The 115,343-nt window shown below is 33.1% G+C and carries 100 protein-coding genes and 13 pseudogenes (2 of these 113 only partly in view); 30 read left to right on the top strand and 83 right to left on the bottom strand.

The annotated features are described in order from the left end of the window. Both MKY70_RS13835 and MKY70_RS13830 read left to right on the top strand, forming a co-directional pair. Positions 1-389, top strand: partial view of a GNAT family N-acetyltransferase gene (locus MKY70_RS13835; protein WP_088033789.1) — the 3' portion only. It extends 73 nt beyond the left edge of the window; 389 of the gene's 462 nt are visible here — the last part of the coding sequence; the start codon falls outside the window, past its left edge; the stop codon is at positions 387-389. Between the two features lie 394 nt (positions 390-783). Then, positions 784-1,785, top strand: a complete 1,002-nt coding sequence (locus MKY70_RS13830; RefSeq protein WP_341024712.1) for an alpha/beta hydrolase — start codon at positions 784-786, stop codon at positions 1,783-1,785. 131 nt (positions 1,786-1,916) lie between these two features. Here MKY70_RS13830 and MKY70_RS13825 read toward each other — a convergent pair. After that, positions 1,917-2,591, bottom strand: a pseudogene (locus MKY70_RS13825) (Tn3 family transposase); the annotation flags it as partial. A 357-nt stretch (positions 2,592-2,948) separates the two neighbouring features. Then, positions 2,949-3,527, bottom strand: a complete 579-nt coding sequence (locus MKY70_RS13820) for a hypothetical protein (RefSeq protein ID WP_341024710.1) — start codon at positions 3,525-3,527, stop codon at positions 2,949-2,951. On the opposite strand from MKY70_RS13820, the gene MKY70_RS13815 reads away from it, so the two are divergent. Beyond that, entirely contained in the window at positions 3,526-3,822 is a 297-nt protein-coding gene (locus MKY70_RS13815) for a hypothetical protein (protein WP_341074523.1), read from the top strand. The genes MKY70_RS13820 and MKY70_RS13815 overlap by 2 nt on opposite strands. Here the strand turns inward: MKY70_RS13815 and MKY70_RS13810 are convergent. The 4 genes from MKY70_RS13810 to MKY70_RS13795 form a co-directional block, all read right to left on the bottom strand. Beyond that, positions 3,819-4,208 (bottom strand): hypothetical protein, encoded by a 390-nt coding sequence (locus MKY70_RS13810; RefSeq protein WP_081338245.1) that lies wholly within the window; start codon positions 4,206-4,208, stop codon positions 3,819-3,821. The genes MKY70_RS13815 and MKY70_RS13810 overlap by 4 nt on opposite strands. Positions 4,209-4,315: 107 nt before the next feature. Continuing rightward, positions 4,316-5,089: a hypothetical protein gene (locus MKY70_RS13805; protein WP_341024709.1), complete on the bottom strand. Its 774-nt coding sequence runs from the start codon at positions 5,087-5,089 to the stop codon at positions 4,316-4,318. A 584-nt stretch (positions 5,090-5,673) separates the two neighbouring features. Then, positions 5,674-6,204, bottom strand: a complete 531-nt coding sequence (locus MKY70_RS13800; protein ID WP_340780693.1) for a hypothetical protein — start codon at positions 6,202-6,204, stop codon at positions 5,674-5,676. A 72-nt stretch (positions 6,205-6,276) separates the two neighbouring features. Beyond that, the gene (locus MKY70_RS13795; RefSeq protein ID WP_176280955.1) at positions 6,277-6,564 is read right to left on the bottom strand and encodes a YjdJ family protein; all 288 of its coding nucleotides are present in this window, start codon (positions 6,562-6,564) and stop codon (positions 6,277-6,279) included. Between the two features lie 166 nt (positions 6,565-6,730). On the opposite strand from MKY70_RS13795, the gene MKY70_RS13790 reads away from it, so the two are divergent. Continuing rightward, a complete protein-coding gene (locus tag MKY70_RS13790) occupies positions 6,731-7,651 on the top strand; it encodes a tyrosine-type recombinase/integrase (RefSeq protein WP_341024708.1) in 921 nt (306 codons plus the stop codon). A gap of 75 nt (positions 7,652-7,726) precedes the next feature. Beyond that, on the top strand, positions 7,727-10,750 hold the full coding sequence (locus MKY70_RS13785) for a Tn3 family transposase (protein WP_341024707.1): 3,024 nt from the start codon (positions 7,727-7,729) through the stop codon (positions 10,748-10,750). A 69-nt stretch (positions 10,751-10,819) separates the two neighbouring features. Here MKY70_RS13785 and MKY70_RS13780 read toward each other — a convergent pair. The 4 genes and pseudogenes from MKY70_RS13780 to MKY70_RS13765 form a co-directional block, all read right to left on the bottom strand. After that, positions 10,820-11,542: pseudogene (locus MKY70_RS13780) on the bottom strand (IS110 family transposase); the annotation flags it as partial. 239 nt (positions 11,543-11,781) lie between these two features. Next, positions 11,782-12,236, bottom strand: a pseudogene (locus MKY70_RS13775) (IS6 family transposase); the annotation flags it as partial. A 31-nt stretch (positions 12,237-12,267) separates the two neighbouring features. Beyond that, entirely contained in the window at positions 12,268-12,483 is a 216-nt protein-coding gene (locus MKY70_RS13770; RefSeq protein WP_131232808.1) for a holin, read from the bottom strand. Next, positions 12,483-12,719: a hemolysin XhlA family protein gene (locus tag MKY70_RS13765; protein ID WP_002161960.1), complete on the bottom strand. Its 237-nt coding sequence runs from the start codon at positions 12,717-12,719 to the stop codon at positions 12,483-12,485. Before MKY70_RS13765 ends, MKY70_RS13770 begins: the two co-directional genes overlap by 1 nt. A gap of 246 nt (positions 12,720-12,965) precedes the next feature. On the opposite strand from MKY70_RS13765, the gene MKY70_RS13760 reads away from it, so the two are divergent. Continuing rightward, positions 12,966-13,304 carry a hypothetical protein gene (locus MKY70_RS13760; protein ID WP_002161961.1) on the top strand — a complete coding sequence of 113 codons (339 nt, stop codon included), beginning with the start codon at positions 12,966-12,968 and terminating at the stop codon, positions 13,302-13,304. A gap of 375 nt (positions 13,305-13,679) precedes the next feature. Next, positions 13,680-13,997, top strand: coding sequence for an excalibur calcium-binding domain-containing protein (locus tag MKY70_RS13755; RefSeq protein WP_341024697.1), 318 nt, complete (start codon positions 13,680-13,682; stop codon positions 13,995-13,997). Between the two features lie 195 nt (positions 13,998-14,192). Here the strand turns inward: MKY70_RS13755 and MKY70_RS13750 are convergent, their stop codons facing one another. Then, positions 14,193-14,471: a hypothetical protein gene (locus MKY70_RS13750; RefSeq protein WP_341024695.1), complete on the bottom strand. Its 279-nt coding sequence runs from the start codon at positions 14,469-14,471 to the stop codon at positions 14,193-14,195. Beyond that, complete coding sequence (locus tag MKY70_RS13745; protein WP_341024693.1) at positions 14,468-15,619, bottom strand: lipase family protein; 1,152 nt, start codon at positions 15,617-15,619, stop codon at positions 14,468-14,470. Before MKY70_RS13745 ends, MKY70_RS13750 begins: the two co-directional genes overlap by 4 nt. Before the next feature lie 61 nt (positions 15,620-15,680). Between MKY70_RS13745 and MKY70_RS13740 the strand changes: the two genes are divergently transcribed. After that, positions 15,681-15,998 (top strand): hypothetical protein, encoded by a 318-nt coding sequence (locus tag MKY70_RS13740; RefSeq protein WP_341024691.1) that lies wholly within the window; start codon positions 15,681-15,683, stop codon positions 15,996-15,998. Positions 15,999-16,350: 352 nt separating this feature from the next. Further along, positions 16,351-17,058: an IS6 family transposase gene (locus MKY70_RS13735; RefSeq protein WP_341074627.1), complete on the top strand. Its 708-nt coding sequence runs from the start codon at positions 16,351-16,353 to the stop codon at positions 17,056-17,058. Positions 17,059-17,078: 20 nt separating this feature from the next. Here MKY70_RS13735 and MKY70_RS13730 read toward each other — a convergent pair whose 3' ends face one another. After that, positions 17,079-17,423 carry a hypothetical protein gene (locus tag MKY70_RS13730; protein ID WP_341024686.1) on the bottom strand — a complete coding sequence of 115 codons (345 nt, stop codon included), beginning with the start codon at positions 17,421-17,423 and terminating at the stop codon, positions 17,079-17,081. A 71-nt stretch (positions 17,424-17,494) separates the two neighbouring features. Between MKY70_RS13730 and MKY70_RS13725 the strand changes: the two genes are divergently transcribed. Further along, complete coding sequence (locus MKY70_RS13725; RefSeq protein WP_341024683.1) at positions 17,495-17,824, top strand: hypothetical protein; 330 nt, start codon at positions 17,495-17,497, stop codon at positions 17,822-17,824. 368 nt (positions 17,825-18,192) lie between these two features. Here MKY70_RS13725 and MKY70_RS13720 read toward each other — a convergent pair whose 3' ends face one another. From MKY70_RS13720 to MKY70_RS13680, 9 genes and pseudogenes are all read right to left on the bottom strand, one after another. Further along, positions 18,193-19,143, bottom strand: coding sequence for a nucleoside hydrolase (locus MKY70_RS13720; RefSeq protein WP_098157037.1), 951 nt, complete (start codon positions 19,141-19,143; stop codon positions 18,193-18,195). 288 nt (positions 19,144-19,431) lie between these two features. After that, positions 19,432-19,794, bottom strand: a complete 363-nt coding sequence (locus tag MKY70_RS13715) for a hypothetical protein (protein ID WP_063549262.1) — start codon at positions 19,792-19,794, stop codon at positions 19,432-19,434. A gap of 40 nt (positions 19,795-19,834) precedes the next feature. After that, on the bottom strand, positions 19,835-20,434 hold the full coding sequence (locus MKY70_RS13710; protein ID WP_341024679.1) for an undecaprenyl-diphosphatase: 600 nt from the start codon (positions 20,432-20,434) through the stop codon (positions 19,835-19,837). Positions 20,435-20,860: 426 nt separating this feature from the next. Continuing rightward, positions 20,861-22,297, bottom strand: coding sequence for an IS4 family transposase (locus MKY70_RS13705; protein ID WP_341024678.1), 1,437 nt, complete (start codon positions 22,295-22,297; stop codon positions 20,861-20,863). Positions 22,298-22,818: 521 nt separating this feature from the next. Beyond that, positions 22,819-23,094, bottom strand: a complete 276-nt coding sequence (locus tag MKY70_RS13700; protein WP_151304126.1) for a barstar family protein — start codon at positions 23,092-23,094, stop codon at positions 22,819-22,821. A 20-nt stretch (positions 23,095-23,114) separates the two neighbouring features. Continuing rightward, positions 23,115-23,219 (bottom strand): annotated as a pseudogene (locus MKY70_RS13695) (ribonuclease domain-containing protein); the annotation flags it as partial. A gap of 480 nt (positions 23,220-23,699) precedes the next feature. Then, the gene (locus tag MKY70_RS13690) at positions 23,700-24,023 is read right to left on the bottom strand and encodes a hypothetical protein (protein WP_341024676.1); all 324 of its coding nucleotides are present in this window, start codon (positions 24,021-24,023) and stop codon (positions 23,700-23,702) included. Positions 24,024-24,069: 46 nt separating this feature from the next. After that, positions 24,070-26,898 carry an S-layer homology domain-containing protein gene (locus MKY70_RS13685; protein ID WP_341074522.1) on the bottom strand — a complete coding sequence of 943 codons (2,829 nt, stop codon included), beginning with the start codon at positions 26,896-26,898 and terminating at the stop codon, positions 24,070-24,072. A gap of 205 nt (positions 26,899-27,103) precedes the next feature. Then, positions 27,104-27,250: a hypothetical protein gene (locus MKY70_RS13680; RefSeq protein WP_341074521.1), complete on the bottom strand. Its 147-nt coding sequence runs from the start codon at positions 27,248-27,250 to the stop codon at positions 27,104-27,106. A gap of 269 nt (positions 27,251-27,519) precedes the next feature. Between MKY70_RS13680 and MKY70_RS13675 the strand changes: the two genes are divergently transcribed. Continuing rightward, positions 27,520-28,080 (top strand): recombinase family protein, encoded by a 561-nt coding sequence (locus MKY70_RS13675; RefSeq protein ID WP_341024672.1) that lies wholly within the window; start codon positions 27,520-27,522, stop codon positions 28,078-28,080. A gap of 326 nt (positions 28,081-28,406) precedes the next feature. Here MKY70_RS13675 and MKY70_RS13670 read toward each other — a convergent pair whose 3' ends face one another. The 3 genes and pseudogenes from MKY70_RS13670 to MKY70_RS13660 form a co-directional block, all read right to left on the bottom strand. Then, on the bottom strand, positions 28,407-29,075 hold the full coding sequence (locus MKY70_RS13670) for an IS6 family transposase (protein WP_341024669.1): 669 nt from the start codon (positions 29,073-29,075) through the stop codon (positions 28,407-28,409). A gap of 247 nt (positions 29,076-29,322) precedes the next feature. After that, the gene (locus tag MKY70_RS13665; RefSeq protein WP_445662063.1) at positions 29,323-30,852 is read right to left on the bottom strand and encodes a thiol-activated cytolysin family protein; all 1,530 of its coding nucleotides are present in this window, start codon (positions 30,850-30,852) and stop codon (positions 29,323-29,325) included. 359 nt (positions 30,853-31,211) lie between these two features. Then, positions 31,212-31,399: pseudogene (locus MKY70_RS13660) on the bottom strand (hypothetical protein). Between the two features lie 100 nt (positions 31,400-31,499). Here MKY70_RS13660 and MKY70_RS13655 point away from each other — a divergent pair. Further along, positions 31,500-31,631 (top strand): hypothetical protein, encoded by a 132-nt coding sequence (locus MKY70_RS13655; RefSeq protein WP_000442772.1) that lies wholly within the window; start codon positions 31,500-31,502, stop codon positions 31,629-31,631. Between the two features lie 557 nt (positions 31,632-32,188). Here the strand turns inward: MKY70_RS13655 and MKY70_RS13650 are convergent. Both MKY70_RS13650 and MKY70_RS13645 read right to left on the bottom strand, forming a co-directional pair. Then, on the bottom strand, positions 32,189-32,386 hold the full coding sequence (locus MKY70_RS13650; RefSeq protein WP_341024665.1) for a hypothetical protein: 198 nt from the start codon (positions 32,384-32,386) through the stop codon (positions 32,189-32,191). 452 nt (positions 32,387-32,838) lie between these two features. Then, entirely contained in the window at positions 32,839-33,132 is a 294-nt protein-coding gene (locus tag MKY70_RS13645; RefSeq protein WP_341024663.1) for a hypothetical protein, read from the bottom strand. 491 nt (positions 33,133-33,623) lie between these two features. On the opposite strand from MKY70_RS13645, the gene MKY70_RS13640 reads away from it, so the two are divergent. Further along, complete coding sequence (locus MKY70_RS13640) at positions 33,624-35,054, top strand: IS4 family transposase (protein WP_341074520.1); 1,431 nt, start codon at positions 33,624-33,626, stop codon at positions 35,052-35,054. Between the two features lie 457 nt (positions 35,055-35,511). Here the strand turns inward: MKY70_RS13640 and MKY70_RS13635 are convergent. After that, positions 35,512-36,086, bottom strand: a pseudogene (locus tag MKY70_RS13635) (undecaprenyl-diphosphatase). Positions 36,087-36,530: 444 nt separating this feature from the next. Further along, the gene (locus tag MKY70_RS13630) at positions 36,531-36,698 is read right to left on the bottom strand and encodes a hypothetical protein (RefSeq protein ID WP_033708081.1); all 168 of its coding nucleotides are present in this window, start codon (positions 36,696-36,698) and stop codon (positions 36,531-36,533) included. Positions 36,699-36,940: 242 nt separating this feature from the next. Between MKY70_RS13630 and MKY70_RS13625 the strand changes: the two genes are divergently transcribed. The 4 genes and pseudogenes from MKY70_RS13625 to MKY70_RS13610 all read left to right on the top strand — a co-directional run bounded on the left by MKY70_RS13625 (position 36,941) and on the right by MKY70_RS13610 (position 40,176). Beyond that, positions 36,941-37,294, top strand: a complete 354-nt coding sequence (locus MKY70_RS13625) for an ArsR/SmtB family transcription factor (RefSeq protein WP_002035151.1) — start codon at positions 36,941-36,943, stop codon at positions 37,292-37,294. Position 37,295: 1 nt separating this feature from the next. Next, complete coding sequence (locus MKY70_RS13620) at positions 37,296-37,730, top strand: DNA mismatch repair protein (RefSeq protein WP_341024660.1); 435 nt, start codon at positions 37,296-37,298, stop codon at positions 37,728-37,730. Positions 37,731-37,873: 143 nt separating this feature from the next. Beyond that, a complete protein-coding gene (locus MKY70_RS13615; RefSeq protein WP_341024657.1) occupies positions 37,874-39,637 on the top strand; it encodes a SulP family inorganic anion transporter in 1,764 nt (587 codons plus the stop codon). 87 nt (positions 39,638-39,724) lie between these two features. Beyond that, positions 39,725-40,176: pseudogene (locus MKY70_RS13610) on the top strand (hypothetical protein). Positions 40,177-40,305: 129 nt separating this feature from the next. Here MKY70_RS13610 and MKY70_RS13605 read toward each other — a convergent pair. The 11 genes and pseudogenes from MKY70_RS13605 to ltrA form a co-directional block, all read right to left on the bottom strand. After that, a complete protein-coding gene (locus tag MKY70_RS13605) occupies positions 40,306-40,746 on the bottom strand; it encodes a DUF2269 family protein (protein WP_341026390.1) in 441 nt (146 codons plus the stop codon). An 18-nt stretch (positions 40,747-40,764) separates the two neighbouring features. Beyond that, positions 40,765-41,115, bottom strand: coding sequence for an ASCH domain-containing protein (locus tag MKY70_RS13600; protein WP_341024654.1), 351 nt, complete (start codon positions 41,113-41,115; stop codon positions 40,765-40,767). Between the two features lie 365 nt (positions 41,116-41,480). Continuing rightward, positions 41,481-42,509 carry a DUF4179 domain-containing protein gene (locus MKY70_RS13595; RefSeq protein ID WP_341024651.1) on the bottom strand — a complete coding sequence of 343 codons (1,029 nt, stop codon included), beginning with the start codon at positions 42,507-42,509 and terminating at the stop codon, positions 41,481-41,483. Next, the gene (locus MKY70_RS13590; protein ID WP_327937105.1) at positions 42,502-43,035 is read right to left on the bottom strand and encodes a sigma-70 family RNA polymerase sigma factor; all 534 of its coding nucleotides are present in this window, start codon (positions 43,033-43,035) and stop codon (positions 42,502-42,504) included. Before MKY70_RS13590 ends, MKY70_RS13595 begins: the two co-directional genes overlap by 8 nt. An 80-nt stretch (positions 43,036-43,115) precedes the next feature. Further along, positions 43,116-43,688: a recombinase family protein gene (locus MKY70_RS13585; RefSeq protein ID WP_341024645.1), complete on the bottom strand. Its 573-nt coding sequence runs from the start codon at positions 43,686-43,688 to the stop codon at positions 43,116-43,118. A gap of 749 nt (positions 43,689-44,437) precedes the next feature. Continuing rightward, positions 44,438-44,662 (bottom strand): hypothetical protein, encoded by a 225-nt coding sequence (locus tag MKY70_RS13580; protein ID WP_341024644.1) that lies wholly within the window; start codon positions 44,660-44,662, stop codon positions 44,438-44,440. A 387-nt stretch (positions 44,663-45,049) separates the two neighbouring features. Next, positions 45,050-45,238, bottom strand: coding sequence for a hypothetical protein (locus MKY70_RS13575; protein ID WP_128283593.1), 189 nt, complete (start codon positions 45,236-45,238; stop codon positions 45,050-45,052). An 881-nt stretch (positions 45,239-46,119) separates the two neighbouring features. Then, a pseudogene (locus tag MKY70_RS13570) lies at positions 46,120-46,482 on the bottom strand (ArpU family phage packaging/lysis transcriptional regulator); the annotation flags it as partial. A 143-nt stretch (positions 46,483-46,625) separates the two neighbouring features. Continuing rightward, positions 46,626-47,255 (bottom strand): Holliday junction resolvase RecU, encoded by a 630-nt coding sequence (gene recU, locus MKY70_RS13565; protein ID WP_341024641.1) that lies wholly within the window; start codon positions 47,253-47,255, stop codon positions 46,626-46,628. A 2-nt stretch (positions 47,256-47,257) separates the two neighbouring features. Continuing rightward, positions 47,258-47,491 carry a hypothetical protein gene (locus MKY70_RS13560; protein WP_341026450.1) on the bottom strand — a complete coding sequence of 78 codons (234 nt, stop codon included), beginning with the start codon at positions 47,489-47,491 and terminating at the stop codon, positions 47,258-47,260. 63 nt (positions 47,492-47,554) lie between these two features. Further along, a pseudogene (gene ltrA / locus MKY70_RS13555) lies at positions 47,555-49,366 on the bottom strand (group II intron reverse transcriptase/maturase). 804 nt (positions 49,367-50,170) lie between these two features. Between ltrA and MKY70_RS13550 the strand changes: the two are divergent. Next, positions 50,171-50,335 (top strand): hypothetical protein, encoded by a 165-nt coding sequence (locus MKY70_RS13550; protein ID WP_341024637.1) that lies wholly within the window; start codon positions 50,171-50,173, stop codon positions 50,333-50,335. Positions 50,336-51,454: 1,119 nt separating this feature from the next. Here MKY70_RS13550 and MKY70_RS13545 read toward each other — a convergent pair. The 5 genes and pseudogenes from MKY70_RS13545 to MKY70_RS13525 all read right to left on the bottom strand — a co-directional run bounded on the left by MKY70_RS13545 (position 51,455) and on the right by MKY70_RS13525 (position 54,433). After that, positions 51,455-51,841, bottom strand: a complete 387-nt coding sequence (locus MKY70_RS13545; protein ID WP_341024636.1) for a hypothetical protein — start codon at positions 51,839-51,841, stop codon at positions 51,455-51,457. A 298-nt stretch (positions 51,842-52,139) separates the two neighbouring features. Further along, a complete protein-coding gene (locus MKY70_RS13540) occupies positions 52,140-52,304 on the bottom strand; it encodes a hypothetical protein (protein ID WP_001099234.1) in 165 nt (54 codons plus the stop codon). Between the two features lie 328 nt (positions 52,305-52,632). Further along, positions 52,633-52,806: a hypothetical protein gene (locus tag MKY70_RS13535; RefSeq protein ID WP_341074632.1), complete on the bottom strand. Its 174-nt coding sequence runs from the start codon at positions 52,804-52,806 to the stop codon at positions 52,633-52,635. Between the two features lie 67 nt (positions 52,807-52,873). Continuing rightward, positions 52,874-53,581 (bottom strand): annotated as a pseudogene (locus tag MKY70_RS13530) (IS6 family transposase). Positions 53,582-53,737: 156 nt separating this feature from the next. Beyond that, complete coding sequence (locus MKY70_RS13525; protein WP_341024633.1) at positions 53,738-54,433, bottom strand: CsxC family protein; 696 nt, start codon at positions 54,431-54,433, stop codon at positions 53,738-53,740. 569 nt (positions 54,434-55,002) lie between these two features. On the opposite strand from MKY70_RS13525, the gene MKY70_RS13520 reads away from it, so the two are divergent. Together MKY70_RS13520 and MKY70_RS13515 are read left to right on the top strand one after the other, a co-directional pair. Continuing rightward, positions 55,003-55,725 carry a hypothetical protein gene (locus tag MKY70_RS13520; protein WP_341024632.1) on the top strand — a complete coding sequence of 241 codons (723 nt, stop codon included), beginning with the start codon at positions 55,003-55,005 and terminating at the stop codon, positions 55,723-55,725. Between the two features lie 57 nt (positions 55,726-55,782). After that, positions 55,783-56,523 (top strand): hypothetical protein, encoded by a 741-nt coding sequence (locus MKY70_RS13515; RefSeq protein WP_341024629.1) that lies wholly within the window; start codon positions 55,783-55,785, stop codon positions 56,521-56,523. A 43-nt stretch (positions 56,524-56,566) separates the two neighbouring features. Here MKY70_RS13515 and MKY70_RS13510 read toward each other — a convergent pair whose 3' ends face one another. Both MKY70_RS13510 and MKY70_RS13505 read right to left on the bottom strand, forming a co-directional pair. After that, the gene (locus MKY70_RS13510; protein WP_341024627.1) at positions 56,567-56,863 is read right to left on the bottom strand and encodes a hypothetical protein; all 297 of its coding nucleotides are present in this window, start codon (positions 56,861-56,863) and stop codon (positions 56,567-56,569) included. Between the two features lie 12 nt (positions 56,864-56,875). Further along, positions 56,876-58,111 carry a lipase family protein gene (locus tag MKY70_RS13505; RefSeq protein WP_341024624.1) on the bottom strand — a complete coding sequence of 412 codons (1,236 nt, stop codon included), beginning with the start codon at positions 58,109-58,111 and terminating at the stop codon, positions 56,876-56,878. Between the two features lie 65 nt (positions 58,112-58,176). On the opposite strand from MKY70_RS13505, the gene MKY70_RS13500 reads away from it, so the two are divergent. Further along, the gene (locus MKY70_RS13500; RefSeq protein ID WP_341024622.1) at positions 58,177-58,503 is read left to right on the top strand and encodes a DUF1433 domain-containing protein; all 327 of its coding nucleotides are present in this window, start codon (positions 58,177-58,179) and stop codon (positions 58,501-58,503) included. A gap of 376 nt (positions 58,504-58,879) precedes the next feature. On the opposite strand, the gene MKY70_RS13495 is transcribed toward MKY70_RS13500, so the two are convergent. The 3 genes from MKY70_RS13495 to MKY70_RS13485 form a co-directional block, all read right to left on the bottom strand. Continuing rightward, the gene (locus MKY70_RS13495; protein WP_341024620.1) at positions 58,880-60,316 is read right to left on the bottom strand and encodes an IS4 family transposase; all 1,437 of its coding nucleotides are present in this window, start codon (positions 60,314-60,316) and stop codon (positions 58,880-58,882) included. Positions 60,317-60,503: 187 nt separating this feature from the next. Next, positions 60,504-61,475, bottom strand: coding sequence for a hypothetical protein (locus MKY70_RS13490; protein WP_341024617.1), 972 nt, complete (start codon positions 61,473-61,475; stop codon positions 60,504-60,506). A 55-nt stretch (positions 61,476-61,530) separates the two neighbouring features. Next, on the bottom strand, positions 61,531-61,989 hold the full coding sequence (locus MKY70_RS13485) for a VOC family protein (protein WP_341024614.1): 459 nt from the start codon (positions 61,987-61,989) through the stop codon (positions 61,531-61,533). 1,114 nt (positions 61,990-63,103) lie between these two features. Between MKY70_RS13485 and MKY70_RS13480 the strand changes: the two genes are divergently transcribed. Continuing rightward, positions 63,104-64,060, top strand: coding sequence for an alpha/beta hydrolase (locus MKY70_RS13480; RefSeq protein WP_341024612.1), 957 nt, complete (start codon positions 63,104-63,106; stop codon positions 64,058-64,060). An 88-nt stretch (positions 64,061-64,148) separates the two neighbouring features. Here MKY70_RS13480 and MKY70_RS13475 read toward each other — a convergent pair whose 3' ends face one another. The 7 genes from MKY70_RS13475 to MKY70_RS13445 all read right to left on the bottom strand — a co-directional run bounded on the left by MKY70_RS13475 (position 64,149) and on the right by MKY70_RS13445 (position 83,026). Next, complete coding sequence (locus MKY70_RS13475; RefSeq protein ID WP_016120261.1) at positions 64,149-65,603, bottom strand: pyridoxal phosphate-dependent decarboxylase family protein; 1,455 nt, start codon at positions 65,601-65,603, stop codon at positions 64,149-64,151. Positions 65,604-65,658: 55 nt separating this feature from the next. Continuing rightward, positions 65,659-72,669, bottom strand: a complete 7,011-nt coding sequence (locus MKY70_RS13470) for an amino acid adenylation domain-containing protein (RefSeq protein ID WP_341074519.1) — start codon at positions 72,667-72,669, stop codon at positions 65,659-65,661. A 32-nt stretch (positions 72,670-72,701) separates the two neighbouring features. Next, positions 72,702-73,679 carry a SagB/ThcOx family dehydrogenase gene (locus MKY70_RS13465; protein WP_140152403.1) on the bottom strand — a complete coding sequence of 326 codons (978 nt, stop codon included), beginning with the start codon at positions 73,677-73,679 and terminating at the stop codon, positions 72,702-72,704. Between the two features lie 871 nt (positions 73,680-74,550). Next, positions 74,551-77,121: a type I pullulanase gene (pulA, locus tag MKY70_RS13460; protein ID WP_088033795.1), complete on the bottom strand. Its 2,571-nt coding sequence runs from the start codon at positions 77,119-77,121 to the stop codon at positions 74,551-74,553. Positions 77,122-77,638: 517 nt separating this feature from the next. Beyond that, positions 77,639-79,342: a M4 family metallopeptidase gene (locus MKY70_RS13455; RefSeq protein WP_341024605.1), complete on the bottom strand. Its 1,704-nt coding sequence runs from the start codon at positions 79,340-79,342 to the stop codon at positions 77,639-77,641. Positions 79,343-80,007: 665 nt separating this feature from the next. After that, positions 80,008-81,954 carry a bifunctional metallophosphatase/5'-nucleotidase gene (locus tag MKY70_RS13450; RefSeq protein ID WP_341024603.1) on the bottom strand — a complete coding sequence of 649 codons (1,947 nt, stop codon included), beginning with the start codon at positions 81,952-81,954 and terminating at the stop codon, positions 80,008-80,010. A gap of 556 nt (positions 81,955-82,510) precedes the next feature. Continuing rightward, positions 82,511-83,026: a DinB family protein gene (locus MKY70_RS13445; RefSeq protein WP_341024602.1), complete on the bottom strand. Its 516-nt coding sequence runs from the start codon at positions 83,024-83,026 to the stop codon at positions 82,511-82,513. A 535-nt stretch (positions 83,027-83,561) separates the two neighbouring features. On the opposite strand from MKY70_RS13445, the gene secY reads away from it, so the two are divergent. Together secY and MKY70_RS13435 are read left to right on the top strand one after the other, a co-directional pair. Continuing rightward, entirely contained in the window at positions 83,562-84,866 is a 1,305-nt protein-coding gene (gene secY / locus MKY70_RS13440) for a preprotein translocase subunit SecY (protein WP_002141891.1), read from the top strand. 81 nt (positions 84,867-84,947) lie between these two features. Next, positions 84,948-85,391, top strand: a complete 444-nt coding sequence (locus tag MKY70_RS13435) for a carboxymuconolactone decarboxylase family protein (RefSeq protein ID WP_002189701.1) — start codon at positions 84,948-84,950, stop codon at positions 85,389-85,391. Positions 85,392-85,606: 215 nt separating this feature from the next. On the opposite strand, the gene MKY70_RS13430 is transcribed toward MKY70_RS13435, so the two are convergent. Continuing rightward, positions 85,607-86,524 (bottom strand): DMT family transporter, encoded by a 918-nt coding sequence (locus MKY70_RS13430; RefSeq protein ID WP_044442047.1) that lies wholly within the window; start codon positions 86,522-86,524, stop codon positions 85,607-85,609. A 148-nt stretch (positions 86,525-86,672) separates the two neighbouring features. Between MKY70_RS13430 and pdxR the strand changes: the two genes are divergently transcribed. Next, on the top strand, positions 86,673-88,112 hold the full coding sequence (pdxR, locus tag MKY70_RS13425) for a MocR-like pyridoxine biosynthesis transcription factor PdxR (RefSeq protein WP_341024599.1): 1,440 nt from the start codon (positions 86,673-86,675) through the stop codon (positions 88,110-88,112). A 340-nt stretch (positions 88,113-88,452) separates the two neighbouring features. Here pdxR and MKY70_RS13420 read toward each other — a convergent pair whose 3' ends face one another. The 5 genes from MKY70_RS13420 to MKY70_RS13400 all read right to left on the bottom strand — a co-directional run bounded on the left by MKY70_RS13420 (position 88,453) and on the right by MKY70_RS13400 (position 91,571). Then, on the bottom strand, positions 88,453-88,875 hold the full coding sequence (locus MKY70_RS13420) for a DUF3995 domain-containing protein (RefSeq protein ID WP_002085376.1): 423 nt from the start codon (positions 88,873-88,875) through the stop codon (positions 88,453-88,455). Positions 88,876-89,033: 158 nt separating this feature from the next. Then, a complete protein-coding gene (locus tag MKY70_RS13415; RefSeq protein WP_002013313.1) occupies positions 89,034-89,567 on the bottom strand; it encodes a TetR/AcrR family transcriptional regulator in 534 nt (177 codons plus the stop codon). Between the two features lie 242 nt (positions 89,568-89,809). Then, positions 89,810-90,307, bottom strand: coding sequence for a DUF421 domain-containing protein (locus tag MKY70_RS13410; RefSeq protein WP_002085380.1), 498 nt, complete (start codon positions 90,305-90,307; stop codon positions 89,810-89,812). Beyond that, a complete protein-coding gene (locus MKY70_RS13405; protein WP_078182362.1) occupies positions 90,291-90,563 on the bottom strand; it encodes a hypothetical protein in 273 nt (90 codons plus the stop codon). Before MKY70_RS13405 ends, MKY70_RS13410 begins: the two co-directional genes overlap by 17 nt. 81 nt (positions 90,564-90,644) lie before the next feature. Further along, positions 90,645-91,571, bottom strand: a complete 927-nt coding sequence (locus tag MKY70_RS13400; protein ID WP_341024595.1) for a zinc-binding dehydrogenase — start codon at positions 91,569-91,571, stop codon at positions 90,645-90,647. A 119-nt stretch (positions 91,572-91,690) separates the two neighbouring features. Between MKY70_RS13400 and MKY70_RS13395 the strand changes: the two genes are divergently transcribed. Further along, complete coding sequence (locus MKY70_RS13395) at positions 91,691-91,933, top strand: hypothetical protein (protein WP_341024593.1); 243 nt, start codon at positions 91,691-91,693, stop codon at positions 91,931-91,933. A 35-nt stretch (positions 91,934-91,968) separates the two neighbouring features. Here MKY70_RS13395 and MKY70_RS13390 read toward each other — a convergent pair whose 3' ends face one another. The 3 genes and pseudogenes from MKY70_RS13390 to MKY70_RS13380 form a co-directional block, all read right to left on the bottom strand. Continuing rightward, on the bottom strand, positions 91,969-92,172 hold the full coding sequence (locus MKY70_RS13390; RefSeq protein WP_000290880.1) for a hypothetical protein: 204 nt from the start codon (positions 92,170-92,172) through the stop codon (positions 91,969-91,971). A 458-nt stretch (positions 92,173-92,630) separates the two neighbouring features. Continuing rightward, positions 92,631-93,045: pseudogene (locus MKY70_RS13385) on the bottom strand (VOC family protein). A gap of 243 nt (positions 93,046-93,288) precedes the next feature. Continuing rightward, positions 93,289-94,659, bottom strand: coding sequence for an aminotransferase-like domain-containing protein (locus tag MKY70_RS13380; protein ID WP_341024591.1), 1,371 nt, complete (start codon positions 94,657-94,659; stop codon positions 93,289-93,291). A 124-nt stretch (positions 94,660-94,783) separates the two neighbouring features. Between MKY70_RS13380 and MKY70_RS13375 the strand changes: the two genes are divergently transcribed. Together MKY70_RS13375 and MKY70_RS13370 are read left to right on the top strand one after the other, a co-directional pair. Continuing rightward, positions 94,784-95,722 carry a DMT family transporter gene (locus MKY70_RS13375; protein WP_002141875.1) on the top strand — a complete coding sequence of 313 codons (939 nt, stop codon included), beginning with the start codon at positions 94,784-94,786 and terminating at the stop codon, positions 95,720-95,722. A gap of 17 nt (positions 95,723-95,739) precedes the next feature. Then, positions 95,740-97,431 (top strand): M3 family oligoendopeptidase, encoded by a 1,692-nt coding sequence (locus MKY70_RS13370; RefSeq protein WP_341024588.1) that lies wholly within the window; start codon positions 95,740-95,742, stop codon positions 97,429-97,431. Positions 97,432-97,440: 9 nt separating this feature from the next. Here the strand turns inward: MKY70_RS13370 and MKY70_RS13365 are convergent, their stop codons facing one another. Next, positions 97,441-98,517, bottom strand: a complete 1,077-nt coding sequence (locus tag MKY70_RS13365) for a helix-turn-helix domain-containing protein (protein ID WP_341024587.1) — start codon at positions 98,515-98,517, stop codon at positions 97,441-97,443. A 397-nt stretch (positions 98,518-98,914) separates the two neighbouring features. Between MKY70_RS13365 and MKY70_RS13360 the strand changes: the two are divergent. Continuing rightward, positions 98,915-98,989, top strand: a pseudogene (locus MKY70_RS13360) (aminoglycoside phosphotransferase); the annotation flags it as partial. A 71-nt stretch (positions 98,990-99,060) separates the two neighbouring features. On the opposite strand, the pseudogene MKY70_RS13355 reads toward MKY70_RS13360, so the two are convergent. The 5 genes and pseudogenes from MKY70_RS13355 to MKY70_RS13335 all read right to left on the bottom strand — a co-directional run bounded on the left by MKY70_RS13355 (position 99,061) and on the right by MKY70_RS13335 (position 103,118). Continuing rightward, positions 99,061-99,732: pseudogene (locus MKY70_RS13355) on the bottom strand (aminoglycoside phosphotransferase family protein). Positions 99,733-99,848: 116 nt separating this feature from the next. Beyond that, entirely contained in the window at positions 99,849-100,643 is a 795-nt protein-coding gene (locus tag MKY70_RS13350; RefSeq protein ID WP_341024586.1) for a VOC family protein, read from the bottom strand. A gap of 117 nt (positions 100,644-100,760) precedes the next feature. Then, positions 100,761-101,594 (bottom strand): alpha/beta fold hydrolase, encoded by an 834-nt coding sequence (locus tag MKY70_RS13345; protein WP_341024585.1) that lies wholly within the window; start codon positions 101,592-101,594, stop codon positions 100,761-100,763. A 136-nt stretch (positions 101,595-101,730) separates the two neighbouring features. Beyond that, positions 101,731-102,483, bottom strand: coding sequence for a class I SAM-dependent methyltransferase (locus MKY70_RS13340; RefSeq protein ID WP_341024584.1), 753 nt, complete (start codon positions 102,481-102,483; stop codon positions 101,731-101,733). 287 nt (positions 102,484-102,770) lie between these two features. After that, positions 102,771-103,118, bottom strand: coding sequence for a winged helix-turn-helix transcriptional regulator (locus MKY70_RS13335; RefSeq protein ID WP_002141868.1), 348 nt, complete (start codon positions 103,116-103,118; stop codon positions 102,771-102,773). A 186-nt stretch (positions 103,119-103,304) separates the two neighbouring features. On the opposite strand from MKY70_RS13335, the gene MKY70_RS13330 reads away from it, so the two are divergent. Further along, positions 103,305-104,021, top strand: a complete 717-nt coding sequence (locus MKY70_RS13330; RefSeq protein WP_341024583.1) for an SDR family oxidoreductase — start codon at positions 103,305-103,307, stop codon at positions 104,019-104,021. A gap of 42 nt (positions 104,022-104,063) precedes the next feature. Here the strand turns inward: MKY70_RS13330 and MKY70_RS13325 are convergent, their stop codons facing one another. The 11 genes from MKY70_RS13325 to MKY70_RS13275 all read right to left on the bottom strand — a co-directional run. After that, on the bottom strand, positions 104,064-104,639 hold the full coding sequence (locus tag MKY70_RS13325) for an NUDIX hydrolase (RefSeq protein ID WP_341024582.1): 576 nt from the start codon (positions 104,637-104,639) through the stop codon (positions 104,064-104,066). Positions 104,640-104,861: 222 nt separating this feature from the next. Next, entirely contained in the window at positions 104,862-106,313 is a 1,452-nt protein-coding gene (locus MKY70_RS13320; RefSeq protein ID WP_341024579.1) for a serine hydrolase domain-containing protein, read from the bottom strand. 1 nt (position 106,314) lies between these two features. Further along, positions 106,315-106,830, bottom strand: a complete 516-nt coding sequence (locus MKY70_RS13315; RefSeq protein ID WP_098168227.1) for a hypothetical protein — start codon at positions 106,828-106,830, stop codon at positions 106,315-106,317. Continuing rightward, positions 106,827-107,168 carry a PadR family transcriptional regulator gene (locus MKY70_RS13310; protein WP_002085418.1) on the bottom strand — a complete coding sequence of 114 codons (342 nt, stop codon included), beginning with the start codon at positions 107,166-107,168 and terminating at the stop codon, positions 106,827-106,829. The genes MKY70_RS13315 and MKY70_RS13310 overlap by 4 nt, the downstream gene beginning before the upstream one ends. A gap of 456 nt (positions 107,169-107,624) precedes the next feature. After that, complete coding sequence (locus MKY70_RS13305; protein ID WP_341024575.1) at positions 107,625-110,795, bottom strand: ATP-binding cassette domain-containing protein; 3,171 nt, start codon at positions 110,793-110,795, stop codon at positions 107,625-107,627. Between the two features lie 79 nt (positions 110,796-110,874). After that, positions 110,875-111,354, bottom strand: a complete 480-nt coding sequence (locus MKY70_RS13300) for an SRPBCC family protein (RefSeq protein WP_341024573.1) — start codon at positions 111,352-111,354, stop codon at positions 110,875-110,877. 441 nt (positions 111,355-111,795) lie between these two features. Further along, a complete protein-coding gene (locus tag MKY70_RS13295) occupies positions 111,796-112,359 on the bottom strand; it encodes a class I SAM-dependent methyltransferase (protein WP_033728073.1) in 564 nt (187 codons plus the stop codon). A 192-nt stretch (positions 112,360-112,551) separates the two neighbouring features. Continuing rightward, positions 112,552-113,400, bottom strand: a complete 849-nt coding sequence (locus MKY70_RS13290) for a GNAT family N-acetyltransferase (protein ID WP_341024568.1) — start codon at positions 113,398-113,400, stop codon at positions 112,552-112,554. A gap of 27 nt (positions 113,401-113,427) precedes the next feature. Continuing rightward, the gene (locus MKY70_RS13285; protein WP_341024566.1) at positions 113,428-114,168 is read right to left on the bottom strand and encodes a class I SAM-dependent methyltransferase; all 741 of its coding nucleotides are present in this window, start codon (positions 114,166-114,168) and stop codon (positions 113,428-113,430) included. Between the two features lie 48 nt (positions 114,169-114,216). Further along, entirely contained in the window at positions 114,217-114,927 is a 711-nt protein-coding gene (gene mtnN / locus MKY70_RS13280; RefSeq protein ID WP_341024564.1) for a 5'-methylthioadenosine/S-adenosylhomocysteine nucleosidase, read from the bottom strand. A gap of 24 nt (positions 114,928-114,951) precedes the next feature. Beyond that, on the bottom strand, positions 114,952-115,343 hold the 3' portion of the coding sequence (locus MKY70_RS13275; protein ID WP_341026389.1) for a DUF3885 domain-containing protein. 283 nt of this gene lie beyond the right edge of the window; 392 of the gene's 675 nt are visible here — the last part of the coding sequence; its start codon lies off the right edge, out of view; it ends in the stop codon at positions 114,952-114,954.

Below are 115,343 nucleotides of genomic sequence, written 5' to 3'. Positions count from 1 at the left end.
ATGTTTTAGGAAATAAAAGAGAGCGCTATGAAACACCACTCCCTGATAGTTATATAAGAGCATTTCATGCTATTGATTGTGATCCAAATAACGAGTTGATTGTAGCGTGTGATGGGACGGAGATTGTCGGTATTCAACAAATTACATTTACGCCTTACATTGTACGTCAAGGGGGTTGGAGAGCTACAATTGAGGGTGTACGGACAGCCTCATCAAAACGTGGTAAAGGTATAGGAAGTAAACTTATTAAATGGGCTATTCAACGTGCTAAATTACGGGGATGTCATTTAGTACAGTTAACAACAGATAAGGAACGACAAGAAGCTTTACACTTTTATAAGAAATTAGGTTTTAAAGATTCTCATGATGGATTAAAACTCTTTCTCTAATGAATATAGCTATTTATATACCAAAAAGACGTATATTGTAAGGTTAATTAACTATAGGCTTCGAAAATTACGGTAACTATCACTGTATTAAATATACAAATTGACACATTGTCTTTCATATAAATTACGTCACTTCAAAAGGTGTACCTTTTGATACGAAAATAAGCAAGTTAATGTTCTCTTTTATGAATGAGAATATTAACTTGCTTTTTAGGTTTTTGTAAAAGATATTTATAGTTTTATTTTATTGATAGCTTTATAATATAATATACAAATTCCCCACCTGTTTTATAATTCAAGCATCTACTATTAGGAAAAGAGAATATTTCACAATTAATTTACAGCATAAATTTTGTCCATCTTTTAGACGATATGTATTTTGGAGGAGGTTAATTTGATTTTTTCAAAACTCATTGATCGATACGCCTTGTATGATTTGCACAAAAAAAGAAGTGTAAAGTTTCAGTATACTTCTCTTTCTAACACCTCACTATATATAAAGGACATAGAATTTTTTTATAAAGTAAAACCATCTCATATTCATTTTAACATTAAGCATTTAAAACAAGAAAAGGAATACATGGTTGGACAATTCAAATATAAAAGCTCGGTTCAATCTGGTGATTCACGCAACGATTCTGTCACTGGGGAATTATTTTTACATAAAAATGAAGATGCACCTCATGTCATCTTTGTTCACGGTTGGAGAATGGATTCTAACGAACGTGTAAAAAAAATATTCCACGACCATATGACCAACTTGAAGTGGAATATGTATTATTTCACTTTACCATATCATTTTGACAGAAAACCGAACCAATCCCTATACAGTGGAGAGTACATGGTAAGTGCCAATGTTGAACGAACTGTAGAAGCAACTAAACAAGCGGTAGCTGATTTACGAACTTTGATCAAATGGATTAAAGCAAATAAAAATGGTCCCTTGATTTTAATAGGAATCAGTTTAGGTGGAGTTATTACTAACTTAACATCTCTTGTTGAACCAGAAATTGATGTGTTAGTATCCATTTTCTACGCGAATCGACTCTCTTATTCAATTTGGAAGACAAATCCAGGTAAATTTATTAGAGAAGATTTGGAACATCATGGTGTTACGTATGATGATTTAATAGCTTATTGGAAAATCACTGAACCGAGTCAAGCGTTACCAAAAGTAAAAAAAGAAAATATTTTATTAATTTCAGGTAAGCACGATCTATATGTGCACTCTGAGGATACGGACTATTTGTGGGAATCCTGGGAAAGACCTACAAGATATATTTATACATGTGGACATGCCGGGATTGTTCTTAAACGTAAAAAAATTGCAACTGATACTATCAATTTTATTCAGAATCGATTGAACTCCTCACACTTCCCCAAAGACATACCTTAAAGTGAGGGATTACTAAGTATAGAATCTTATACGGGGTCACCATATCAAAAAAAGAAAATTGTACGTTTAGACACAATTTGGACATAAATTAACCGGTTACCTGTACGTTAAGGAACCGGCTACTTAGTTTGCTATTTTTTGATATAATTTTTTTCGCGTAATGGTCTTAGATTATTAAAATTTGTTTTTTCATTCAAGTTCCAAACATAATCACCTGTCAACGTAATATGTTCCCATCCAAGTGGAGATATATGTTGTAAATATTCTTCTGGAATGTCCACGCCTTTTGCACGTAAAGCATCTACTGCACGTGATATATATACCGTATTCCATAATACAATCGCTGAAATAAGCAGTTGCAAGCCGCTTGCTCTATGTAATTGGTCCTCATAAGAACGATCACGAATTTCTCCTAATCGATTGAAAAATACAGCTCGAGCAAGTGCGTGTTTTGCTTCACCTTTATTTAAACCAACCTGAACACGTCTTCTAAGCTCCGGACTCTGCAACCATTCTAATGTATATAAAGTTCTTTCAATCCTACCTACCTCACGCAACGTTACGGATAAGCTATTTTGCCTTGGATAGGCTGCAAGCTTTTTAAGAATAAGAGAAGCTGTGACTGTTCCATTACGAACAGAACTAGTTAATCGTAATAATTCATCCCAATTTTCTCTTATTTTCTTTGTATGAATTGTTCCACCAATCATAAATTCTAGATGCGATTGATTTAAGGGCTTTTCAAACGTATAAATTTTATTTTTGCTAAACGTTTTAATTCTAGGAGCAAATCGAAATCCTAACATAGGGGTATGTGTAGCAACGGAACAAAATCACGCAACAAGCATTAGCGGACATTCTATGTGTTTGTAAAAAATATTTTTCAACCTATTGGGGTTCAGCCGAGATACGTGTAAAAACGGGTCATAGGCTTACTTTTATTTCCAGTAATGACCTATTTTATGTTTTTAGGATCCAGCTGGCAAAACTCGGATATTGCTAAGGCATTTTTGGAAGCAAAAACCCTGAGTTTTCTACGTTAAGCAGAAAATTCAGGGCTTTATTTTAAAAGATCTATTTTTTAGCTCACACTTTTCTTTAATTTCATTTTCATTATTAAACAAGAGGTTATTTGATTTATCGTGCCGGCCCTACTTTTTCATTTAAATAACACTATTTACAAAAGTTACATTCCATGAACTAGATCCCTCCGTTATAGTGCAGCGCATGACTGCATTAACTACTGATCCTGTCGCCTTTATTACTGGTTCCCACTTAGCATCGGCTACAACACTAAAAGAAGTGCCCACATCAAATTTCTTAGAATGGTTAACATAATGGTTTCCGCCGATAGTTGACGTCCCCCATTGTTGGAGAGTTACATTTGTATTTTTGATACCTGTTGTAGCATCTTGTAATGTCCAGTATCCAGTTGCCTTCGTTATATCATAGTGATTAATATTTCCCGATCCACCTTTTACGATCTCATAATAAACCCTCGAATAAGAGTAAACGGAAAGAGTTGGATCTAATTCTCCTTTTCCTGAATCATAACCTAAATTGGAAATACTTTCATTTGACTTTTCAAACGTAGCCTCACTAAAAACTGTTGTAACATAACTTTCTACAACTTTTGTTCCCTTTTTTACAGCCTTAAGCTTTTGTGATGTAATTTGGACATCTTTTTTGGAGAGATTAGCCTTTTTTCCATTCTTATCTTTAACTTCCATTAGGGTGTTCATGTTTTTATCTAATTCAAGATTATCAGTAACTCCTTCTTTCGCTCTTGAAAGAAGAGCATTATTATCTTTAATTTCTTGCGCTTCAAAGATAATTACTTCTTTATTTTCTAACTCAGAACCTCCAGCAGCAAAAGTTGATGGAGCAAATGTACATAGTGCTATAATAATACTTAGGATAGATAACTTTACTTTTTATACATTTTTATTTCTCCCCCCAGATTTCAAAAGATTTTGCTATTATATTCCTTTGAATGCTATACCATATACATGGAATTTGTTTAGAAAGCTATATTAATCCTTTTTTTCCAGAGTAATATTTTCATGATGACCATCCCACTTTATGTCAATTATCATTTCCTTGTCTTCTCTTGTTGTTAAACAATCAGTACATTTTTTGGGGAAAGATAGTTCATTATTTTCATCTAATGCCTTTCCATCACCATTAAAATCGCTTTCTCCATCATTAATTACAATATTTAATACTTTTATTTTCTCTGGATTTTCTCCTTTGTACTTCACAACATAAGCACCATCTTCGCTATCCTCTGAAATCTGTGTTTTGTACGAACCAATCCAATTTTCGCTTTCCCCTTTAAAACTGAGGACTTTTTGATTGCATCCAACCAATAACATAAAAGTAGAAACACAAAATAATAATCCAATAAATTTTGACGATTTCATCACATCACCTCTTCGTTATAGCTGATGGTAAAATTTGCGAATCCGAGGTAACAAAATATACTGAAAAGAATAAGTCATTTTTCCAATAACTTATTCTTTGTAAACGGTTACCACAAATTATGAGTAAAACCTACATTCCATGATTGGGAACCCTCCGTAACTGTACATGTTTGGTATGCACCTATTTCGTTACCTTTCCCTTGGAATATTGGCAACCAGGTTTGTGGGGGAATTATAGAAAAGGAAGTTCCTGTTGAATAATCCTTATATTGACCACTATTTATACCTCCTCCAGCTTCAGATAATCCTGTTTGCCCAATTCTAACCTTTGTATTTTTAATCCCAGTTGTAGCATCTTGTAATGTCCAATAACCTGTTACTTTAGTTAAACCATAATGTTGCTTCCCATTAATTGTGGTAATGTTATAATATAGACGAGAATACGAATAAACTGATAAAGTGGAGTCTAATTCACCCCCTCCATGATCAGCAAAATTACCCACCTCACCTGCGTTTGGATTAATTGATACTTCTCCAAAAAATGTAGTTACATAACTATCCACTACTTCACCGTTAGCATTTACAATTCTTTTAAGGCTTTCAGTAGTACTTTTTAAATCTGAATTGGATAACGGAATCATGGTTCCGCTCTCATTTGTTATAGTAACTAATGATTCTAATCTCTTTTCAATCTGAGGATTATCAGTAATTCCTTCTGATGCCCTTGAAAGTAGAACTTCTTCATCACTTATTTCTTTTTTTTCAAACACAACCACTTCTTTTTGATATCCTTTGGCAGCCACTATTTTGGAGGAATATACCGTCGAAGCAATTAATAACAGAACTGTACAAATTAACGTATTAATTTTTAGAACTTTCAAATGCTTCCTCTCCTTTTTAGAAGTTGAATAAAAATATTATCGTTCTTCACCTCACCTCTATCATGGAATTAAGCCCTAATTACTACCTTATATGTTTTATCTAAAATTTCTAAACTGGGTTGGTTAATGTTATAGAATTTGACTTTAACTGTTAAAAGTATTTAGGTAGAAATATCATTAAGGTGGGTTTGTGAATCTTGGTAATAATTAGGACTTGTTGAGGGATTACATAACCGCTGAACACTCAGTAATTGCAAATGACATATAGGAAAGTGTTGTTAAAAAAATTTTATCAACTATAATTTTGCACCCCTATCCAAAAGTTGTATACTACATTTTATTTCTATCATAAACCCAATGAAAATATACTATAATTTGGAATAAAAGTGGTAAATTTAGGGTATTGTATATCCCTGTTTAAAAATAAAACGGGTCATCTTCTGGAAATAAAAGTAAGCCTATGACCCATTTTTACACGTATCTCGGCTGAACCCCCTATTGGTTTGATTTCCTCTTTGTAAAAGATAAACAAATAAAAAAGAATGCTAGTTAACTAGCATTCTTTTTTATTTAATATTAGTTTATTAACCGTAATAAACTGTTCCATGTTTAATTTTAACAAGTTGACCTGATTCACTAACAAATTTAAATTTATAAGATTGACCTCTTGGTAAATGTCTCCAAGGAACTAATGCCCATCCAGTACCTTCATTCGTTACACTTTTACCCATATAAGTTCCACCTAAAGTATATGCGTATATAGAAACTGATTTAGGTCTGTTCTCTCTTTCAAACTCTATATCTTGTGGATTATAAAAAACTTGTCCCCCATAAATCCATACAAAATTAGAAAAACTTGTAGCACCAAAATTAGCGTGTGAAGTGGCTCTAGCTACCAAACTATTACTGTATGCTGGAGGAGTTGGATTTAACTCCGCATTAGAATAAGGATAGATTGGTTTATCATTTTCATCAAAATATTGAATTTGTTGTACTTGTTGAACTGCTCCGCTTCTCAATTCGGTTGGCATTTCTTCTGCATATGCAGAAATAGATGAAAATGAAAATAAGGAAATTACTGATACTGCCACAACACTTAATACTTTTTTAAACATATGTATATCCCCCTTGTTTTTGTTTGCGCAAGAAGATTACACCATTTTTGGTTGTTTAATAACATAATTCCCTTATATTTTATTATTTTTTCTTTTATATATTATATAAACTGACAATACTATCATATAGATAAAACTTATTATCATAACAACTACCCAGCCAGGGTAAAACTTAGCTGCATATATAAAAAAATCTACTTGATAGATATCTTTATAATTTGAGTAAGACCCTTTAAAATAATTTGTAAACTTAGCTGTGTACTCCCATTCATCAGGATTATCTATTAAATTACTACCTTGGTACCAGCTGATTAATGTTGAAGAAATAAACAATAAAAATGAACCACCTAATTGAACCATTTGATTGATTGTCAAGTTATCCCCTCTCCTTAGCTATAAATATTTATGTATCCCTTGTTCTTAACTTTCAAAATTCATGTCCGCTAATTAATATTAGTGGACATGAATTACAGAAAAACAAATGTTTGATGTCCGCTAATATAAGTCAATGAAAGAGGAGACATTCATGCGTTCCACTAAAATAATTTCTATACAGGCAACATCTTTAATTTCTGATTTTATTTCTAGCTTATCTCAAGAAGGAGATTTGCATATAAAAACATTAAAAGAATACACAGGTGATTTAAAAGATTTTGCATATTGGTTTGAAAATATATGGGGAAAACATTCTGAAGATACTATTTTTCATCCAATAGAAGTTACTGCCCGTACCATTGCTCGATACCGAGAAAATATGCAAATCACAAGATTACTAAAACCCGCTACAATTAACCGGCGCATTAATTCTATTAAACGTTATTTTGACTGGGCTAAGCAAAAAGGCCTTGTACAAACAAATTATTCAAAATCAATTAAGTTTGTACCAATAGAAAAAACGAGTCCAAAACGCATGTCAGATAAAGAAGAATCAGCTTTAATGAATGCTGTCGAGAAATACGGCACACTACGTGACAAGACAATGATCATCTTTATGCTTCATACTGGTCTTCGTTCGATGGAGGTTTGTGATATTCAAATAGAAGATATTGTGATGAGGAAAAGGGGCGGCCATGTCATTGTTCGATCTGGGAAGCGAAATAAACAGAGAGAAGTTCCTTTGAATAGTACAGTTCGTTTAGCATCGGAAGAGTATATTGCATCAAATAATATTTCACAGGGGTATTTGTTTCCTTCTTCTAAAACAGGAAAACGACTACAAGAAAGATCTATCCGCCATATTCTCCAGAAGTATATGCGTCTGGCTAAGTTAGATGGCTTTAGTGCCCATGATTTAAGGCATCGCTTTGGTTATGTTATGGCTGAACGTACACCTTTACATCGTCTTGCACAAATTATGGGACATGATAATTTAAATACCACACTGATTTATGTAAAAGCTACGCAAGAAGATCTACAGGGTGAAGTGGAGAAGATTGCCTGGATCTAAGCAATAAATAACATAGCGTTATATAGATTCCGTCATGTAATACAAACTAATAATTGTAACAGGGGGATAAAGATTATGCCTGTAGATTTTTTAACACCTGAGCAAGAGAGTAAATATGGTTGTTTTTGTGACACTCCAACATCAGAGCAATTAGCAAAATATTTTTGGATAGATGATACAGACAAAGAACTGATATGGAATCGTCGTGGAGAACATAATCAACTTGGTTTTGCTGTTCAATTAGGAACCGTTAGGTTCTTAGGAACATTTTTATCTGATCCCACAGATGTACCACAATCGGTTATTACATATATGGCAAATCAACTTCATTTAGATGCTAAAAGCTTTTCTCATTATCAAAATAAACGAAGTCAGTGGGATCAAATGCGAGAGATACGTTCTGTTTATGGATATAAAAACTTTACAGATCATCCAGCACATTGGCGATTCATCAGATGGTTATATGCACGTGCTTGGCTATATAATGAACGACCAAGTGTATTATTTGATTTAGCAACAGCACGATGCATCGAACAAAAAATTTTACTACCTGGTGTATCTGTATTAACAAGGTTAGTATCAACGGTACGCGATCGTGCAGCTGAAAATATATGGAGAAAGCTCTCTCGTCTTCCAGACAATACGCAGAAAAAACAATTAGAAAAACTTCTTCAGGTAGACCAAAAAACAAAGGAAACGTATCTAGAACATCTAAGTAATCCGCCTGTTACAATTAGTGTTACAGGAATTAAAAATACTATAATTCGTTTACAGGAGTTTCGTAAATTGCAAGCTAAAAATTGGGATGTGTCTAGAATTCCTTCAAAAAGATTACAACAATTCGCACGTCACACAGTCGCTGTTAGATCACAAGCAATTGCTAGAATGCCCCATCAACGACGTATCGCTATGTTAGTTGCATTTGCTAAAATTTATACACAAAGTGCTCAAGATGATATGATAGATGTTTTAAATAGATATTTAACAGATTTATTTGCTAAGACATATCGAAAGGAACAAAAAGAACGTCTTCGTACAATTAAGGATTTAGATAAGGCAGCGCGCCAATTGCGGGAAGCTTGTGTAATATTATTAGAACATACGGATCCTTCTGTCCATCCAAAAACTGCAGTATTTGAAAAAATCTCAGAAAAGGATTTAATACAAGCTGTCCAAATTGTTGATTCACTCACTTATTCACCAAATCAAACGTTAGCCTATTCAGGATTGTTACAACATTACGGCACAATCCGAAAATTTCTTCCTTTATTAATGGAAGAAATTGAATTACAAGCAACGCCTGCTGGATTATCCATTTTGCAAGCATGGAATTTTGTAAAAGAGCATGGGAAATCCAATAAGAAAAGATGGAAAAATGCTCCTCTTGTCGGTTTGAATGCAAATTGGTCTAAGGTTGTAATCGATAAAGATTCCGGAACTGTAAATCATCGAGCATATACGTTTTGGATGCTAGAACAAGTATTAGAAGCTTTGCATCGACACGATTTATATGTAGTAGGAAGTGAAAAGTACGGTGACCTTCGCGCACAATTATTACAAGGCGAAGAATGGAAAAGTATTCGTCCTAGTATTATTCGCTCATTAGACTGGTCAATAGATTCTTATGAATCATTGACACCTTTAAAAGAGGAGTTAGACATAACGTATCATCAAGTCATTGAGAATTGGGATACTAATCCTGCGGTTCAAATAGACACATTTGCAGGTAAAGAGAGAATTGTTCTGACACCTTTAGACAAGAAACCAGAACCTGAATCACTACAAAAACTAAAACAACAAATACACACCATGTTGCCAAATATAGATATTCCTCAATTGTTACTAGAAGTGAATCGTTGGACGGGATTTATGGAAGGCTTCCGACATATTAGTGAGGCTAAATCAAGAATTAACGAGTTACCTATAAGTATCTGTGCATTACTTATATCTCAAGCATGCAATATTGGGTTAAGGCCTTTAGTTCAAGATGGGGTTCCTTCATTAGAACGTGATCGTCTTACATGGATTGAACAAAATTATTTTCGTGCAGAAACACTCTCAGAAGCAAATGCGAAACTTGTAGATTTTCATAGCCAATTACATTTGGCTAATATGTGGGGTGGTGGAGAAATTGCTTCAGCTGATGGATTACGTTTTATCACACCCGTAAAATCCGTTCATTCTGGTCCAAATCCTAAATATTTTGGTTCTGGTCGTGGTGTTACATATTACAACTATACGAGCGATCAATTTACAGGACTCCACGGCCTGGTGATTCCAGGCACAATTCGTGATTCATTATACTTACTTCAATGTGTGTTAGAGCAAAATACGAACTTACAACCAAAAGAAATTATGACTGATACAGCTGGTTATAGTGATATTATCTTTGGGCTCTTTGGATTATTAGGTTATCAATTTAGTCCTCGTTTAGCTGATATCAGTGAATCACGTCTTTGGCGTTTGGATGTGAACTCAGATTATGGAATTTTAAATAATTTGTCTAAAAGTCGCATTCGCGAAGAACTCATACATCGTCATTGGGAAGACATGCTTCGTGTTGCGGGATCTTTGAAACTAAATAGAATAAATGCAACACATCTTATCCAAGCACTACAGTATAATGGGAAACCAACCATGTTAGGACGGGCGATTGGAGAATTGGGGAGACTATTTAAAACACGTTACTTACTCTTATATTTAAATGACGAAAATTATCGTCGTAAAATTTTAAATCAGCTAAATAGAGGTGAAGCAAGGCATAGCTTAGCAAGGGCTGTATTTTATGGCAAACGTGGAGAACTTCATCAATCCTATCGAGAAGGACAGGAAGATCAATTAGGGGCATTGGGTTTAGTAGTAAACACAATTGTTGTATGGAATACTCGTTATATAGAATCCACGTTACAACTACTTCGAAATCGCGGTCATATTATTGATAATGATGATATATCTAGACTTTCACCATTAGGCCATAAACACATTAATATAGTAGGTCGGTATTCATTTATTCTCCCAGAAGAAGTGAAAGATGGACAATTACGTACATTAATATATGAAGAAACCAACCAAATTAAAAAGGAACCTGATTCTTTATAAGAACAGGTTCCTAATGTCCGCTAATGCTTGTTGCGTGATTTTGTTCCATTGCTACACATACCCCTATACCTTAAGTTGATCACATAGGACATCATTTTGTGAAACGGCTGGATAGGAATTTTTCGCTATTTCAAGTATTTGAATTGCCTTTTTCTCTGCCATGATAGTTGATATTTTTTTATTGGTATTGGCACGAATACGATTTTTTATGATTGTTTTAGAAAGATTTAAAACACAATCTGGATGGGGAAATAGTTGAACAAAATTTAAAAATAGATCCGATTTACTAGTGAACATTTTTTCTAATTCAGGAAATGTTAATTGAATTACTTTGTGCATACGACTACGAATCATCGATAATTCTCCATCCAGTTCGCTATAAAATCTCGAAAGAGACTTTAACTGATGGAATAAGTGGTCCGTTCCATGAGATACCCTTCGGGTAACTGTAAAATGAGTAATGGCTAGTCGATGTGCATCACTTCGGTCCGTTTTATGAATCCGTAAGGAATCACATTGTAATTTTGCTTCTAAGGGGTTTAATAGACAATATGTATATTGGTTATCTTGCATAAATTGTTCTAGCTGCCTGGAATAAATACCTGTTGCTTCGAACACGATTTCAGGTGATTTGCCAGTTTCATTGGTAAGCTCATGTATCTTTTTTTGTAGCTCTTCAAATTCAGACTTTGAATGTTTGATTTCTTTTTCAAAGATACATTGTTTTTGTGCATTATAAATGACCATATAACTTTTACCCATACTGATATCAAATGCAATTACGTGTCTCATAAGGTTCCTCCTGACGTAAAGTTGAAGTCTTCATCTTACACTTATCGATTCCCATTTCTTATACACGATCTCGAGGACCAACATACTAAAAACTGATTCAAATAAGGTAAGTGAAGAAGGTCAGTTTTTTTTACGGATTCGGAATCCTAAAGCATACACGACCCTTTCTTCACTTCTACTATATAAAAAATAGTAGTGCGAACCAATGCCTTGGCCTGCACTACTAATCTTAGTATGTTTTCTTTTTTCAACTGTTCAATTGCTATAGGATAAGCTGGATTCTTGTCGACCGTTATAACACGAGGCTTTGAAACATGAAAAGACCGCAAAGCTTTCTTGAAAAAGTGCTTTGCAGCCTTCTGATCTCTTGTTTTGCTTAGGAAAAAATCGATTGTGCTTCCTTTCGAATCAACAGCACGATACAAGTACATCCATTGACCTTTTACTTTGATATATGTTTCATCGACTCTCCAAGAGTCATTTGTTTGAGGTAACGTCGGATCCGTTTATCCAATTCAGGACCCTACTGATGAACCCAACGCATAATCGTGGTATGAGAAATAGATAAGCCCCGTTCCTTCATCATTTCCACCAAATCACAAAAACTGAGGTTATACCGTAGGTACCATCTTACCGTTAACAAAATTATATCAGGCTGATAATGCTTCCATTTGAACAAATTTTCCTTTTTCATACTGATCACACACCTTTTTAGAGTACTAGTATCAGTATGTCCAAGTTTTATAGATTTTTTGCACCAGAACCCCAATGATGATTCCTTGAAATACATTTGCTTTGGTATCTCCGTCCAAAAATAAAACGCCTAGCACAATGCCAAGCGTTAAATTCAATAACGGAACATATTTTGTTTGTAATCCAATTGTTTTTCCAATCTGTGAAAGACCTACTACAATTCCAATCATTACAGTAATCTCAATCATTACATACCACCTCCCTTCAACAATAAACCGATAAGTGCTGTTACGATTGCACCAATAATGATACGGAGAATCCAGGTAGTATTGGCGCTAATCTTCTCAAGCTGTTTGTTTATATTCACAATGTCCTTTTCATTGACAGTGGTACGTGTTTCTATGTTTCGGATGTCTCGTTGCATATCTTTTTGATCTAACTTTATCCGTTGGATCTCTTGCTTTAATTCTTGAATTTCTTGCATTGGTTCAGCTCCTTTCAAAATAAAAAGAGAGACGATTGCTCGTCTCTCTTTGGAATAAATGCCGTATTTTATTCAGAATGATTTTACTATTGTTTATTTTGCTCTTAATGTTTTATAGTACTGCGTTTTTTGTTATCGTTTAGTAGTACATATATCTCGCTAATTAGTACACTGATTTAAAAAATATAGAATGCTCATTCAATTAAGGATATTTATTGTCACTTAAAGTAGAAAGCAGGTATGCATATGGAAGAGATCATTGATTTATCTTTAATTTTCTTTTTCTTTCTTCTAATAGTCTTCATTGTATGCTTTACATTACAAGTATTCATGAAGATTTTTGGTAGGAAGAAAAAACAAAAAAAATCTATTGAAAAAGAATTAAAAAATCATTCCTCAACACAAGAAATTGGTAATCAGAACGATCCAGGAACCAATGCTAATGATGCTGAAGCAAGCTGGATGAATGCTGTGACGACAACAGCCTTTATTACAGCATCTATGAAAAGCGCTCAGGATCATTCGGAAGGTAATAATCACGATTCGAATTCAGCGAATCATGACAACGCAGATTCACAGGATTAATTTAACTTAGCGATTTAATCGACATCAAGAGTAACGTTTTTTAAATCACTTTTTATTAAGCTTAATCCTTAGTTCTTTTACAAAGATAACTTACCCTGCATCAAATCCGCTCGTTAATATTTAGAGCCCATATACATTACACTTACAGTCACCTTTTCTTTATACTCAGTACATGTTCCTATCGTGTCATCATAAAACCCCGAACATAAACTGAATCTTTTATTATTTCTTGCAATCATTCTCGTAATATTATGGTGCTATTATAGAAAGAAAAAAGAAAAAACATATGCCAAAGGAATCTTTATACTAATAATACTAATTTTATTGGCAATTTGGTCTATTGGACCCTGTGTTTACCAACGACACATAGCTCAAATGGAGAAAACAGAGTTAGAAGAAAAACAAAGAGAAATTGAGGGTAACAAGTACATAAAAGAAATGGAAGAGGATTTGAAGAAAGCTCAAGATGAAGCGAAGAAAGAATCTGCGAAAAGAAAAGTAGAAGAAGACAAATCTAAGAACAGCGAAAAAGCGAAAGACTCATCTACTCCAAATTACAATTTTAAAGAAGATAGGGATTGTTCCGATTTTAGTAATGCTTCTGAAGCAACTGAATTCATGAAAAAATCAAAAGCAGCTGGATTTGGAGACCATCGTTTGGATAGAGATGGTGACGGCATTGCTTGTAACTAAGGGATATTAAGAATTGATTTTCGTAATGCGGATTTGAATTGTTTCAATAATTCATTTCTGAAAAAGTACTTTATTTTGCTAAAAGGTGGTTGCGGAAACAACCGCCTTTTTATTAATGACAAAATGAAGTTTTTATAGAAATTTCATTTTAAAGCAAAACAATAGAGCCTTTCGGCTCTGAACATTTTCATATATTCATTTATAACTTCTGTCTACTGCTTTAATAAATTCCCAATCATCTCTCAACCTCTGTTTCTTTGTTTCAATTTCATTCACAGAGTGATTTAGTTCTTTTCGTAAATACTCTAAATCCTCAATTGCTTTCTTTCCAGCTCCATTTTGCGACCAACCTGCTTGTATAAGATTATAAATATCATTTACTCTCTCTTGATTTTTATTTATATCTATAATCAAATTTGTTAAACGCCCCAATGCTGCTTCTATATGTTCCTCATTAAAATACATTTGTCTCATTTTTTTAACCACTCAAATCCTTGGAAATTTTCATCTGCTGTCTTATATTCATCGGCTTTTCTCTTTATAAAAGCTGATACTTCCCCGGCTTTTGTCGCATATACTCTACTGGTTTGATCTAAGCAATGATACAATTCTTCAATCCTTTTTTCCAGACGTTGACTCTTAGTTGAACTAAGATGCTGCATTACTTCTGAAACTACTCGTGGTATCTGATTTTGAAATTCTTCCGCACTTTGTTGCATTTTTTTTGCCGATTCTTCTAAGTATTCCATGAGTACCCTAACTTCTCCAACACCTCCAATTGAAAATCTAGGTGATCTATATATTTTTTCACCTGTATTAGCATCTACTAGCATAGAATTATCTATATTTCCAAACGCATCGACGTGGTAATTCTTTATCCCGTGAAAATCTTTTGCTCCTATTGAATCTAAAAACCTATCAATTTGATGCATCCCATAGTCATTATTTGCTGTTTTAAAATCAGAGTTTACCATATAGGTATCACCAATATGTGTTTTATCTTCTCTAAGAGCACCACCAGAAATTGTATCTTTCGGATTAATATAATTAGTTATTTGTCCTTTATATTCTCCTGCATCTACTTTTTTCTGTATGTCCTTTGGAAGCATATCATAAACACCGGGAGCACTGTAAGTAACAGCAGGCACACCGCATATTGCACTAGCAAATTGAGCATTGGCGCCACCTAAAGAATGACCTGTAGTTGAAATCTTCTGATTAGGATATTCTTTTTTTACTATTTCTAAAAGTGATACTGATTGTGTAAACTGGCTAGCCGCTATTACTTGACTTTTATCATACGGATCTATTTTCTCTCCATCTTGTATCGGATTCTTCCCCATTAAAATATATTTTGCATCAGTTATAAAATCAGGTACGGATCTATCTAATGATTCTTTCCCTTCCGTTCCTCTATAAGCAACAACAATATCACCAGTCACTTTATTTTGATACACTGTCGCATCAAAACCAGTTTCCTTATCATGAAGTTTTGCTCCTTTAGGATGTATTGGTTCCCACTCTTCGCTTCCTCTTTTATTATTAATTTTTACCCCTTCATCACTTTTATATGCTCCATCGGCTAATTCTCGATATGCTTCATCTGAAATCTCATTTCTCATAACATTCCCTCTTTTCTAACTGTTGTTATTTTTATTATAATATCAATAGAGGTGATAAGAAATGAAAAAAATCCTTTTAATAACATTATTGGTTGTTTTAGGTTTAGGTTCGTGCACTATTTATCAAATTTATAAGGCTACCCACCCTTATAGTGAAAAAGAACAAAATGAAATGAAAGAAAAAGCATCACAAGCCGCTATCGATTATTTTAAAAAGGAGAAAAATTGGGATATTACAGTGACAAAAGTAGAATTTTCTCCAGATATCTCTAGTAGTAGGATTTATGTATCTGGCTATATATCTGATGACAAAAAGAAGGAGGTTTCTGCAAGTATAGATTACAGTAATGATTATACAGTTGGTCATATAAATTATTAACATTGCAAATTGTCTTTTTTCTCTAAAAACATTTTTACTCTCTATAATATCTAATACATAGACAAAACCCAGATAAAGATTATAGACAAACTTTGTCTGGGTTTTGTGTTTCATACTCTCCCATTAATTCAATTGCTTTACAATCAAAATAAACAATTATGCCCTCTACCTCATATCAATTCGCATAAACCTTTTCACAGTCCTATCATCCTTGCAAATTAAAACATACGTTTTTGAAAATAAAGAACTCATAAATTTAGCGGTTCTGGTGCAAAAACTTCAAAATATCTGAAAAAGGTCTTTCAGACTTGGACATACTGATACTAGTACTCTAAAAAAGGATGTGATTGGTATGGAAAAGAAAAATCTATTCAAGTGGAAACATTGTCAACCAGATATTATTTTATTAACCGTGAGATGGTACCTACGGTACAACCTCAGTTTTCGTGATTTAGTCGAAATGATGGAAGAACGCGGGCTATCCCTGGCTCATACAACTATCATGCGATGGGTTCATCAATATGGTCTCGAATTAGATAAGCGAGTACGACGTCATCTTAAGTCAACCAATGATTCTTGGCGAGTCGATGAGACATATGTGAAAGTCAAAGGTCAATGGATGTACCTATATCGTGCTGTTGATTCAAAAGGAAATACAATTGATTTTCATTTAAGCAAAACAAGAGATCATAGGGCTGCAAAGCGTTTTTTCAAGAAAGCTTTGCAGTCTTTTCATGTTTCAAAGCCCCGTGTGATTACAGTGGACAAAAACCCGGCCTATCCTATAGCGATTGAAGAGTTGAAGACAGAGAAAAAGATGCCTGTAGGCATCCAAATAAGGCAGGTAAAATACCTTAATAACATTGTAGAGCAAGATCATCGTTTTATTAAAAAGAGAGTTCGTTCAATGCTAGGATTGAAATCTTTTCGTACAGCTAAATCTATTCTTTCAGGAATAGAAGCGATGCATATCATTAAAAAAGGCCAACTTATTTTACGGGACAAGTCTGTCCAAAATGAAGTGAAGTTTATTCATCAACTATTCGGAATGGCTGCATAAGAATAGATTCCATTAGGAATCTATATACCTCTTTCAAATAAATACAATCTTTGCACCAGAACCGGATTTATCTTTTCCCCATCTTGTAAAGGATTCGCACCAGCTGCAATATATTTCACATCTGTATAAAAGTCTGGTAACGATCTATTTAGAGGACCAGTACCTTCTGTACCTCTATAGGCAACAATAATTTCACCAGTATCTTTGTGCTGAAAAACTGTTGCATCAAATCCGGTAGCGGAATCATGTAATGTTGCACCCTTTGGATGTATGGGTTGCCATTCATCAGTATTTTTTATTTTTTTCTCATCATAAGCATAATCAGATAATCTATGGTAAGTTGAATCTGAAATAGTATTGCTCACTATTTTCCCTCTTTTCCTAAATCTACTATTTTTGATAATCTAATTATAATTAGATAGAAAGGTGAAAACCAATGAAAAAATTCTTATTAAAACCCATAGTCATATTTGGTATTATTCTTATCAGTATTACGTCTTGCACAGCATTTAAAGTAATAAATGCTGTAAATCCTTTACTCTCAATGTCATCTAAAGAAGAACAACAAATTAAAGATCAAGCTTCACAAGCTGTTGTTGACTATTTTAAAAAAGAAAAAAATCTCGATGTTACTATCACAGAAGTGGAATTTTCATCAATGGTAGGAGCAGGTACAATTTTTGTTAATGGGCATCTTTCGAATGATAAACAAGAGGAAATCTCTGCTAGGGTATATTGGAAAGACGATTATCGAGTAAGTGAATAATTTTAAACAAAACCATTAAAAAATCATTCATATCAAATCTCTATTAAATACTCAAAAAAGTTGTTTCCTTTCGATAAATCTTAGAAACATAATTAAAAAGTTAATGAAAGTAAAAAAAGGAGTCTTAAAATTAACAGGACACCTTTTTATTTTTGAAAGTAAACTTTTGAATATTAGTTTACATTCGAATCCCCTTAAACATTGAATTCAAACCAATTCCCCTGTTATCGTCAAAAATAACAGCAAAAGTATACATTCAAAACATGACAAATAAAGAGATTAGAAGATCTGTGAACAAAAAAGAAAAAGCTAGACCCATGCTAGCTTTTTTACATAATTTCCGTTATCTGAAGTTTACTTAGGATATGCTACAGTCTCTTCCTTAAGAATGTTTCCATGATATCTCTCTTAAAACTTTCGTAATTGAACTGAAAAGCGACATTATGTGTTTTATAACCCGGATTTGTCACAAAACGAAAATCTGCAATACTTTGACCGAATCCTTCTCCTTGATCGGGAATTACTTTGATGGGTACTTTTGAAAGGAGAACTGCATCTGGGTTCAACAAATACCACATTGTTACAAAATCATGCATAGGACTTCCCCCTATACCAGGATTCGATTTAGAGTAGAAATTATAATAGTAGTCTAACATGGGCTTGATGATAAGCCCTGCAAGGTCCTGTGTATTACGGTGAAACGCGTCGATTTGTTGGACCATTTCAGGTGTAACAATCGCGTGTTGGGTGACGTTTAACGGAATAATTGTCAAATTCTTTGCATGCTGCAGAATTAAGTTTGCTGCATAAGGATCTGCATAAAAGTTAGCTTCAGCCACAGCAGTCACGTTTCCAGGATAAAAAAAAGCTCCGCCCATACAAATGTATTCATTCACGTTCCGCATTGTTTCTAAATTTAGGACAAATGCCGTCGCCAACGAAGAGAGCCTTCCCAAATTGATAATTATGAGGTCATCTAAATTAGAATCTATAATCCGATAAATATCATTGATAGGGTAAGTCGGATAAGAAATCTCAGGCGGGATGATAGGTCCTAATCCCACTTTCCCATGTACTTCAGGAAAATACTGAACCAATATGCCTGTTAAAGGTACAGAAGCACCCAGAAATACAGGTATCTCTTCTTTTCCCCCAATATACTTTAAATAGTTAATATTTCTTATAGCATTCTCTCTTGATACATTTCCATAATCAGCTACAATCCCTACAAGTTGGATATCTTTACGAAAAAAGGTATACAGAACAGCAAAGGCATCATCAATTCCTAAATCTGTAAACAGAAGAACTTTTTTTGGCATATATCTTCCCCCAAAAGCAATAGAATCGTAATTTCATTGAGCCTGTACTATATATATTTCATGTGTTCCTGAATAGTACGTTCTGGTTATCAGTCACTGCATACAACCTATATGTTTTTACGCCTAAAAAATATTTTTGTTTTGTATATCCTCTACATATAAAGTTAACATAACACCACTTATCGGTATTCAATGTATCTAGAAAAAACCCCTTCAGTTTGCTTGCTGAAGGGGGTTCGTATTTACATAATTATCGTTAGCGGAAGTAATATATTGATAGGTCAATACTTACAAATCTTTTATATGTTTTCTAATATCTGCGGCTACTTTGGTAGGATCATCAATCTCAAAAAAGACATACTTATATTTTTCATGACCTTTTAATTCAATCATTACGAGAGGGACTCTATTTTCACAAGAGAGAAAGTACCATTCATCAGCGTATTTAAAACTTCCTTCAAAAATATTGAGAGGAGAAATTGATGTTCCAGGCATACGAAGCATCCATTGTGGAGGATCAAAATAGTCAACATACACACTCTTGATCGTGTTATAAGGCATTTTTAATTTTAGTTTTAATGCAAGTAATCCTGTTATCCCATTTAGTTTTAGAATCAGACCTTCATTATCAAACAATATTTCTTTCCCCATAATTTCCCCACTTTTCACGTTAACTTTTATACTTGTATACTCAAAATCCCTTTGATTTGTTTTTGGATGGTAAAACATGTTTCTCTACTCTTTCATATAGAGTAAGCAATTGCTTGATAAAAGAAAATTTCGGTACTAACCAATACGAAAATAACGCTGAAACACATCCTATTAAAGCCCCTATTACAACATCAAAAGGATAATGAACTCCTACCCAAATACGAGAGATCGCTACACAAAATGCAAGTATAAGCCATAACCATCCAGTCTTTTTACGAACAAGCCAAAATGAAAAACAAATCGAAAAAAAGAGAATCGTATGGTCACTAGGAAATGAATTATCTACAGCATGGTCGACAAGTTTATTAACATCAGGCAATACTGCAAACGGTTGATAATTCAAATGAAATTTCCCTGCTATTTTTCCAATTATCTCAGCAATCACAAAAGCAACCATCGCTTGAATAACCATCATCCTACTTTTTCTAGACCCGGTAAACCAATAAGCTATAATAATTAAACCAAGAATATATACCATATATTCTGCCAAAAATATCATGGCCGAATTTAGGAATGAATATTGTTTACCTAAATCATTAATTGCTCGAAAAATATCAATATTGAATTGAGAAATAGACATTTTCAAATTCCTCCTTCTTCTTTTTCACTATAATAAAAAAAGAAAAAGGAAAACATCGAACTTTCTTACAAACATTCGTGCATTCTTACAGTTTTGTCATTTTTCTCGTCATTTTGTAAATGTGTTCATAGCCTTACCTTTTGCTATTTTCTTTGGGAAACATGGTAAATTACGAGAAAGAGCGCTACAGACAACTTAACAGTAAGAAGTCGATTATCTCTTAGCGTACAGGAAATCGGCTTTTTCTTTATGAAATTTTGCTTAGCGTACGAAATTTACGCTTTGTTGGTGCTATCCCATCGCTATCAAGTTAAGCTCATGTAACGTCAATGATAAGCAAGATTGTTTCTTTTTTTCGAAAGTCTATATGTAGATGCTTTAAAAATTTGCATACGAAATAAACCCTATCGGGTTTCCTTTTTTGAATTAAGCCGCTTGATTATCAGACATGGCACAATTGTAAACGACACCTAATATATCAAAGACTGTTTTCTTCTCATATCTGTGAGATTTTCGCCCGTTTTGCTGTAGGAGATTGAACAGGCGAAGTAGAACCTTTGATAGCTCTTGGGTGTCTTTCTGTATAGCTTGGAAAAGAAGAAGAAAATAATCTTTAATCATATATATGGCCTTATACTCACTCAGTTCTCGTTTCTTTTTTATAAGAAGTAATTGCCGCATTTGAAACATGATAGAAGAACAGAGTAGAATGGCAATCAATTGTCCATACAAATGGCATTCCCATCTTTCTGATTTTATCTTTTTACACTGATGAATTTGAAAGAATGATTTCCACGTTTTAAATAAAATTTCGATTTGCCAACGTAAAGAGTAAGAGTACCAATCATGTACTTGTCCCATCGGGACAATATCTGTAAGAGTGTTTGTCATATATACATTGATACCACTGAGTCGTTTACTACGAGGAGAATACTTCATTCCTTTCTTTTTTTCTCTTACAGTTTGATCTTGTAATCGTTTTTGTTGTTGTTCTTTTGTTAGCCGATGAACAATCACACGAGTTGGTACTTTATCAGTCATTCCTACATAAGCGTCGGATATTTCGCATGTTTGTCCTGGTTGAAGTGAGTTCATTAAGACCTCCATATCTATCTGTATATACTCAGTACCTTTCTTGATTCTCCCATCTTGAAAATAATCAGGGTTGGGATTTTTTTGATAAATACGTGTATTGGATTTAATACGAGAGATATAGTAAGCCTTTTTATCTTGTATATGTTGAAGATCTTTCAAGTGAAAATAACCTAAATCACGGATACATAAATCATTCGCTGTGACAGTTGGGACACATAGAGAACCATAGGTTCGATCATGTTGTTTACCTGGGTCTGTATGAATATGTAGGAACTGTCCACTTAATAGATCATACTCAAGCTGAATCTTCACCCCCGCTGTATGACTGCATCCTCCTGCACCTGGATAAACAGATGAAAATACATCGGGAAGTTGAAATGCAGTTGAATCTAGGATACGAATACGCTTGAAAATAGAAGTGTATGGAGAAGAGAGCAGATTAGTTGAAGATAACTTTTGGTTGAGAAGTTCAGCTAACACTTGTTGTAGAAATTGCACGGCTGTGGCATTAAATCGTTGATTCAGTCCCTCAGGACTGATAAGTACTTCTGTTGATGCTTCTAAACAACTACATAACTGAGTTAAAGAGGTTTTAGCGACATTTTGACTCATCCATACACATAAAGCAACTAAATCTTTTGCTTGGTACTTACTCGTTCGTTGTACAAAACCAACATCCCTAGCGATATCTCGTAAGATATTTGGAGATAAGAATCTTTGAACTTCTTGAGCAAATAGTTGTAATTCATCAGATACAGAAATAGACATACAAAAACGCCATCCTTTCCTATGATTTAAAGAAAGAATAGCGTATTTTTTAATTTTATGGAGAACTAATTATTTCTTTTTTTATAATAAGAAAGGAAATTTATTATCATATTAATTAAACATATAAAGATAAATGAGTACTTAAAAATAGTACTTTTATAGTTTCCAAAAAACAAAAATAGTATAGCTAAAAGTGATAGTATGCTAATAATTAAATGATACATATATTGAGACTGTTTCTTCATTAATCATTCCCACTCTTTATTTAATATAAAAATATATAGATTATATATTATCATAGAAGAAATTAAAATAAATAGAATATGCCTAATTGCATATCTAAATACCACCACATACCTCATTAGCTTAAGAAAAAATAAGCTGACTTTTCAAAGGAATCACCTGTAGAAAAAGAAAATTTTTATTTAGGGGGTATTTCAAAAGCTTAGCTTGATAGCGATGTGGTGCTACCCCAAATTAAATATTTCCACGGTTTTTATTTTTACCTAAGATCCTTTTAATTATTTTACAACAATATAGAACTTACCTGGCATTTCATTTTGTGCATCTTGAAATATTTTTAAAATTAAATTCGCATAAGGTCCTAACATTTTTTGAGTACTCTCGAAAAATTCCCATTCTATTGTTATAGGAAGACCTATAAATCCAGTTAAACAGTCCCACAAAGCATCTGCATTTTCCCCATAAAAACTAGGGAAATCTAATTGTTTTTTTAATGTTTGGTGCAATACTTCTTTACTAGTAAATGTTCTTCCATCCAATTTTACTATATTCATAAATTTAATCCCTCTATTTCCTATTTTACTTCGATAAACGTTTTATAATGATCAGAAGTTTTATACACTAATCCATCATTAGAATAAAGAATTCTATCATTACCTCGATACCCTGATGAATAATTAGAAGATTATAAAACGTCCGTTTCACTCGGAGATGCTGTGTTTACCCCTGATAATGAATTTGATTCATTTTATTTTAGAGCGTTAGAAGAAAAGAATATTTATCTAAACGAGAAACAAATCTAAGCTGTTCGAAAAATTGATAAAGAATAAGCGATTGAAGGATGAAAACAGAAGACCACAAGGAAAACTGTATGAACAAATATAATGAAACAAGGCTCTTACTTTGTAGTCGTATCCACGAAGTAAAAGCCTTGTTTTTTCTACTCATTTTTTATATTAGTCTTGATTTTTCGATGAAAAGGCACAGAAAATCTACTACAGAAGGTGTGATACCTCTAGGATTAACAAATTCTTTAAATTTCTATGTACCCCTCTACTTTTCGAATGTGCCTCTAATTCAGCGCGAACTTGTATTGTGTATCCGGAGCCATTTTTTCTAAAGCATGCTCAGAATATTTACAATCATTGATTTTAAGTTTCTAAAACTCATTTATTGTAACTGTAAAATATGGTTTGAATTTTACTTTGATTTTTTTCTTTTCTTCTGTACCTAGAATGTATAGTGAATCATTACGAGTATATATCTCTTTCACCGATTCCATCTTGGTTTCTATGATACGTTTGTCTTCGTATAGCATTATCAATTCAACTGTTGCATCATAATAGAACATATTCATAACCAGTTCAAATCCAAGTGTATCAATTTTACTATATCGATACGCACCCGCACCTGGAATATAGTAATCTTCCGGATCACTTTCAAAAATTTCTAATAACTCATACTTATCATGTTTAATATCCAATATTCCTCAACCTTTTTGTCATAGATTACTTACTATGCTATTCATTCTATTCTTTTTTCTTTGCGGGAACAACTGTGATAACATCACCTTTATCATTTATAACTACGTAGCCTTCGTCTCTAACGTATTTCCAAGTACCAGGATTGTCTCCTGGTTTGCGAGTGCCCGTTTTTATAATATCTTCAACTACATTTGGAGTCATTCCCCGAGGATCAACTTTTTTTAATTCTTCCATGTATTTATCTGATCCGAATGTATACCCTTTTCTTTCTGCTCGCTCACGTGCTCGTTTTGTAAGCTCCGCTCGAACTTGAACTGTATCAGGTGCCATCCTTTCAAGCGCATGTTCAGAGTACTTACGCCCATCAATGACGCCGCCACCTCTTGGCATACTCCATCCAATCTCTTCTGTTACTTTTGATACTTTTCCTAAATCCTTCGCTTTTTGTTCTAGTTCTCCATATTTACCAAACACACGACCAATAACTTTAGGAGCCCCACCAAAAACAGTAGAAACGGTTCCCCATACATAGTCATTTTTGTCATACTCTCTATCAGTGAAATATTCTTTGCCGTTAATGAGTTGTAGCCCTTGTTTGATTTGCCCAATAACTGGCATGAAATCAAGTGACATCGATCCAAGTTCATTTGTACGCTTCTGTTCTGCCAAAAACTCTTCCATTTTTTCAGGTGGTACACCAAAATCTTTGAGGCGAGTAGATAAACCATCCATGTTTCCAACATTTTTAGCTATATTAGACGTATCTATTTTATAGCCTGAAATCTTATTAGCAGAATCCATCATGTTATTAGCAGCATCTAATCCAGACATCATATCTGTATGTAGTGTTGGAAATGCTTGTTGGGCTTCTGCAACATGCGTTGAGACACTATTAATTAGTCCATCAGCCATTACTGCTTGTTTATGAAGTGATGCCCCAGCTTTTTGTACAGAATCTCCAAACTTATGGAAACTTTGATTTACTACGCGTAAATCACTGGCCATTTGTTTATATTCAGGTAGTCTGTTTTTGAATCCTTCCTGCATGGCAGTAAGTTGCTGTCCATAGTCGCGAACACCGTCTGCAAATTTTTCTATTTCACCTTTTGGTAATGTGCCAACCCATTTTTCTGCTGGTTCGATAAACACCTTATTAATTGAGAGTGAGTAAGCTGTTGTCATGTCCATAAACATTATCATGGCATCTGTTCCTGCATCTACAGTATCTACAAACCAATCCAACATTTGCTTTTTATAGGCTGTCATACTATTTTTATAATCCGTTAAACCATTCACATAGTTTTGAAGGTTAGCTTTATCCTGCTGTACTAAATATTTACCTTCTTGAATTTGTTGAATAATATTACCTGAATCCTGATTCGCTTTATCGATAATCATAACACTATCTTTTAGTAGCATTAATTTATGGATTTTCCCAAAATCCTCATTCATCATCTCTAAAGTTGCGATAGTAGAATTGTATTTTTCTCTTACAGCTGGATCAGCTTCTTTTTCATAAATCTTATCTACAGTATTCTTCAATTCAGATTTTTTTAGTGTGGTTAGTAATTGAGAGACACTTTGTGCGAGTTCACTTGACTCAACTAAAGCAGTATCATAATTTTTAGTTTCTTTTGCTTTTTTATAGCGTTCGGAATATTTCTTTACTAACTCAGCACTCGTTTTTAAATCGTCAATATCTTGACGAATTGTATCTACTTTATTAGATAAGGATTGATCAAAAACGACTGCAAATAATTTTTGCACAACGTATGTTTGACCATTATAGTTCACCTTAAACCATAGAGGACCGTCTTCCCCTACTACTTCAAGAATTTCATCGTCTCCAATTTTTATAGGGTCAAATCCTCTTAAAACTGTTCTTGATTTGTAGATGTTTTGGTCGAGGGATTGGATCGTTATCCACCCTTTTACCATTTTACCTGTTCTGTCAAATTGGAATTGTTTTCCTTTGTAGGTTACATCTCCTTTTTGAATAACACCGTTATCGTCTGCATAATACCAATGGGTAGTTTGAGAGAACCATCCTTTTTCTGCGGCCCCACTTACCTTATCAAAATAGTAGTCCTTTCCGTCTACAGTATTCCATCCCGCAGCTAGATTGCCATTTTTATCGAAGAGATACGTATCATCCCCTGACCGTAATAATCCGGTATGTTTCACGCCTGGTTTATCATAATAGTATTTCTTTTCTCCCTCTACAACCCAGCCAACCGCTTCATTATTTTTTATACCTGATACTGTCATAATTGCTCTATATAAGAACATAGAAAATTGTTCTCTTGTGACAATTCCATTTGGATTAAAATTGCCGTCACCTGTACCACTTGTTATTTTGTTACCGGCTAATATTTTGGCATATTCATTGGCCCAGTGACCTTTCATATCCGTAAATTCAAAATTTCCTTGCGGCTTTAAATCAAATGTTTTTACTAGAATAACAGCCATTTCAGCACGTGTCATATTATTTTTTGGATTGAATTTTTTCTCAGTATTTACACTGAAAATCCCCCGTGCGGTAAGAGCTAAAATTTCTTTCTTAAAATTACTGTCACCGATATCAACAAATGGATTATTTGTACTATCTTGCGGTTGTAAATATCGATACAAGAAAGCAGCGAGATGCTCGCGAGTAATAGGATCGGCAGCACCGAAATACCCATTTCCGTATCCTGTTATAATCTTATTCTCAGCCATATACATCATTTCTTTATACGCCCAGTGGGTTTTAGGAACGTCAATAAAAGATGATGAATTCACTTGACCATTTTGTTCTGCATACGCTGTTCCTACTGTACTGAATAATAAAATACATACCACAGAACTTAAAAATAATTTCTTAATTGTATTCATAATAGATCTCCTATTCAATTGTTAAAAATATAATTGCAAATTCAGCACTTATTTTATCCTTCATTTACGGCGTTTTATATAATTATCAAATTTCTATTCATACTGATATTTCGCATAAGGACAACCTAAGTTATTCTGTCTAAACTATAATTGATTCATAAGATGTTTCATTTTTTAAATGTAGTAGCCCGTATATGGAACCTTCTTAACATACAGTAAAACCAAGTTTTTTAATTTGAAAATCCCTTAGTGCAAAATTCGCATTATGTTGACGAGATCCATAATAATACCAATCTCCTTTCTCTTTGACGCGGCCTATTTGATTTAAAACCTCGGCTTCCTCTGTAAACATTTGTGCATAGGTAGAAAATAATTAAAATAATGATAATATAAGTCCTATGATTTTCTTCATACTCGCATCTCCTTATCAATTCGTAAAAAACCTTTTAATTATATATTAGATTTCATTGCTATTAAAATAAAAAATATAAATATGCATAATTGCATATATACCTTATCGATAGAGTGTACCCTATTGATAATAAATCCTTTCCTTGATATTATTAGCCTCAGAGACTCTCAATAACACTTATCAAAAATACAATTGAAATGAGGAGAAAAATGGTTTATGGATACGCTCGTGTCAGTACACAAGATCAAAATCTAGATACACAGATTGAACAGCTCATGAAATATGGAGTAGATGAAATTATTAAAGAAAAAATAAGTGGAGTAACCAAACAAAAGCCAGAGTTAGACTCTATACTTTCAAAACTAACTACTGAGGATACTTTAGTCGTAACTAGAATGGATCGTTTAGGTCGAAATACCATTCAGCTTTTACAATTAGTAGAACAACTCCGGGAAAAGGATGTTCACTTTGCGATTTTAAATTTAGGAATAGATACGAGAACGCCAACAGGAAAATTCTTTTTAACTGTCATGGCTGCCTTTAGTGAACTTGATCGAGAAATGATTAAAGAAAAGCAACGAACGGGAATAAAGTTAGCGAAACAAAAAGGAGTGTATAGAGGAAGATTGAAGAAATATACGGATAAGCACCCAGGTATGAATCATGCGATTGAATTGCGCAAGCATACCAATAAAACTGTTAAAGAAATATGCCAAATTACTGGTGTGAGTCAGGCCGCTCTGTATCGTAGATTAAAAGAACTTGAATAAAGTTCTTTTTTGATTTGTAATTAAATCCCAGAGTGGCCCCTCATACCGAGAATCGTTTCCGTACCCCTCTATGGGATCACCATATCGAAAAAAGAAAATTGTACGTTTAGACACATTTTGGACACAAACAACCGATTCCCTGTACGTTAAGGAACCGGTTATTTATTTTACTGCTTTTTTATGAAGTTTTTATCTCGTAATGGGGTACAGCTGAGATATACACGTGTCTCAGCTGAATCTCCAAACGTTGTAATATCGCTTTTTCGTAACGGTTCTGTTGCAAAGTTTCTTAACAGATAAAAATTTATGGTGAGTACAATTAAATCTTATGCAATTGCAAGTAATTTTTGCAATTCATTGTACGTTGAAAAACCGCGGTTTTGTTTATAGATAGCATGAATAGTTTCGATTCCTTTCAAAGTACGCGAAGCATGGTGGAGACTTTGAAATCCTGCAGATTTGGCAAAGCGACGTTTTACATGTCTATGGTCCTGTTCTATGAGATTATTCAAATGCTTGATTGTACAATGAGTTGTATGTTTATAAAAGCCTTGTTCCTTTAATTTTTTGAGTGCACAAAGTAATGCCGGTGCCTTATCTGTTGTTAGAACCGTTGGTTCGCCAAACGTTTTCACTAATCTTTTCATAAATGCATATGCAGCCCGATGATCTCGTTTTTTACGAAGTTGAATATCTAATGTGTTCCCTTCTTTATCAATTGCACGATACAGGTAACACCATTCTCCTTTGACTTTTATATACGTCTCATCCAATTTCCAAGATAGTTGCACTCTTTTATTTTTCTTCTTCCAAATTTGATAGATCAGGTGCCCATATTCATGAACCCAGCGCATAATAGTTGTTGGATGAACTGAAATACCGCGTTCTTTCAAAATTTCAGAGACATCACGATAACTTAAAGAAAAACGACAATAGTAGCCAACGGCTACTAAAATAATATCTTTTTTGAATTGTTTTCCCTTAAAATATCTCATTTATGATTCCCCTTACTCTGTTTTGCAAAAGTTTAGCTTAGTTTTAAAAACTTTGCAACAGAACCGAAATTATGATAGATAGAGGAACAAATTAGAAAGTGAAAGGAAGTATATATCATTTGGTCTAAAAATTATAATGAGGCTACACTCCATCGCTATCTGATGAGTATGCTATATTTGAAAAAGATCCCAATATACTTGTGACCATGTAAAAAAGCACCCTGTAAACAGGGTGCTTCACTTCTACCTAATGACTAATATTAGCAGTTGGGTATAAAGTTGTTCCTCCAATTGAAACTTTTATTTCATTTGTTAATGGAACATTTTGTTCATTAATAATTGTTCTCCACCATTCCCATGCAAGACCTGTACATTCTCTCGCTACGACTTTTACATTTTTGGAATTCGGTGGAAGTGGTATTACTGTAGAGTAATGAGCCGTTTTATCTTGGTTGTTTCCTTCCCAAGTTTTATGTGTTAATACTTCTTTCCCATTTTGATCATATGAGAATTCATCCCAAGATACATCAAATTGAGCAACATATGCACCGTAATGATCAAGGGTCATTTTCGCACTTGAATATTCTGTAGTTGTCGTCTCAATATAATCTGTATTGTTATGAACAGCAGCAGTTGCGTTATCTTTTAAGAAAGTGCTTGTATATGAAATTGGGTATGCTGGATTTTTAGAACTTAATTCTGCATTATCTTTAATAATATTTCGGATTTCATTAAAATCTTTTGTAACAACTTTGTTATGCTCTTTTGCATCTCCGCCTAATACTACAGCGGTAAAGGTACTTTCTTCAAAAATATCTTTGTACTGTCCACTCGCTTCAACGCCTTGACCCTTAATTAGAGCTTTAAAAGCAGATTGTACATCTTTACTTTTAGATGATGTTTCTAATTTTACATAAACGGTTCTACCATAGGCTACATTTGACACCATAACAGGCGGAGCCGTATTACTTACCCCTTTACGAGTCAACTCATCAAACGTAACACTGTTATCAAAAAGATCAGATGGATTGTTAGGTAGTTCAGCACTTACGGTATAAAATATTTGCTTATATGCCGCAACCATCACTTTTTTCTCTCCATTTGCAACGGCATTAAAGTCAATGTTTAGACTGTTATCAAGATATTTAGCATTGACATTAAGAGCACTTGCGATTTGCGATTTACTATACACCATGGATTCTGTATACTGCATTCTTGTAGGTAACGAATGTGTTGATGCATACTTCTCATTCCAAGTAGATACTAAATCATCTACTGCTCCAGACACATTACCATATGTCGGATTTTGGACAGATATCGTATTTTCTTTCCTCATTCCAGGTAAGTCTATACTAATATTCAAAGGCTTTCTCTTAGCCACTAATAAACTAGGTTGATTATCTGCAAAAGCTTTATTTGCAAGTTGTACTGCTCCTGGATACGTACGATTAGCCACAGAATCAATAATTGAAATATCCACAGGTGAAGTTGTAAGTGATTTTTTCTCACGTTCCACTACTACAAATTTACCATTTGAATTTGTACTTTCTTTCGGAACAAAACTCTCTACTTTATCCCCATTTACTGCTAAAATCTCTTGATTGTTATACTTTAAATTTGCTATGCCAGTATCAATGCCAATAGCTTGTTTGGGTGGATTAGCTGAATTACTTTTAGGTGTTTCCGCTAATGAAATAGATGAATAATTAATAGTGCAAAAGCTGATTAATAAACTTGCTAGTAATTTTTTTCCTTTTGTATTTCTTGTAGTCTTCACAAAAATCAACTTCTTCCTTTTTTCGTATTAAGGTATAATAATTATTTATAAATAATTGCTAAATAATTAACTTACATAAATGCTTTTAAAAGTTCTTGAATTAATGGGAGTACTCCACCTATAAATTTTAAAATTATCATATTATTTCCGCCCCTTTTGTTGTTGCTAAGATGTGATTTATCTTTATACTCTCATTATAGTAAGCGCTTACAATTCTATCAATACATTCTTATATGTAATATTGCATATTTATAATGTTAAAGGGACTTTACTTACACAAATAATCTGTATATCAATTCATCTTTGATATACAGATCATTTGTATGATAATTTTTATAAATTATTGCTAAATAGTGAATTTACATAAATGCTTTTAGAAGTTCTTGAACTAATGGGATTGCTCCACCGATAAATTTTAAAAATGCCATTGCGATTTCCATATTATTTCCTCCTCTTTTGTTAGTACTAGGATGTGATTAATCTTTATACCCTTATTATAGTAAGCGTTTACATTTGTAACAATACATTTCTGTATGCAATATTGCATATTTATACGTTTAGACAAAAATTATACCTCTATTAGTCATTCTTTAATGTTACCATAGCGAGGTGAGAGTCTTTAAGGGTTCTTCTTAATAGGAGGAAATATGGAAAGAGTACAAGAGATTTACAGTAATCTAAAATTTAAGAGTTGGGTTAAACAGGTATTAGCTGTAGGCGGAATGGTAGGGTTCTTCTACTTGGTGTTATATGTTTTCTGTTTCTTATTTGATATGTAAAAATTATACGACTACACTAGTGGAGTCTTGCCTAGAGAGGTAAGGCTCTCTTGTTGTACTTGAGATGAACAAACTGCATACAGTATTTCTTAGGTTCGTCAGATTACTCTGTATGGTGCCTTGTTCCTCTATGTTCTAGAACAACTAACTCCTATCATTGAAAGTAAATAAACTTCTATTTAAAAGCTTCCATTTATATTGAAAACATAATTGTATTGATAAAAAATGTATTTTTACTAGATACATATTAAAAAGACAAGCATAAGTTATATTACGTTTTGGTAAAATCTTTTTTGTATAAATACATCTTTATATAAACATATAAATATAATATATTAAAAATAATTTAAATGCAATAATACTAGTAGGGGAACCGCCAGCATTTCGGAAAAAAACCACGCTAAGCAAAAAAATAAAATAAGCTGCCCATAGGGACAGCTTATTTACATAATTATCGTTATAGGAAGCTAATTTTTAATATTGCAGCAATCCCTTTCTCACTTTTGGATAGCGAATAATTAGTATTAGTAAATCTCCGTTTTATTAAACAATTTACTTTATATATTCCAATAGTCACTATTTATATCGCTGTTATATTTATATTCAATCTTTTCTTTTCCACACTTTTCACACTTATAAAAACTAGCTGTACCGATCTGTCCTGTTTTAAAATTTTCACTATCTTGAGTTTTAATAAAGTTATATTTATGAATACATCTAGGTTCTTTCACCTTATTTATCCATTCCCTTAACATAAAGTAATCACTCTCCTTTAAAGAATATTCCTCGTGGATTTTTGCATTTATAAAATCCTACGAAATATTTTCAATCAATGACTACGTTATGCCTTAGCGTACAAAATTTGCGAAATATTGGTGCTCCCCCTTCTATGCTTAACTTGCATACTTTGCAAATTTCTTATCTATGAAATGAGCAATGATAAAGATAACGGGAATAAACAGTAATTTGAGCAGGGAAATGTGTGTTATACCTGTTTTTTGGATATAAAAATTAAGGGAAATTGCTATCAGTACCAGAGTAAACGTCCATTCCTTCAGGAATATTCTTCTTATAGAACCCTTTTTCATACATACACCTCCCTCTTCCCAATTGTATCATTTAGATAATACACTTATAAGAAAAGTTTTCTTGTATATCCTATACATGTTCAGTTAACATAACGTCCTATTACAGGAAGTTATCAAAGCTATTCAATTAAACCAACTATATCAAGAAAAATTATAGTAGTTATCATTGCGATAACTGCTATAAGAAATTTAAATCTGAATTTAATCTTAATACCTAGCTTATCTGGAATAAAATATATTCCCAAACCCATACTAATACGTCCTATTAATAAATATAATTGATATAAAAATTCGTTATTTATTTTTGCCTTAATATATACTTTACTGTAATCAAACAATAGGAAATATATTAAAATTATAATTAAGTAAAGAATAAATAATTTCACATAGTTTCTCATTTTAGCTTTTCTCAAAATACTTTATACTCCTTTTAGATGTTCAATCAACTTATAAATTTCGATCTATTATTTCTCCCTTTATCCATGCCCAAAATTGTTTAGACATGTGATGCCCCCCTTATTATCAAGACGTTCTCTATTATAATAGATTCGTGTAAGTAGGAAAGAGTTCCTCTTGTATATTCTATACACATATAGTTAACATAACGTAAAATTATCAGTAGCAAGGAAAAAGGCGGAATCTTATTCTCACAAAGGAACCTTCTTTTTTTGTTCTATGGATCTATGCATTTTTTTATACATTCCTATCCTGAAAAGGTTTTAGAGTTCTCGTTTGTTACTGAATTAGCTGAAAAACTGCATAAAATTTTGCATACTCTTAGCGTGGTTTTTTTCCGAAATGCTGGCGGTACCCCATCGCTATCAAGCTAATAAAAAGAAATGCCCCTAAAATGAAAAAATGCGCTATTCTTTCTGTAGAATCATAGGAAAGGATGGCGTTTTTTATGTCTGTTTCTGTGTCTGACGAATTACAACTATTTGCTCAAGAGATTCAAAGTTTTTTATCTCCAAATACCTTACGGGATCTTGCTAGAGATGTTGGCTTTGTACAACGAACCAGTAAGTACCAAGCAAAAGATTTAGTAGCTTTATGTGTATGGTTGAGCCAAAATGTAGCTATGACTTCTTTAACTCAGTTATCTAGCTGTTTAGAAGCATCAACAGAAGTACTCATCAGTCCTGAGGGACTGAATCAACGGTTTAATAAGGCGGCCGTCCAACTTTTACAACACCTACTAGCCGAACTACTAAGGAAAAAATTGGCCGCATCTATGCCGATTTCTTCTCCATACACTTCTGTCTTCAAGCGTATTCGTATTTTAGATTCAACTGCATTTCAACTCCCGGATGTATTTTCATCGGTTTATCCAGGTGCAGGAGGATGCAGCCATACGGCTGGGATAAAAATTCAACTTGAATATGATTTGTTAAGTGGACAGTTCCTACATATTCATACAGGTCCAGGTAAACAACATGATCGCACTTACGGCTCTCTGTGTGCCCCAACTGTGACAGCGAATGATTTATGTATCCGAGATTTAGGTTATTTTCATTTAAAAGACCTTCAACATATACAAGATAAAGAGGCCTACTATATCTCTCGTATCAAGTCGAATACACGTATGTATCAAAAAAATCCTAACCCTGATTATTTTCAAGATGGAAGAATTAAGAAAGGTACAGAGTATATACAGATAGATATGGAGACTTTAATGAAATCCCTTCAACCAGGACAAACATGTGAAATGGCTGATGCTTATGTAGGAATGATTGATAAATTGCCAGCTCGTGTAATTGTTCATCGGTTAACAAAACAACAGCAACAAAAACGATTACAAGATCAAGCTGTAAGAGAAAAAAAGAAAGGAATGAAGTATTCTCCTCGTAGTAAACGACTCAGCGGTATCAATGTATATATGACAAACACCCCTACAGATATTGTCCCGATGGGACAGGTACATGACTGGTATTCTTTGCGTTGGCAAATCGAAATTTTATTTAAAACGTGGAAGTCATTCTTTCAAATTCATCATTGTAAAAAGATAAAACCAGAACGATTAGAGTGCCATTTATATGGTCAATTGATTGCTATTCTACTCTGTTCTTCTATCATGTTTCAAATACGCCAATTGCTCCTCATGAAGAAAAAACGAGAGCTTAGTGAGTATAAAGCCATATATATGATTAAAGACTATTTTCTTCTTCTATTCCAAACTATACAGAAAAACACCCAAGAGCTATCAAAGGTGTTACTTCGTCTGTTCAATCTTCTACAGCAAAACGGACGGAAATCTCATCGATATGAGAAAAAAACGGTCTTTGATATATTAGGTGTCGTTTACAATTGTACCATGTCTGATAATCAAGCCGCTTAATTCAAAAAAGTGAAACCCGTTAGGGTTTATTTCGTATGCAAATCTTTCAATCACCTACACTTGCCCTTTAGAAAAAAGAAACAATCTCGCCTAAAATTGACTTTGCATAAGCTTAGCTTGATAGCGATGGGGTAGTACCAACAAAACGCGAATTTCGTATGCTAAGATTCTTTCAACATAAAGATTGTTGATAACTTGTACGTGTCAGTAATACCATCTAGCTGTAGAGTGCCGAAAAAAAGTGAAGCAAACAAAAAATAACTCCAAAATCAACTTTTATTGTATATTTTGGAGTTACTTGACGTTTACTTTGCAACGAAAGAGAACCGCAACACTGCCTAAAACCTGGGCGCTTATCACATCCACAAATACACAAAATTAAAGAGCAACATGAATACATTCCATATATAGGTCGTCAGCATTTGTATCTTTCACGCTAACTTTTATACTTGTATACTCAAAATCCCTTTGATTTGTTTTTGGATGGTAAAACATGTTTCTCTACTCTTTCATATAGAGTAAGCAATTGCTTGATAAAAGAAAATTCCGGTACTAACCAATACGAAAATAACGCTGAAACACATCCTATTAAAGCCCCTATTGCAACATCAAAAGGATAATGAACTCCTCCCCAAATACGAGAGATCGCTACACAAAATGCAAGTATAATCCATAACCATCCAGTCTTTTTACGAACAAGCCAAAACGAAAAACAAATCGAAAAAAAGAGAATCGTATGGTCACTAGGAAATGAATTATCTACAGCATGGTCGACAAGTTTATTCACATCAGGCAATACTGCAAACGGTTGATAATTCAAATGAAATTCCCCTGCTATTTTTCCAATCACCTCAGCAATCACAAAAGCAACCATCGCTTGAATAACCATCCTCCTACTTTTTCTGGACCCGGTAAACCAATAAGCTATAATAATTAAACCAAAAATACCATGGCTGAGTTTAGGAATGAATATTGTTTACCTAAATCATTAATTGCTCGAAAAATATCAATATTGAATTGAGAAAAAGACATTTTCAAATCCCTCCTTTATAGTAAGGTGTTTAACTGATTGCCATATACCTTCATTACATGAATAGTTTTAATTATTGTACTCATCTAAAAATACCAACCTTCTTGTACGCTTATAATTTTATTATGGGAAAAAAAGTTTAAATGGGACTTAACTACTTCTTATCTATGTGAATGTACTGTTTCTTCCTCTAACATGACGTTTTCACTTAAAAAATAAGCGGCATACGTACGTATATTTCGACTAACGATTTTTAAACGCGAGCTGAGAAAACGTCATCTTCCTTCCCCTCCCACGCTTTTTTTACTTTCATAAAATAGGTATCACCATGAGTATGACATCTCCTTCTTCTTTCTTCTTTTTCACTACAATAAAAAAAGAAAAAGGAAAACATCGAACTTTCTTACATACATTCGTGCATTCTTACATTTTTGTCATTTTTCTCGTCATTTTGTAAATGTGTTCATCGCCTTGCCTTTCGCTATTTTCAAAAACTCTTGTAACTCTGGGTTTATATTCGTCTTTCGGTATGCAACGGCTAGTTCCGCAACAATTTTAGAATCACATATTTCTTTGTAGACAACTTCTGATTGATATAATTTATTTGCAGACACCTATCCGCTGTTAATTAAATAAGAAAAATTATATGTTTCTAATACATGTTTTTGATCAAGCTTTAATTTAAACCTACAAAGAATTAAGGAAAGTAACCAAAACGACCGTTTTTGGTTATTGTTTAATATTTTAAGATTTGTATTGAAAGTTCGAGGTCCTGGAAGTATCATATACATATTCAAACATTTGAAGATGTATATGATACTTCTTCAAATTAAGGGTAAGTAATGGAGGTATTTGAATGGGAAACGAAATGCAACAATTTAAAGCTGATTTTTTTAAAGCCTTATCACATCCTCTGCGAATAGGTATTCTAGAACTATTGTCAGAGGGTGAAAGAAGTGTAAATGAAATTCAAACCATCCTTAACAAGGAAGGTTCAGCTGTTTCTCAACAATTAAGTGTACTACGTTCAAAAAACATTGTTGTTGGTACTAAAGATGGAAAACGAGTTTTATATTCTCTACGAGACCCTATGATTGTGGATTTACTGGTAGTTGCACGGAAAATTTTTAACAACCATTTAATCGACACGATTTCAATGTTAGAAGAACTAGATGAAACAGAACGTGAAACGATAGTTAAGGAGGGTTAAGTTGAGCATTGAAGTTAAGAAAGAAGATATCATTCAACATGGAATGGAAATATTTCGCTCAATAGGAGCTCATCACGTTTGTAATGTTTGTATTAAAAGTGGAAATTCTTGTTGTTTTTCATGCCAGCATTTACAGGATGGAGTTGGATGTCAAAAGAGAAATACAGCTTGTACAGCTTGGTTATGCGGAATTCAAAGTTTTTTATTTGATCAAATAGGGTTACTGGACGAATGGAATAGTTTCTGGAGTGAAATTCCAGGAAAAATGTTTCGTAGAGATAGTACCCCAGATAACGTAAGAATTAAATCGTTTATAGATATGAAAAAGCTAGATAGTCGAGGTGGATTACTTCTAGTAGAAAGGTTAAATTCCTACATACAAGAAGGAGGAGATATAGGTAAATTAGAACGCCATTTAAGCAAAACTTATAACTAATATTAGATTGATGCTCTCTTATAAAGAGATAAAAAGCGTCTGTATAAGAGTATGAGAAATGCATTTGTAACTTAAATTTATCAAAAGAAAATATTCTTTCAGAAGAAGTAAGATTTATTAAAAATAGAAAAGAAGGTTTTGTAATGAAAGGGTTATTTACGGGAAGATTTGAAGGATATTCATTGGGACATTTTCAAAAGGATCTTCTTTCAGGAATGATTGTTGGAGTTGTTGCGATTCCGCTTGTTATGTCTTTTGCTATAGCCTCTGGTGTTAAGCCAGAGTATGGGATTTATACAACATGTATTGCCGGGATACTTATTTCGATATTTGGTGGTTCAAAGTACCAAATTGGAGGGCCTACAGGTGCTTTTGTTCCTATTCTTTTAGGGATTGTAATTACCTATGGATATGAAAATTTACTACTTGCTGGTTTATTAGCTGGAATTATCTTATGCCTTATGGGAATTTTTAAACTAGGATCTTTAATTAAATTTATTCCACGTCCTGTAACAATTGGCTTTACGTCAGGTATTGCCGTCAGTATCTTTACGGGACAAATTGCTAGTTTTTTAGGTTTAACAGGTATAAAAAAGCATGAGGAATTTATAGCGAATCTGAAGGAAATTTTTACTCATATCGGTACTACCAATTCTTACAGTGTCATAATTGCTTTGATTTGCTTTTTTGTTATACTCATAACACCAAAAATTTTCCCAAAAGTACCAGGTTCATTAGTAGGTGTTCTTATTTCAACTTTAATTGCAACTGTATTTTTCTCAGGTCATGTACCTACTATTGGTACAGCATATGGTACGATTCCAAATACACTTCCTCAGTTTGATATACCAGAAATCACAGTAGAACGTATAAAACAGTTAATTGGTCCTGCATTTGTTATTGCCATGTTGGGTGGTATTGAATCCCTTTTATCCGCTGTCGTGGCAGACGGTATGACAAATAGTAAACACAACAGTAACAAAGAGCTTATTGGTCAGGGAATTGCCAATATTGTTACACCATTATTTGGAGGTATTCCGGCAACTGGAGCAATTGCCCGCACAGCAACCAATATTAAGAGTGGAGCTGTATCTCCGATGTCGGGTGTTATTCATGGGGGATTTGTGTTATTCACGCTTCTACTGTTAGCTCCATATGCTTCACATATTCCGCTTGCTAGTATGGCTCCCATTTTAATGGTGGTAGCTTGGAATATGAGCGAACAAAAACATTTTATTCACATACTTAAAATGAAAACAGGGGATTCTCTTGTATTACTTGTAACATTTCTGCTGACTGTATTTACAAGTTTGACAACAGCTGTGGAAATCGGACTTATCTTAGCTGTTATTTTATTTACAAAACGTATGAGTAACATGCTTGTTATATCTAAAGTGCTTCCAGATCACACAAGAAAGAACGAAAAATTGTTACCACATGTGGTAAATAAAGCTCACGATTGTCCACAAATAAGCATTTACACAATAGAAGGGCCATTATTTTTTGGGGCTGCTCAAACATTTGAACAAAATATTTTAGCGACCATTCATTATAAACCCAAAGTTTTAATTTTACGTATGGGAAAAGTTCCTTTTATTGATACCACAGGAGAGTCTTACTTTAGGAATATTGTTCAGCATTTTAAAAAACAAGGTGGCGTACTTCTTATTTCAGGAATTCAATCAGAGCTAAAAGTAACTCTAGATAAGAATGGATTGTATGCTGAGATTGGGGAAGAAAACTTTTTTGATCATACCGGGGAAGCCATTAACTGTGCTTTAGGACATTTGAATACAAAAAAATGTATAGGGTGTAAGCATTTCGCTTTTCATGAATGTACCGGGCTTTCTCAGCAATCTCAGGAAGTGAATACAATAAAGAATAAGGCAAATGCATTAGATTTTTAAAAAATTCACTTCACATACAAAGTTTGTTTGATTTGATCTACTCTTTTAATCCTTTTATTAAAAAAATAGAGAAGGAGAAAGTTTGCTTTGGAGAATGCGGAGAAGATTTTTACAAGGTGTGAACAAGAAGGTTTTTCATACATCCAACAAATGATTATCAAACAGCAAGAAGAGAATATCTTCCTTACATTTAAACGAAAAACGGATTATACAAACAGTATCCTTTCAAAAGATGATAAAAAGAATTATGAAAAAAATGTCTCGTTTTTTTCTCATGTTTCTGGTGGTGTAATTATATGGGGAGTAGCTTCGAGTAAAAACAAAGATGGTGTTAACATAGCTAAAAAATCCAACCTATCTCTAATGGAAAAGCGTTCTTAAGTAATCTAAATTGTTTATTTCCAAAAGATTTTATTGCTATAAACCCGGACGTTAAAAACATATATATTCCTTTTCCTAAAGAAACAAACAACGGATTTGTAATCACATATGTTCCGGGGAACAACTATCTGTTAAGCCATAATAGGCCCAGATCGTAAAAGGCTATTCCATCACCTCTTCAAAGCGTAACTACAACAAGGACAAGCCAGTTTTGGCTTGTCCTTGTTCCATGCCGCCCGGCGAATTCAAACGGCAATCACACAAAGCCGCTATTCGCCCTAGATCTATCACCCCTGCCACAACGCAGGCTTTGTCACCATGAACCATAACATCGCCATTAAAAGAACAATGTAAATCCAAACAGAACGCCGCAACAATTGAATCAAGGCGTCCTTGTCTTGGCCCGTTTCGCTGAATTTCCGAATGGTCGGCGAAAAGGCGCGGGCCAGGAAAAATAATGAACTCGCCATGAGAATAAGGGTCATCACTATCCAAGGGGTCTTCCAAGTCCAAGGGCCCACCAGTACAAGCAGAACCCCAGATGCAACCAGCACATGCCCGGCATGCTTGGCCAGCCTGACCGAAAATCGGAATACATCCAGATAAGCCTGCTGTGTTCGGGCCTCTGAAGCCCGCAATTTTTTGATGAGCGGAAGCAATACAAAAAACGGGCCGATGGATAAGATTACACTGAAAATATGTACATACAGAAGCAGTCGATACAACATGTCCATCCTTATATCACATTAACCTTCGATGGGACGGAACTCATGAACCAAAACTCTCATATTTGGCAGCCATGGCATGCCAGGGTGAAGAGACAGGATAGATTGCTTATATTCCTCCACATTCGCATAGCCTTCTTGACGGGCATGCTCATCAGTCAATTCGCCAAGTGACTGCGAATAGACCTTCTCCACAACATACCGGTGACCTTGAAGCTCCATCACTTCCCCGACATCCGCATATCTCCCGTTGCGGCGAGTAGCCGTTTTCTGTCCTGCAAGCACTTTTTCAATGTCCTCCTGAATCGTGATGAGACGTTCAATCGTACATGTTTTTGGTGGTAAAGCGTTCGTTTCATTTTGGTTTGTCATCTGGGTCACTCTCCTTTTTTCATTTAAGCATAAGCCCACTTTATCATATAAAAAAATTATTCTATATAGCAACTTTCTACTTAATAGGGATAACAAACTTTTATATAATGCATAGTTGTCTACTAAAATTCAGTTCATTTTTTCATTTTGGGGAACAAGAGCCTTCTTAAGTTGATGGGCATGGGGTACCGTCAGAAAAATGCGGATTTACAACGTTAAGGAAATTTAATGTGAAAAAGCCGGAGTCCAATAGCTATGGAATCCGGCTTTCATGACGTTTTTTAATAAAACCCGTTATTCAACTATCGCGTGTTCGTTAGCTTAAGGTACTTCCGCGATATGAGTAAACAAAGCAAACGAGGTCATTATTTACTTTTATTTAAAGGAACGACTAATTCTAATTCCTTTATTTCTTTACTAAATCCTTCACTATTTTGTCGACTTGGCTTAAGTGTAAATGATTTTGGTATTGTATCCATTGGAGGTAAAGTCAGTACCATACTATGACCATAGTTCTCAAAAACCATGCCTGCTTGTAGTTTCTCTTTATCATATACCTGACCATTATCATCGACTACAGAGAAATCAAACCATGGCCAAGTATCGTTTTTATCCATTTCAGCAGGGTAATCAATCGTTAGGTCTATTCTTGTTGATAAAGGTGAGAATGTTACTTTGCCGGCTGTTAGTGTATACACTTCATCAACCGTTTGAGTTGTAACTTCTGGATAAAACTCAAATACATCACCTTTTATTTTTTCAAGCGGGAAGGCCACCTTCAACTTACCTTCATAGCCAAATAAATCTTCTCCATGGACCTCAATCTCAATGTTATCGCCATATTCATTATACTTAGAAAAGGTAAATTGATGATGTTCAATTATTGTTTTCGAGTTTACGTCATCTTGCCCTGTTGAACCACTCACTGGTTTAACTTCTTGTTGTCCATTAATTGTTATATAGCTAATGCCGGCCTTTTCTTCTTCCATCGAAAGTTCTTTTTGACCTGTGTAAACAACTGTTACGATTAACCGGTTGCCATCATAAGCTGCTTCTTTTACAGTCATTGTTAAGCCGTTTTTACTATCTTGTTTATCAATTACTGTCGTAAGTTGATCGTGTTCAATTTTATCTGAGGCAATGTCTCTAAAATCTTTATAAATTGGACCAATTAGGGGAACATTTGATAAGGCTTCCGCCATGCCTGTTGAAACAAATCCAGAACCAAGCAAAGATAGACATAACCCACATGCAACCAAGATTGACCGTTTTGTGGTTCTTCCGGCTTTTCTTTTTTTCTTGGCTTGAAAGATAGCCGCCTTCTCCCTAGCCATTAGCTTTTCAACAGGTACATTTATGTTGTCGATGGATCGATTGAATTTGTCTTTATTCATAAAGATAGCCCTCCTTTAAAATGGGTCTTAACTCTTTTTTCGCCCTATTTAAGTGTGATTTCACGGTTCCTTCCGGGTAATTCATGATGGTGGCAATTTCCTTAATGGACAAATCGTGATAATACCTTAACAAAATAATGGTCTTAACAGTAGGATTTAAGAATTTAAATGCTTCTGATAAATCCATCGAATGCATGATAAAATCAACATTTTCAGAAGCGATTAATTCAGTAAAGATTTCCTCATTATCTGTAGTAAAATGGCGAGACTCTTTCCGAATAAAATCAATCGATTTAAAAACTAGAATTTTTGTAATCCAACTCGAAAAATGTTCAGGCTTTTTTAATGTCTTTATTGAAATATAGGCTGTATAAATTGTTTCTTGATAGACATCAAGAGTATCTTGTTCATTTCTAACATATGCATAGGCTGTTCGATACAGCTTTTGTCGAACAGAATCAATCAGTTGTTCAAATGCTTCATCATCACCCTTTTTTGCTTTTTTCACTAATTTTGCTAGATCCATTTTGGTTCTCCCCTCCGTTACACAATAAAGTCGAATGAGGAAGTAAATTGGTTGCAAAATAATTAAATATATTAAAATTGTTATCCATTATCTTTTTCCATTTCCTTTAGCCTACGATAAAATGCCGCCTGACTGATTCCTGTAATTGCACATATCTCCTTTACAGTTTTATTGGTAGTTTTACGTAATTCAATGGCACGATTCATACCTTGATGCTTATCTGTATATTTTTTAACTCTTCCTCGATATTTCCCCTTTTGCTTGGCCAATTTAATTCCTGAACGTTGCTTCTCTTTAATCATTTCTCGATCTAGTTCACAAAAGGCTGCCATTACCGTTAAAAAGAATTTACCAGTTGGTGTTCTGGTATCTATTCCTAAGTTTAAAATAACAAAGTGTATATCTCTTTCTCTAAGTTGTTCAACTAACTGCAGTAACTGAATAGTGTTTCGACCAAGACGATCCATTCGTGTCACAACTAATGTATCATTAGGAGCTACCTTGGAAAGAAGTTCATCTAAAAGTGGCTTTTGTTTAGAAACGCCACTTATTTTCTCCTCCACAAGTTCATCTACTCCGTATTTTGTAAGTTGATCAATCTGGCTATCTAGATTTTGATCTTGTGTACTTACTCGAGCATATCCATAAATCATTTTTATCCCTCTTTTAATCTATAATTTTGATAAGTGTTATTGAGAGTCTATTAAGCTAATAATATCAAGAAGCCAAAATTCTATCAATAGAGTAGACCTAAATGGGACGTTATTAACTATCTGTATTTCATTCTTATTTCCGTGTTACTTTATCAATTTCCGAATGTATATATCCTTGAATACCCAAAATTCTTCAGCTAATGCGCCTATCAGTACATAAGGAGGTTATGGAAATGAAATTTAAAACTAGAAAAGTAGAACTGAATATTTCGCCTGAGTTCGTTGCAGCTATCGGTCAATTGATCGTAGCTCTCCATTTAGCAGGGCTCGTTTGAGCCTTGTTTATTTTCGTTCGTTGTGTTCGTTTGTTTTGTTAGGGGGAAAATAAAAAAACAATTAAATAGATTAATTGTTTTTCCAATGCAAAATCTTTATTTTTATTTTTTTAAAGTAGCCTATAATATTTGAAAAAATGAGTTCCCCTAATGCAAGTGGTATATAGATGAACCATATCTTTAATATTGCTTTTGTTTCTCTATGATCAGAATCCCCCATCCAAATCACCTTATCCCCTTTATTTATCTATATTTTCATTTTAATTCCAATAATAAGAAGATTATACCACTTAAAGTGCTAATAGTATTTATTTTTCAAATTTTACAAAACCTTTACTCCTTACCTTATCTTTCCTTAACAACAAACAAGACGCCACCCAGATCACGGCAGCGCCTACGATAATTGCTATTGGTTTAATCATTGCGTCTCTTCTTCATATTTTCAACTACTTGTTTAGCGAATTGCTCTGTTTCCTCTTTAGTTAATTTAGGAGCATTTACAGTAACACTATAAGTTGTTTTAGTTTCTACTTTATTAGGTTTTAACGCAGCATAGATAATGGCCGCGCCTGCACCTGCAAAAGCTATTTTAATCACATTATCTAATATCAATGATGACCACATTAAAAAATCAAACACATAATCACCTTCCTATTCGAATATCCATTTTGTTCAATAAAAAAAGAACACTATAAAGTGCCCTAAGCTTCTGAGTATTAAATATACGACAATGCCCAGCCCGTTCTAATGGCGCAACATAAAAGAGCTTTATAGCGGAATATATAGAGCTCTCGGAAAAGGAATAAGTTGGTTGGCATTGACTCGATATTGTATGTTTGGGAATTCCTTATGTGCAATAAAAAAAGAGCCCTATAAGGTGCTCGTCCGATACGATTATAAAGAATGAATACGTCGTGTTCAGTTATTAGTATATGCTTATCTCATTCAAATTTTTACTGGTTTAATGTGTAATTTCTATATAACAAAGAAAAAAGCACCCATTTCGGATGCTTTTAATAATCAGAATTAGTAAAAGTACTTTTTACGATAACCACAACTGCGACATACATATCCAACTGAATGCCCATGGACAACTTCACCGTTGGGAAATTGTCTAGAATCTCTCACTGGAGCTGTTCTTGGGAAACTAGTCAACTTACTGCATCCTTCGCATTTCAATCCAGCTGACGACTTTCTTGTTACTCGTAATCCCATGGTTTCGCCCTCCCTTCGTTTGTGTTTAATTTAGTTAAACCACTCCGAAGCACCAAGTCAAGAACTTTTTGGGTGGTTTACGAAACAAATAGCCGTTATCCGAAAATAACGGCTCACAAACTGTATAAAAAGGGGATGGGAGAAAAGAGAAAACAAATGGCAAAAGCTCCTCTTTCAAGGCCAAGATTACTCTCAACCTTCTCCAAGCCACCGCATCAACTGGTATGGCTACACGCCCTGTGTTCAGTGACTGGGAGAAGACTAGGAATCTTCTCGTTTATAATCCGTAGAGTCGGCTACTTAATTTCATTTTCACCAATCTCGTTTACACAATGTTTAAAGGATTAGTAGCAAGACGTATATGTTTCTTCCTACGCCTTGTTTGAACCAACACATAAAACTGAGGGTAATGTTCAGCTGTATTGGCTCAAACAAAGAGCGGAAGCTCTCTGCTCGTTTAATCGTTTAAGAAGAACAACCTGACTTATATTAGTTACTGTCGTGAGTAATTACTAATATAATTGAGTTATTTCTTCTCGCTAGGAGACGCGGTCCATTCAATCGAACAGACCACCATCACCATTTGTACAACGATCTAGTTTTAACACAGAAATCAAGAATCCACATGACAGGTGTGGTTTTACTACCTATGAGCCTACAAACGAAAGGCGGAACGCTTATACACTCAATGAGAAGTAAAATATAAATAATTTTGGGAAGCTCTTATCCCCTCTAGCCTCAGCGTCACCGAGTAACGTTATTATAATGGGAACGCTATCCCCAAAACGTATTCTCTTTTCAAAGAACTGTTTATAGGAATAGCTTATAATTTTCAGCATTTTATTTAGTCCCCCAAAAAGTTCGCGTTTTGTTCGCGTTTTTCAGATGATTCCTAGTGCTGTAGCAATCAATTTCACAGCACTTTGCTTCTTCTCGTAGAAATAAGTCTTTTTGAGTAGTAGATCATGATAAACATCTGAATCTTTTACTCTTTCATTCGTTAAGAACTTCATTGTAATAATGTTTCTTTCATCCTCATCTAAGATATGGTCCAGAGTCTTCTCTATCTGCTTCACCTTTAATTCGCTTATTCTTCTTGAATTTCGTATCTCTGGAAACAAACTGATCCCTTCTTGTTCCACTTCATTATTGAATCGCATCTTTAATGCACGGTATTCCTTTAAGATACTGACTACTTCCTTTTGAACTCTCTTTTCATCGACTGCTGGTAATAAAGTTAATTGTTACATGAAGGAATCCCCCTATTTCGAATTTGTGTTTTTACATTCACATCAGGTACGTGAAATTTTACTATCTCATTGTTGAATAAAGAAAACATGCATAGCGAGTAGACCCCACCATCCACTCTGCATGGTTCCGCTATCCATTAAGCCTTTAATAATTTACGTTCCTTACTGTTCATTTTCTCCTTTGCTACTTCAATGTTATTAGCAATCTTTTTATGGTCCTGATCAAATTGAATCATGCCATCTATTACCGGTGTAAATCCTTGCTCATCAATGTATTGCAAGTAATCCACTAGCGCCCGTTCTGTCTGTTCTACTAAGTACCCATAAATATCAAAGTCTGCTCTTGGTATAGACTTCTTGCCCTTCGGTTGATGAGACATCCTTACATAAGATTGAATGATTGATAGTGGTACTGCGAATACTGACTTATCCTTACTAAACTCTATAAGAAAGAAGCATATTGCTCCCATCTTTTCTGCTTTCTTCAGATAATCCAACTGGTGCTGCGCAATGTTCTTTAAATCAAAGCGATTAGCATTTTCTGTAGACTTCGCTTCAAAAGCTATAGCTCGTCCTTTATACACACCGTCATAATCTACTGTACTTTTAGATTCGTAATATCCATCTTTCACACGGCCATAAACCATTTTCAATACCTTCACAGGGGTTGGACGCTTGTTTATAAGCGCCACTCCACCTCTTTGATACATTTCATTCGATAGATTGATAAGCTTTTCAAAAGCCATTCCACGGTTACCTTGTCCCATTTTTATTCCTCCATTTCTTTCTTGCAGTCTTCTAGAAAATCAATAACTTCCTGAACATGCTCTTTTGTTGTCATAATTTCCATTACGTACCCTTCATCGTTATAAACATTAACCCTACTTCCTTTAAACTCCATTCCGCACATTCCGTCTGCACCTAATAGCTTTGCATTACCTTCCATTCTCTTAACCTCACTTTCTATTAGTTGCGATAGGTAAGACTTTGAAGTTATCTCCATCTTTTCCCCCGCTTAACACTGTACGTGCGACTTTCATCGCATACAGCGTCCCATCTTATTCTTCTATACTAAAGTAACTAGATTACAAGCTTTACGGAGTTTGTTTATTTTCTTCAATTGTTTATCGTTCAATTGAAGTATTCTCATATATGTTCTAATCGTCTCTTCATTTGTAGCGTGAATCAGTCTGTGGACAAATTCATGTACAATAATTAGGTTATTGAATTCGTCAGTTCCTCCCATACCTTTCGGTACTTTGTGATGACAGTGTGCTTCATCAGCTAACAAAAAGATTCCTGTGACACCACATTTTCCATTTTGCATAGAATATCTCGACATTCTGTTATCTGTATACTCCACGCTCTGCCCTTTATTGGATGATAGCAACATCTTCTGCATTTCATTGGCAATGTTACCTTTTAGGCTTTTGATGAGTTTTTGTCTTCCCTTTATAGTGTAGTTACATATGTCTTGACTGAAACTTTGAGGGAATCGTGTTTGTATGTCCGCTAGTGGATATACATGATTACCTGCTATTTCAAAGGTTCTATAATTATTCCTTTGAGTTCTTTTGTATAATGCGTTTGCATTGGTAGGAATCTTATATTTCCCTATTGATTTTAGACGATTAAACAAGGTTTTCGAGAGACGAAAGGCTATTTCAGCAAAGTCTATAGTTACATGTGTTGCAATTTTGTAATAGTTTTTTATGCCAAGCACGTAAGAGTTATAGTCCTGTACTGTTTTCCCTGATGGATTCTTTTGAATTGCTTTAATCCTTTTTTTTGCCTTTTCAAGGATATCCTTTTTCTTTTTCTTTTTCTTTTTCTCGCTTACATGTGTGTTTGCCACATATCTTTTGCGCTTTTTAACGAATTTAATAGAGAACCCCAGAAAATTCGAAGATTTTCTTTTTAGGTTAGTTATAGTTGATTTTTCATTAGATATGTTAAGGTTTAATTGATTCTCGAGATAACCTTCCACTGCATGGAATATTTTAGTTGCAGATTTGTGATTGTTTGTAAATATTTTAAAATCATCCGCATACCTAACTATATACATTCTCTTCAATTTTGTTTTTGATAGATGATAGTTTTTATTTGGTAGTGTATATGGTTTTCTTGTTTTGATATTATCCCACTGACTAGATATCCATCAATCTAAATCATTCAATACAACATTACTTAGTAATGGGCTTAGAATTCCTCCTTGCGGAGTTCCTTTTGTAGGAATGCCTTTTCCTTTGATTGGTGCTTTTAACATTTTCGAGATGATTGTCAGTAATCTTCTATCAGTTATACCTATGTTATATAGTTGTTTTAGTAATTTGGAGTGGTTTACGTTGTCAAAGAAACCTTGTATATCAATATCAACTACGTGACTATATCCCCCACGATTCATCAAGAATTGACACCTAGCCATCGCATGATGCGTTGACCTATTGGGTCTAAACCCATATGAATGCTTGTAGAATTTTGCTTCGCATATTGGCTCTAGAACCTGCTTGAACATTTGTTGAATCAATCTATCTCTCATTGTAGGTATTCCTAATGGGCGTTTCTTTCCATTTGGTTTAGGTATTTCTACCCTACGTACCGTGTTTGGCTTGTAGTCTACAAGAGCATTTCTTATGTTATCAACGAAAGAATCTACATCTTCCATTTTATAATGGTCGATTGTGATCCCATCTGTTCCTTCAGTTTTAGAGCCAATATTTGCCTTTATGTTTCTATATGCCAGTAGAATATTTTCTTTTGATATGATGTGTTTATATAAATTTATACCTTTAGTAGCATTGTTTTTACTACGTTGATATAAATCATCAAACACTTTTTGCACATCGTAATATTCTGCATGTCGTAATGTTGTACTCACCGATGTGTTAATTCCCCTTTCTTACGAAAAGTCCCATCATCTTACTCGATCCTGTGAGTTACATCTAGTTAATTTAGTTTTCAAAGAACAAGACTAGGGACTATCCCTCCACATTCGTTACATGTTTCTTCGGTACTGTGTCCCCACCTTCACAAGAATGAAGCAATTTCGGTTCGTTAGAACCTTATATGCATCTGTCCGCTAGTAGGCGTTGGTGACAGTTTCTTGCTTACCACGTTCCGATTGACCTAGCTATACATATATCCTTAGGTGCTTGCTGTAAGCCTGTTATCTTTACATCATCATCGTTAGATGTTCCGAATTTCATATCCTTTAATCTTACTTTTCGGTAGATAACATCGTCATTGACGACATACATATTTCTTATGTATTAATAATTTAGACCCGTATATTCGTAAGTTCGCCAGTCCGTTATTTTGGACATTCTCACCATAGATGTTTTGTAGCATCCCGACCTATCCATTACCATATGATTTCTCACTTAGGTTTTGTTCAGCCGACTTCACCTAGCTTCATACAATTTGTGACTACTATCACGCCTTGCATGTAGGAGTATTAGATAAGTAGTTTCAGCTCAACCTGACGGCTTTCATTCCTACTTTCAGTCAATCAGTTGTTGTTATCAAATTGATGCCCCTCCCATTTCGTGTTTACACACTTATAAGGAAACGTGTCGCGCAAAGGATTATTTTGTTTAAATTTTGCTTAATTCTCACCCTTAATTATCCAAAAATTTAAAAATCGTTATATAATGAATCTTTTCAAACCTTAGGAGTGGTTAAAATGCCAGATATGATACGCCTCATTCTTTTCATCTTTGTAGCAATTAATTCCATCTTCTCTTTAATACAAGAATTTAAAAAACCACAGAAAAGTGTATTTTGGATTTCACTTGAATTCTTACTTCTTGTAGGAATGATAATATTAATAACAGAGATTTTAATTTAAATATGAATCTTGCAGTGAATAAAACTAAATATTCCGTCAATAATATATATAGGCTGTATGCCATAACTCATTTGAAGTAGTTTTCTCTGTATCTCCTTGTATTGAGCAGTTAGCTTTTACTAGCTGCTCTTTGTTTGTAAAAACGCACTCAATTGGCAGGAAATACATATGATATTCTGTGTTCCTTTCTTTATAAAATAGTCTTTACAAAATGGATCTCGTCACGAGAGCACTTAATAAAGTGCTCTTTTGTGATTTTAAACTAAAACAAAATGAAATTTTTATTAAGTTCACTTCCGAATAACTTTTCCAATCTTGTTTACACTATAACTGTAACTTAAAGTTACACATCATTACTTGTAGGGCCTAATTTCTTTTGTACAACAAGTAGTTAGTTAATTGAGCTAGCTACTTTGTTGTGCCAAATGTAGTTTTTATTAGGTATTTGCACCTCAATGAATAACTCACATATATTATCATGTGTGCCACACTACTCTCTGAGGGCCCAACTTGCTAAGAGCACTACTTGAAGGTGCTCTTTTTAGTTTTGTCTGAATAAATCCCCAATTTCTGTACATACTTTGAATATGCCAATCTGTAACAATTGATTTTCCTCCAAAATGGGGCAGTTAGCTTTTGCTGACTGCTCTTTTGTTTAAAATTAAAATAGCGTTTTTGTTAAAAAACTTGTAACAGTTAAACCGGACAAGCATATGTTATTGTATGGAGACTCTCCACCCATAGAAATCTACCTTTCAAAGAGCATGCATATATGTGTGCTCTTTTGTATTTGCTATGAAATAAGGATTTTATTAAAAACTTACATGTATATGTTTTTCGTTATATAATTAAATTATCAATATATTAGGAGTGTTAATTATGCCAGGAACAATAATGATTTTGTTATACATTTGTTTCGGATTGAGTGCAGTTTTTAGCTTAATAAAGGAATTTAAAAAACCACAGAAAAACCAGTTCTTGATTTTAGTTGATTCTCTAATTTTGCTAGGAGCTTTTCTCCTAGTAGGTAGTATCTTCATCTAAATCACATAACGAGAACTCCATTAGGGAGCAAAGCAGCCTAGCGAAAGCTAACTGCTTTTTTATTAAATAACTATTTTATAAAGCTTTTAAATATCCAATTCCCCTTGCATAATCACGCATCTTTTCCATTCCTTCTTCTGACCAACCCCAATGAGTACAATACAATCCGCCATAACCATTTTTGCCGTTCGAATGGTCATTACCGAAAATAAAGTCCGTAAAATCTCTGATTAATCCCCACATTGTTCCGCCACCAGTGAAATTATGTTCCTGTTTTTTGTTCATATAAGAACTTCTTGTCATACACATTGGAACATTTGTGCCGTGGTCAACGTACCAAAGGTTTCTACCATCATGCTCAAAGCGTGCCGTTCTATCCTTGTAACGAAAGAACTCTCTCTCATGATCTGCAAGATATTTAATAAGTGAATTCACGATTTCAATCCGTTTTTGCTTGTCCATCTTCCATTCCCCTTTGCGAATAATCTTTTTTATATCGTACATACTACCTACAAGCCGACTTCCCACGGCTGCACTCTTTCAAATCGGAGCTCGCTCCTCCGTATTGTTTTAGAGCACGGCAGGTAACCTAGTCGATTACCTGCCATTTTCTATTCAAATAACGCTTTTGTAACTTTTCCGTAACCACTTTAAGCTTATATACATGTTAGAATTTAAAAGGATTTGCAACTCATATATCCCCTGTCCTTGTGACCCCATAATACAAGGGCAGTTTTTAATAAAAAATAAGGATTTTGTACTAATTTTGCTTAACATTGCCTGATTTAGTTTCAATAAATGTATCTTCATCAACCTCAATGCTCACCATATCCATCTCACTATCAAAACCTACAACTCTTCCAGAAACTCCTGTTAATGCTCCCTTAATAATCGTTGCTTGAATATTAACTGTTACTGTATTCATTTCTTTTCCTCACTTTCTACAAGATACCCATTTTGTTTAAATTTACCTTAATTCACATCAAATTTTCTTAACATTCTAATTAATAACTGTATAATGTAATTAAACTATTTGTATGAGAGGTGATTATTATGAAATGGAAATGGAAACAAAAATACAATCCAAAGTATCTCTTTTACCGCATGTATAGTTATATTTATAAAGCCCTTGATGATATATCATGGTCCTTAAAATAATTTAGATTGTTATGAGTACACATTTTCTGTGTGCTCTTTTCACAGTTCCAAGAACGATCCTTAACTTTGTTTTACGCGTCATAGCGCTATGCCTCCTAATCCAAATGCATTATCTCTTCTAAGGTTCTATCCGAAATATAAGTAGTAATAATTTGTATCTTTCCGTATTTCTTTTTAGCCATTTCTATAGATTCGCTCTCGGACTTCGCCTCAAACCAACGAAGCTTCCACTTTTCGTCTTTGTCGTAAAACTCTACTGAGTACGTCATAACGGGTTCTGGTGCAAAGATAAAATAAAAGAGAATATAGCGCATATATTTCGAGCGGAATTGTATTTTATGCTGTTAGCCCAAACAATTGATGGATGAATTCTTTCTGATTTTGGACAGACTGGTCCCGTAAATCAATCTGTTCTTTTTTAATCATATGCATGGCTTCAACACCACTCAATATAGAAGTTGCAGTTTTAAATGACTTAAACCCCAACATAGGACGCACACGTTTCTTAATAAAACGATGATCTTGTTCCACTATATTATTGAGATATCTAACTTGTCTTAGCTTTATGCCTTCAGGCATATGCTTTTCTTCTTTCAACGCTTGAATTGCTACAGGATAGGCAGGGTTCTTATCTATTGTTATCACGCGAGGTTTAGAAACGTACGAAAAAGTCAGGGCTTTCTTGAAAAAACACTTGGCGGCTTGTTTATCTCTTGATTTACTTAGATAAAAATCAATGGTATTCCCTTCTGAATCAACGGCACGATATAAATACATCCATTGCCCTTTTACTTTAATATAGGTTTCATCGACTCTCCATGAATCATTTGTTGATTTTAGATAATATCGTACTTTCTCTTCTAGTTGAGGTCCATATTGATGAACCCAGCGCATAATCGTTGTGTGAGCAATGGATAATCCTCTTTCCTCCATTATTTCCACCAGGTTACGGAAGCTCAAATTGTACCGTAGGTATCACCTTACTGTTAATAAGATTAGTTCCGGCTGATAATGCTTCCATTTGAACAAATTTCTCTTTTCCATACCGATCACACACCTTTTTTAGAGTAATACTATCAGTATGTCCAAGTTTAGGAGATTACTGGCAAGAGCTTTAGAGTTTTTGCACCAGAACCAGATTTATTATGTAGAACATAAACGGGTTAAACAAAAAGCACTCATTTTGAGTGCTTTTTTGTTTTAAACTCGTACTTGTTGTACTTGTAACACTTTTAAAGTAAGGTCTAGTACAATTTTTTCACGAAGAGTATCAAATGGTTCGTTTAAGTTTGTTGGACAAGGGGAAAAGTCTAATTCGAAAAATTGAGCGCTAACTAATTCGCAATATGGTTGCTCGTTATAAAATACTGTATTTTCGAAGAAATATTTGTCTAAACGTGGTAAATCACCATTTTTAGGATTAATAAAGTGAGATGTAGTATCTGAAGAAGCAGCTACTATAGCTTGTGATAGAAAATCACCAGCTGTTAGATCAGCAAAACCAGAAAATGGAACATTTGCAATGCGGTCATATAGCACTCCATTACACTCATCATTTGCATATTCAATATTTTTACGAATATATCCTTGTACAAATAATTTTGCTCTTGTAACTCGACGGTAAGGTGTACCTTCTACTGGAGTGAATGCTACAGGAACTAACTTACATTGTGTTAAAAATGCATTTTTTAAGATACGTTTAATTTCAACTGCTGGAGGATCTAATGAAATATCAGATTCTACAACAATTTGAATTGTTCTTTCTGCTAATACAACTGGTATTTTTACAATCGGTGTTCCTGGAGTAAGAATTGGTGTTGCAGCTGCATCACTTAATGGTGTTTGAGTTTGTCCATTTACCTGACAAGGTACATTAATTGGACATTGTTCGCTCATATTATCTAATCTCCTTTTTGAAATTACTTTAGATTTTTAAAACTATTCAATGTCAATATATTCGTTTTTTTCATTTATGTATGAGCATATATACTAGTTTTTGAAATTTATTTATCGAGGTTTATTAATGTACTACAGACAATAATCTATAATTATCAGTATTTTATTAATAGGAGATGTTTTTATAAGGTATATTCCCTTTGTATATTTTATATATAAATTAACAAATAATATTTTATACTAATAAGATCTATAGAAAGAAAGACCTGAGTTTTTTATTTTGGAGTCTTTAAATCTTTTTATATATGGTGTTTTCAATGTATACTTTTCTATATAATTTTGAGAGCAATAGGTTGATTTAGATAAAGTCAATATTTTAGGTGATTTGAATGTAAAATAATGTTTGGATGGGATTCCAATACATATTATTAAAATTAAGATGGCTAAAGTCGGAGGATGGCACCTTAGGGTGTCTTTTTTTATTTTCACCCGACAAAATATGACAATATACAAATAGCTTGTTTGCTACCATGAGGTGAGAAATCTTACATTTTGAAAGGGGAAACAATATGAGCAACACCCGAGAAGAGAAAAGGCAAAATGAACGTTCACAAGAAAAATGGTATAAAAAAATTATAGGGTTCCGTTCCGGCACTAAGTGGAAAATGGTTGTTGCATGTTTTGTATACCTCACTATTATCGGGGGAATAACTGGAGCTTTTAAAGATGAGAAAAAAGATTCACAACAGACCATTGCTGATGTTGAAAATGAACGGAAAGAAGCAATAAAAAAAGCTCAAGATGAGGATAAAGCAAGAACTGAGGAAGAGAAGAAGAAACAAGAAAAAGAAGCCGCTGCACCAGTAGAGAAAAAAGAAGAATCACTTGAAGATAAAGTCACAAAGCTCGTAAATGATAAATTCGGTAAGAAAGAAGTTGAATCTGTTAAAGTGAATGACAACTTAGGTACTGAAAACCCAAACGATAAAATTGTGTTAATAACTGCTGAAGCCAAAGAAAACGTATCAGCAAATTACACAAAAAAAGGTATGTGGATTGATACAATATCCATATTAAAAGATTTAAAGAATGAAAAAAACATAAGTGAAATTGCTTTCTTTTATAAATATCCACTAGTGGACCAATACGGTAACGAGAAAAAGGATAATGTTATGAAAATCACTCTTAATCGCGAAACACTAGACAAGATCAATTACGATAACTTTTTACATAACAACTTACCTAAAGTAGCTAATCAATATTGGGAACATCCTGCATTAAGTAAGAAATAATTAGCACTCGAAAGGGTGTTTTTATTTTACTCTCAGACATAAATAAAACTAGGGGTGATGTATGTGAAGAAAATATATGCGGCTTTTTTTCTACTAACATTAATTGGGGTATTATCTGGATGTTCTCCAAATCCTAAAGTGTCGGAAGATTATTCAAAAGAAATTTTAGATAAATCTGATCTCGCAAAATATATAAAAGATGTTAAGTATGTAGAAGGTGCTAAATTAGAAGATAATGAGCTCTATGATTACGAAATTGATATACAAGCGAACGTAACTGACGATTTTTACGACCTTCCAAAAAAGGAACAATATTTGCTTATGCAAGGCGCTATAATAGATTTAGTCCAACAAAATGACCGTGCAATTCTTTGTGGTGATCCAGATTGTCGTTATGGAGAAATGAAATTAAAAAATACAGATAGTACTTTTTCTATGGTAATGGAACAGTATTATGCTCCTGATATAAATTACGAAATGAAAATAAATGATTTAGTAGCTTATACACGTACCGATTTAGAAAATGACACACCTTCATCTTCAAACAATTCTACGACAACTAGTAAAACAGCTGAACCTTCTAATTCAAATGGACAATATGCAAGTAACGGAATAAGCTATACAGTCATATTCGACTTTATGAAACAACAATATAACAGACTAACAAATAACGATGAAAACTATATCCCTGAAGTACATGATCCTCAGGTTGCTGAAATCGCTGCTAAACATTTCGGGATTACAGCTAAAGAAGCTGGATACATTTACGAAAAAGTACAGATGGATGCGTTTAGATAAAATATAGATTTGAATACAAAAAAACACTCCTAGCGAGTGTTTTTTAATATTTAGGTCCCATATAATCATAACTTTGATCTAATGCCTTAAATAAGTCAATCGCACTTTTTAATTCGTGTTTGTCGGACTTTAATTCTTCCATCTTTGTACCAATATCTTTCCTGAAGGTTTCTAAATCATCAATTGCCTTCTTTCCCACTCCAAGTTGCGACCAACTTGATAGAAGTAAATTATGAACATTACTTACTACACTTTTGTTATGATTTAAATCTTGAATCATATTCTTAAATTGCTGTAATGCTTGATTCAAAGCTTCTTCATTTATATAAATTCGTGGCATAATACTATCCCCTTAATAATTTTCATCTGTCTTTTTATAATCATGAGCTTTCTTCTCAATAAAATCAGAGATTTCCGTTGCTGTACGTATATACCAAAAACTTAAATGTTCTACATGGGCACGTATATTATTTACTTTAGCTTCTACCCGTCTACTTTCAGCTGTTTCTAATAATGTCATCATATTTGAAATTAATCTCGGTACTCTATCTTGAAATTCTTGTGCGTTTCGCTTCATATCTCTTACGGCCTTTTCCAGATTCTCTACAACTACACGAATTTCTCCCCCGCCTAATAATGCCCCCGGTGAATCATAAACTCTTTCATTCGTGTCTACATTTAACAAGTATTCATTTGATAAAGACCCATTCCCTCCAAAACGGAAGTTCTGATCTGTTTGATAATGATAACCAGGGCCACTTATCGAATTCAAAAATCGTGCAACATCCATCCCTAACTTTCCCTGTAATGATAGCTTTGACATTTCTTCTTTCGAAATTGGTGGTGTTACTGCGTATGTAGATCCTATATGACTTTCATATGCGCCAAATGGCCCATACCCAATCGAATCATTTCCATGAACAACACTTACAATTCTATTATTAAACTCACCATTATTTGCTTTTTCTTGTAGGTCAGGTGATAGTAAATGTTTTGCACTTGGGGCATTCCATGACATACATCTTACACTGTCATTAGATGCCGCTGCATATTCCGCTAAAGCTCCCCCTAACGAATGGCCTGTCGTATATATGTCTACATCATCCTTCTCCTTATATTTATCCATTACTTGTTTCATGACTCTGTCAGCTTGTTCGAATTGATTATGATATTCCCACTGCCCATTCTCTTCGTTCCAATATCTTCTTGGATTTTCTCCCCTTTCTCCTGCCTTTGGGGCTGGTGCCGGATCATGAACGCCATCCCTCTTAATAAAAAACTTTCCATCAGTTAAAGCATCCTTCATTCCTTCTCCAGGTTTTAAAGAATCCTTTTCAATAATTTTATCCCCTTCTGTCCCCCGGAAAGATACCATCACCTGTGTTTTTCCATCTACTACTCTTTCAAAGACTACTGCATCCATTCCAGTTTGTTTGTCATGGGATTTTTCTCCTACTTCCCACGTTTGGATATCTTTCTTACCGTTATCTTTAACATAAACTTCATCTTTTAAATCTTCATCATCTTGGTATGCATAACGAGCTAATTGATAATATGTAGTATCTAATACTTTATCATTTTGTTGCAAATTCTTCCCCTCCTGTGATTTTTAGGATATTCTAATAATAAAAATACCATGACTGGAGGGTATATATGAAAAAAAATAAAAAGAGAATTGCTATATTTTTATTTTTTACTTTTATATTTACTATTTTAGGAGGTTGTAATGTGGAAAATAACGAAGAGGAACAAATAATAAATAAAGCAAAAGAAGAAACTATTAAATATTTCAAAGAAGAGGAAAAAGTAGATGTAACTATTACTAAACATAAATTCGCACCAAAAGACCTTCAATCAATTTTTATATCTGGTTATGTAACAGATGATAAAAGTAAAGAATTTAGTGTTGCAGTTGAATACGCTAATAACTATCACATCGGTACCGTATCAACAACAAAAAACTTCAAATTAAAACAATGATTAGTTAGACACTCATTAGAGTGTCTTTTTCTATGAAAAAATCCCCGCACATTGTGCAGGGACAAACACTAATTTATAAAATGAAATCCTTTATTAATCTATCTAAAAGGGATTTCATATCCATTGCATCTGTTCTAGATACATAATCCAAATCAAACTTATTACAGTGAACTCGATTTCTCAATTCTCTTGCTTTATTAATAATTTTTTTTTGATATTCACTAATAGGGGTCACCATACATGCCCATCAACTTAAGAACGGAAACAAAATGAACTTTCGTTCAAATAAACTACAACACTCTTACAACACTTTTTATTCATTAAAAATGAGCATGCTAAATAAACCTAGATAGGTATCATTTTTAATTTTTAAAGATTATGCAGCTTTCTTTTGTTTTCTAAGTTCACTATACTCATAGACAACACCCATAATATCAAAGATTGTTTTCTTCTCATATCGATGAGATTTCCGTCCATTTTTCTGTAGTAGGTGGAATAGACGGATTAGAATCTTTGTGATTTCTTGAGTGTCTTTCTGTATAGCTTGATACAAAAGATATAGATAATCTTGGATCATTCCTATCGCTTTATATTCGCTTAATTCTCTTTTCTTCTTTTGCAAAAGAAGTTGGCGCATTTTAAACATAGTAGAGGAGCACAGGAAAATAGCGATTAGCTTTCCATATAAGTGGCACTCTAATCGTTCTTGTTTTACATTACGATAATGGTCTATTTTGAAGAGTGATTTCCATGTTTTAAAGACAATCTCTATTTGCCAACGCAAAGTATATAACTCATGTACCTGTTCCATCGGAACCCATTCCCAAGGTGTATTCGTCACGTACACGTTTAATCCCGCTACCATTTTACTTTTCTCTGAGTACGTTCTATTTTTGGATTTTTCTTTCTCCAAGATTTTCGCTCGTCTTTTTTGAAGTTGTTTTTCTGTTAATCGATTAAAAATAACACGTGAAAACAGTTGTTGTTTATCACCAATATAAGCATGTTTTAATTCAAATGTTTCTCCGGGCTGTAGTTGGTTTAAAAGCTGTTTCACATCAATTTGTATATATTCCGATTGCTTCTTAATTGCACCATTTTTAAAGTATTCTGGGTTTGGATTTTTCACATATACATTTGTATTTAATTTTAAACGAGAAATATAGTATGTACCTCGTTGATCCATTTGATCTAAGTCTTCCAATGAAAAATAACCCAAGTCACGAATACATAAATCTCCTGGTCGTAAGGTATCTAAGCATTCAGTACCAAATGTTTTGTCATTATTTTTCCCTGGTCCAACTTGAAAGTTAAGAAATTCCCCACTGTGCAAATCATATTCTAATTGAATTTTGATTCCAGCTGTTTGGGCACACCCTCCAGATCCTGGATATACATTCTCTAAAGCATTTGGCACTTGAAATACAGTGGCATCTAGGATACGGATTCGTTGAAAATAAGAGAAGAGGTGATTAGAAATTTGTGTTTGTTCACATACTTTTTGTTCTAACAGTAAAGAAAAAATATGTTTTAAAAACAAAACTGCTTTCGCATTTAAACGTTTATTTAAGCCCTCAGGGCTGAGTAGAGTACCTGTCGCTGCATGAAGCCTACTACATAATCGAACTAAAGGATCACTTGCCACCCGTTGACTAATCAAAATACAAATAGTAGCTAAGTCTGATCCAGAAAACTTACGTTTTCGCTTTATAAATCCTAGTTCTCTTGCAAGTTCTTCTAAAAATACAGGTGTCACATATCGTTGTAGTTCTTCAGCAAATGATTGTAGTTCATCTTGAATCGAAATATTCATAAGAAAACGCCATCCTTTCTAATCTAGCTTTTTTAGAAAGAATAACGTTTTTTTGGTGCTTAGGGGTATTAAAATCGCTTGAGTTGATGGGAATGTGGCTGAACCCCGATTACGCTCTCTCTTATATAACTAACACATGGGTTAGTTATATAACAAATTACTATTGATCTAAATAAAGTTAAGTTATTTAAGAATGTAATAAAGTTAAAAAATCTTTAATCTGTTTAATTTTAAATGCAGTAGAAGGTCTTATATACAGGTGATATATATAGTTGTCTTGTTCCCAATGTATCATCCAACCACTATAAGAAGTATTTTGTCTACATAAAAAGAGTTCATTAACTTGCTTGCCTAAAAAATCACAACTTAATTTTTTTATATTCCAACTCTGTCTTTTTCCAATACTATTTCCAGTACGTGGAGGTAATGGGTCTGACAAATTTTCAGGAGCAACCCAAAGCCATACTCCATCCGTATAATTTAATTGAGATCTGTATAAAAGATGCATTTCTTTACCAGAATGATGATCTCGATATCCAATGGAATCTAAAAAATAATTATCAAATCTTTGTGGGGGCGATATAGGTAGTTCAATCATTAACTCTTTTAGAAAAGTCATATCATTTTCAAACCAATCAACTCGTGTAACTTCATCCTCATTATCCCATTTTGGTTTTTTAAAACGCGAAGTAAAGCTACTAGTAGAAAAAGATTGTTTTCCCAAACTTTTTATAAAAGATTCATTAACTGGCTCTAACGTTTTTAAAATTAACAAAATGTCTTCTTCTGTATAAACACCTTTTAAAACAGATAACTCAATATTCGTAAACCACTTTGCATAGCATGCTGCTTGGTTTCCTTTATAATCTGTCCCTATAAACCCAACAATACCATTTATATTAAAAGATTTACCTTGACATATTAAATTAGTATCAGCTGTTATGACAGGTATAGCCCAATCATAAAAAAACTGTTTGATTCTTATGATTCCTTTCTCATTTTTCATTTCAAAACGGATAGAAGAGCGTACTGTATTCGATTCTTTTCTTAAAGATATATTGTCTATTGAGTATGTATCTGGCAATTTAGGTACCAAAATTACAAAATTAGTGTGCTTTTGAGCTTCTTGCAATTCATTTATTGTAATTGATTCTATCATGAAACTTCGCCTCCACTTATAAATTTGACGTTTACGTTTATAGATACAATTTCATTTATTTTTCTTGGTGCTCCGCATCCCATTCACTTAAATAGGATGCATATTCTAATTCGTCTGGATTATCATGTAGCATAGAAATAAACTCTAATTTATTTCCATCACAATCCAGAAAATATACACTTGCAGCTGGCATCCATCTTTGGACAATTGGCTCTTGATTCCCTTTTCCCTGACTTCCTATCACTTTTATTCCACGCTTTTCTAGCCACAATTTAGAAGTCTTTAAAAACTCTAAATCTACACCAAAAGCAAAGTGTTTCGTCTCAAAGTCTTCAATATTATGTACTTCCCATAGGCCAAGCATTTGTTTTTTATTTTCTCCTACCCAAAAGAAAGCCACTCTTCTTTTAGATAGTTTTCTTGCTAATGCTAACCCTAACTTATTTTGATAGAAATCTATCGCCTTTTCTAAATTTCTTACATGTAAATGAGTTTCGTATATGCTCTGTATCATTATTTTTATTCCTATCTTTATTATAATTTGTATGTCGATATCTTTTGGTTACTATAATACAAGTAAAAACATCTTAAATCATCCTACTTTTGTATAATCTTTCTTTCCTGCAAAAGTAGGATGTACGGATTTCATTCATATAATTTGAGCTGGTGTTGATGGTTTTTTAAAATAGAAAGCTTATTTTAAAATTAGATGAAAAAAGAGATGCAATTATGGACATTCATGCGAAATATTCGTTTTTGGGGTACTTAAAAATCTTAAGTTGATGGGCATGTATGGTGACCCCTATACTTGTAATCTTTCATTTTATACCAAGTTCATTTCATATGGAAAAGGGTTACTCATCATTTTCATCAGGGGCTTATTTTTATAAAAAGAAATTATTGTTGTTTACCCTTTATATGCAATATTACATATAAAAACCTTTAATTGTTCTGTTATAATTTTAAGAGTAAATTATTCATCCATTAATTTACACCATCCATATCTACAGTTATGGAAACCCTAATTACATATAAAAAAGAGAAGAACCTTGGTGAGTTCTTCTCTTTTTTATATTTTTTTAAGATTACTACTATCCAAAGTAATTATTGCAATTACTTTAAGCTGGCTTTTGAATTATAAATTCTGATTTTCATACTTCTTCATGAGTCTAGATAAGAAAAAAGAATCTACTCCTTTTCTAGCCAAATAAAAGGAATTTTTTTAAACAGTTATTTTAATTTGTACTGTTCTCCTATATTAATGCCTGCCCATGAGTATTTCCCTGAATTATATATTAAGGAATGAAAATGTATTAATTCTTTTCGAGTATGAATTCGAATAGGTATCACTTACAATATGTCATTAAAATAAAAAGGATTATCACTTGGTTTAATTAGAAAACTAAGTGTACATAAATACAACGACATGAAAACACTTTGCTCCTAAATCCACTACTTGTATTATTGGTTGCGTGAAACTCCTTCTTGAGAAAGGTTTTAATTCCCGAATATTCTGTTGACTGTTGTCGCATATCCAATTTACAATTTAATTGTAATATTTTTTCACAATTAAACTACTTAGAATACACTTCATTTATTCGAAAACAATTACAAATAGAGGTGCTAAAATGAAAACAAGAGTAAATCCAGAGTTATTACAAGGGTTAGAGATGTTTCCAAATCTCGATTTACACCCGGAAAACTTGCAATCAATCAGAGAAGGAATAGCTCAAATGAGACCACCTACCGTTGTTGATGAATCCCTTTCATTAACAGATGAAGTCATTGTTGGACCTGATGATAATCCGTTACCATTAAGAATTTATCGTCCAAAATCAAATAATGAGCCTTTACCTGTCTTATTATGGATACATGGTGGTGGTTATATCTTAGGGTCTATAGATGATAACGATGATACTTGTATGAGGTTTGCAAAAGAAGCTGGCTGTGTGGTCGTGTCTGTAGACTACCGCTTAGCACCTGAACACCCTTACCCAGCACCAATTGAGGATTGTTATTCAGCTTTAAAATGGATTGCTGATAATGCGAAGTCATTAGACATTGATTCGAATCGAATTGGGGTTGCAGGAGTAAGCGCTGGAGGTGGACTAACAGCAGCATTATCATTATTAGCCCGAGATCGAAAATATCCTTCAATTTGTTTACAGATGCCACTCTATCCAATGATTGATGACCGAAATAATACACCTTCAGCGAATGAAATTAAAGAAGGATTTGTTTGGAATCAAAAGGCAAATGAAGCTGGTTGGAAAATGTATTTAGGAGAAATGTATGGAACAGATCAAATCCCTGTCTATGCAGCGCCTTCTCGAGCAGAGGATTATAGTGATTTACCATATACTTACACATTTGTTGGTCAATTAGATCCATTCCGCAGTGAAACATTAATCTATGTAAGCAAACTAGCGCAAGCTGGTGTTGATGTCGAGTTTCATTTATATCCAAATGCCTATCACTGGTTTGAAGGGTTAAATCCAAATGCCGATGTATCTATTTACGCTGTAAACGAAATGGTACAAGCAGTAAAGACTGGTTTCAAAAGAGTCTCTAAGGTTGAGGCTTAATCCCTTTACAAGAAAAACACTCGTAAATAGTATAATAGCCGATTCTCATTTAGAATCGGCTATTAATATGTAAAATCCACCTAATATATCAAGGTTGAGAAACAGATATAAGATGTTTAGGCGATGTGTTTATTTCCTCTGCCAACGCCTTAATGCTCATCATGATTTGAATTATTTCTTCTAATGTTGTCCTCGGGTTGATAGAGCAAAGTCGGATTACTACTTTTTCTTTTAATTTAGTCGTACTTAGCATAGCAAATCCTCTTTGATTAATTTCTTCCACCAGTTTTTTGTTTATTTCATGAATTGTTTCTGTAGACGTTCGCTTACAAGGAATATAACGAAAAGTAACAATTCCTAATTGGGCAGGTGTTACTACTTCCCAATCTTTTTCTTTCCTTAAAAACTCTTCAACTTGTTCAGCCAACATAATGCCATGATCTATTGCCTCACGAAAAGCTGTGACTCCAAATGCTTTAAAAGAAAGCCATACCTTTAATGCCCTAAATCTACGAGAAAGTTCAATTCCACGCTCCCCAAAATTCACTTTTTCTTCTATATTAGTTTCCGTATCCTTAATATACTCTGGGATCATACGGAACGTTTTACTTAAATATTGGCTATTGCGAATGAGTACACAACCAACATCATAAGGCTGAAAAAGCCATTTATGCGGGTCTAACGTCAAAGAATCAGCACGATGAATTCCTCTTAACACCTCCCTTCCTTTTTCACTGAGAATTGCTGCAGCCCCATAAGCACCATCCGCGTGTAGCCATACATCTTCATCACCACATAGATCAGCCAATTCATCGAGGGAGTCCACCGCTCCGCAATTCGTTGTCCCTGCATTAGCAATAACACAAAATGGTTTTTTCCCTTTTAATCGATCTTCTTTTATTTGCTTTCTTAAAGTACTAACTGAAATTCTTAAATCTTCATCTGTTTCAATTCGGCAAATTTGATGATGTTTAAAGCCTAATACTTTAAGTGCTCGATCTACAGAAAAATGAGTTTGGTTAGAAAAATACACAACCGCATTTTCTATGTCATTATTCAGCTTGACCTGTCTCGCTACAGTAAGTGCAGTCAAATTAGCCATGGAACCGCCACTGACAAATAACCCTTCAGCTGAATCAGGGAATCCTAGCATTGATTTTAACCAGTTGATTGTCGTTAATTCAATTTGTTCAGCACCTGCACCTACTATCCAAGCTGTAGGAAATACATTAAACCCACTTGCTAAAAAATCTGCTATTACACCAACATAATTATTAGGACCTGGCACAAAAGCCATAAAATGAGGATGATCCACATGAGTAATTTGATTAAACACATTGTTATTAAGAAAATGAAGTAACTCTTTTGGATTGGATCCGTTTTCTGGAATCGTTTCAATTAGCTTGTCTCTAAAAATATTACTATCAATCGTTTCCGAAACTGGTTTACTTTTTAAATGATTCATATGATCAACAATCAAGTCCACCGCTTGATATCCTAACTGACGCATCTCTTCGGCTGATAACTGCAAGTTTTTTGTCATTTGGTTTACTCCTATTCTATTTAAAAAGGCGAGTTCTTGCTCGCCTTTTCATTTTTTATAATTTGTAATCACCGATTGCCTGTATTGGATTTTGAAGAATCATGTTGATTAACTGATGGATGTGATTCAATATTTCCTGTATTTTCTCCGCTTCATATACGGTTTGATCATATCCAAACTTTATTGTAAGTTTCTCTTCAGGGAAGCACATAATTCCATACTTTACATGAGGCTCATCAACAACTTCGTAATCTGTGATGGCAAAATTTCTGTTTTCATTTGAAGAAAAGATAGCTGAGTTAGTCGGATAGTTTTCAAAAACCCAAAGATGGTCAGTCAACTCAGTTTTTAATTCACTTTGTTTTTGTATATCAACAAATGAATAGTATGCATACTCATTACATTTCAATGTTTCTAGTTGTACTTTTTGCAGGAAGTCCACAAAAGATTGCGTTTCTGTCCATGCTAGTCGGATAGGCAAAACATTTGTGAACAGACCGAACATATTTTCAATCCCTTCTACTTCGGGAGGTCTGACTGATACTAGATTAGGTAATACTACTTCTCTCATTCCGTTGTATTTGCCAAGCAATATTCCCCATACAGCTAGTAATGCCGAATTCATAGTTATATTGTTTTTAGTTACAAATGTCTGTAACTGATTAGTCAAATCCTTATCTAATGTTAAATCCATAAATGTGAAATTTAACCCTTCACTTTGAGTTGGTACTTTCTTTTTAGGAATACTAATTTTCCGATTGTATCCTGATAAATAATCCCGCCAAAAATGACGTGCTTTCTCATGATCTCGTGCTACAGTCCAATCTATGAATGTCTCAAAAGGTTTCACCATAGGTAACTCTGCCGTAGTTCCCGCATTTATTGTTTCATAGAGCTGGAATAATTCGTCTATCAAAATGCTGACGCTCCAACCATCACATAATAGATGATGGGAACTCCAAACCACCTTATGCTCGTTATTTTCTAGTTGGAATATACAGAGACGGGTCATGAGTTCATCATTTTTGAATCCTTGACTTAAATTTTCATTCATCCACTGGTCTAGGAATTCTTGCTGTTCTTGTTTCGTCATCTCAATCAAGTTTTTTATCTCTGAAATCATTTGAACATCATGTAGAACAGCTTGCCAAGGTTGTGCTTGTTCATCTTGCACAATTATCGTTCTTAAAGAATCATGACGATCAACTAATTGTTGGAAACACTGAATAAAGAGATTAATATCCAGCTCCCCCTCAAGTGCCCAAATTGTTTGTTCGAAATATGCATTTGTATCAGGTTCAGTCGCAGCATGTTCATAAATAACTTCCTGGAAAGGTGCCAATGGGTAAATACGTTCTATTTTTATTTCTGGCATTTTTTCTTGTATTTTGATAAGTGTATGTTGATTAAGTTGTTTATCTTTAACATTTAGTAATGTAACTTTATTATCGTTCATTTTGTTTACATCACTTGTTTGCGAATTTGGAAGATGATCAAGCTTTTTAACAAATTGAACCATGTCTCCTAATATAGGAAATGAAAATAAATTTTTTGGCTCCAGCTCAAATCCTTGTCTATACAGTCTGACGGAAACTTGAATCGCTTTTATCGAATCTCCACCTAAGGCAAAGAAATGATCATTTACTCCAATCCGATTTACTTTGAGTACTTCTTGCCAAACACTAGTTAATATTTTTTCCATTTCCGTTTTTGGAGCAATAAATACTTCATTTGTTTGTTTCTCCGGAGTAGGGAGCGCTTTTCTATCTAATTTCCCGTTTGGAGTCAAGGGCAATTGTTCCAAATAAACAAAATAAGAAGGAATCATGTAATCTGGCAAGTGATCTCGCAAATGCTTTCGAAGTTCTGTTGTGCTAATATTTTTCTCAGTTACTACATATGCGACTAAAAATTTTATACCATACTCATCTGTCTGATCAATCACTACTGCATGTTCGACTTGTTTGTAAGTGAGAAGACAATGGACGATTTCTTCTAACTCTACTCGATACCCTTGAATTTTGACTTGATAATCTTGGCGGCCTAAAAATTCAATATATCCCTCAGGATGCATTTTTCCACAGTCTCCTGTCTTGTAAATAAGACCAAAATCAGGATGTGATACAAATGCTTCATTTGTTTTCTGTTCATCATTTAAATATCCTTTAGCAAGGCCCACTCCCCCGATATATAAATCTCCAATTACACCAACAGGGCACATTTTCTTTTCATAGTTCAACACATAATACGTTTGGTTTGCCAAAGGTATCCCGTATGGAATACTCTTCCAATGCGATTCCACCTGTTTGACCGGATAATAAATTGACCAAATCGATGCTTCTGTTGCTCCTCCGAGTGAAACTACTTCCGCAATCGGAAAATGTCGTTTTATTTTTTCTGGTAAAGAAAGTGGAATCCAATCTCCACTATGTAAAACTAAACGCAAGGAAGAATGTTCAAAATGAGAACCTACTTGATCTAATGCCAAATCCATAATTGCAGGTACTGTATTCCAAATTGTAATTCCTCTACGTTCGACAGTACGGATTAATTCTTGCATGTCCCTTGGGTCACGAATCATTACCAACATTGCACCTGTGCTTAACGTTCCGAAAATATCGTATACAGATAAGTCAAAACACATAGAAGAAATACCAATAATACGATCATCTTCATTTACCTGATATTTTTGATTAATATCTTGAATGGTATTTGCAACCGCTTGGTGAGTAATAATTACTCCTTTCGGTTTCCCTGTACTTCCTGAAGTGTAGATAATATAGGCAAGATCTTCCGGACCAGCAATAGCAGGCATATCTTCTGTTGTGTATAATGACAAGTGGTTTTTTGCATAAAGACTAGGTTCTAATAAAAGTTTGCATGAGCTATTTTCTAAAATATATGTTTGGCGATCTGAAGGATGGTCGGGATCAATCGGAACATAAGCGGCACCTGCTTTTAAAATACCTATCATATTAGCAATTGTGTCAACTCGTCTTTGTGCTAAAAGACCAACCTTGTCACCTAGACCAATTCCTTGTTCTTTTAAAAAGTGCGCAACTTGATTAGAGCGCTTATGAAGCTCCGAGTATGTTAAGTAGTCTTGTTCAAAAACTACTGCTACTTCATCCGGTGTACGTTTTACTTGGTCTGTAAATAATTGATATAAAGTAGTCGACGGTATTTTTTCTGTTGTCTCATTGTATTGCTCAATTAAAGCATGGTCTAACTCTTTCATCTGCAAAGATGTTACGTCACTTTGTTTCACTAATTGTTCCAATAAGTCAACAAATTGGTGAAACATCGCTTCTATCACATCAACATCAAACAATTCTTCAACATAGTTCCAGCTAATTAATAACTCTCCATTTTTTTCAATTACCACATTATCCAAATACACTTGTGGAGTCCGAGCATGAATATGGCGAAGTGAACCAAGTTGTTCCCAAGCAAAAGCCCCCGCACCTGCTAGCATCGAGGTGAAAACAATTGGCATAACTGCTTTTGGCGTCATTTGATGATATCGAGTAAAATCTCGAATGAAATTAACTCCATCGTAATGGCGATGTTCGAGACCATCTAATAAAGTAGATTGCGTTTCTTTTACTCTAGTAAAGAAAGATTGATCTGGATTCACATCAACATCCAACAAGATGAGTGAAGTGAAGTCTCCCACAATTTGCTCTACTTCTTCATGAACAGGATAACGGTTAAATACAGTCAAATTAATTGCCAATCGACGTTGATTACTCCAATATGCCAATACATCACCATATATTGTACAAAGCAGAGCCGAAGGAGTTACTTCTTTCTCTTGTGCTAACTTTCGTAGCTTTGTCCATATTTCATTGTCCAGGATCTTATTAAGTGATTGGAACTTAGGAGTAGCAATCTCTGCTGGATCCTTTTTTAACAGCAAAGAAGGCGCAAACGGAAAGTCAGGAAGCTTACTTGTCCAATAATCTTTTGCTGTTTTATATTCTGTACTTTGTTCCAGTTCATCATAGATAAACATGTAATCTTGAAAATCAAAAGATAGAGGTTCTAACCTTTGCTCTGGTTTATAATAATAATGAAACAAATCCTGTCCAACGATGTTCATGCTTGCTCCGTCCATTAATAAAGCATCGTATCGAAAACATAATAAATACGTGTCTTCTTTTAAAAGAAAGGCTTTTAATTCAAACAAAGGCCATTGCCCTAAAGGAAATACATGATTAGTCATTCGAGAACGTTCTTCTTGTAAGCGAGCATTTTGATTCCTATCATCTAAATCTATGAGACTTACTATTTCAATCTCGTAATCAGGAACGCTTTGTAATATTTGCTGTTCTCCCTCTGGTAAAATTACAGCTCGTAACATCGGATGATGTTGAATTACCTTTTGAAAACTTTTTGAAAGACGATTGATATTCAATTCTGTTTCATATTCAAAATAAGTTTGAGGTGAAATACCACTTAATTCAAACTGTGAATTCCGTCCTAACATGTACGCTGTCTGAACCTCTGTTAAGGGAAATGGCTTAGACAAATCTTTAACATGGGTTGGTCTATTTTCAAAGTTTTCCGTTTTATGCTCTAACTTTACACAAGTACTAAGTTGAGCAATCGTGGGATGCTTAAAAAAATCTGTTGTACTTATTTTTAAGCAGTCTTTTCTTAATAAATTAATTACCTGAAGTGCTTTAATCGATTCTCCTTTTAAAGCAAAAAAATTATCATGAATACCGATTCCCTCAATCTCCATAACTTTTTCCCATGCATGCACCAATTTTTGTTCAATTTCATTGCGCGGGGCAACGTATGGAATTGATACATAATCGGTTTGTGTTATATCTAATAACCTTTTCCTATCTACTTTCCCATTTGGATTCAACGGAATCTCTTCCACCTGAATCATTTTTTCAGGAATCATAAACTCAGGTAATTTATCACTTAAATATTTTCTGATTTCATCAAAAGAGACCTTATTATCCGATACATAGTACGCAGCTAATAATTTCCTATTTCCATATACTTGATCAACAACGATAGCTTGGTTTATTTCTGGATATTCCCTTAACTGGCTTTCGATTTCTCTTAATTCAATCCGATATCCCCGAATTTTTACTTGATGATCCATTCGACCTAGATATTCAAGTTCTCCATTAGGCAACCAACGAACGAGATCACCCGTATGATACATCATTTCTCCTGCCGTAAAAGGACTCGGTACAAACTTTTCATCTGTCAGTTTAGATTTCCCAAGATACCCTCGTGCTACCGCCACGCCACCAATGCAGAGTTCACCCGGAATTCCAAATGGTTTTAATTGACCATACTTATTCAATATATAGGAATGATAATTCGGGTTGGGACTTCCAATCGTAACTTCTTTGGCAGAGCTCAAATCTTTTACTGTTGCACAAATGGTTGTTTCTGTAGGACCATAAATATTTAAAATTGTCGCTTCACTGATGCATCGAATTTTTTCAACCAAATCAATGGAAAATGCTTCTCCTGCTAACAAAATAGATTTTAAATCGTTTAGAAAATTTGCCCCTTCTGGATCACTCAAAATCACTTCCATTCGCGATGGCGTTGATTCCCATAAATCCACCTTATGTTCTTTGACCAAATAAGCCAATTCTTTTGTTGCGAACTGATCCTCTGTAGCAATAACTACTTTCGAACCTTGTGTTAAAGGCAGACATATTTCTAACAAGGAGATATCAAAAGAAACACTAGCAAGAAACAAGAATGACTGATTATCTTTTACTTTTTCTCTCATTACACTTAAAAAATGGACAAGAGATTTCTGTTCTACCATTACCCCTTTTGGATTCCCTGTCGATCCTGATGTGTAAATAACATAAGCTAAATCATTAGGATAACTTTCTCGAACTAAATTACTTTCCTCACCTTGGAAGAGATATTCCTCATCAAGATACAGCACTTCACCCGCAAATTGCGGCAATTCTACTTCTGTTCGCTTGCTCAGTAAACATTTCGCTTGACTATCTTGTAACATATATTCAATTCGTTCATTTGGATAGTTAGGATCGATTGGTAAATACGCTGCTCCTGCTTTTAAAATCCCCACCATGCCAATGATCATTTCCAATGACCGATTTACCATAACCCCAATAATACTTTCTTTCGAAACACCCTTACTTTGAAGAATAGAAGCCAATTGATTTGCTTTTTTATTCAATTCTCTATATGTCAAAGATTGATCATTACAAACAACAGCAATTTGATCTGGGGTTTTTAACACTTGTTCCTCAAACAAATCTTGAAATGATTGAGACAATTCTATGTCCGCCTGACCTTGATTCAATTCTTCTAGCAACTCTTTCTCTTTTTCTGAAATGATACAAATATCTTTCACAGCCAAATTCGAATTTGTTGACACTTGCTTTAAAACATAAAGATATGAATTTGCAAACTGTTGCAAAGAAGAGAATGAATGAGACTTGAAAGAAATTTGAATTTCAGATTCATTATGTATTTCATTCCATTTTCTTTGTATCCAGATGGCTAAATTATTCTCTGCATATTCTTCTATCGAATTTTTATTATGTAATCCTTCCATCCCAATAACAATTTGAAAAGGAGTTAAATGGTGTTTCGCTAATAATTCAGAGAGTGGATAACTCTGATTGTCATACCCGAATAAAGTCGTTTGTTCAATCTGATTTACTACTTGTTTAAAGCTGTGATGCGGATGGATTTCACTTCCTAAAGGAATCAACTTATTAAGATTCTCGCTTTGTTCAATATTCTTTTCAATTACAGGAATACCAATAGTAATCCTTTCTTGATCTGTATAGTGTGCCAAACAAATCCTTAACGCGGCCTGTAACCAGCTAAATAATAATAAATCTTGAGACTTAATTACTTTTTGTATACTTTTACTAAACTCTACATTCATTATGACTTGAACGTGCTCGCAAGGATTTTCTTTATTTAGTTGGTAACCGCTATTAAATACAGAAAAATCGAGAACCTCGGAAAATAACTGCTCCTTCCAAAAAGCCTCTACCCCTTTATTTTCATGAATCGAACTTCGATCTTTAATGTGCATTTTTATCTTTATCCCCCTAATATTCATTTCATCTATTCGTTAATTTTCAAGCCAACTTCAAGCCCATGGAGAAATACTTGATGGTTATCCAAACATAAAAATTGCTGAATCTTTTCAAATTTCATATGACCAACTGAACAAACGCCTAAATTCAATGTCTCAGCCACCATATTTAAGGTAGCAGTGATAATACCAGACTCAATACAAGCAAATAAATATCCATCTGAACCGTATTTCGGGATGGAAGCGTTCGCATTATAAACCAAATAAACTGAAAAGGCAGACTGAGTAAATAAATCTTGGTTAATTGACTCATGATCACTTTTGATTACTTGATCAATATTATTTACAATAACAAGACAGTTTTTTGATGGGTTATAATAATAAAACCCAGCTTTCATACCTTCTATACGTTTTGGTTTTATATAAATAAAGATATCAATAGGGTAGAGTCCGCCTGCACTTGCGTAATGATAGTATATATTTTCTTTCCTAACCTGTTTTAGAGTTGATATGAATTGGGAAAATTCTAAAAAACTAATATGTTTTTTCATATCAAATTGGCGACAAGACCTACGTTCCTTGATTATAGTGGGTAACTCATTTGTTGTTTCAAGTTGAATTTCGGTTGACCGCACAGCATGGTGTGTTCGATTCAATTGTTGACTCATATACTTATCTAAATCTTCTTTAGAAAAGCGAATCTGGTTGCTATATGGATTCGGAAAAATCTTTTCTTGTGTGGAAAATACTTCTCTTGGGGGTAATATGTTACTTACTAACACACGATTTTTTATCATAAGCTCTATTGTTTTTTGTGTCTCTTCTACATTTCCTAACGAAAAGTGCTCTACTAGTTCACTAATTTTCACACCTTTTTGAGTCAAAAAATAAAACTCAGGAAACCATTCAGACAGAACGCCTGCAAATCTTGTTTCTCCTATCAAAATTTCATTATGCAACTTCTCCCAATGCTTAATAGGAGACCAGTAATAAATTTGCTCGCTCATATAACCCTCCATAAATGTTTTACTTATTTTCAAAATACAATTTTCTAATCTACAAAAATAATCTTTAGATTCTGCCCCTTGTCTCATAGTGATTATAAATACATGTACTTCAACGAAGCTTGAGAATAATAAAATAACTTTTTCTTCATTAAATTTTTTTATTTCATCATAAAAAATGATTTTTTATTAGACATTTCACATCCTTTCCCATAGTAATCCTATAAGGTATAAACCATTTAGAACATTGAGAATTTTCATGTATTTCCAATGTGAAATTATTGTAATGGATTGGAAAGCAGATGGAAATAGTTATTAAACAAAATAATATTGAGAAAGTTTTATTTGTTATAGCGATAAAATTTTCTAATGAGATTTATTACAAATAGATTAAGAAAAGAATTTGAAATTTTTCTTTAGAAGTTAGTGTAAAAATGCACATACTATTACATACAAGTGAGTTACTAACATATCGTATTTAAAATAGAGAAAAGACACCATTTAAGGTGTCTTTTCTCTATTTTAATTCCATATACTTTTGCATCTTTGCTATTTTTTAAACGATTTGTAGGAATTAATACAACTCGAACATCTAGCCCGTTAGATATTCGAATATATAATAAAAATTATATAAATTAAGAATGTGCTTCAGATAATTTTATAAATAAATACAAAGATATCTTCTCCTCCTACTGTTACAATAGCAATAATCTCTTGTCTATTTTCATTATTAAATTGTAATATAATTACAGTATGTGAAATTATATTACTTTAACTTTAAAAGCGAAGTGAAAACAACCTTCACTTCGCTTTTTTCATTTGCAATCCCTATTCAATTTGCTCAATTCAGTATATACTTTCACATTATTTGCTTTTATTTAATCGGTTTCTCTGTTTTTAAAACTAGTGAACTTAATGCAGGAACTTTAATTTTATTGTCATGGACAACGTAAAGTGTTTTACTTCCCGCCTGATTCTCGTTTACTAGCACTTTCCATGGACCTTTCGATGGAAGTGTTATGTCAACGGCTTCCCTATTTGCATTGTGAGCCACCATAAAGTATTCGCTTTTATTCCCACTTCCCTTTCCATCTATTGTATAAGCTACAACATTTTTGGGAACATCGATAAAAGCTACATACTTTTTAATTTGCTCTGCAGAAGTCATACGAAAAGCTGGGTATTTTTTGCGTAAATCTATTAAGCCCTTCATATACTCTACTTCATTATTAAATGCTGCACGGCGTAACCAATCCATCTGGTTAATAGAATCAGGAGATTTATAACTATTATGATCACCATATTTTGTGCGCATAAACTCTTGTCCTGCATGTAAGAATGGAATACCTTGTGATGTTAATAAAATAGAAGAAGATAATTTATGCATTTGTTTTCGCATTTCTTCACTGTCACCTGAATTAGTCAACTCAAGTTTATCCCATAAAGTATGATTGTCATGTGCTTCCACATAAGTTAGCACCTGCTCCGGATCTTGATAAGTAGACGAATTTGTATCATAGTCAATACCGGCTGTAATGCCTTTTTTAATACGGTCTTCCATGTTTTCCTTTCCATTTACAAAACCATTTTCTTTCTCCTCAAATACACTACCTTTCAATCCATCACGAATATTATCGTTAAAATGAGCAATCCCTTTCATTTTCTCCGCATTTTTTTGATTTGCTTTCAATTCAGCTGCAAGAGGTGTATTTAAATCCCAGCCTTCTCCATGCAGAATAATAGAAGGATCAATTTGATTAACAGCTTTACGTATCTCATTCATCGTTTCATAATCATGAATACCCATTAAATCAAAACGGAACCCATCTAAATTGTATTCTTTTGCCCAGTATGTGACGGAATCTACCATAAATTTTCTCATCATCTTTCGTTCTGAAGCGGTATCATTCCCTACTCCAGTTCCATTTGCTAATGTTCCGTCTTCATTATAACGATAATAGTAACCTGGAACTAACTTATGAAAATTTGATTCAGCGGCATTATACATATGGTTATATACTACGTCCATCACAACACGAAGATTATTATCATGCAATGTTTGAATCATTTGCTTTAATTCAGTTATTCGAACAGTTGGCTCAAAAGGATTTGTAGAATAGGAGCCCTCTGGGACGTTGAAATTTTTCGGGTCATATCCCCAGTTATATTGTGGTTCATTTAAATTCTCTTCATTTACTGAAGCATAATCAAATATCGGTAAAAACTGAACGTGAGTAACACCAAGATCTTTCATATGATCAAGTCCTGTTTTTACACCTTCAGGCCCTTTTGTTCCTTTTTCTGTTACACCTAAATATTTTCCTTTTTGCTTAATACCACTTTCAGGTTGAATGGAAAGATCGCGTACATGCAATTCATAAATAATAGCATCTTCCGGATTTTTAAATTTTGGCTTTTTATTTGCTTTCCATTTTTTCGGATTTGTTTCTTCTAAATCAACAACTGCACCTTTATCTCCATTTACAGAAGCAGCACGCACATACGGATCAACCGCTTCAGTCCACTTATCCCCAATTTTCACCTTATACGTATAAAAGAGACCTTTTTGGTTCCCTTTAAGTTCTGCTTTCCAAGTTCCCTTTTCACCTTGTTGCATGTTTATTTCAGTACCTATTTTATCGCTCCATTTTTTATATGTAACTAACTTCGCTTCACTCGCAGTAGGAGCCCATAAACGGAACTTTGTATGTTGCGGAGTATATATATTCCCTAAATCATTACCACCATAATAAAATAAATTATCAAATTCCTCGCTACGAATGACTTTACCGATTTCAGTATTCGCATCAGCTAAGTTTGCTATTTTAACTTTGTATGTTTGTTTTAAATCAATTTTCTGTTCCGTAATTATTTTAACCTTATTAGTAATATCTCCACTATTTTTATCATAAGGACTAATTCCCTTAATTTTAACGCCTTCAATTTCAATTTTCTGTTCCTTAATATTAAACGGAATATTAGTATTTATAGTGATTTCATTAAAACTATCAATAGTAGCTTTTTGAATAGAGAGATCAGAAGAAGGCTTAGAATCATATACTTTTTCATCACCCGAAAGGATCCATACTTCAGCACGACCATCCCTTATATTTTCAACCCAGTGATCACCTCCATCTTTTTCCCATTCATTGGTACGAACTATAAACCCTACACGATTATAGTCACCATCTATTTTTATCTTAGCGTATTTTCCAAATTCATCTTCACCAGTAAATTCATAAGATTTACCGTTTGCATTTTCTCCCCATACCCAAAGATTCCAGTCTTTTGTATTTCCAGATTTCTCTTTGTAATGAATGATAACTTCAGTTGTTTTCGAATTTGAAACTGCCTTCACACTCTGAAAAGAGAAAACAGATGATAACATAACGATTATGGTAAGTAATAAAAACGATTTGTTAATTAATTTTTTTGTAATTTGCACCCCATACACCCTTTCTTTAAATATTACGAACAATTTATTATGCTCATACTACGAAACACGGTTTAAATTAATCTAGAAATCTCTTTTACTTCACCCCCATATTGACTATTTTCACGTATGTATTTCAATGATCTTTTAATACGAAAATCAAATATAAGATGGAAACAACCCTTACGAAAACGTTTGCATTAAAACTCAAAAAAATAGATTTGTTTATTCCTTCTTATATTTGTAAATACTAAAAGATCAGGGAAATCATTTTAAAGCAATCGTTTGTTATCGCTTTCATTTTATAGCACTTACTATTAAAAGGTCAATATATTATTAATTTTCTGTTTTTATATCCTTGAAATCTTATATATTTGTCGTAACTTATTGAAGATAGATGCCTGATTATTGCTTAGTAATTTTATTTTCACTAATACATTGCTACGTAAAAAATCAGCTAATATCCTTAAAATGACATTAGCTGATTTTCATAATGTATTAATATATGAATGAAAACTATATTTCTAACTTACTTAATTTTTGCTGCATCAAATGCCTTTTGCACTGCTTGAACTTCAGCTGTATTCGCCCCATATTTATTAGTTGCCACTCGAATACATGCTGATTTCAATTCTTTGAAATTAGATGTCATGTTTAACTCATCTGTATTTGCATAATAGAAAATATCAAACATTTTATCTTCACCAATTCCTTTAACAGTTACTCCGTTATGAGTTCCACCTTTTGCAATGAGATACGCAACTTTATTAATAATGCTTGAATTAAAATGAACGCCGCCTTGATCCCATCCATTAAAATCGTTAAATTCACTGTAATCATCTGGATAAGGTACTCCAAGTGAAGATGGAACAGAAGCTGGGTTTTCCATATCACGGAAAACAGATCCAGTTTGTTCGCCCATTGTCCAGTTAAAGCTTCCATTATTTACGTATTTCTCAATAGATGTTCCCATAATATCAGATAGCGCCTCATTAATCGCACCAGATTCACCGTAATATTCAAGATTAGATTCGCTAGAAGTAACAGCATGTGTAAATTCATGTCCAGCAACGTCATATGCTTTAACGATAGGATCGCCATATACAAGCATACTTCCATTATTAGCACTTAATGCATTTTGCCAATTTTTCGGATCGTTCGTATCTTCAGAATCCCAAGCATGTACAACTGAAACTACCTTTTGTCCCTTATTATCAAAACTATTACGCTTATATTTATCTTTATAAAAATCAAATACCTTTGTTGCTAAGTAATGAGCACTTACTGCTTTTGGATCGTTAAATGTTGTTGAAGTGCTGGTTGCTAATGTACCAGGATAATAGCTTTCTTCTTTAGTAATATCTCTGTAATTCACATCATATGTTTCAATTCCTTGCCCTCTTGTATAATCAGCAAGTGCATATTTGCCACTACTTTGTTTAGAAATACCAAATGAACGAGATATACCTAAATCATCTTTTCCTGTTCCAGTTAATGATGTAAGACTACTTTTTTTACTTTCCTTTAAAGCTCCAACTAGTTTTTCACTTGCTTTTAAGTTAGATTCTTGTACCATATTTTTTAACATATCACCATTTTGTGCATTTACTAAATAAGTTCCGGAAACATAGTTTGGTGTTGCCGCTTCAAATGTAACTTGGTATGCATTGCTAGCTTGTCCATTATTTTCATCAACAAAAATAACTTCCTTAACTTCTGGCTCAGAAATAAACTTGATATCGTTCCCGTATTTCGTATAAATATATTGTTTCGCTTCATCTTTTGATAGATTAATAGGCTTTTTCAATTCTTCTTGTTTTAAATTTTGCGCGCTATCGCCTGAAACACTTTTAATAACACCCTTATTATCTACGTGTGCAGTTAATTGATGGCCATATACTTCTTTTCCTTCGTATGTTTGCTGCATACGCACAAGTGTTGTTCCATCATACGAACCACGTTTTTGAAGAACTTTATAATCTACTCCTGTTTCTCCATTGACTTGCTTTGAAGAAAGAGCTTGTTCAGCTTTCTCCTTAAGAGCATCTTTTACTACATTCTCTGGTGTTTTTTGTGACGGTTGTGTAAGTTCACCTGAACGGAATGAGTCCTCCTGAATTTGAACTTGAAGTTGATCTGTTTCCTCTGCATGACCTATTCCGTATGGTGCCACAGCTGTTAAAGCTAATCCTGTTGTTAATGCTACTTTAGTTAATGTCTTTGTGTTTTTCATTTTTTCACCTCGTATAATTTTTGAAATAGAAAGCTTGTACAAAGTATACTGTCTATTTATGTCGAAAAAAAGAGAAAATACAAAGTTTATGTAATATTATGCAAAATTACATAAATGTGGTCGATAAAATAAAAAATGAGCCCTTTTAAGTGCTCATCCAATTGGTTAGTCGTTAATTATCTATATTCATTCTAATCAAAGTACACTTATATCTTATTAACAACATAAAAAACCACTCTTTACTATTTTAAGAATAGTAGATAAATACTTTAGTGAGGCAACGCATATACAAGTTAGATTTTTCAATATAATTTTGTTATTTATGTCTATAGCTGCATGGATTGGAACGTTTTGAGACTACTGAAGTCTTATATGAGTTTCAGGCTTTTTATCTTGTCAAAAATATCTTTTAAAGATAAATTTTTCTCCCCATTTAAATATAGAAAAGGACGTATCTATTGCATGTTATTAACTTAAGGTATGTTCTTTTAAAGCATATTATAAATATGCATAGTGAGAAATGAAAAACCCCCTGAATTTTTAAAGCGATCCAGGGGATTTTTTACCGATGATTCTCTATATTTCCATACCGATCACAAACTTTTTTAGGATAATGGTATGTCCAAGTTGAATAGTTTTTTGCACGAGAGCCATCTTTTTTATATTTATTTAATTATCCTACTAAGTTTTTTGTAAAATTCACCTTTTCTTTTTACATGATTAAACTGATTTGGATTAATATTAGCTTTTTGTGAGAGTGCTACAATCTCTTCTTTTGTAATTGAATCTTTAGTATTTATAGATGCTATATTTGTATATTTTCCATCTTCTGTTTTTGGGATTTCTAAAATCCCTTTATTTACAAGATCAACTACAGCCTTATGCTCTGAAGAATGTGTATCTACACCAGTAATTTTCCAATTATGCATAACTTTTGGCGTGTATACACCGTTCTTTACCTCTTTTAAATATGTAATAGCAAGGTTACGAATGGTTCCACCTGTTTCTCCGAATGCATTCTCTTGTTTAGATGACCAAGTTTGTTCAAATTTACGTCCCTCTAAAGCTCCCCCTTTTGCCTGAAGAGCCTCCATTCTATACGCATTCATTCCTAGCGTCATAACATCGCTCATTTTAATTGGTTTATTTGTACGAATAGAGCGTAAATTTGTAATTCTACTACCATATGGTTTTGTTAAGTCAATTTCGTATTTTACGCCTCCAAAGAAATCGTTCGTACTGTATTTAGACGCACGACGGTTTTTATCAAAGCTAACTGTTACATCTCCGGCACGAGATGAGTTAAAATATCCTGCTGCCCATTCCATATAGTCTTTTAAATCTTTTCCAGTTATCTTATATACTGTAATTTCTCCCAAAGCATATTGATAATTATAAGCAATATCTTTCTTCTTTATAGGACCTATATCCAAACGGGCATAATCATTATCAATTTGATGGGCTACTACATCCGCCTTACTGTAATGGAGCATGACTTCATGAAAGAAATCTGATAAAGGTGTCTCTTGAATCTGCACACTTGGAATACCCTTTATTTCATTTTGAGGAACAAGGTTTCTACCCTTTAATCGGGCGACTACAACATTTGCATCTCCTCTCGCATACTCATGAAAAGGTGTTAGTGTTTCTTCAAGTGTAGAATCAGATAATACTGTAGTTCCATCAGCATTTTTTACAGGTATAGCGGTAGCTGTTTTATCTTTTAAAACAAGCTTCCCATCTTGCTTTGTAAAAGTAAGGTCAATACGTGAAATATGCGTTCCGTATTTATCTGGTTCTGTAATAATTACGCCATTTACAACTTCTTTTTTTACAAGTTTATGCATATGAGCCGCAAAAATAGCGCTTAGTTCCGGACAAGCATTCGCAATATCTTGAACACCAGTACCTGGGATTCCATTCTCATTTTCTAGTCCCATATGCATAACCCCTACCATTACATCTACTTTATCTTCTAATTCTTTAATAGCCTTTTTTGTCTCTTCTACTGGATTTTTCACTACTAAACCATCCAAATGATCTGTCCCTTTTTCAAAATCACTAATCATTGGTGTATTCATACCAATAATCCCGACTTTAATTCCACCTTTTTCAACAATCGTATATGCAGGAAGAAAACGCTCTCCATTTTCCTTATAAATATTTCCTGCTAACGTCTTTCCCTTGTATTGCTCACTAACTTTTTTCAATGTATCTAATCCAAAGTTGAATTCATGATTTCCAAATGCCCAGGCGTCATATCCCATTGTATTCATTGCTACCATCATTGGCGATTGTGGCTTATCGTTGAATAATTCTACTGAGTTTCCTTGAATTGTATCCCCGGCATCTACTAATATGGTATTTGGATTTTCTTGACGTACCTTCTTTATAACCGTATAAAGCTGCGTCAAACTTCCACTCATATTTGCTCCATCAAGCGCATAATCCCAAGGCATAAATCTACCATGAATATCTGCAGTACCTAACAATGTAATATTAACATTAGATTCCTCAGCCTTAGAAATAGCTGGTTTGACTGTTACTGCTGTTACAAGAAGCATAAGAATAATAAAATTGCATACATAGTTCTTCCATTTCATTTTTTGCATAATAACAATATTTCTCCCCTTTTTGTACTGTCATAAAGTTGCTTGAACTTTAAAAATGTAACTTATTATTCAGAGAAATTCAACTACAAAAGATAATTTTGGAGGTGGTTTTGCTGTGAAAATATAGAGAATAAAATGCATATATCCCCTAACAGAATAGTATTTTATCGTTTTCTAATAAAATACTTTTTCCTCCAACGTGTGAAGAGCGCTAAACCCACGGTAGATGTATACGTACTTTCAAAATTTTGGACATACAACTCATTTTCGGATTTTATTTCTAATTTTTTCCTTCTATATGAAAATACTGAGATCACTTCCAAAAATAATAACCCCGCTCTTCATTTAAGACGGGGTTACACTTATACAGCAAATCGGATTCAGATTTTTTTCAAATGTTCGTTTCCTCTTCAGGAGTAAAATCTGCTAGTTTCGTATTTTTTTCTGCTTATTGGTTGCTTTCAACTAAATTCATCATAATTTTAATCAGGACTTGTATTTTATCACTCGAATCCTTGATGCTATCCCAAATCGCTCAATAAATAGATAATGATTTTTACTTTTCAACTCCACAAAGCAATTTTATCTCTTTGATTTGTTCTATATGACGCTGTTCATGCAAATAGATCAGTTCTATCCACTGATCAAGGAGTAATTCTCCAAGAGCTGGATGCATCACTGATTTTTTCGCTAATATAGATTCATCTTCTATTGTACTCAGGAAACGCATCAATTCTTTTCTAGAGTTGTTTAACAAATCAACCATTTGCTGCACTTCAAATACTTCTATACTTGGTTCAATCATTTCTGGGGCTATAAATTTTATCGATCTATCTAATACAATAGCGTGAATTTCTTTACGCTCATTTTGGATACTATCCATCTTTTTTAATCCTGCCGAAATAACTGTTATAACTCTCTCATCTAATAAAACTAAGTGATGACAAACTTGTGCTATACTCCATTTATCCTTATCTGGTTTTCTATTAAATTGAGCATCACTTAACAAAGTAATTTCCTCAAATAATTGATTTCTCGTTTCATAAAACTTGTCATTTACAAATGTATTCATGTGAATTCTCCTTTCGCTAGAACCTACATACTTAAATTCCTACGCTAGAAATATTCTCTATGGAAAAAAGATTTTCCTTCACTATTATTCCAATCCAATCTTTTCTTTCTTTAGTAGGTTCTCTAATTCATGCTGAAATGTATGAGTTCTCTCAACATCCTTGAAGATTTCCTTGAGGTTATTATGCGCTACAGCTACATCATAATACTTTCCACGGAATCCTTTCAATATAACTACATAAAACGTTCCTAATTATCAATCTAGCATTAAATATATGTAAAAAATCACTCTATTCATTCATTTTTAATGCTTATGTATGTACATTTGTTAATTTATTAGTTATATTATGGGTATTGAATGATTACGAAAAGTTAATAAATCGCTTGTAAACACCTTATATTTTTATATCCGTGAAAACTACAAAATGTATAAAATTCCATTTGTCAAATGAATTTAATGCGGAAGGAGGTTTGTGGTTACTTCATCGGGATATAATAATCAGTTTTGAACTGATAAAAATATAGGAGGCGACATAATGTTTCGTACGATTTCAAATTTCATGAGAGTAGCTGAGATAAGAAACAAAATTCTTTTTACACTAGCGATGCTAATTGTTTTTCGAATTGGCACGTTTATTCCAGTTCCTCATACTAACGCAGAGGTATTAAAAGTACAAGATCAAGCCAACGTTTTAGGTATGCTAAACGTATTTGGCGGAGGAGCACTGCAACACTTCTCAATCTTTGCTGTAGGTATCACACCATATATTACAGCTTCTATCATTGTACAATTACTACAAATGGACGTTGTACCTAAATTTACAGAATGGGCAAAGCAAGGAGAAATGGGCCGTAAGAAATCAGCTCAATTTACTCGATACTTTACAATCATTCTCGCATTCATACAATCCATTGGGATGTCTTATGGTTTTAATAATATAGCAGGTGGACAATTAATTACAGATCAAAGCTGGACTACATACTTATTTATTGCGACAGTTTTAACTGCTGGTACTGCATTTTTACTTTGGTTAGGTGAACAAATTACCGCTAATGGCGTTGGTAATGGAATCTCAATGATTATCTTCGCAGGACTTGTTGCGGCGATTCCAAATGTCGCTAATCAAATTTATTTGCAACAATTCCAAAACGCAGGCGATCAGTTATTTATGCACATAATAAAAATGGTTTTAATTGGACTCGTAATTTTAGCGATAGTTGTTGGTGTTATTTACATTCAACAAGCTGTTCGAAAAATACCGATTCAATATGCAAAAGCTGTTTCAGGAAACAATCAATATCAAGGAGCAAAAAATACTCATTTACCTCTTAAAGTAAATAGTGCAGGTGTAATTCCTGTTATCTTTGCTTCAGCCTTTTTAATGACGCCGCGTACAATTGCGCAGCTCTTCCCTGACTCGAGCGTATCTAAATGGCTAATTGCGAATCTTGATTTTGCACATCCGTTTGGAATGGCGCTTTATGTTGGTCTTATCGTTGCTTTCACATACTTCTATGCATTTATTCAAGTAAACCCTGAACAAATGGCTGAGAATTTGAAAAAGCAAAACGGATATGTCCCGGGTATTCGCCCAGGTAAATCTACAGAACAGTATGTAACAAAAATTTTATACCGTTTAACATTTATCGGTGCGATTTTCTTAGGAGCAATTTCAATATTACCGCTCGTATTCACGAAAATCGCAACATTACCACCTTCTGCCCAAATCGGTGGCACAAGCTTACTTATCATCGTAGGTGTAGCATTAGAAACGATGAAGACGCTCGAAAGTCAGCTTGTGAAACGTCATTATAAAGGATTTATTAAAAAAGTAAATTAATTATGAAAACACACTAGAAGTCCCTATCGCGACCTAGTGTGTTTTTATTATAAAAACTTATAATAACGGAGGTTTTGTCTTATGAGTCAAAGAATGTCTTATTATGACATTTCGCCTGATGGTATGAAAATTATGATGGATATGGAGAAATACACGAAGAAATCTTCAATTAATCGAGCTGTTAGAGAGCTTATAAAAATTAGAGTCTCTCAAATTAACGGCTGTGCTTATTGTATCGATATGCATACTTCTGACGCCCGAAAATTGGGTGAAACCGAGCAAAGAATTTATTGCTTAAATGCTTGGGATGATTGTGATTTTTATACTCCTGAAGAAAAAGTTGCTCTGGAACTATCGGAGCATATTACTCTCATTCCTACTAAAAGAGTTCCTGAAAATCTATATAACCGAGTACGTGAACACTTTGACGAAAAACAATATGTTGACCTTGTGTTAATCATTAATCAAATAAACAATTGGAATCGAATTTCTATCGCAATGGGCAATACCGTAATAAAAAAATAACACTTATCCACCAAACAATATGCGACTGATTTAGTTAAGTGTAAAATAAAATACACCCTATATAAAAACACAGTTGGTTATTTCTCCAACTGTGTTTTTGATTCTACTATCCCTAATCTATATTCTAATGTGTTAATCACTTTCTCTAAATTAACTATTTTTCCTTCTAAAGTTTGAATACGTTTTTCGCTGTTTTCTACATCATTAAACTTTAACTACATCTCTTTTTTTAACAACCTTCCTTGCTTAAAATAAACTCCAAGTGTAGAACGATTCGCTAAAAATACACCAATCAAGATTAAACAAGCTCCAATTCCCATTGCAGGATTTAATGGTTCTCCTAATACAAAATAACCTACAATAACAGCGATTAATGGGGATACATACAACCATGTTGATGGAAATATTGGATTTGTTTTTGATAAGAGCCAATAATATAAACCGTGCCCACCGATTGATCCTACAAATATGAGATATAAAATTGGCCATTGTACATTCCAAGATGTTAATACAGCTAAATTCGGCTGTTCCATTACAACAGATACAATTAATAGCAAAACTCCTCCATAAAACATTTGAATGCCGTTAATGAGAAATGGTGATACGTTAGGTAAATCTGAAAGTATCTCTTTAGAACGAATAGAACCTATTCCATAAAACAACTCTCCTACTAATATAACAAGGCATGCAATACTCCATATGAAAGTAAGTTCTTGATGCATGCCAGGTAAAGATATAAACAAAACTCCTGTAAGTGCTATAACTAAAGCAACAAGTTGTTCTTTTTGCAATTTTGTTTTATTTCTCTTTGATTGTAATAGCAAAATCATCATTGGGGCTGTTGCAGATAGAACTGCAGCTAATCCAGAAGAAATATATTGTTCAGCCCAGTAAAGGGTCGCGAATGTCATAAATGTTAAACAAAAACCAGCATATATAATACGTTTCGATAATAAGTAGGGCATAATATCCTTTCGCTTTAATTTAAAAATAATAATGAGAATAAGGCCCGCCAAAAAGAAACGAATTCCAGCTGAAAATAATGGTGGTGCGCCAGCTTCTATTCCAATTTTTATCGTTAAAAATGTCGTTCCAAAAATAATACATACTAAAATATAATTTAAAATGACCATTTTCCTTCCTCCTTTTTACTCTTGAAATGAGTATAGAGGATATGCTGTATAACAGTGTATCCACGCATATAACAGTTGAATAAAAATATAGTTGATTGTCAGACTGTTTTTCGCTTTAATTAAATTAAAAAGAAAAACAGGTGATTCTATGAAGATAGTACTACGTAAAGAATCCAACATACCATATTACCAACAAATATATATGCAAATTGTTGAGAGAATTCAAAGCGGGATGCTTTCACATGGCGATTACCTCCCTTCTTTACGTTCTATGGCCGATGATTTGCAAATTAGTTTATTAACTGTTCGTAAAGCTTATAAACAGTTAGAAACGAAAGGTTATATACGAATTGAACAAGGAAAAGGTGCCTATATACATAAACGTGTGAATAAAGATTTCAAACCAATCCCATATCAATGGCAACAAACGAAATCCATTAATGTTATGCGTTCTCAATATGTAATGAACCAACATCGTAAATATTTTGATTTTTCACAGGCTGTCCTTTATCCACGTTTATTACCAAATCCGTTTCTTTCAGATGAAATGCACAAATTACTTAATAAGGATCAAATGATACTGGCAACATACGGACCTGTTCAAGGTGACAAAGAACTTAGAGTGGAAATAACAAACTACTTAAAAGAACACCAACAATTAGTTACAGATCCATCTCAATTATTAATTACAAGTGGTGCCCAGCAAGGAATCGATTTAATCGCCCAAACATTATTAAAGCCTGGAGACATAGTGTTAGTAGAAAGTCCGTGTTATGGAGCGGCGCTTGATGTATTTGTTAATAAAGGAGTTCAAATTATCCCTGTTAGTCTTGATAACAACGGCATTCGCTCAGATCTAATCGATGATATTTGTCAAAGAAAGAATCCTGTTTTGTTATATGTGAATCCTACTTTTCAGAATCCAACGGGCACAGTAATGAGTAAAGAAAGAAGAATGGAACTTGTAGAACTAGCAGAGCTATATAACTTCTTCATTATTGAGGATGATTCTTTCGGAGAGATATATTTTGAGGATTTTAAAATTCCCCCTCCAATAAAAAGCTTTGATACAAATGGTCATGTTATATATTTAAAAGGATTTAGTAAAACGTTAGCACCAGGTCTTCGCATCGCGGCACTTGCAGCTGAAGGACATATCTTTGAATGGTTATACGCTGTGAAGGCTTCTATGGATATTGGTAGCCCTTTATTAACGCAGAAAGCACTACTTCCTTTTTTACGAGCGGAACGAATGAAAAATCATTTAGAAAAATTACGTACAGCTTTACAAATTAGACGAGATTTAACAATTGGTATATTATCTCCATTAAAAGAATTAGAATTTGAAATACCTAATGGTGGATTTAACTTATGGGTTACACTCCCACAGTCAATCGATCCTTTTACATTATTACAAAAAACAAATGAAGTAGATGTTTCTTTTTTACCCGGCACAGCTTGTCTGATAAACCATGAAAATCAATATAATCATTTGCGAATTAGTTATTCAATGTTAAATGAAAAAGATATGTTGATTGGATTAGAAAGGTTACATGATACCATTGCTAAGTTTAAATCAATGATTTAAACTCCAAAACAACAACTAACCTATTATTCACACAATAAAAAACCAACACTTTAAAATTTTATTAAAAGTCAAGATATAAGCTGAACCTATTATTAATAGTGAATTCTTATCTAATGTCATACATTAGATTTATAAAAATTAAAAGGATAGAAGAGCTTGAATAAATTCGCCCTATCTATCCTCTTTTTAAACACAAATGACTAATCATAGCGGACTTCGCTGTCACCAGAACCCGTATTGCTCTATTGCTATGCTCAAACTTCTTTTTATTGCTACTTGTTCAATAAGAGCTGTTTTCTTCCTGCATAAAATTTATTTTATAGGGAATTCATTATACTTATTAAAACAACAACATGATATAGACAAAACCAAAGAATAAGCATAATGGACTATAGAACCAAGTGTCATATCTAGCAAACTGAGAATGTTTAATTTTTTTAAAAAATCCAACAAACTTAAAATCACCAATTGCCCTAATAATGAAAACTAAAGCGCAGACAATACTTCCGATTTTAGATAAACTATTTGCTTCGAACCCCTGCAAATAACCTACTTGAACAACAATAATGACACTAGCTAATAGAATAAGAATGGCTACGAATAATGTTCCCCATATTCTCGGAGTAAAAGCAGGCTTATGTTCTCCCTCTTTTACTGGGATAACAGCAGCAGAACCCCATCGACCTCCAAAAGCCCAATAAATATGCAAAAAACTGATAAACCACAGAAGCCCCACAGCTACTACTATTAATAGTAATTTCATTTATTCGCCCCCAATTTTGTAACTTCAAAGATAACATACACTACCGTATGTTATAGTGAAAATTTTGTCCCTTCAGGTTTTATAACCATATTAGGGACATTTATTATCGAATAATCAATTATGCCTCAGCATAATTGCGTCCGGAGGCTTTACTTTTTTCAATGGATGTTTGGACACCCGCTGAAAGAAGTTAAAAGCTCAACCATTTTATCAATATCAAAATTAAGATTTGCTTCAAACCTTGTCATCCATCCTACATACGTTAAATAGGCAAGTCTCGCTCGATCAATTGATTCAGTTTCGTCTACGCCCATTTTTTGATACAATTTTGCAACACAAGAAATTCTTTGTTCTTCTATATCTACTAAACGTGTTGCCACAACAGGATCATATTTAGCCCAAGCATAAATACCATTCTCAATTTTTTTATCTCGATTAAAACTAATCTGTAATAGCTGTTCTAAAGAGGCATCCTGTTGCTCCATACTTTGAACAATCAGCTTTGTTGCATGTACTTCCCAAAAGTCGAGCATAGAATCTAAAAGCTCTTGATGGTCACGAAAATAGTGATAGAAGCTTCCTTTGCTTATTTTTAGCAATCGAGCAAGTGCTTCAATGCGAACTTTATGTATTCCTTCATTAGCTAATTGTTGTAATCCTACTTTTATCCAGTCTTCCCTCGTTAATTGCATATTATCTCTCCAATAAAATACGGTAGCGTATGTTTTACGTTAGATTACTACTATTCTCATTTTTTGTCAATTTTTCATTCTGTTTATTTTTATGAACTTTAATGTTGTTGTTAATCGTAATATTGATCGTCATCACCCTCGGTAAATTGGATAACACGAAAGTCCCTTCAGGATTACTGAAGGGACTTTTACACGTTTGCGAAAAGTGCCTTTATGTACAAGAAGCGCTTTTCAGTCTAAAACTATTTTTTCAGATTGCATTGCTCTAGAAGCTTTTCTAGCATTTCCAAAGTAACTGGTTGTGCTTTAGTAGTTAGTTGATACCCAATCCGTCCATTCGTTTCTACAGTTGCTTGTTGTAAATTCTTGATTTCATGTATACCTTTTTCTCTCAGATGCATAAATAATTGTTGTTCTGACATTTTCGCGCGTAATAAATTCTTTTTTAAGATTTCTCCGTTTTCTATAACAATAATGCTATTTCCATTTAGAAACTTTTCTACTTTTCGTGATTTCAATTCAAAAAAATGAATAATAAGTAAAACACCCGCAAAAATAAACGCAGCAAAAATAGATGGGCCTACTTTCCTACTTAATATAGGTTCTACAATAATACGACCTATAGAAACCACAATAATAATTTCAGCTCTCGTCATTTGGCTAACAGATTTACTACCTGTCAATTTTAAAACAATAATTCCAGTGAGGATTAAAATAATGCTTTCAAAAAGTATATTCATTACAGCCCAATCCTTTAATAGTGAATGTTACTAGTATTCCCATTAAAGGATTTTTATGATATTTTAAAGTATCCATTCTCTTTACGTGCCTTATTCTTTGAAGCACCTCTCTCCCAGCTAGTACTGGTAAAGCATCAACTTTCTTCATTGCTTCTACTTGTGATTCGTTACGAATCATTGCATACACAGTATGACCTTCTTTTATTGGCATTGGTATTAAAGAACGTGCTGTTGCACCTGCTACAAAAATTTTCATATGTGTTCCTTCTTATTTTGAATATCATAATTGAGAAAAGACATATATAAGGTATGTGACAAATATTTGGCTAGTTTTTCATTATTCATATGAAACGTATACTTTTAAAGGATTAATTATCCCTTGACTCAGTTCCTCAAAACATTGTATGAGTGCAGTATAATGTATTTCATGTTGAAAAATTTCTTCTATAAATGGTGTTTGTTCTATTTTTCTAAAAAAACAATCTGCATGTTTTTGATAATCGTATCCGTCACTTGACCCAATGATTTGCAATTCTTTCCGATAAAAGTCGGCGGTTAATGTTAGTTCTACTTTATTACCATCAGAAAGTATACATATTACACCATTACTGTTAAGTGCTTTTTGCAATGTACGGAATCCGCTATTTGTAGCTGAACATTCGAAACCGTAACTATATGTTTCTATTATTTTCTCTTCTGAATCATATATGTTTTTTGCACCAAATTTCTTTACAAAGTCTCTTCTATTTCTATCAGGTTCAACAACATCCACATATTCAACACCTGCATAGTATTTTAAGAAATAACATGTGAGTAAACCCATAACTCCCATTCCAGTAATAAGTACTTTTTTAGCCTGTCGTGGGTTTAGTTTTAATACTCCTTTAGCAGCATCACATGAAAGAATGGATAATAAGGCAACTTTAGGATTTATATAACTAGGTATTCGAATTACTTTATGTTCCTTAACTATTCCGATCGTTTGATGCCCATAAAAAGAAACCACTTTATCGCCTACGTTTAAATTTGTTACTTTATTACCAACTTGAATAACTTCACCATAACTTTCATATCCAGTTTTTCTTGGATAAAAAGGATTTGTATCTGTAACATCCGATTCTTTATACTGTGGTAACTCTGCTCCAATACTAATTGCACCTGCGATTGTTTTAACGATAATTTCATCATCCTGTAAAGACCTAATTTTATCCGTTTGCCACTTCAGTTGTTTAGGCCCTTCTAGAACTAATTTATATTGTTCCATTACTACTCTCTCACTTTATAAAAAATATATTCTCACTAAACTTTAAGCTACAATAATCAATAGGAAAGATTCATCCAAAATTAAAGCTATAATGTTGGCTAGCACTCAACAGTGATATCATGATAATTGAATTTGATGGATATGGAATTAATGAGTATGTTATTGGTCATAACTGTTCTATCAGTAAGTTAAAAAAAATGTATTTTAACGTAAAAAATGAAGAGTTATCTAATGAGGAGCTTATAAATTTATTTTGTGTACGTTATCATTTTGAAAACATTCCAAAGTCATTACAAGAAGACATTAAGAGCGATGTCGTCATTGCCTTAGATACGGACTATATTTATATCCCTAATAGATAACAATAACCCAGTAAACTAAAATGGTTTAATGTAACTTACGATTCAGACAAGAATTTAATAAAATAAGTAATTGCCCAAATAGAAGTCGCGAATTGAGTGACAAAATACATTGTCCATTCGAAAGAAGTCAGTTTTCTCTCTCGTTTAATCTTCTTTAAGTATCTGTAAAATATTAATGTACTCAAAAACATAAGTAATAAAGAGAATTGTTGTAAATCATCGACTATACGTACCGCCATAGATTTCATCACCCTCCTATACAAAATTAAAAACCTACTTTAAGGATATCATTAATTTAGTAATAATTCCCTATTTTTTGATAAACTTCAAAAAATGTTTTGTATATGTGCAAAGATAAATTATTTGTGTACAGTATAAAGAAAAAGAGCACTCAACTCCTGAGTACTCTTTAAACTTTAATTTTGATTTAATACATTCTTTTCAAAATATTTCCCCTTATTTTATAAAGTAAATATCTACTATATATATTAATATTAGGTTATATTATAGAAAATGAAGGTAAACTGTTATTTAAAAGCTTACTCTGGGGTATTTTATATTATATATCTTGGAGTTACTTTACGTTTACGAACCTAAAACAAGCATAACCCCGTTCTTTTTTTAAGAAAGGGGTAAAATAATATGAATTAAATTTGAGTAGCATTGCACCCTATGCCTCTTGGTGCAACAGCGAGGTTCACGCTTTTTTGTTCGAAATCCGCACATCTAAATAGTGCTGATTGTACATAATGCCTAATATGTTTCCGAAGGGATCAACTACAGAAGCGGTGGTGAATCCCACGCCGCGCTCTGTAGGTGCCTCATACTCTTTCGCTCCCATAGACATCAGCTTATTGTAAGTTGCTGTAACATCATCAACATGCCAATACGCGAGCACCAGCTGGACCGGTCACTGTACCAACTGGCGCATAACGACTATCGATTAAACCTAGCTCATGTTGGTAGTCGCCAATGCGAAATTCGGCATATCCTGGACGTTCAAAGTATGGTTCACTTCCTAATAGGTCAGCGTACCATTTCTTTGCGGCTGCTAGATTATCTGTCCAAAAACTAACTGTGGTTAGCCCTCGTAATGTCTGTGTATTGCTCATAATCGATCTCCTCCATAATGTTGAGTAATATTTCCACATACTAAAACGAAATAACACCTTCTGAATTACCTTTAATTCACATATAAATAACCCATTCTCTTATCCACATTCAAGAAAATGCCCTTTTAATGGAAGATCATGAACGTAACGATTTTTTTGTAATTAAACAATAATATTGTGAATCAATAAGAGCAATACATACAAACAAGGCTATTCTATTCAAAACACGCCCCCTCATAATTTTTATTCTTTTTTAAACTGAAAATCCACACGGTTCGTTCGTTTTATTTCCCCAATTACTTTGCCAATCCCTTCTTCAATCTTTTCTTCTTTTACATTAGATACATTTAACTTTAACAATCTCTCTTTATGAAAGTTACTTAAATAATTTTTATCAATAGAATCTATACTTATTTGACTCTTGCTTAAATTTTTAATAAATGTGTCCGTGACTATATTTTTTTTCAACTGTAAACAAGTGTGTATTCCAATTGGATCTACTGTTCTATAAGTAAACAAATGTGGATTTTCATTTTGAATACCTTCTACTACTGCCGCTAGTTTTTTTGACCTATTGTAGTAAGATGTTTTTATTTTATGTTTATGCCGATCAAACATTCCGCTCTTTATGTAAATTTCTAAAGCAGCTTGCGAAATCATAGGACTATCGATATCTAAAATCTTTTTATACTTATAAAAGGCATCTGCAATGGATTGCGGGATGACTGCAACACCGACTCGCAAACCAGGAAAGATGATTTTCGAATAACTTTTTAAATATATAACATGATTACAATTATCTTGGCTGTAAAACGGATCTACTTTTGAATCAGTTTCTAAATCTGCTAAATAGTCGTCTTCTACTATAAATACATTATATTTCTTCGCAAGTTTAATAATCTTTTCTCTCTCTTTTTTAGAATACGAAGTTCCAAGTGGATGATGAAATCTTGGAGTTGTATAAAAGAATTTAATTTTTTCTGTGCTGAATATCCGCTCTAGTTCATTTAAATCTATCCCCTCATGCGTACGCTTAATTCCGATTACAGGAATGTTATTTGTTTCTACATATTCAATATATAAATGGTAACTTGGCTGTTCAATTAGAATCATATTATGTTCATTCGGAAATGGTATTGAAGTTAATATAGCAAGTGCTTGCTGCACACCTGACGTTATAAATATATTATCTTCCTTCGTGAAAACTTGATAGTTTGCTAACTGTTTTTGCACAACCGAAATTAAAGATGGTAACCCTTTCGGTGTTCCGTATATAAACAAATCATTCTTATAGGTATCAATCGCTTTATTAATGCAATGCTGAAAATCTAAGTATGGAAAAACATCTGGATCTGGGGCCGAAGAAGCGAAATCAATAATCTCGTTACTTTCTACGTAACTTCCAGATTTCTTAACAACGTAGTATCCACTTTGAGGTACAGAATAAATAATATGACGCTTTTCCAATTCATGCAGCGCTCGTATTACAGTCGCTTTATTACATTCATATTGTGTAACAAGCGACCGTATAGACGGTAATTTCTTTCCTTCTTTTATCTCACCATTTTGAATCATACTTTCTAAGTCGGTCAAAACATGTAAATATTTATACATCATTACACCTCCTATTTTTTTGTACCGGTACAGTTTGTATTTGTTCACATTGTAGCACTAGATCAGAAGGATTACTATGTACTTATACTGGCCAGTAAGAAATCAACTACTATGAGGTGGAATTATGACAAATACAACAAAAGCATATATATCAGCATTACTCTATTCATTTATTATTGGGTTTTCATTTATGTTTGTGAAACTAGCACTAACCATTACGAGTCCTCTTGATACTCTGGCTCACCGTTTTACAGTTGCCTTCATAGCAGCAACCATTCCGGTTATTTTCGGTTTTGTAAAGTTAAATATATCATTTAAAAACATACTTACACTTTTACCACTCGCAATATTTTATCCAGCATTGTTCTTTGCTTTCCAAGCATTTGGCTTAGTATATACAAGTTCATCTGAGGCTGGAATTATACAAGCAACGATCCCTATATTTACGATGATACTAGCTTCCTATTTTTTAAAAGAATATACGAATACATGGCAAAAAACATCAGTATGTATTTCTGTCATAGGTGTCATTTATATATTTGTTATGAATGGTATAGGGGCTCATGAAACGAGCTTTATCGGTGTTATTCTCATTTTATTATCGGCATTATCATCTGCTTGCTACAATGTATTAACTCGAAAAATGACAAAGAAATTCAAGCTGATGGATTTAACATACACAATGACAGCAATCGGTTTTATTAGTTTTAATTTCATCGCAATCATTGACCATATGAACAAAGGTACAATAACTGTATACTTTAAGCCATTTACGAATGGAACATTCCTTATCTCCATTTTATATTTAGGATTACTATCTTCCTTACTGACAGCATTATTATTAAACTATTCATTATCTTATATTGAAGCAGCCAAAATAAGTGTTTTTAGCAACTTATCTACACTTATTACCATTATCGCAGGCGTTGTATTCTTACACGAGCAAATTGCCTACTATCATATTGTCGGTACACTTATGATTGTTCTTGGAGTAATAGGCACAAATTTTCTAGAAAAAAAAGGAATCATAGCGAAAAAGAAGAATACCTCCTTGAGTAAATAAAAAGTGAGGGGTAAATAATGCAGAACTCTAATACGATCGATATCCGTAATATACATGAGCTAGAGAACGAATTATCTACTTTATTAAGTAAACCCATTTCTTCAGGAGAAGATTTAGAAAATTGGCTGAAAATACAGTCGAAATTAATATGGGAAATCGAAGAACAATTGAGATCACACTATATTGACTTTCAATGTAATACAGATAACAAAGAAATAAAAGATACGTTTGAATATGATCAACAATATGTAAGGCCTCTTTTGAAACGTTATCAAAATTCCTTTGATAATAAATATTTAGAGTCACCATTTCGAATGCAACTTGATCCAAAAACTTATAGCTTACTAGATAAAAAAATAAAAAATGCGCAAACATTATTTTGTGAAAAGAACATTGATTTAGAAGTAAAAGAAGACAAATTAGTAACCGAGTACTTCGAAATTACAGGCAGTTTGACTGCACTATGGGATGGCGAAGAAAAAACAATTACTGAACTACAGTCTTACTTACAAAATCCGAATCGTGATATACGAAAAAAAGCAAAAACGCTCATTTCTGAAAAATTTTTATCTGTTGAAAATAATTTACAACATATTTTAAATGAATTAATTGCAATCCGTCACCAAAAGGCAAAAAACATTCAATTAGATAATTATCGTGATTATATGTTTAAAAAACATGAACGTTTTGATTATACGGCTGATGATTGCTATGAACTTGCAGAATCCGTTCGTAAATACGTTGTGCCACTTATTGATAATATATTTAATGAGAAAAAAGCTGAACTTCAAGTAGATACACTTCGTCCGTGGGATCTAAAAGCAGCCGCACCAAATCAAAAAGTATTAAAACCCATTGAAGACGAGAGTGATTTAATCGAAAAAAGTTCTCATATTTTACAAAAACTAGACCCAGAATTTTCTGCATTATTGAGCCGTATGCATAAAAATGATTGCTTAGATTTAGAAAGTCGTAAAGGAAAAGCACCTGGAGGATTTTGCGAACACTTACCTGCTTCTCAATTATCTTTTATTTTTATGAATCTCAATCATACACATTATGATGTTACTACTTTCCTCCATGAAATGGGCCATAGTATTCATAATGAATGTATGAAGCAGCTAAAGCTACAAAAATATTTAGAAATCCCTTCAGAATCAGCTGAGCTAGCCAGCATGACAATGGAATTGTTTTCGATGGAGTATTGGGATACATTTTATGAGAATACAGAAGAATTTATAAAAGCAAAATTAGATTTCTTTAAAGATATTGTTAAGTATTTACCACAAATGCTTATCGTTGATCAATTCCAACATTGGATGTATGAAAATCCAAATCATACTGCTAAAGAAAGAAATGAAAAATATTTAGAATTACATAACACTTACCAATCGAATGTGGTAAATATTGAAGGTTATGAAAACTGGATAGCAACTGGCTGGTTACCTGTACTACACATATTCGAAATACCCTTCTATTATATTGAATATGCAATCGCGCAACTTGGTGCATTGCAAATGTATAAACAATACAAAGAGAATCCTAAACAAGCACTACAAAATTACAAAAAAGCATTATCTCTAGGTAGCTCTGAATCCTTACCAGAGGTATATGAAGCAGCTGGAATTCGTTTTGATTTTTCTAGTGAGACAATAAAAGAATTAATGGCATTTGTAGAAGAGGAATTGGAATTACTTAAACAAATATAAATTGAATCTTTATCTCGCTTTATTAATAAGCTCTATATATTGTAGGTCCCCATATCCTATTGTTGGAAAAAGATTAAACAACCTTTTTAGTAACTCTTGTGTTGGTAAATCTTTATTTTTGGAGATATACTTTACTACTACATTATTTTCTTTTAGCATCTCTAAATATAAATCTATCGCCTGATACATTACAGGTAGTATCTCATGAGATGGCTTTTTATGATTTACTAGAACTTCATTGTAAACAGAAAAATAGTTCCCTAATTCAAGTTCAATTTGACTTACTTTAAATTCATCCTCTCTGAAGCTATTTAAGTATACTTTTCCCTTATAATCAGACTGTTCAAGGTAAGAAAGTACGGTAAGTAGATTCATTTGGCAAAACATATCCTCACCAAACCATAAAACGATACATTTATACTCTTTTTTAAAAAGATTCTCTAAAGGATGAATAACCTTTTTCATATAATTTTCTACAGTACCTTGATGTCCTTCTGCCCTTTTTTTAATAAACTCATCATCAAAAATCTGTGCAGTAGTCGCATTTACACACATAGCTTCATTAAATGGAGCGTAATCAGACTCCCCCATTAGTCTTTCACTTTTAAATTCTTCATACATAAATTGACCATTTAATATGTTTAGTACATCTTTATCAAACAGCTCACTCTTCGCATTTCGTAACTGATTAACTTCAACTTTTCTAGAAAAATTCATTCTATCCCACTCCTTGCCATCATTGATTGAGAGTTTAATAAATGATTGAACCGGTATTTTGTTAAGTTGGAATTTTCCTGGGGTTATACCAAAAACAGTTTTAAATGCTCTACTATAAGCCTCTTGCGAAGAGTAATCGTAATCAAATGCGATATCAATTATCTTTCTATCATTCGTCAAATCTTCCGTTGATAAATACAATCTTCTAAGAAGAATATATCGTCTAATACTTATCCCTGTTACTTGATGAAATTTAAACGAACAGAAGTAAGGAGAATACCCCATATAATCAGATAATTTATCTAATGAAAACTCCTTTTTTAAATTGCCCTCAATCCATTCAATCATTAGCTGTATATGTTCATTCATTTATCTCCCTCCTCACTAAATATTATAAGAAGTATCCACTTCTTTCTTTTGATATTTCTTGTGGTTTATAACATTAACCACCCTCTAGAACCTTTAAATATCATATGTAATTACTCATTTCATATTTTTTCAGCTATCTTATTTTGTCATACATTTACTTAACTTTCCAATAAAGTGAAACTTTAATCAGTGGGGAGTTTGTTCCTCCCCACTGATTATTATCCCATACTAATCGGACTTTTACGGGATAAATCTTTTTTAAAGGATTCTACCAAATAAAACACGAAATTTGTAAGTTAAGGAACTAGTAGTTTTGTGAGTGGAAAATTTATGTTTGGAAAGAAAGTTAAAATGAATAATATAGAAAAAGAGATACTTAAACTAATTAATAAACTATATCCAAATGATTGATTTTCAAGACTGTGAAAAACATTTTTACATATTCGATTTAGCTGTTCCAGTCTATAGCGCGAAATGAGTAAAAAAATAAATGATCCACTATTTTAATAGGGATCAAAACAAATACTTGAAAACATCTTTTATTTACAGAGGTGTACTCTCTGCCAATCTAGCTGCGCTAATAATAGGAGCCCACTGGAAAATTTCATCTCTTAATAGACCTGTTTTTTTGCAATACATATGTAATTACATTTCAGCTAATTCCACTGAATTCTGTGAATACAATAAGTATGTCCGAAACACATCTGCACGAATATCACCTGAACTAGCATCAACCCAATCTATAATATTCACATCACCATGACATACTCTAGGTTCAAATGTGATTGAATCTAACTTTTTTAATATATTTCCCTTTTGTTTTTCATCCAGATCATGCACGGAGTTAATTTGACGATAAAGCCTTTCTTCCATCGGTTCTATTTCATTAGAGTTCACAGATATAGCATGAATTTTTTGTTGTATACTTACACAAATACTTATGAAATACTCCGCTTTACTCAAATTATTAAGCAAAAGCTCACCAACACTTTCCCCTTCTACATATTCCATAATAATAGCTTGTCTACCTTGTATCTCTGTAACTTCAAATACTTTAGGAACGTGTAAACCACATGAATATGCATACTTTTGTTTTTGTGCTTCGTATAGAGATTCTGTATTAGGGAAGTATTCTTTAAACAATTTCACAACTTTATTATCACAAAGATAAATTTCAGCCGTATTTCCTTTGGCTATCGGATTTCCTAGATTCAATTCATTTCTCTCCTTACAGTAAATTAGAATAACGCCTTATAGTCCTCTATAAATTCAGTGTAATTATACTGAAACCCTTCTTCATGAAAATGAAAAAAACTTACCCCTACCTATAATTATATAGAAAGTGGTAAGTTTAATTTTCTAGGAATATCGGAATGAAACTCCGGTGTATGCAAAACAGAAAATGAATACCCTTGTTGAATAAACAATACTTCAGTATGTTTACTTTCAAATGGAACACCATTTTTCTTAAAGTTATTTTGGATTTGTTGTAAAAACGCATGATCCGGTGTTCCGAATGAAACATGTACTTTCGGTGGTAAAGCTTTCATCGCGATTGGAATCCACGGTCGCTGCCACCAGGTTGCAACGATATATGCAGTGCCACCTATAACAAAATTGAAAATATCCCCATCTTCCTTCGTTTTCATGTCTAGATTTGATTTCAACCATTCCGTAAATACAGGTACACTTTTAACCGGAAGACCAATTTCCCTTACGTATAAAATGTTTAACGGTGAATGCGGGACTAATACCTCTTCTTTAACATAACTATGTGCGATAATTTCGAGAAGATTTCCATCACCATCTTTAAAGTATAAATTGAATAGACCGCTCTCTTCACCAATTGTATGACCATCTTTCCATTTCACAATGAGTAATCCAGACTCTTTAAGCCATTTTGCCGTTTCATGAAATTTTGAATATGGGATCTCAAAAGCGAAATGCGCAGGTGCAATTGCTTCATACACTTCTTGAAAACTAATTGTTGTATACGGTGTTACTTCAAATTGAATATATGATGCGGTTTCTTTTTTTATTGGAAAAGATAATATGTCTTTATAAACTTGTTTTACCCCTTCTATAGAAACCGTTTGTAGTTTTATATCTGATATATGTGTAATCACTTTACATTCCCCCTTGTTTCTTATTATTTATTCTTATTGTATTACACTTATAAATAGATAAAATCAAACCGAAGGGTGGATTTTTCATGTGAAAACTACAACTTTAGTATGAATATGTTATCTCCAATTACTTTTTATTTCCTCTATAACAACTTCTGGTTTATCCCAATGCAACAAATGTGTAGTATCAGAGATTACTTTTACTTTCGCACCAGTTTTTAATTTGAAAATTTTTACTGTCTTTTCTCTATAATCATCCCATATCTGCGGTAGTGTAGCTCGAAGTAATACAATATTAGATGGTAACTTCTCGTAAATATCTATCGTTTCATCTTTATGCATACCTCTTATTATATTACCAGCTGTTGTACCTCTCGCATGCCAACATACTTTATTATCCATTTCAATCCCTAGGTCTTTTACAGCAACTTCTACTAATGGAGACCACCTAGTATATGCTTCTTTTTCACTTTTGAAAAATCCACCCCAATTATTAAAAATATATTCTTCAAAATCCTTTTCGTAATACGCGATTTCCTCTTCAAGCGTTTCTTCTTGAAGCCTTTTTGTTTGATATCCACCATCAATAAGAATACTTCCTAGTACTTTTTCTGGATTATTTAATAAATAAAATAGTGCTACAAAACTTCCCCACGAATGTGATAAAAAATAGAAATGTTCAATTCTCAGTTCATTTATTATTTCATTTAACCAGTTTGCTAAATTCAGCATCTCATAATCTTCCGTTCTTTCAAAGGGCGGTGTTTTACCATGCCCAGGTGCATCAATGGAGATAAATCTATACTCTTCCTTTAATTCCTCTGCAATTTCTATAAAACTTAAACTCGTACTACCTAACCCATGTAAACAAAAGATAACGGGCTTTTCATTATTTCCCCACTCAGTAATATGCGCGTTTATTTTTTCGTTGTTAATATAGTAACGTTTCAAAATAATTATCCCCTATATTTCAATTTTTAGATTACCACTTTACCTATTTCTATGATTTTTAAGTTTCCCCTGCATTCTTTTCCACAAAAAAAGCTGATTTTCTTTTAAAGAAAATCAGCTTTTACGTTAAAATACACTATGATTTAACAGCAATAATCATAAACCTTTTTGAATTCGTACGAATACCTTTTTCGGAACTATTAGCGTCAATGAACTTTTGTAAAATATTAAAGTCCTCTTCTTTTTCTCCAAATCTAGGAATAATAGGCGTATGTTTTAATAAGAAAATAAGATCCTCAGGAGTACTGTAATAATCAGTAACATCATATTCACGTACTTGTACGAGTTCAAATCCTGCACTAATAAGTTCACCCATATAATTATCTTTTAACGTACCATCTCTTTCACCTAAACATTGCCCTCTACCAAATGATTCTTTAAGATTTAATTTATCATGTTCGCTAACTTGTTGTGTTAAGAAAAAAGCACCTTTTTTCATTACTTTTGCCAATTCAGGTGCTACAAACGGCGCATGACAACTTGAAGTAATATCAAAATGAGCATGCGGAAACGTTAAAAATTCCGAATCCATTTGAAGAAATTCAACATTTTGTACACCTGCTTTATTCAAATTGGAATATGCTGTTTTGATCATTCCTTTAGAATTATCTATTCCAATCAGTAATGCAGCTGAAGATGCTATTTTTAATATATTCTCTCCTCCACCTGTGCCAACATCAAGTAGAATATCTGATGGTTTACATCTTTCTTGCACTTCGCCATAAAAGTCCCAAGTGTCACCTACAGTTTCACACTTTAGCTTACTAAAGTCCCACCCATTTAATCGTCCCACTTTATCATAAAAACTTTTATACTCTAATTCATTCATTTTATTATTTCCCCTTTGTAAAAATGCATTAACTGTTTAGATGATTCTCGAAATAGACTCATAGTTGATATTATCGTGAAAGGGCCTACGTCTTCTTTTATATCTGCTACGCATTTTTTCAGCCCCGAACAACTAGTTACTTCGAACGATACAGCATTTCATCTATATCACCTCATCTGGAAGACTGCATATATAATAACCTATAACACTATTTAATTATATATTATAAAATACAAATTACTAAAACGATATGTTTCGACAAACCCCATTTAGTTTACATAATAATATTATAGTTTGTTTTTATCGATATATTCTAAATGTCCTCTTCCCCAACCACACATACTATCCAAAACAATACTGACTGTTTTTCCATGCTCAGTTAAGCTATATTCCACTTTAGGTGGTATTTCTTGATAAATTTCGCGTTTTATTAGTTGATCGTGCTCTAATTCACGAAGCTGCTTCGCTAATGTTCCTTGAGAAATGCCTGGCATTAATCGCTTTAATTCACCAAACCGTTTCGTTCCATCTGTTAATAATATAAATAAAATGAGTGGCTTCCATTTCCCACCGATTATTTGTAATGTCGCTATTACCCCTTTTAATTTCGGTTCCTCTAAATTCACTTTCCTCACCACTCCCCTCAAATCATAAATTATAATGATTAATTTTTTATATTATGTATCCATATAACAAGCGATTGGTACGAAATTTGCGACTATGTACATATAAAGTGCGTACTTTTCACTTGCAATCTTTTAGCGAATAATAAAAGCATAGCAGTTTTATTTTAAAGTTTTTATTAAAGGAGGGGCTAAAATATGTCTATTACTACATTAAAAGATACTCGTATCGTTATCATTGGTGGAAGCTCTGGTATTGGATTAGTAACAGCAAAACGAGCAATCGAACAAGGCGCACATGTTATTATTGCAGGACGCTCGGAAGAAAAATTAAAAATTTCTCGAGAATTAATAAATAACAACCATCTTCAAACTTATGTATTGGATAATCAAAATAAAGAGCAATTACAAGATTTTTTCAAGACAGTTGGGAATTTTGATCATTTATTCACACCGGGAGCCTCTTACACACTTGGACCAATAACCGCTACAGAGGAAATCGCTGAAAGCAGCTTTATCGGAAAGTTTTGGCCACAATATTACGCCGTAAAATATGCGATTCCTTTTCTTTCAAACTCTGGATCTATCGTGTTAATGTCCGGTGCATTTAGTCAAAGACCACTTAAAGGTGCACCTGCTTATGGCGCTTGTAATGGTGCTATTGAAAGCTTAGGGAAAGCTTTAGCTGTTGAATTAGCTCCTATTAGAGTTAATGTTGTTTCTCCTGGAACGATACGAAGAGAGAATGAACAAAGTGAGAAAAGACTAGCTGCTTATGAAGATTATAAATCTCTTTCTCTTGTACAGAGACCTGGGTATAATGATGAAATTGCACATACTGTCCTGTATTTAATGCAAAATGGTTTTACTACAGGTAATGTATTATTTCCTGATGGAGGATACACATACCATTAAATTATTTAAAACAAAAGCCCCTTATTAAGGTGGCTTTTGTTGCTAATTTAGAAACTGCTGAAGTAATACAGGATCCTTTTTTAAAAGTTCTGCTAAAAACAAAAGTTGAGGAAAAGGTTGTAAGATTAACTCCTTATCCATTTTTTCTTTCAATATAGCCATTCCACCTTGCTTAATATAATCGTTTAGTGTTATTTCCTTACTACAAATTAGCCTAATATCACTTACTGAAAGTAATAATAGTCCGTTTGTTTCAGAAGATGGATTTGGTTCATTTTCTGAATGTGCAATATACATAATAGATAAAGTTTCATATGGACTATCAATAATTAATATTGGAGCGACTTCATTTTCTACTTTTATTTTCTTTGATTGTGCATTCCAATTCTCTTTGTAGTATGTACTTGGTGAACTCAATATAGTAATATCAATAGCAGCTTCTTCTTTCACTTCTCTTTTAGCGGTTTCTAATGCTGTCTCATTGTTTTCTTTATGGCCTCCCAGCCTTACTACACCTAATGTATCGCCTTTTCTTGTTGGACCAACTTGAAAAATAAATAGATTATTATAAAGAACATACGCGCCAGATGTTCTTACGTCTCTATTAATATCTATCAAAATTTCCCCTCCAAATCATTAAAACATTATGAAACACTACTATTTAGATTTGCATGTCTACTAAGTTTAATTTATGGTTTGTTGCAACCTTTAAAAGGAATGCAATTTTTAGATTTTGGGATTTACATCTACTTCGAAACTCAACTTTATCTTAAATATTGACATTGTGTGAGAGTCAACTATTTTTAACAACTTTAATTATATTTCTTTAATTATTTATCCTTATACTTTCTTGCTCCTCAGGGCTATAAATATTGATATTAGTCCGTTCACAGCTAATAATATTACTGTAATACTAGCGAGTAAAGCTACATCTGCTGCAAACAATTTAATCGTATGCCACGGTGAATTTGTGCAATAAATAAGAAGTGGGATCAAAATACTAGATAATAGTAGAAATATACTCCCAACGAACAGCCAAGTTTGTTTTTTACAAGTTTTCTTACGTTTATACTTTTTCATTAACATAATTGATGTAATAATGAGTGAGAGTGTGACTATCGACATAACAATTTGTGTGAATGGTATGTTTTTAGGGATATCACCAGGTTTTTCCCCATTCAAAATACTAATAATCCCCTTTTTCAATACCGTTAGTGCTGTTTCTTCTAATACATGATTTTTATTCGTTAAAATCACACCAGCCCAGCCACTTTTATTTAAAGTAAACATTTCTGCACGAGCATCAGGCGTTGATCCTGAATGCCAAACCATCGTTTCGCTTACATTTATATTTGTTGTTCTTAATCCAAACCCATAACTTTTTTCTGAATTTATTTTATAAAGCGGTGATAGATAAAGATCCATGCTTTCTTTCTTTAAAAATTGAGTGTGGTCTTGGTGATTCAAAAACATTATAAATTGAATCATATCTTCCAAATTCGCGGTAATATAACCATACGGTGCTCCAGCATTATCATAAGACACTACACTTTTTCTTGGTATACCAAACAACGACTGATAACCTGTTAAATAGCCTTTTTCATATGCACTTTCTTTATTTGCCGCTGCGCCATTCATTTTTAAAGGCTGAAAAACATGCTTTTCTATATATGAAGAATATGTTTCATTTGTGACTGCCTCAATAAGGGCACCAAGTATCATATAATTTGCATTACTATATTGATATTTTTCACCTGGTGGGGCATTTAATTTTACTTTTGAAAGTTTCATTACATTTTCCTTTAATGCTTTAGAATTCTTCAATTGTTTATCTGATAATGCTAAGCCTTCATATGTGTTTATTCCACTTGTATGAGTTAGTAGATGTTGGATTGTTATATTTGAAGTTGATTGTGTATCTTTTAGTTTAAACGAAGGAAGATGTTGTTGAACTGAATCCTCTAATTTTATTTTTTTATCTTCTATTAACTTGACTATAGCTAAAGCTGTTAAAGATTTACTTATTGAGCCAATCGCAAATGGTGTTTTACTAGTTATGTTTTTTTCAGATTCTCCAGTAACCCCCCATAATTTTGTGTAAAATACATCTCTATTATGTACAATAGCTACTGAAGCTCCTGGAATTTTATGTTCCTTTAAAAATTTTTCAATATAAATATCTAAAGTAACTCTAATATTTTGCTGAGCGTAAACTTTTGAATGTGCAATACATAACATTAATACATTACAAACTATACAAATTAGAAACAATTTATATTTCGATATCTTCATCTTAATGTACTTCGGATAACTTTCTTTTTTTATAAATTACTAAAATTATAGATATTAATAAAGAAACCATTAAACTAATCATTATTAATATAGAGTTCCACCATTGATTTTCTGCTATTCGATATAAAAGATTAAAATTAAAGTTATTTTCACTGTTGGTTGGATTAAGGGATTCAGTTAAAAATATCGAAAGTGTAGTTTGTGAAATGAGGTATGTAATAAATGCGACAAATATGCCAATTATGATTAATGTATTAGATTTTTTATTTATATTTTGAAGTTGTTTCATTTTCACTCGCAGATCAATTTCATTTATCTCCAAAAAGTCTTGAACAAATAATTGAGGCGTTCCTAGGTCATTTATACTTTCCTCACCATGTTCACGACATTCTTGGATATGCTCTAAAATTTGTTGTTTAATATTTTCCCTTTCTTCTAAACTTATATCATATTGCTTTAATTCCTTAAGTACGCCTGTTAAAAATTGCTGTTCTTTATCTTTTAATTCACTCCTCATTTCAGAAGGTCTCCTTTCAAACCACTCTTTAATAATATTTTAATATCAGATTGCAACTCTAACCATTCATTAACTTTCTTCTCAAGACGTAATTTTCCATTTTCATTAATTTCGTAATAAATCCTAACTTTACCACTGTCTGTTACTTCTTGATAAGTATTAACCCACTCTTGATTTTTCAGTTTAGTTAAAATGGGATAAATACTTCCTACTCCTTTCAATTTTAAATTATGTACTTCAAGTTCTTTCATAATTTCATAACCATAACTTTTCTTTGTAGACAAAATAGACAATACACACATTTCTAAATTCCCTTTAATTAAACTTGTTCTATCCATAGGATAAATTTAACAGAAATATATACTTCATTCAAGTATATATTTCTGTTAAATTTAAAAATTCTAATAATTATACAATCACTAAAAAAGTAGCATATTCCTTTTGTTTATTTATCCAAATAACCTAAATTATTATCCCCAAAAAACATTTTTATACGTCAATAATTATATAATAAATGATCATAATTAACGATTTAAAACTAACTCTAACAGATAAATGTATTTACATCTTAGAAAGACTAACAAAACTTAAACATAAATGCCAACCTGTAATACCTTTCAGTTTAAAATTTAAGAATAATTTATATTGGTATTACAAATAGATTTTTCTTGCTCTATTATTTATCTACCTTAACACGTTTAAAGAAACTCTTCTTCAACATAAAAACTCATTTGCAGATTATTGCAAATGAGTTTTTAATCCCTAACTGACCACTATTTTTTATTCTTCTTAATTTAATTATTTTTCTCAAGACATTCATAAACTGCCATCATTTCTCGCTTATTCAACTCACGAATTCGATTAAATATTAGAATGTCTGCAACATCCTCAGTTCGTAAGCTTTCATCCACAACATCACTAACTTTTCCGGTTAACCATGTTTGCACATCTATTCCATCAACGATTTCTTTAAGTCCTTCATCGTTAATACCACTTGCATTACAAGTTATACATGGAATTGTTAATTTAAACACGCCATCATGTAGATTATCTTCGGTTATAACTTTTTTTCCGTTACAGAATGAACACGGGTTGCTTTTTTTAATTTTATTAATTTGGGTAACTAATTTTTTGTAACCAAATGCTTCGTATACATATGTTAGTTTTTTATATTTACCATTTGTGAAATACTTATCTATAATGGTTTCTCTTGTTTCATAAACATTAGGAAAATCACAAATAGTTACTTGATTGTTGAAGCAAATGGATTCTATATTTCCTTTTATTTCATCCCAGAATGGTAAAACATTTTGTAACACCATTTCATAATTTGAAAAGCTTGCTTGTTCTAATTCAAACATTTTCAGTGCGACTTGTATATTTCTAGGTAATAAAGAAACATCTTCTGTCATAATCATATCGTCACCTACGATAGATTTCAATTTGACGAGTACAGGCAAATCTCCTACAATTTTTAATACTTCGTTAAGCGGCTGATTAATAATTTCACGAATATCTGTATCTCCAAAATTAAGTGGTTTGTGGTGATTTAATAAAGTCCCCTTACAAATTGGACATTTCATCATTTCTTTAGAAGTCTTAATATCTTCTTTAATAGCTGCTTTTGAAATAACAATATACCCGCCAATAATCGTATTAAATCCTACCCATGTTCTACGTGTCTTTCCTTTCTTATCATAAAAGGACTTATCAAAATAGCCGTACCAAAATGTATGTTTTTCTTCCTCAGATATATCATTATAGCTCTTTGACAAATCATGACCAAGCTCATTTTTAATTTCTTCAAATAGAAATTCTATTTTTTCATATTGATAAAATTTTAATACTTTCATGATTTCCGGATCGAATAGACCATCCCAAAATGGAACATTTTTATCTTGAATTGTAATTTCTTTATCAAAAACTTCAATTTGAAGACGTCCAGAACATGATGGGCAATGATTATCCTGAGAATAGAAATCGAAGCTTCTCGTATCTTTATTAGTCGGATGAGCAGCTACAATATGATTGATCAATCCACCAATTTCATATAAGAAACTATATTGACTATACAAATGTCTTTCGAGATCAATAGCAACAACAGGTGCCATTGTATCAGATTCATATTCACCATAAATTAATCGTGCCATTGATGATAAGCTTTTTAAAATACCACCCTTATAAACGTTTTCGGAATTTTTAAAATAGTTAATATGATTTTCTTTTAAATAGTGAACTCCTTCTTTACGCTTAAGCGTTGAAGAAATGTGTACTTGTTCAGCATTATTCACACTTCTTTTTTGACGATAATAATCCTCATGACTTACTACATCAAGATGCTCTATAGATTCAACCTGTCTTTTTCCAAAATCAACAATATAATCAGAACTTTCTAGCATGTAACTGTTATGCTCAATCATTATGATAGAGACTGATTCATCTTGTAATATCCCTCTAACACTATCTATAAATTGATTTAAAATATTTTGCGATAAACCTTTTGAAGGCTCATCAAAAATAAACAATGTATGTGGATTTCTTGTTTTTGCAAATAACTCAGAAACTAAATGAACACATTGAAACTCACCCGTTGATAATGTTTGTGTTTTTCGCTCTAATGTTAAATAGCCCAGTCCTAATTTGATTAGTAGGCTCAAGCGTTTATACGCAATATCTTCGTTTGGAATTTCCTCAATAATATCCTCAATTGAGCGCTCAAAAATATCATCAATTTCTTCACTATACTTTGTCAGTTTCTTTTTAATATCTAAGAAAGTTGCTACAGTTGATCGACTTGTAATCGATTGGTTTCGATCTTGCCCTACCATAACTAGTTTATCTTTGGGATATCGTTTCAAGAAATCTGTAGCTAAACACTCATTGACAAGTGTAGATTTCCCGCATCCAGACTCTCCTGTAACAGTTACAAGTCTATTTTTAGGAATCTGAAACTCAGTCATTTGGATATTTCGGCAATATAATTCATGGAATGTATAATATTCTGTTGGCATTTCGTAATTTCGTTCCGATAGTATTGGTTTTGGTCTTGGTGATTCTTTTACGATTTGTCCACCATATTTTCCGCTACCAGGTCCGAAGAACAATTGCTCATCTGTTGTATCCAGTACTGTATCTGAATGATCAATGAGCCAGATTTGATTTTTACACCCTAATTGCTTGATCTCTTCTAATATTTGTAACAATGTTTCATTATCAAGCCCCACGGAAATCTCATCAATAATAATTACAGCATTTTCACTTACTGCCATGAATTCAGCTAAGTAAAGTCGTGTTAATTCTCCACCTGACAACGTACCCATAATTCGATTTAATGTTAAATAACCAATGTTCATATTGATAATATTTTGCAGTATATGTTGTTTTGCTTCACTAATATTTAATTCTTCTGCTAGTGAAAGAATAGATTCAACACTTAAATCGTTAATATCCGAAATTGTATGTGATTCAGCAAATAACTCAATAGTACGTTGTTCAACTTCTTCACTATAACGTTTCCCCTTACATTTTTTACACTCAATATTTTTAGTAGTACCACGCCCTTTACAGCCAGCACACCAACCTAATTGATTATTAAATGAAAAGACTTCAGGAGAAAGATTAAATTCTTCCGCTAATTTTTCACGAATCTCTTTAAAAACACCTGTATGAGTACCAATCGTCGAACGCGGATTGGAAGAAATTGATGATTTCCCTAAAAAAAGTACTAAAGGCATTTCTTCCATTTTAATTGCACTAAAATTAGTTTCCATAATATTAGGAAATAAATATTGATATTCAGCCTTTGGCAATAAGGAAACTAGACGCTTCTTTGATTCTTCACCAATTGTTTGACAAAGAGTTGTTTTTCCAGATCCAGATAAACCAGCAATACCAAGTGATTTATTAAACGGAATAACAGTATCAAGTTTATTTATGTTATTAGCAATTAATTGATTTACTTTCATATTAACCTCTATTCTTATTTTTCCACAAAATCATTTTTACAATATAATAATTACATAATGAATATTACCTATTATACAATTATCCTCTCACTTCTTGAATCTTATCCTTGTATTTTTCGAACCATTGTTGCCATTCGTTTTTAGAAAATTCCTTCTCATCCTCTTCTAAAACTGAAGAAAAAAGGTCAAGACAAATATGCCAACCAGCTATATCTTTTGGTGTATGATCAGTTAATTCATGAATGTATTCTTTAAGTAGTAAAAGAGCATCATTTTTCTCTTTATGTATTTCAAATCGGACACGATCTTTATCCCATGTGAATTCAAGTACTGAATTTAGTTGGCACTCTAAAATATCAATATTTAAAAATGAACCATCCATCATGTCGAACTTTATAATTCCACCTGTTTTAAGGTTTTCAATCTGTAAATTAGACATCCATTTTTTAAGCTTGCTGTTTTCAGTTAAAACAGACCAAACTTCCTCTATTGTATTGGGAAATTGGCGTTCAAATTTTATAATATAGCCATCAGTTTGTTTCTCTATTTGAGCTAACATATTTATTTCCTCCTACTCTTGTACAGAATGTATGTTCCTGTTTTATTTTACACGAATTTATGTATAAAAGAAATCTCTATGGCAATGAAATATTAATTTAATGTGTGAATGGTATCTTGAACATTGATTTATTATATATTCTCTCCATGTGTTTATTACAATAGGCGTACCTCAACATTTCCGCAAAAAAATTCAACATGAGAAAACGTTGATTTATTTACTTTATATGATATTTCCATTAAATATTTAAAAGCAATTTTCTTTAAAATAAATGGTGTTAATAAGAGCTAATATAGTATTCAAATCAAGTTATGTAATGTTCAAAATCACTTATTATGTATGTCTAATTCCTTGCTAAACGTAGGTTTACAAAGCAAATAAAAAAAGCCGCATTTGCGACTCATGAACTGATAGAACTAACACCTATTTTAGGTGAATGACTTACCTTTTAATCGCGTCAACAATTAGCGATGGAAAACCAAGTTTATCGCCTCTATTTCTAGAATCATACCTTTTCGAACGGAAAATAACGCCGTCATTCGCATCCCATTCTGTGTAATAAAATTGACCATTTTCATCACAATATTCAAGTAAAACTACCTCAAATCCAGCAATTTCAAACATTTTCGTTAATGTTTTATAATTATGTACGATTTTATGGCTTGCAGCTGGGTGGTCTTTCGGGCCAGGGCCGCCTATTTGAACTATATTTTGGTAGGTTTCATCTCGGAAAAATGCATCAGGCACTCCGCACCGAATATGACCTGATGGCTTTAAAAATTTATAGCAAATTTCAGCTGCTTTTACACCTTCTTCAAAAGTAAGATGTTCCCATACATGCTCTGCTAAAATAGCTGAAATGGAATTGTATTCAAATCTTTCTTCCCAAGTGGTATTGTCTAGTAAATTAAGTTCATCTTCTTGCGTTTGAACCCAACCTGGATTATTATTAAATACTCCAGCTCCGACTACTACTTTAATTTCGTCTTGCTTAATTGCCATCACTTTCACCTCATAAATCTTTTAATGTATTAATATATTCTATGTTTACTATACATTTTCCTTTTTCAACTAAAGTGCCAGTTAGCTCAATAAGATAGGTAACAAAACTTCTGTTGTTTTTACTTATCCTCCCACACACAGCAAAAACGTTTATAGTGCAAAATAAAAAGCGAAAAGAATAATTCCCTCCGCTTTTTATAGCAATAAATACATTTCATATTGTGCTAAAGAATTCTTTTCAAATCCAGATTTCTTTAAAAACCCTTCCAGTAAATTGTTGTTTGGGAACCCAATTGATAAACTTGATAACTTTAATTCTTCACTTGCTACCTGTAATAATTTCGTCCCAACACCAATATTTCTATAGTCTTTGTCTATGAAAATAAAACTAATTTTTCCTTGTTCATTTACACATACAGAACCTTTTATATCACTATCAACATATGCACCGTAAAATGTATGATTTGTTTTTTCGATATAATCAATATCATTTTGCCAATTTATATGGAAGTTTAGCCATTTCTGAATCTCAACTTTAAATGTTGGAAATTCTAATTGTTTTACTTCAATATTTTTATTACCTTTATTCATTATTTTAGTTAAATCATTTAAATTATAATAAGAAAGATCATATACTTTTTCATAACCTAATTTGTTATAAAAATGAATCGCCCGATCGTTTCCTACAATAACTTCAAGAAAAAGCTGCTTACATTTATTTTGTGTCGCTTCTTCTTTATGTAACTCAAATAACTTTTGACTTACACCAATGCCTCGAAACTCTGGATGAACAGCTAATGTTCCGCAGCGCATTGTTTTTATACTTTCATATACCTTAATACCACCAAGTATTACACCAACACATTTGTCACCGTCTAAAACAAGAAAGGAGTGTTCTAGCGAATTCCCTTCTGGCCCAAAAAATCTTTTAATAAAATCTTCTTTTGAAACTTCCAGTTTAATGATGTAATCTGAAAATCCATCCTTAAAAGCTTTATACACTAAATCTATACTTACTTCACTACATTTTTTGTATTGAATCATATAAGTATAATCCCCCGCTTTGACTTGTTATAAACTGCATTCAAATACATGAAATGAATTACCTTCACCATATCCATCTTTTATTTCATGAACAACAATTTGACTAAACCCATTAGTAATAAGTATATTTTCAAATTCTTTTAAATCATATAGTCTTATAGGAAAATCCATAATCTCAGTTTCTTTTATTTTCTCATCATGAATGATTTCATATTTCAGTATAATATTTAGAAGTTTTTGCGCCTTATCGTATGAAACTTTTCTATATTCAACAATTAATTCATTGTTAATTTCTTTTCTATTTGTCTCTATCCAATCTAGAATTTGTTCTATTTCACTTCCACCTTGTACAACTGTAAGAAGTAATTTTCCATTTTCCTTTAAGTTGTTTTTCATATTTTGAAGACTATTGTCTACTAAATTATTTAGTAAAAGTGAAAATGAACCGATAGGAATCATAATAAGATCGTATTTTTTATCACTATGATATTCTTCTATTCTTCCTTGTGATACAACCGGTTTTAAGTTTAATTTTTCTGCTTTATCTTTACAAACTTTAAGCATATCTTTCGAAATATCGAACCCTTCTATATTCACACCATTTTGCATAAAGGGAATTAACATTCTACCATTTCCGCACATTGGTTCTAACACATGTATATTTTTATCTTTTGCAAAAGAAAGATAAAAATCCAATTCTTTTCCACTCGCAATTGATTTATCACTTTCATATATCTTTGTACAAAGTTCTCCATAATACGTATGCAATTATAATTCACTTCTTAATTTGAACTGAGCGGGATATTCCCCCTCTTGTTATCTATTGTTAATTACAGTAATCTCATAAACACGTAAAAAAGTAATTAAATGCTCACACGCTCGTTCACATGCTAACATTTTAAAAACCTTTTGTTCTTCTTTCGTTTTGTCATTCGCTTGATCTGAGGTAGCTTTTAAACATAGAAATGGTTTGTTATTTACACGACATACATAAGCAAATGCTGCCACTTCTTGATCAACGGCTAAAGCACCGTATACAGTATGAAGTAAATACCTCATTTCTGAACTTCGAATACGTTGATCTCCAGATAGAAATGTACCAAAATGGACCGGGTCATACGAACGCAATTTCTTCATTCGTTTTACGAGTGATTTAGTTGTTTCAATAGGTGCTGTTCTACCATCATATAGATTAAAACTATCTTCTCCTGAACCAGCCGCTGTAACATCATGCTGCAAAGTATTAAGAGCTACAACGATGTGTCCATTTTTCACCTTATCTGATAAACTCCCGCAAATCCCTGTCATAAATAACTGGTCTGGCTGGAATTCACTTATTAATAGTTGTACACAACTAGCACAACTTACTTTACCGACACCAGTTACAACTGAAATAACTTCTAATTCATTAATAGAATGAAAATGAAATTCCCAAGCTGCTATTTTTTCTACACGCTCACTTGGATAATGTTGATGCAAATACGTAAGCTCTGGTTCCCATGCAGATACAATTGCGATCCTTTTCATTACACACTTCACTTCCTCCTATTTTCATGTAAATAAGTCATCTATACTCTCTCGTTCATATTCTGGTATCCACTCTTTATACTTCTCATATAACTCCCGTATCTTTTCTTTATTCTTCGCAATTACTTCACATCCTCTATCATCATAAATAAACATGATAATATCCTTTGTTACATTTATAAAAAATACATCTGGATATGAAATTTCTTTTTTTCGTCCTAAGCGTGGACGTAGGTCAGGGAAATCTTCATGATTAGCTGCTTGAATAAGCGGTTCATATTTAATATCTTCTGCAAAACATTGTAAAGAAAATTGATATGTACAATATAAGTCAGCTTCTTCATCTTCAAATAGAAAAGGGAATGTTTCTTGTCTTATATGAAACTTTAAATTCCCCTTTTTAATAAACCTATTGT

Origin of the sequence: Bacillus sp. FSL R9-9492 (genome assembly GCF_038007365.1) — a bacterium.
GTDB classification, from domain to species: Bacteria; Bacillota; Bacilli; order Bacillales; family Bacillaceae_G; genus Bacillus_A; species Bacillus_A mycoides.
This window is presented reverse-complemented; position numbering and strand designations above follow the sequence as displayed.

Excerpts from the sequence above, each read along its gene's own strand:
- MKY70_RS13815 (WP_341074523.1), top strand. The coding sequence starts at position 3,526 with ATGTTTTTATCTAATTCAAGATTATCAGTAACTCCTTCTTTCGCTCTT.
- MKY70_RS13820 (WP_341024710.1), bottom strand. The coding sequence starts at position 3,527 with ATGAACACCCTAATGGAAGTTAAAGATAAGAATGGAAAAAAGGCTAAT.
- MKY70_RS13810 (WP_081338245.1), bottom strand. The coding sequence starts at position 4,208 with ATGAAATCGTCAAAATTTATTGGATTATTATTTTGTGTTTCTACTTTT.
- MKY70_RS13800 (WP_340780693.1), bottom strand. The coding sequence starts at position 6,204 with ATGTTTAAAAAAGTATTAAGTGTTGTGGCAGTATCAGTAATTTCCTTA.
- MKY70_RS13795 (WP_176280955.1), bottom strand. The coding sequence starts at position 6,564 with ATGGTTCAATTAGGTGGTTCATTTTTATTGTTTATTTCTTCAACATTA.
- MKY70_RS13790 (WP_341024708.1), top strand. The coding sequence starts at position 6,731 with ATGCGTTCCACTAAAATAATTTCTATACAGGCAACATCTTTAATTTCT.
- MKY70_RS13785 (WP_341024707.1), top strand. The coding sequence starts at position 7,727 with ATGCCTGTAGATTTTTTAACACCTGAGCAAGAGAGTAAATATGGTTGT.
- MKY70_RS13770 (WP_131232808.1), bottom strand. The coding sequence starts at position 12,483 with ATGATTGAGATTACTGTAATGATTGGAATTGTAGTAGGTCTTTCACAG.
- MKY70_RS13765 (WP_002161960.1), bottom strand. The coding sequence starts at position 12,719 with ATGCAAGAAATTCAAGAATTAAAGCAAGAGATCCAACGGATAAAGTTA.
- MKY70_RS13760 (WP_002161961.1), top strand. The coding sequence starts at position 12,966 with ATGGAAGAGATCATTGATTTATCTTTAATTTTCTTTTTCTTTCTTCTA.
- MKY70_RS13755 (WP_341024697.1), top strand. The coding sequence starts at position 13,680 with ATGGAGAAAACAGAGTTAGAAGAAAAACAAAGAGAAATTGAGGGTAAC.
- MKY70_RS13750 (WP_341024695.1), bottom strand. The coding sequence starts at position 14,471 with ATGAGACAAATGTATTTTAATGAGGAACATATAGAAGCAGCATTGGGG.
- MKY70_RS13745 (WP_341024693.1), bottom strand. The coding sequence starts at position 15,619 with ATGAGAAATGAGATTTCAGATGAAGCATATCGAGAATTAGCCGATGGA.
- MKY70_RS13740 (WP_341024691.1), top strand. The coding sequence starts at position 15,681 with ATGAAAAAAATCCTTTTAATAACATTATTGGTTGTTTTAGGTTTAGGT.
- MKY70_RS13735 (WP_341074627.1), top strand. The coding sequence starts at position 16,351 with ATGGAAAAGAAAAATCTATTCAAGTGGAAACATTGTCAACCAGATATT.
- MKY70_RS13725 (WP_341024683.1), top strand. The coding sequence starts at position 17,495 with ATGAAAAAATTCTTATTAAAACCCATAGTCATATTTGGTATTATTCTT.
- MKY70_RS13720 (WP_098157037.1), bottom strand. The coding sequence starts at position 19,143 with ATGCCAAAAAAAGTTCTTCTGTTTACAGATTTAGGAATTGATGATGCC.
- MKY70_RS13715 (WP_063549262.1), bottom strand. The coding sequence starts at position 19,794 with ATGGGGAAAGAAATATTGTTTGATAATGAAGGTCTGATTCTAAAACTA.
- MKY70_RS13710 (WP_341024679.1), bottom strand. The coding sequence starts at position 20,434 with ATGTCTATTTCTCAATTCAATATTGATATTTTTCGAGCAATTAATGAT.
- MKY70_RS13705 (WP_341024678.1), bottom strand. The coding sequence starts at position 22,297 with ATGTCTATTTCTGTATCTGATGAATTACAACTATTTGCTCAAGAAGTT.
- MKY70_RS13700 (WP_151304126.1), bottom strand. The coding sequence starts at position 23,094 with ATGAATATAGTAAAATTGGATGGAAGAACATTTACTAGTAAAGAAGTA.
- MKY70_RS13685 (WP_341074522.1), bottom strand. The coding sequence starts at position 26,898 with ATGAATACAATTAAGAAATTATTTTTAAGTTCTGTGGTATGTATTTTA.
- MKY70_RS13680 (WP_341074521.1), bottom strand. The coding sequence starts at position 27,250 with ATGTTTACAGAGGAAGCCGAGGTTTTAAATCAAATAGGCCGCGTCAAA.
- MKY70_RS13675 (WP_341024672.1), top strand. The coding sequence starts at position 27,520 with ATGGTTTATGGATACGCTCGTGTCAGTACACAAGATCAAAATCTAGAT.
- MKY70_RS13670 (WP_341024669.1), bottom strand. The coding sequence starts at position 29,075 with ATGAGATATTTTAAGGGAAAACAATTCAAAAAAGATATTATTTTAGTA.
- MKY70_RS13655 (WP_000442772.1), top strand. The coding sequence starts at position 31,500 with ATGGAAAGAGTACAAGAGATTTACAGTAATCTAAAATTTAAGAGTTGG.
- MKY70_RS13650 (WP_341024665.1), bottom strand. The coding sequence starts at position 32,386 with ATGTTAAGGGAATGGATAAATAAGGTGAAAGAACCTAGATGTATTCAT.
- MKY70_RS13640 (WP_341074520.1), top strand. The coding sequence starts at position 33,624 with ATGTCTGTTTCTGTGTCTGACGAATTACAACTATTTGCTCAAGAGATT.
- MKY70_RS13625 (WP_002035151.1), top strand. The coding sequence starts at position 36,941 with ATGGGAAACGAAATGCAACAATTTAAAGCTGATTTTTTTAAAGCCTTA.
- MKY70_RS13615 (WP_341024657.1), top strand. The coding sequence starts at position 37,874 with ATGAAAGGGTTATTTACGGGAAGATTTGAAGGATATTCATTGGGACAT.
- MKY70_RS13605 (WP_341026390.1), bottom strand. The coding sequence starts at position 40,746 with ATGTTGTATCGACTGCTTCTGTATGTACATATTTTCAGTGTAATCTTA.
- MKY70_RS13600 (WP_341024654.1), bottom strand. The coding sequence starts at position 41,115 with ATGACAAACCAAAATGAAACGAACGCTTTACCACCAAAAACATGTACG.
- MKY70_RS13595 (WP_341024651.1), bottom strand. The coding sequence starts at position 42,509 with ATGAATAAAGACAAATTCAATCGATCCATCGACAACATAAATGTACCT.
- MKY70_RS13590 (WP_327937105.1), bottom strand. The coding sequence starts at position 43,035 with ATGGATCTAGCAAAATTAGTGAAAAAAGCAAAAAAGGGTGATGATGAA.
- MKY70_RS13585 (WP_341024645.1), bottom strand. The coding sequence starts at position 43,688 with ATGATTTATGGATATGCTCGAGTAAGTACACAAGATCAAAATCTAGAT.
- MKY70_RS13575 (WP_128283593.1), bottom strand. The coding sequence starts at position 45,238 with ATGGGATTACGAGTAACAAGAAAGTCGTCAGCTGGATTGAAATGCGAA.
- recU (WP_341024641.1), bottom strand. The coding sequence starts at position 47,255 with ATGGGACAAGGTAACCGTGGAATGGCTTTTGAAAAGCTTATCAATCTA.
- MKY70_RS13560 (WP_341026450.1), bottom strand. The coding sequence starts at position 47,491 with ATGGAGATAACTTCAAAGTCTTACCTATCGCAACTAATAGAAAGTGAG.
- MKY70_RS13550 (WP_341024637.1), top strand. The coding sequence starts at position 50,171 with ATGCCAGATATGATACGCCTCATTCTTTTCATCTTTGTAGCAATTAAT.
- MKY70_RS13545 (WP_341024636.1), bottom strand. The coding sequence starts at position 51,841 with ATGGACAAGCAAAAACGGATTGAAATCGTGAATTCACTTATTAAATAT.
- MKY70_RS13540 (WP_001099234.1), bottom strand. The coding sequence starts at position 52,304 with ATGAATACAGTAACAGTTAATATTCAAGCAACGATTATTAAGGGAGCA.
- MKY70_RS13535 (WP_341074632.1), bottom strand. The coding sequence starts at position 52,806 with ATGACGTACTCAGTAGAGTTTTACGACAAAGACGAAAAGTGGAAGCTT.
- MKY70_RS13525 (WP_341024633.1), bottom strand. The coding sequence starts at position 54,433 with ATGAGCGAACAATGTCCAATTAATGTACCTTGTCAGGTAAATGGACAA.
- MKY70_RS13520 (WP_341024632.1), top strand. The coding sequence starts at position 55,003 with ATGAGCAACACCCGAGAAGAGAAAAGGCAAAATGAACGTTCACAAGAA.
- MKY70_RS13515 (WP_341024629.1), top strand. The coding sequence starts at position 55,783 with ATGTATGTGAAGAAAATATATGCGGCTTTTTTTCTACTAACATTAATT.
- MKY70_RS13510 (WP_341024627.1), bottom strand. The coding sequence starts at position 56,863 with ATGCCACGAATTTATATAAATGAAGAAGCTTTGAATCAAGCATTACAG.
- MKY70_RS13500 (WP_341024622.1), top strand. The coding sequence starts at position 58,177 with ATGAAAAAAAATAAAAAGAGAATTGCTATATTTTTATTTTTTACTTTT.
- MKY70_RS13495 (WP_341024620.1), bottom strand. The coding sequence starts at position 60,316 with ATGAATATTTCGATTCAAGATGAACTACAATCATTTGCTGAAGAACTA.
- MKY70_RS13490 (WP_341024617.1), bottom strand. The coding sequence starts at position 61,475 with ATGATAGAATCAATTACAATAAATGAATTGCAAGAAGCTCAAAAGCAC.
- MKY70_RS13485 (WP_341024614.1), bottom strand. The coding sequence starts at position 61,989 with ATGATACAGAGCATATACGAAACTCATTTACATGTAAGAAATTTAGAA.
- MKY70_RS13480 (WP_341024612.1), top strand. The coding sequence starts at position 63,104 with ATGAAAACAAGAGTAAATCCAGAGTTATTACAAGGGTTAGAGATGTTT.
- MKY70_RS13475 (WP_016120261.1), bottom strand. The coding sequence starts at position 65,603 with ATGACAAAAAACTTGCAGTTATCAGCCGAAGAGATGCGTCAGTTAGGA.
- MKY70_RS13470 (WP_341074519.1), bottom strand. The coding sequence starts at position 72,669 with ATGCACATTAAAGATCGAAGTTCGATTCATGAAAATAAAGGGGTAGAG.
- MKY70_RS13465 (WP_140152403.1), bottom strand. The coding sequence starts at position 73,679 with ATGAGCGAGCAAATTTATTACTGGTCTCCTATTAAGCATTGGGAGAAG.
- MKY70_RS13455 (WP_341024605.1), bottom strand. The coding sequence starts at position 79,342 with ATGAAAAACACAAAGACATTAACTAAAGTAGCATTAACAACAGGATTA.
- MKY70_RS13450 (WP_341024603.1), bottom strand. The coding sequence starts at position 81,954 with ATGCAAAAAATGAAATGGAAGAACTATGTATGCAATTTTATTATTCTT.
- MKY70_RS13445 (WP_341024602.1), bottom strand. The coding sequence starts at position 83,026 with ATGAATACATTTGTAAATGACAAGTTTTATGAAACGAGAAATCAATTA.
- secY (WP_002141891.1), top strand. The coding sequence starts at position 83,562 with ATGTTTCGTACGATTTCAAATTTCATGAGAGTAGCTGAGATAAGAAAC.
- MKY70_RS13435 (WP_002189701.1), top strand. The coding sequence starts at position 84,948 with ATGAGTCAAAGAATGTCTTATTATGACATTTCGCCTGATGGTATGAAA.
- MKY70_RS13430 (WP_044442047.1), bottom strand. The coding sequence starts at position 86,524 with ATGGTCATTTTAAATTATATTTTAGTATGTATTATTTTTGGAACGACA.
- pdxR (WP_341024599.1), top strand. The coding sequence starts at position 86,673 with ATGAAGATAGTACTACGTAAAGAATCCAACATACCATATTACCAACAA.
- MKY70_RS13420 (WP_002085376.1), bottom strand. The coding sequence starts at position 88,875 with ATGAAATTACTATTAATAGTAGTAGCTGTGGGGCTTCTGTGGTTTATC.
- MKY70_RS13415 (WP_002013313.1), bottom strand. The coding sequence starts at position 89,567 with ATGCAATTAACGAGGGAAGACTGGATAAAAGTAGGATTACAACAATTA.
- MKY70_RS13410 (WP_002085380.1), bottom strand. The coding sequence starts at position 90,307 with ATGAATATACTTTTTGAAAGCATTATTTTAATCCTCACTGGAATTATT.
- MKY70_RS13405 (WP_078182362.1), bottom strand. The coding sequence starts at position 90,563 with ATGAAAATTTTTGTAGCAGGTGCAACAGCACGTTCTTTAATACCAATG.
- MKY70_RS13400 (WP_341024595.1), bottom strand. The coding sequence starts at position 91,571 with ATGGAACAATATAAATTAGTTCTAGAAGGGCCTAAACAACTGAAGTGG.
- MKY70_RS13395 (WP_341024593.1), top strand. The coding sequence starts at position 91,691 with ATGATAATTGAATTTGATGGATATGGAATTAATGAGTATGTTATTGGT.
- MKY70_RS13390 (WP_000290880.1), bottom strand. The coding sequence starts at position 92,172 with ATGGCGGTACGTATAGTCGATGATTTACAACAATTCTCTTTATTACTT.
- MKY70_RS13380 (WP_341024591.1), bottom strand. The coding sequence starts at position 94,659 with ATGTATAAATATTTACATGTTTTGACCGACTTAGAAAGTATGATTCAA.
- MKY70_RS13375 (WP_002141875.1), top strand. The coding sequence starts at position 94,784 with ATGACAAATACAACAAAAGCATATATATCAGCATTACTCTATTCATTT.
- MKY70_RS13370 (WP_341024588.1), top strand. The coding sequence starts at position 95,740 with ATGCAGAACTCTAATACGATCGATATCCGTAATATACATGAGCTAGAG.
- MKY70_RS13365 (WP_341024587.1), bottom strand. The coding sequence starts at position 98,517 with ATGAATGAACATATACAGCTAATGATTGAATGGATTGAGGGCAATTTA.
- MKY70_RS13340 (WP_341024584.1), bottom strand. The coding sequence starts at position 102,483 with ATGAATGAATTAGAGTATAAAAGTTTTTATGATAAAGTGGGACGATTA.
- MKY70_RS13330 (WP_341024583.1), top strand. The coding sequence starts at position 103,305 with ATGTCTATTACTACATTAAAAGATACTCGTATCGTTATCATTGGTGGA.
- MKY70_RS13320 (WP_341024579.1), bottom strand. The coding sequence starts at position 106,313 with ATGAAGATATCGAAATATAAATTGTTTCTAATTTGTATAGTTTGTAAT.
- MKY70_RS13315 (WP_098168227.1), bottom strand. The coding sequence starts at position 106,830 with ATGAGGAGTGAATTAAAAGATAAAGAACAGCAATTTTTAACAGGCGTA.
- MKY70_RS13310 (WP_002085418.1), bottom strand. The coding sequence starts at position 107,168 with ATGGATAGAACAAGTTTAATTAAAGGGAATTTAGAAATGTGTGTATTG.
- MKY70_RS13305 (WP_341024575.1), bottom strand. The coding sequence starts at position 110,795 with ATGAAAGTAAATCAATTAATTGCTAATAACATAAATAAACTTGATACT.
- MKY70_RS13300 (WP_341024573.1), bottom strand. The coding sequence starts at position 111,354 with ATGTTAGCTCAAATAGAGAAACAAACTGATGGCTATATTATAAAATTT.
- MKY70_RS13290 (WP_341024568.1), bottom strand. The coding sequence starts at position 113,400 with ATGATTCAATACAAAAAATGTAGTGAAGTAAGTATAGATTTAGTGTAT.
- mtnN (WP_341024564.1), bottom strand. The coding sequence starts at position 114,927 with ATGAAAAGGATCGCAATTGTATCTGCATGGGAACCAGAGCTTACGTAT.